This is a genomic window from Faecalicatena sp., from assembly GCF_058819085.1.
This window is the reverse complement of sequence record NZ_JBZUUL010000020.1, coordinates 57672-149977: the sequence shown is the minus strand read 5'-3', so window position 1 is coordinate 149977 and position 92306 is coordinate 57672. Positions and strand designations below refer to the sequence as shown.

The window sequence follows — 92306 nt, the reverse complement described above, 5'->3', positions numbered from 1 at the left end:
TCCAGGGACTGCGATGGCATAAATTGCTATTTTGTTAGCTGAAATATTGAATTTTCAAGGTGCGAAGCCCATTTGGGGTATGGGAAGTCTTAGTTCTTTATATTGTAAAAAACGTGGAGATCAGTGGTGTAATGAGTCTGTTTGGTATGCTGGCGATGGTATCCATGGTGTTTTATCCAATGATCCTGAAAAGAATCAGTACAAAACAGCTGATCCAGTACGGGTTGATGATGTCCATTCTGGGAGGTGTTTTAAACTTCCTGGCGGGAGCAAACCTTGCGATGCTGGCTGTCGGCGGAATTATCATCGGAGTTTCATCACTGCCCTGTTCTTATATGACAAATATTCTGGCCATCGACTGTGCGGATTATAACGAATGGAAGGGAACCCCTCGTATGGAAGGAACTCTGTGCAGTATCACAGGTTTTGCCAATAAACTGGGAGCCGCATTTGGAACATTTCTGATTGGAATTTTGCTTACCTCGTCAGGATTTGACGGAACTTTGGCTGCGCAGCCGGATTCAGCGGTTATGATGATCCGTGTCAGCTATGCACTTGTCCCGGTATTTTTCTATGTATTTGGTGCATTTGCGCTGAGATTCTACAAGCTGGATAAGATGAAAGCGGAGATAAATGCAGGTATTGAGGCACATAGACGGGATATTGCAGAAAAAGAAGGGATGGATGAGAATGTATAATCCAAAAGAGGATCCGGTATTTCAGAATCCTTATATTGACATCGAGGAAGAGCGTGTCCGTAATGAGATCACGTTCTGTTACATACATGGCGGTTTTGAAGGGACAAATGTGAAATTTTCCTTCTGCCTTCCCAAAAAAGAAGATTACCAGGGCAGATTCTTTCACTTTTTATCTCCCTTTCCGGGACCGGATGAAGAGATGGCATCTTTGGAAAGAACAGGGTTAGAGGATCATATCACATTTGCTCTGACACACGGGGCTTATTTCGTAGAGACGAATATGGGGTCCGGTTCATCTTTCGGAGATAATAATGACCCGACGATGCTGTACCGTTCCAGCGCGGCGGCAGCGGAATATTCCAGGGAGACAGCTGTCAGATTGTATGGCTGCCCGCGCCCTTATGGTTATGTATATGGTGGCAGCGGCGGGGGATATAAGACCTGCGGATGCATCGAAAATACGACGGCATTTGACGGGGCGGTCCCGTTTGTAACAGCCTGCCCCGTGGCACTGCCCAATATTATGTCTGTGACTGCACATGCACGCAGGATTTTAAGAAATAAATTAGACTGGATTCAGGATGCTGTGGAGCCGGGCAGTACGCATGATATTTACAGTGGCCTGAATGAGGAAGAAAGGGCGGCTTTTGATGAGGTGTCCAAAATGGGGATGCCGTTAGATGCATGGATCAATTTTAAGCATGCAGATGAAGGCGGATTTGCGGTGATTGCTCCTGTGGTGCGCCAGGTGGATCCGGAATATTTTACGGATTTTTGGACAAAGCCGGGATATTTAGGGACAGAGGAACACAGCTCTGCACTCAGGGACAGGGTGAGATTCCAGACAAGGATCAAGGAAGTATACCTGCCGGAAAAAGACAGCGATATGAAGATGCAGAAGACAGACAGCCGTAACGGAGTTGATACTGCGTGGCAGAAGATGCTGATGGAAAGCGGCAGTGAGAAGCCTTATCTTGTACCGGAGGAATTACCGGATAATGAGTTTGACTACATGTTCGGGATGCATGTTCACTTTTTGACAGGGAAAGCAAAGGGGAATGAGTTAACTTTAAAAGAGGTAGAGAAGGGACGGCTGATCATTGAAAAGGGATATGGTCAGGGAACGATGGAGGATATCCTGTCCCAGGCCAGTCAGGGAGACGAGATATTGATCGACAATTCAGACTATATCGCGATCCAGACCTACCACCGCCATCAAGTTCCGGATGCGGAGTTTACTGTGTGGGATCAATTCAGAAATGGGGACGGTACACCGAAATACCCACAGCGGGAAAATCTCTTATGCATGGGGTTCGCTTATCAAGGGGCAGGATCCATACAAAACGGGGATATTCAGGGAAAAGTGATTATGGTAAATTGTCTTGCGGACGGAGGCGCCTGTACCTGGATGGCGGACTGGTACCGAAGCAGGGTCGCAGAGAAATATGGAAGCGAAACAGATCAGTGGTTCCGTCTCTGGTGTCTGGAGCATTGTGCACATACGGATCAGGAGCATACTGCAGATCCATTCCATATCCCGTCCTATCTGGGTGTTCTTTATCAGGCTCTGCTTGATCTGTCAGCCTGGGTGGAGCTGGGAAGGGCACCTGCGGAAACAACTGCTTATCAGATCATTGACGGTCAGGCATTCATTCCGCCGACAGCAGAGGAGCGAAAGGGAATCCAGCCTGTTGTGGATCTCAAAGCAAATGGCGGGAAAGCGGCAAAGGTAAGGACCGGGGAATCTGTTTTCTTTGGGCTGGAAGTTGGAATTGCGGATCCGGACAGTACGGTCAGATCTATTGAGTGGAGTTTTGAAGGAGAGGGATATGCGCCGGGAGGCACAGAAGCAGAGCACACATATCAAAGTCCGGGTACCTATTTTGCTGTCGTGCGCGTCAAGACAAACCGTAACGATGATCCCTGTACTGCGATACAAAATCTTGACAGGGTACGCATCCTGGTGGAATAATAGTAATATACTTCTTAAAAAACATAACAGGAATTAGTGGAAAGGCAGGGACGGCACAGCCGCCCCTGTTTGTGAAACAGGGATTCTATAAACAGGGAAGAAATCAGATGGATGGTGCATGATGGAAGATAAAATCCGTTTTTTCAGGGAAATGTTATCAAGTGTGACGAATATGTATTTTACAACCTTGGATGCAGATTATAATCTGTTGTACAGTGATGCAGCATATCTGGAGGTGTTCTTAAGCTTTTTCCGTCTGGGCACAAACTATGACCAGATGCTTGAGCAGAGAAACTATGAAGTGCCGGATACGAGTGCATACAGGAACAGCCCTGTATTCTGCACCAATTCGGTGGGAATGGCGTGGATCTCAGATATCGAATATAAGGGAGACAGAATCGATAAGATTCATATGCTCGGTCCTGTATTTTTAGACGACTATTCCCTCCAGAGCATCGAAAAGGGACTGGAATATTTAAAACTTTCCGTCAAGATGCGGCATCATTTTATGGATGTGATCAAAGAGCTTCCGGTAATCTCTCTGGGAAGACTTTATGAATATGGGATCATGCTGCACTACTGTCTGTCGGGACACAAGATAGGCGTTTCCGACTTTGTCTATGCAGATGATATACAGGATTTTTCTAAGCAGGCACTGAAAGAAAACCACGGTACTTATATGGTAGAGACCAATATCCTCAAGCTGATCGAGGAGGGAAATTTGAGTTACAAAAAGGAAATGGAACGATATAAGGGCGGAGAGGTCGGACGTTTTTCAAACGGAGATTATCTCAGACAGGCCAAGAACTCTGTGATCATTTTCTGTGCATTATGTGCCAGGTCTGCGATCCAGGGCGGAGTCGCACCGGATATTGCTTATGTTTTGAGGGATCAGTATATTCAGAAGGTTGAGAATGCCCGGAACATCGCATCTATCAATAAGATAAACGAGTCTATGATGGAGGATTACGTCCACCGGGTGCACCATGCAAGGAGTGACCGTGGGATATCTCCTGCGATCCGTCAGACATGCGATTATATCACGCTTCATTTGAATGAAAAGTGGAGCATCCATCTTCTGGCCTCCCGGCTTGGCTATTCCGACTATTATTTTAGTGAGAAGTTTAAAAAAGAGACCGGACTGAGTGTGCGGAAGTATACGATGAAGAAAAAGATTGAGAAAGCCCGGGAATATCTGCTGTACAGCAACATGAGCGTGCAGGAGATCAGCGATGAGCTGGGATTTAATACACAGAGCCACTTTGGACGGGTGTTCCGTGAGGAAACCGGGGAAAGCCCGGGGGAATATAGAGGGAAGCATAAAGTGTAATGGATATCCTGTGGATTAAGAGATGGAGGAGAGTTATGAAGTTAAAAAAGGGAATCGATGCGGTTCAGTTTTTGAAGCAGGTAAATCAATGCAGTGATGAGGTTTTATTCTGTACTCCGGAAGGAGATGTGATCAATTTAAAATCCAAATTGTCGCAGATGGTGTTTGCAGTGGCGGCAGCTGATGCAGAGATGATGGAAACGGCAAGTATTGTATGTAAAAATAAGGCGGATGAAGAGGGGATCAGGGAATTTTTAACTAAGCCTTAACCGGGAGGATGTCACCTGAAAGTCGAAAATGGCTTTTGAGGCGGCATCCTCTTTTTTGTGCAGACAAACAATCCAAATAAAAAAGTTTATGCAGGCGACCAAATCTACCCGACAGTAATTGACAAGCGTATATGAATGACATAAAATGACAACGTAGGACAAAATAAAATTAATCAATAATAAAAAGAGGTAATTATGATTCAAAAGGCAAACATGATACAGATAGCGGAGGATTGCGGAGTGTCTCTAAAAACTGTATCAAGAGTAATCAATCATCCGGAACAGGTCAGTCCGAAGACAAAAGAAATCGTCAGAAGGTCCATGGAAAAATGCGGATTCCAGGTCAACCTTCTGGCAAAAGGGCTGAAACAGAATCGGACGAATATTATTATTATATTTTTAGACAAGCACAATGGAGAATATATGAATCAATGGAGAAATAATATGCTGCAGCATTTACTTCGCTACTCTGTAAAAAGTGGATTGAAAGTAATTGTTTCTCCGTCAGACAGTAAGGGATTTAAGGGAGACGAGACCGACGGATTTTATCTCCTCTCCAGCGGTATCGCAGATGGTGCGATCCTGTTTGAATATGTGGAGGAAGATCAGCGGCTGGAGTATCTGGAGAAAACAAAGATTCCCTATGTATTACTGGCCCAGCCGAAAGAAAAGCAGATTCCGGCAGTGAGTCTGGACAATTATGATGTGGGAGCCAGAGGAGGGCAGTATCTAAGAGAAAAAGGGTATAAGAAAATCTGCTATCTGACAAATGACCAGCAGTATTATTCTACTCAGCTGCGCGTAGGAGGATTTTTAGAATCTGTACCGGATGGGAGAGTCATTTACGGAATAAAGGATGCTAAGGATGCCTATGAAACAGCCAGAAATTTGATAGCAGAAGGTGCAGCCGACTGTTTTTTTGTAAACGGTGGAACACGTTTTCTGGGAATTTACAGAGCAGTACAGGAAAGCGGAAAGAGGATCCCAAAGGATATAGGAGTCTTTTCTACGAATCATCTTCCGATCAATGAAGAGGTATACCCTACATTATCTTCGTTGAACCAGGATTTTGACCAGCTGGCTGAAAAATGCATGAACATGCTCTCCTTCCAGCTTGACCAAAAGCAGCATGGAGGAGAATGGGAAAGAAAGCAGATATTTCTTCCTTCTACAGTAGCAGAGAGGGAATCAACAATGTAAGGAGAGAAAAAAATGAAGAAATTAGTGGCAGCTGCCCCCAGGACAGCAGAATTGAAAGAATATGAAGACAGGGCAATACAAAGCAATGAGGTGCGTGTGAAAGTAGAGTTTGCCGCACCGAAGCATGGAACAGAGCTTGCTGATTTTAGGGGAACAACGCCATTTATTGATGGAAAATTTGACGATGAGTGGAAGATATTCGTGGAGCGGGATAAGGATGAACCCAGAGGAATCGAGTTCGGTGATCTTCCGATAGGAAATATGTTTGTGGGAACCATTATCGAAGCCGGTTCTGATGTAACAGAATTTCAGGTTGGTGACCGTGTGTGTTCCTATGGACCAATTAAAGAGACTGAGATCGTGAATGCAGTAGATAACTATAAACTTCGCAAAATGGGGCCGGAGGCTTCGGCGAAGAATGCTGTCTGCTATGATCCGGCACAGTTTGCATTAGGGGGGATCAGAGATGCGAATGTAAGAGCCGGCGACCATGTGGTTGTGATCGGGCTCGGAGCGATTGGTCAGATCGCGGTGCAGATTGCTAAGAGATCAGGAGCAGCCACTGTGATCGCTGTGGATCCGATCGCAAAGAGAAGAGAGATTGCAGGAAAATATGGTGCAGATCATTGTTTTGATCCGACCGCATCCGATGTTGGTTACGAGATCAAGCGTGTTACAGGTAAAATGGGGGCAGATGCCATTTTAGAGACAAGCGGCAGCATGCAGGCACTCCAGGCAGCACTAAAGGGACTTGCCTATGGAGGTACTATCGCATATGTGGCATTTGCAAAACCATTTCCGGGCGGACTGTGGCTGGGACAGGAGGCACATTACAATTACGGCAGGATCGTATTTTCAAGAGCATGCAGTGAACCTAATCCGGATTATCCAAGATGGAACAGAAAAAGAATCGAAGATGTTGTATGGGATATGCTGATGAGAAACGAGATCGACTGCAGTGAGATCATTGATCCGGTCGTTCCATTTGAGGATTGTGCCGAGGGTATCTGCACGTATATGGATAGAGAACCTGAAAAAAGTATAAAATTAGGTGTTGAATTTTAAAGGAGAGACAACATGTTGTTAGGGACACAGGATAAGGATTTTTTCCCTCAGGATCTGAACGAGAAGTTTCAGTTTATAAAAGAGATGGGATTCGAATGTTTTGAGATAGATGGAAAACTGTTAATGGAAAAACCTGATGAGGTTAGAGAAGCCAGTGAAAAGTGTGGGCTTCCGGTTGTGAGCGCATGCGGAGGATATAGAGGCTGGATAGGCGATTTTATTGAGGAGAGAAGAAAGAACGGAATTGAAGATTTAAAAGTCATCATACGAAATCTGAAAAAAGTGGGGGGAACGGGTGTTGTTGTTCCGGCTGCGTGGGGAATGTTCACGTACCGTCTTCCGCCTATGGTATCACCGCGCAGCACACAGGGGGACAAAGAGGCTGTTTTGGATTCTCTGAGGCAGCTGGATGAGACTGCGAAGGAGTGTGGAATCTACATTTACCTGGAACCGCTCAATAGATATCAGGACCATATGATGAATACGATAGCAGATGCAGCTGCTATTATCGATGAAGGCAGGTTTGAGATGGTGAAGGTTACAGCGGATTTCTATCATATGGCGATTGAGGAGGATGATATTTCAGAATCTCTTGAAAAATATGCAAAATATATTGGACATGTACATATTGCAGAGAATCATAGATATCAGCCAGGAACTGGAAGTATTGATTTCAAAAGACATATTGAGACTTTGAAAAAAATCGGATATCAGGGTGCACTTGTGAATGAGGGCAGAATCCGTGGAGAAAATCCAGTGGAAGCTTATGGCAGATCTGTTCCATATATCAGGCAGTATCTGTAGGGAAGTCTTCACGAAAGGAAGAGATATATGTTAAAAGTAGCGGTAATAGGATCCGGGCAGATTGCCCGGGTTTCTCATATCAACCATTACCAGGCAATAGAAGGCGTAGAGGTCATAGCTGTTTGCGATGTAAATATCGAAGCTGCAAGAACAACAGCTAAAATGTTCGGTATTTCGAAATATTATGATGACCATATCCAGATGCTGGGGGAACTGCAGCCGGATGCGGTCAGTATCTGTGTTCCCAACCGTTTTCACTGCCGCATCACATGTGAAGCATTAAGCCGGGGCTGTCATGTACTCTGTGAGAAGCCGCCTGCCATCACAGTAAAGGAGGCAGAAGAGATGCGTAACACAGCACAAAGGTACGGAAAGATCCTTACCTATGGTTTTCATTTCCGCTATGCCGATAAAATCCGATTGTTGAAAGAAAAGATTGAAAACGGAGAATTCGGAGAGCTTTATGCCGGACAGGTACAGTGGATACGAAGGAGGGGGATCCCGGGCTGGGGGAATTTCACAAATAAGGAGCTGCAGGGCGGCGGGGCACTGATCGATGTAGGAATACATATGCTGGATCTGGCGCTGTATCTTTTGGATTATCCGCAAATCGGCTATGTGTGTGCTTCTGCATCCGGCCGTATCGGCAGACAGGGGGGCACAGGATTATTGGGAGATTGGGAAGGCGGTAAGTTTACAGTAGAAGATGGTTTGTTCGGCTTTATCAGATTTGCAGATGGGCGTTCTCTACATGTTAGTACTTCGTTTGCCCTGCACATAGGAGAAAAGGAAAGAAGAAATGTAGAACTTTATGGTGACCGGAAGGGATTCAGTGTTTTTCCACTGGAAATTTATGCAGATGAGCAGGGATATCAGACGAACACCGTTTATCCATTTGAAGAAACGAAAGACTGGCATTTTAACTGCATCTATCATTTCGTACAGAGTATCAGGACAGGCAGTCAGCCTCTTGTAACGGCAGATCAGTCTGTGTATCTTCAAAAAGTGACTGCGGCATTCTATGAGTCAGCAGAGACAGGGCAGCCTGTTATGATGGAGGCGTAGAGAGAAAAATATGATCTATTACAAACCAGAAGAAGCCGGGGAGGGGATCCGGCTGCTAGAGCCGGGTTATCATCCGGACTATTGCAGGAAAACAGAGTCTGTATTTGCCCAGTGCAGCGGTGCGCTTGGAGTGCGGGCCTGTACAGAGCTCTTACAGCTCAATGAACAAAGGGGCACTTTTGTCGGAGGTTTTTATCATAAAGCGGGGCCTTATGAGGTGACAGAGCTGGTGAATTGTCCTGATGTCACTCAATTCGATATAACTGTGAATGGCATAAAATTGCAGCCAGACGTACTCAAAATGGAGGAGTATCATAAGAGCCTTGATCTGAAAACCGGGGAACTAACAATCAGGCTGGTATTTGATACGTCAGAGGCAGGAAAAGTAGTGTTTGAAACTCATCGGTTTGCCTCAAGAAAGCATCCATGCCTGTTCTGTCATCAATTGTCTCTCATGTGTGAAAAAGGGGCTGAAATCGATCTGGTCACAGGGATTAACGGACAGATCACCAACAGTGGAGTTTCCCATTTTGAAAAAAGTACGTGCCGGGTTTTTGAAGGAAAATATATGTATATGGAAAATAGCTGTGATGACGGGCAGCTGCTTCAAGTCATATCAGGCCTGGGGGAAAACGGTCAGGATATAGAGGGAAGATATTTTCTGAAGAGACGCAGTATTTATGGAAGCTGTCACAAACATCTCAAAGCCGGGGAAACTTGGACTATTGAGAAATATACATTGTATGATACCGGGAAAACACCGCATGAGTCCATGGTAAAGATCGTGTCCGGGGCTTTGCATGAAGGATACTGTAAAAACAGAAAAGAGCATGTAGAAGTATTCCGGGAATTCTGGAAGATGGCAGAAATTAGAATAGAGGGAGCTTCTTTAAATGAGAGGGCTGCTGTGGCGTTTGCGCAGTATCATCTGGCGGGAATGGTCCCCTGGAAAGGCTGTGCTTACAGCGCAGGTGCCAAGGGATTGACCGGAGAAGGGTATAAAGGGCATGTGTTCTGGGATACGGAGCTGTTTATCATGCCAATGTTTACAGCTATGTTTCCTGATGTGGCACGCAGCCTTCTGGAATATAGATATCACGGCCTGGAGGGGGCTAAGAAAAAGGCAGAAGAATATGGATATGAGGGAGCGATGTACCCATGGGAAAGTGCACGGTCCGGGGAGGAAGAGACACCTCTGTATGCCGCGATTAATATTCATACAGGAAAAGCAGCGAAGGTCTGGTCAGGTATAAAAGAGCATCATGTAACCGCAGACATTATCCATGGGCTTTTGGAATATGACAGGATGACCTCAGATTATGGGTTCATGGAGCAGTGTGGGAATGAGATGATCCTGGAGACAGCCAGGTTCTGGTACAGCAGAGCCGTCTGGTCCGAAGAAAACAAACGTTATGAGATAAGGGACTTGATTGGGCCGGACGAATATACAGAGCATATTGACAATAATGCCTACACAAATTATATGGCAGGGCAGAATGTCCGGGCAGCTCTGCACGTCCTTGAAACATGGAAACACAGTATGACAGAAGTATGGATCAAAGAAGGATGGCAGGAAAAGTGGAGTCATTTTCTGGAGAAAATTTATCTTCCGCTGCCGGATGCAGGAGGGATAATCCCACAGGATGATACATTTTTAAGTAAAAGCGAGCTGCCTGATATTGAAAAATATAAAAATGCGAAAGAAAAGCAATTGATCCTGACAGATTACAGCCGTAGTGAAGTGATAGATATGCAGGTACTTAAGCAGGCCGATGTAGTAATGCTGTTGAACTTGTTCCCGGGATTGTTTGATAAGAAGACGGTACAGAAAAATGTAGATTATTATGAGAGGCATACGATTCATGATTCTTCCTTAAGTCTGTGTGCACACGCGGAGGCAATGGCAGGCATCGGTGAAGATAGGGCGGCCTGGAAGTTTTTCGAGAAAGCAATGGAGATCGATCTGTGTGATAACAGCAGAGATTCTGTTGATGGAATCCATGCAGCATCGCTGGGAGGAATAGTCAACTGTGTACTGCGTGGATTTGCAGGGATGAGGATCGGGGAGGATAAGCTTAAATTTTCACCTCATCTCCCGGAACATTGGACCAGTATCAAGTTTAATATCGTACATAAAGGAAGAAAAAAGGTAATTACAGTTACAAAGAATAAAGTGACTGTGGACGAAAGGAAACGAGATGAGAAGGGCATTTATATTTGATCTGGATGGAGTGATCACAGACACTGCAAAATATCACTATTTGGCCTGGAAGGAGCTGGCAGCAGAGCTGGGATATGATTTTTCAAAAGAGCAGGGTGAGAGACTAAAGGGAGTCAGCCGGATGCAGTCGCTGGAGATTGTCTTAGAATCCTGCAGCGGACTTAAGCTTACACAGAAGGAAAAGGAGTGTTTGGCCGAACAAAAGAATCAGCATTACCTGCACATGATAGAGCGTTTAACTTCGGCGGATATCCTTCCGGGAATTGAGATATTTCTTAGAAATGTAAAAAAAGAAGGTTTTCTTACAGCCCTGGGATCCGCAAGTAAAAGCGGAAGAATGATACTTGAAAAACTGGGGATCCGGTCACTTTTTGATGTGGTAGTAGATGGAAATATCATTCAGAAAGCAAAACCGGATCCGGAAGTATTCTTAAAAGCAGCCGGGCTTTTGGAGACAGAACCAGGGCACTGCATCGTGATCGAGGATGCCAGGGCAGGTGTTGAAGCAGCAAAAGCAGGCGGCATGTATTGTATTGCGATCGGTGAGGAAAGATATTTAAAGCAGGCAGATCTGGTACTTCACTCAACAGGTCAGCTGGCCGGGATAAAACTAAATGAGTTGTTAGAAACATTGGAAGGACAAATTTGAGGAGGCAGTATGTATCAGAACTATCTGAATGCCGAAAATGCGCAGAAAATAGCAGATGAAATCATGAAGATCGTACCGCATAACATCAATATTACCGATACGAAGGGGATCATATTGGCAAGCGGGGAAAGAGACAGTGTTGGAACTGTTTTAAAAAGTGCGCTTACAGCATTGCAGAAGAAGGAGTCATATTTTGTCTATATGGATACGGAGTCAGAAAAACAGGGTGTGAACCTGCCGATCTTATATAATAATCAAATGATCGGTGTGATCTGTATTGCAGGCAGGGTGGATGAAGTTCTGATGATCGGGCAGATATGCATGTCAATTACACTTCTGATGCTGGAGAATCAGCTTTTAAATGATATGTCTTCCATCAAAGAAAGCAGACTAAAGGACTTTTTGTTTGAATGGATATCCAGGACTGAAGATGAATATGATGAAGCATTTTGGGATCAGGCAGTGTATCTCAATGTGGATCTGACGGTTCCAAGGACAGCGGTTGTGATCACTAGCAGTCGTATCAGGTACAGTGTGATCGAGAATATCAGGAAATACCTGACTGGAAGTGAGTATATAGTCAGGCAGGGGATGGACGAGGTATTAATTTTATTCCGTACAGAAAAGCGTCTCCGCCTGAGGCTGGAAAAGATCATGGAGATCAGCAGCGATTTAAAGCAGTGTTTTATCGGAGAATCAGATACTGTGGCCGGTCGTACGGTCAATTCGGTAATGAAAACGGCTAAGATCGCAGGAATGCTGCAGATCAATAAACAGTTCCTGGGGTATGATGAGGTAGTTCTGGAATGTCTTTTGAGTGAGGTGCCGAACACCAGCAAAGTAAACGGGATCATCCAGACACTTGAGGAGAAGGACGCAGACGGAGGTCTCAAAGAAACCATCATAGCATATGCAGAGTCGAATGATAACACTGCTCTGGTCTGTGAAAAGCTGCATGTGCATAGAAACACGCTGAATTACAGACTCAGCAGGATCGAGGAACTGATGGCATGCAATCCAAGAAGGATAAAGGATATGATGCTTCTGTATATAGCAGTGATAAAGATGGGAGACGTAAGGGAAAATTGATTGTGCAGAAACACAAATATAAAAAAATCCTTTGGGCATGGCAACATTGTAAAAATACTGCATCGAAGTATATAGTTAGATTATCCGCAGAGGTCAGAGTAACGTCTGACATCATTGATTAATTTGTCCTATTTGTAACAAAGATGGTGAGAGAGGAAGCAAGGCGGGATGACCGCCAAAGGGTTAGAAAAGGAGCAGAGGTATGAAAAAGAGAATCGTAGCGTTAATGCTGGCAGGTGTTATGGTATTCGGATTAGCCGGATGTGCTGGCGGAAAAGAAAAAAAGGCTTCTAAAAATGAAGATGGAACTGTAAAGATCGTTGTAATGCATGACGAGGCAGAGGAAGACCGGATTGCTGCAAAGCAGAAGATGATCGATCAGTTTGAGGCAGAAAACCCAGGCATCAAGGTAGAACAGCAGGCTGTTTCCGAGGATGCCTTTGAGACAAAGGTAAAGACCTTGATCACGGCGGGAGAGCTTCCGGCACTTGTAGCCGGTTCCAATACATTGATGCAGATGCTGGATGAGGAGGGAGTCAGTGATACCGCAGCCAATAAGGAAGTATTCGATGAGATCGGCGCGGATGCCTTTTATGACAGTATCCCAAGTTTCCTGAACTCTGAAAACAATGAAGGATACATCAGCGTACCGGTGACAGGATGGATTTCAGGAATCTGGTACCGGACAGATAAATTTGAAGAAAAGGGCTTAGAGCCGCCGACAACATGGGAGAATATACTGGCGGCTGCAAAGGCATTCCATGATCCTGACAATAAAAAATATGGAATTATGATCTCATCAGAAGAGGGGGCTTTTACCCAGCAGACCTTCCAGCAGTTTGCACTCTCCAACGGTGCAAAGCTGTTTGATGATAGTGGAAAGCCGCAGTTTGATACTCCGGAAATGAAAGAGGCGCTGGAATTTTATAAAGAACTTTATCAGTACAGTCTGCCCGGATCAAATGGTACAACACAAGTAAGAGATGCCATGGTCGGCGAAAATACATATATGTGTGTGTTCTCAACTTATATTCTCCCGGCGCTTTTCAATCAGGGCATGGCAGAAAATATAGGATTTGCGATTCCGGAAAAGAAAGAAGCCGTTGCAGCAGGGGGATTCACAAATTACACGATTTCAAATAATCTGTCACCTGAGGAAACGGATGCGGCAAAGAAATTCCTCGCATTTATGTTGAAAGACGATATCAATATTGAAATGCTTCACACATCACCTGGCGGAGCAAATCCAGTATTAAAATCTGTGGCAGAGGCCCCGGCATATCTGGATAATGAGGTACTTAAGGCATATGCTGACATTGCACAGGAGGTTCCGGAAGGCTTTAATCATATGCAGCAGTTCGGACTTCAGGACGGAAAGCTGAATCCGTATATGGGTGAGATCTCACAGACATTTGTGATCGGAAAAGCAATTAACCAGATCCTGGTTCAAAATGCAGACCTGGATGATACAATTGCAAAAACTCAAAGTGAACTGGAAGAAATTGTAGAGAAATAAACAGAATTACAGAATACTCCCGAATCCCGGCAGGAGAACGGGAATCGGGAGTATTTTTTGAAAGGAGACAGTCTGTTGGTAAAGACATTGAAAAAGCGGAGAAGAATGAATTCCAGTCAGAGAGAATCCCTGCTGGGGACATTATTGATACTTCCCTCGGTTTTGGCGATCTTGGGGCTGGTCGCATATCCGATCATTTATAATATCAACCTGAGTTTCAAGGATGTTGCACTCAATCCATTAAAACCAGATATATTTGTGGGGGTAAAAAATTATCTGGACCTATTTGCAGATCCTGAATTTTACTTATCACTGGGGGTAACTATTTTATTTGTTGTTGTTTCTGTCATATTATCTACCGGCCTGGGTCTGGGAGTGGCACTGCTGCTGAACCGGAAGTTTAAGTTCAGAGGTGCGGCAAGAAGTCTGCTATTGCTTCCTTATGTGACACCTATGGTATCTTTGGTGTACATCTGGATTTACATGTTTAATCCGATCTATGGTGTGGTGAATTATTTCATGGTGGACTGCCTGAAAGTTATGGGAACGGCACCTGCGTGGTTTGATCACATTGTATTCTCGTTCCTCCTGGTTCTTTTGTTTGATACATGGCGTATTTTCCCCTATGCATTCATGATGATACTGGCATCCCTGCAGGCTGTGGATAAGAGCCTTTATGAGGCGGCAGAGGTGGATGGGGCGTCAATGTTCGTGCGGTTCCGTTATATCACACTTCCGGAGATCATGCCGGCGATCATATCAGTAGCTACATTGAGGATTATCTGGAACTTCTATAAGTTTGATGATGTATATCTCTTGACAAAGCAGCTTCCGCTGATCGGTGTTTATTTATATAAAACATCTTTCGCATCCAATGATTTCGGTATGGCAGCCGCAATTACGGTAGTACTCTTCTTTGTTGTAATGTTGCTGGTATTCTTTATGAGAAAGGTGTTGTTTAAGAAAAATGAAGCATAAAAAGAGAGTGAATATTTTTTTGAATATACTGGTGGTCATCCTTTTGATCATCGTATTGATCCCATTTTATTTTATGGTGACAACGGCGCTGAAGACAGAAGGGGCAACGGTGGCGTTTCCACCGGAGATATGGCCTAAGGAGATTACACTGCAGAATTTTAGGGATATCTTCGATCCGGAATTATTTCCATTTATGCGATATTTCGGAAACAGCTTTTTTATCGCACTGTTTGCGGCATTGATCAATATGCTGATCGGTATTTTAGGGGCATACAGCCTCGCCAGGCTGAATTTTATAGGAAAGAAGATCATTGAAAGTGCTACTCTGGTCGTATATATGTTCTCAGGTATCCTGCTGGTCGTTCCGCTGTTCCAGATTTTTAGCAGGATCGGCCTGATCGGAAGTAAATGGTCAGTCGTATTCTGCTGTATTGTCACAACACTTCCGGCAACCCTGTTCTCACTTTCAGCATATATTAAGACCATTCCGGAATCGCTGGAGGAGTCAGCCATGCTGGACGGACTGAACCGGATTCAGATCATCTTTAGGATCATTGTACCGCTCTCCATACCGGCGATCATTTCGGCTTTTACCTATGTATTTATGATTGCATGGAATAACTTTATCTTTACGACTACTTTCCTGACATCTCAGGATAATATGACTCTGATCGTAGGACTGAATAACCTGTTTAGTTCAAAAGATTATGTATGGGGAAGGATGATGGCGGCATCCTTGTTGACCGCGGTTCCGGTCGTTGTCGTATATGCACTTGTAGAACGATTTATTTCCGGTGGCCGGCTGGAAGGCGGAGTCAAAGGTTAGGAAGGAGACCGGAAATGCAGAAAAGACCAAATGTAATATGGATCGTGACAGATCAGCTCAGAGCACAGGCGCTGGGAATTAACGGAGACATAAATGTACGGACTCCCAACATTGATTTTCTTGCCAGGACAGGCCTTAATTTTACGAATGCTGTTTCAGGCTACCCGTTATGCTGCCCCTTTCGGGGGTCTATGCTGACAAGCCAATACCCGCATAAATGTAATCCGGGACATGATACATTGATGCCTCCTTCACATAAGACAATCGCACATGTGTTTAGAGAGGGAGGATACCATACCTGTTATCTGGGAAAATGGCATCTGGATGGCGGTCCGGTAGACAAAGAGCGTGCTGGTACGCATTATGTGAGGCCTCAGCATAGAGGCGGATTTGATACGTGGCTTGGTTATGAGAATAATAATGCCCAGCTTGACTGCTGGCTGCATGGACATAAGGACAGCGAGGAGGTGAAAATGTTCCGGTTAAATGGACATGAGACGGATTCACTGACGGAGCTGCTCCTTCAATATCTAGACGAGCGAAAAACAAAAGAACAGCCTTTCTTTGCAGTTCTCTCGGTTCAGCCTCCCCATAATCCGTATATTGCATCGCCGGAATTTATGAATCATGAACCCGGGAATATCAGGTTCAGGGAAAATGTTCCGAATATAGCTTGCGTCAGAGAGCAGGCAGCATACGAGCTGGCAGGCTATTATTCAATGATAGAACAGATCGATGCAAATGTGGGACGCATTATGGACCGGCTTCGGGAACATGGAATGTATGAGGATACTCATATAATGTTCTTTAGTGATCATGGTGATATGCATGGTTCACATGGCCAGTTTAGAAAGACAACTGTTTATGAAGAAGCAGTTAAGATCCCATTTATCATAAGCGGGGAAAAGACAGGGGCGCATGAAGCAGGCCGGCGGATCGGAAATATTGATGAGGTATTTATGAATCATGTGGACATAGCTCCTACCACGCTTGGTTTGTGTGGAATGAAACCTCCTTCATGGATGAAGGGATATGATTATTCTCATCTCCGGTATGCGGGGAAAGAAAGTAACATACAGTTTCCGGACAGTGTATATCTACAGTCAGTGGTTGCTACGGGACATTTTGACAGTATCAATAAGCCGTGGCGTGGCCTGATCACAAAAGATGGATATAAATATGCCTGTTTTGAAGAAATGGACTGGGTCTTATATGATCTGAACAGGGATCCTTATGAGCAGATGAATCTGGCTCATGACAATAGATATCATGATTTACGGATGCGGCTTAGGAAGGAATTAAAAATGTGGGTCGACAGGACAGGGGATTGTTTTGCCGTACCTATATAGGGCAGAAAGGATCGACGGATTAACATGATAAAGATATATCTGCAGGAACTGTATCCGGACTGCTGGGCAGCAGTGTATGGAAGAATACAGGAACTGATACAAAAATGGAAGAAAGATATAAAGGTATCACATCCCAAAGTTGGAAGAGAGGATGTGATGCTGATCACATATGGTGATGCGGTCAAATGTGGCAGTGAAGCACCACTTGCTGTACTGGGGAGTTTTTTGAAGGAAGAGTTGTTTGATACGGTGAACTGTGTCCATCTCCTCCCCATGTTCCCATATACATCTGATGACGGTTTTTCAGTGAAAGATTTCAGAAAGATCAATCCGGATCTGGGAAGCTGGAATGAGATAGAAATGTTGAAAAAAGAATATGGTCTGATGTTTGATGCGGTAATTAATCATGTATCACAGTCAAGTGAGTATTTTACAGAGTATGCAAATGGAAATCCGGATTATAAGGACTTTTTTATTGAAGCGGATCCAGCAAAAGATTACAGTCTGGTCACAAGGCCGCGTGCTCTGCCCCTTATAACTGCATATGATACAAAAATGGGAAAGAAGCATCTGTGGACCACGTTCAGTGAAGACCAGCTTGACTTAAATTACAAGAATCCGGAGGTATTGCTGGAGATCCTGGATGTCCTTCTAATGTATGTGGAAAAAGGGGCTCGTTTTCTTCGGTTCGATGCGATCGGATTTGCATGGAAGGAATTAGGAACGACTTGTATGCATCTTCCACAGACGCATACTCTCATCAAGCTAATGCGTGCGGTGCTGGATGAATGTGCAGAGGGAATTGTTATCATTACAGAAACAAATGTGCCGCATAGGGATAATATCAGTTATTTCGGAAACGGACATGATGAGGCCGGAATGGTCTATCAATTTCCGCTGCCGCCGCTTACACTTTATTCCTATTTAAGCGGCAATGCCGTTTATCTGATGGATTGGGCTGAAACACTGGCAAATGTCTCAGATGAGGTGACATATTTTAATTTCCTCGCTTCCCATGATGGGATTGGCATGCGGCCGGTGGAGGATATTTTAAATGAAGACGAGCGTAAGTTAATGGCAGCAGAGGTGTTGAAAAGAGGCGGCAAAGTCAGCTTAAGATCCCTGCCGGACGGAAGTTTAGTTCCGTATGAGCTGAACATAAATTATCTGGATGCGGTTGCCGGGGATGAAAAGGAGCAGGAATTAATGGTCAGGAAGTTTATGGGATCACAATGTATACTGCTGTCTGTGATGGGCGTCCCGGGTATTTATTATCACAGCCTGCTTGGCTCCAGAAATTGTTACAGAGATCTTGAAGAGTCAGGGATCAACAGACGAATCAACAGGGAAAAACTGGATGCGGCTCTATTGAAGAATGAACTGCATGATATAAAGTCTCTTCGATATCAGGTACTCAATGCATATCGCAGAATGCTGGTAATACGGAGAAGAGAAAAGGCATTTGATCCGCATAGTCCGCAGAAAACGGTGAGGTTAAATGACAGAGTATTCTCAATTTTAAGAGGAGAAGGCGAGGATGCGGTGCTGGTACTTATCAATACGTCGAAGGAATCAGTAACGGTAGAGACCGGTTTTGAGGGATCAGATCTGATCTCAGGCAAAAGGATAGGGACACGGGTACAGCTTAAGGCCTATGATTACTTGTGGATAAAGCAGGGATGAGCTGGAAATTGTAAGGAAGCCGGAAAGAAAAGGGGTTTGTATGGAGCGGGATGATCAGTCTTTTAAGAGCCTTGAAAGAGGGAAATATTTTTATAAGAAAATATACGATGGCAGTGTACCCTTTCAGTATAGGGAGGTGGAAAGAAAACTCCCCGAGCCAATCGTAGAGGCCAGGCCCTTATGGATAGAGTGCTATCAACATACGCTGAGGTTATTGTTCGGGAACATATACAGGCCAGGACCTGGCAGTGGATTTGTCAGTAACTTTGTGGACGCAGCTTTTAATGAGGACCTTTTTCTGAGCGATGCGGCATTTATCTCTGTGTTTTGTAATCTCCTTCACCCTTATGTGCCGGGAATCTGTTCGCTGGACAATTTTTACTGTAAACAATTTGAGGATGGAGAAATTCCAAGAGAACTGGTCCGCAGCACAGGGGAAGATTTTCTGCCTTGGGTCAACGTATTTAACAGCGCTCTCTATTCGTATTTTCACAATCACTATGGATTCCGAAAACTGAGAGAATTGGGAAAACTGCCCTTTGAAGAGATGTATAAGCCCAACATGGGACGAGTCATTGAGCGGCCTCCTTATCTGACATTGGATAATTTGAACCGGCCGGTCGCAGCATTTGCGGAACTGCAGAGCTATTGGCATACAAGAGATTCTAAGCGGCTGGAAGCAGTTTTTGAGTCGTTATATAAATATTATGAGGCGATGTATTACCATATCAGACATCAGAGCGGTTTATTTGTAACGGATTGGGCCAGTATGGATAATTCTCCACGGAATAAACACTTGGGACTTGCGGTAGATACGAGCAGTGAGATGCTCCTGTTTGCAGATAATCTACTTGAAATAATGGATATCCTGAAAAAGGAAGGATGTACGGTCCAGAGTTATGATTCAAGACGGGAACAGCTTGAAATACAGAAAAAGCAGTTGACCGACCGGATCAACCATTTTATGTGGAATGAAAGGGATGGATTTTACTATGACCTGACCTTTGGAATGCGGCAGACAGGAATCAAGACTATTGCAGGTTTTTATCCGCTGACCGCGGGGGCGCCAGATCAGGTACAGGCAGAACGGCTGGTGTCATGGCTTGAGGATGAGAGGACATTTAAAAGACCTCACAGATGTCCGTCTCTGGCGGCAGATGAACCGGGATATGAGCCGGAGGGCGGATACTGGAAGGGGGCGGTGTGGGCCTCCGCAAATCTCTTTGTGACAAATGGTTTGGAACGGTACGGATACAAAAGTCTGGCAGGGGAGATCGCATTGAACCATTTGGATGCGGTGGCAAAGGTTTTTGAACAGACCCAGACCATTTGGGAAAACTATCCGCCTGATCATATTACGAGCGGAGATTCAGATCATAAGGATTTTGTGGGAATATCCGGAATCGGTCCGGTTCTGTATTTGATTCAATATGGTGTAGGATTGTCTGTGGAGCGAAAAAAGGAGCTGACAGTTAACTGGCAGATTGATGAAGCACTCCTGTCAGCAGGGCGGATCGGCTGCAGAAGATATTGGTTTGCAGGGAAATCAGCAGATTTTCTGGCAGAAGCAATAGGAGATGGAGTCAGGATTTCAGTAAAAACAAAAGATGATTTTTGGCTGGCAGTAGATTACAAAGGGGAGAAGAGCCTGTTTTGGATAGAAGGGGATGTGTTACTGTTCACACCCGTGCCTGTGAACAGTAACGGAAATGTGGATATAGAACTGAGTGAGGGAAAAGTAATCTGGTAAAAAGGTCCTGTGAATGTTATACTATGGGAAAGTATTGTTACACATAGGTATATGAAATCGGAGACAGGCGGTGAGAAGCACGTATGGCAAGAGTAATCGGAATCGGGCAGCAGGATTTTGCAGATATCAGAAGAACAGGGACCTTCTATATAGATAAGACACATTTTATACAGGAATGGTGGGACAACCGGGACAGTGTCACATTGATTACACGTCCGCGCCGTTTCGGGAAGACACTGACCATGAGCATGGTAGAAAAGTTTTTTTCAGTAAACTATACCGGCCGTGCTGATCTGTTTAAGGGGCTTTCCATATGGCAGGAGGAGTCATACCGCAGAATACAGGGAACTTATCCGGTGATCAGTCTGTCCTTTGCAAATTTGAAAGAGCCGGATTATCAGACCACAAGACGAAAAATCTGCCAGTTATTGGTGAACTTATACGTGGAGAATAGCTTTCTGCTTGAGAGTGATGTGTTGACGGATAAAGACCGGGAGTTTTTTAACAGTGTAAACATCGATATGGGAGATGCGGAAGCGACTCTGGCGATTTATCAGTTGTGTAATTATCTTTACCGCTACTATGGGAAAAAGGTGATCATCCTGTTAGACGAGTATGATACGCCGATGCAGGAGGCGTATGTTGACGGCTATTGGGAGGATCTGGCTGCCTTTACCAGGAGCCTGTTTAATGCAGCATTCAAGACAAATCCCTGGCTGGAACGGGCGATTATGACAGGGATTACCAGAGTCAGCAAAGAATCCATTTTCTCAGATCTGAATAATTTAGTGATTATTACAACTACTTCTGATCTTTATGCTGACAGTTTTGGATTTACGGAAGAGGAAGTTTTTGATGCATTAGATGAGTATGGTTTTTCTGACAGAAAGCAGGATGTAAAGGATTGGTATGACGGGTTTGCTTTTGGGAGGAAAAAGGATATCTATAATCCGTGGTCCATTTTGAACTTTTTGAAAACAGGGAAGCTTTCGGCATATTGGGCAAATACGAGTACAAACAGCCTGGCAGGAAAGCTGATCAGGGAAAGCGGGCGAGGAATCAAACAGCCATTTGAAGAGCTGATGCGGGGAGGAACATTGTGTACAGTCATTGACGAGCAGATTGTGTATGATCAGCTGGACAATAATGAAAATGCAATCTGGAGTCTGCTGCTTGCCAGCGGCTATCTGAAGGTAAAGAAGTATGAGATCGTTGAATCAGGATATGATGAGGGTGTGGAGCGGTATGAGCTGGAATTGACGAATTATGAAGTGAAGCGCATGTTCCAGAGTATGATACATGCCTGGTTTCAGCCGGCAGGTTCCGATTACAATGATTTTGTAAAAGCCCTTCTTCTGGGAGACTTGAAAGCGATGAACACATATATGAACGATGTAGCGTTGTCTGTGTTTAGTTATTTTGATACCGGGAAAAAGGCATCCGGATCAGAACCGGAACGATATTATCATGGTTTTGTTCTGGGGCTTATGGTGGAATTGGCAGGGCAGTATCGGATTACTTCGAACAGGGAAAGTGGTTTTGGAAGATATGATGTAATGCTGGAACCGCTTCGTGATGGCTTGGATGCTGTAATCATGGAGTTTAAGGTACGTGATGCGGAGGATGAAGCCTCTCTGGAAGATACGGTGCGCTCAGCGCTTAGGCAGATTCAGGAGAAACGATATGCTCTGGAGCTGGTGAAGAGGGGGATACCCGAATCGAGAATCCGCAGTTATGGATTTGCATTTCAGGGGAAGAAAGTATTGATCGGGGAACGGTAAGATATTTGAATTAAATAAGCTGTCTGACAGAGGAACAGATCTGATATGAAAGTATTGGGTCTGTTTTTTATGATATACCCAATTCCTCTGGAATTTCCTATATCATAAAAACCCTCCGGGGAATGCACACGCCCCTCATGAGTGAAGGGATGGGGAGTTGAAGTGGGCTTGCCCACTTTTTGAGGGATAAAAAGTGGTTTTTTTATATCTGATTTATTGTTCTGCATTTAAAGAGGCGAAAAATTATCCCCTATCGCTAAATTGGGAACGTAGCAGACTTTTACAACATTATATAATAGGCATATCTTAATCAAGAGGGAATGGAAGGAGATTGTAATGAAAGAGGCAAAAGAAGTGAAGAAGAACAGAGAGGACAGAGTCGGTTTTGGTATGCTGATGCTATGGCAGAGCCGTATGGTTTCTGTATCCATTGTAGTTTTGGTAATGGGATTTCTAATGATCTACTGTACGGACACATTAAATATCCCTGCAGCACTCGTAAGTACGATTCTGATGGGCAGCAAAGTTCTGGATGGCGTGACAGATATGTTTGCGGGATTTATTGTGGACAGGACAAAGACCAGATGGGGAAAGGCACGTCCCTATGAAGTATTTATCATCGGACTGTGGCTTTGTACCTGGCTCATGTTTACTTGTCCGACAGGCTGGAGTACGACCGTAAAATGTATTTGGATCTTTGTCATGTATGCACTGGCAAATTCCGTCTGCTATACATTTTTAAATGCGAACGGGAATCCGTATGTAGTACGCGCATTTAAAGAAAAACAAATCGTAAAGCTGACATCTTACGGAAGTGTGATTACCATGCTGGCAGCAGTGATCTTTAATGTTGTATTCCCGGGGCTTATGGGAAAAATTGCTACATCCCCTGCCGGCTGGAGCAGACTGATCGCTATGTTCGCAGTACCACTTGCCGCAATTGGTATTCTGAGAATGATCTTCGTCCCTGAAAAGTATGATGTTGATATTGCTGCAGGAAACGATGTAAAGGTGAAAGATATTCTGACTGTTATAAAGACAAATAAATATATCCTCCTGCTGGGGCTTATGACCTTTATTTTCAACTTTGTTGCCAATATGGGAGTCGGTGTTTATTACTTTACTTATATTGTAGGAAATGTTGGACTTATGGGAGTTACTGCACTTGCACAGATCGTTGCACTTCCGCTGGCATTCGTATTTCCAAAACTAATTTCGAAGTTTTCGACTGTCAAATTAATGATTATTGGTTTTCTGATTTCTGCATTTGGATATCTGGTGAACTTTTTTGCTGGTGCGAATGTACCTCTTCTGATGTTTGGCGCAATCTTAACAGGCGCAGGTACTATCCCTGCAAGTATGCTGATCGCCCTTCCGATCCTGGAATGTGCTGATTACAACGAGTGGAAGGGAATTCACCGTATGGAAGGAACCATGGGCAGTATTACCGGGCTTGGGGGGAAGATCGGTGCAGCACTGGGTGCCGGAGCACTCGGAATTCTGCTTTCGGCAGTCGGATATTCAGGAGGTGCAGCTGATGTAACACCGGCAGCTATTACGATGATCCGGATGCTGTACAGCCTGGTACCAATGGTACTGTATGTGCTCACAGCTCTCTCATTGAAAACATATAAGCTGGATAAGCTGATGCCGCAGATCAAAGAGGAGAACAATGCACGCAGAGAGGCAGCGGAGCATCGCGAAAAATAGTATTGGGTAGAAAGAATTATTAAAATAGGCAGTGTAAAGAAGCCTAAAAAATCAGGAGACGGAAAAATGAATGAAAAGCAGTTATACATACCAGAGGATGATCCTTATTTTTCACATCCGTATATTGATGTGGAAGAGTGGAGAGACAAACCGGTCCGGCATTACTTTGTGCATGGGGGATTCGAAGGGACAGAAATAGATGGCAGCCAGGTGAAGTTTTGCTTCTATTTTCCGGAAAAAGAGAAATATGAGGGCAGATTTTTCCAATATTTGTCTCCTGCACCGGAGGATGAGCATGAAAGTGAACATCTGACAGGAGAAGATGATAAAATCACGTTTGCACTCACTCACGGAGCATATTATGTGGTATCCAATCAGGGGGGATTTGTATTCCCCATGGGGGAACGGCTTTACAAGGCAAGTGCCAATTGCGCACAGTTTAGCCGCAGGATCGCCCAAAGAGTATATGAATATGAACACAGACCTTATGGATACGTCTTTGGGGGCAGCGGCGGAAGCTTTAAGACGATCAGCTGTGTCGAGATGACAAAGGGCATCTGGGACGGAGGTGTCCCCTATGTCATTGCCAATCCGATGGCAACACCGAATGTCTTCTGCCCAAGAATGCGTGTCATGCGTGTACTGGGAGAAGATGGTCTTAAGAAGCTGGTGGACAGGATGGATGCCGGCGGAAGCGGGGATCTGTATGAGGGATTGGACGAAAAGCAGAGACTGGTTCTTGAAGAAGCGACAAAGATGGGATTCCCGAAAAGGGGATGGTTCAGCTGGCCGTTCATGGGAGACGGCGCGCTGATGACCTTGACTCCGTATGTATATTCCATTGCTCCTGAATATTTTCAGGATTTCTGGACAAAGCCGGGATATGAGGGAACCAATCCTGATAGCACGGAGGTCCGTGACCGGCTTAAGTTTGTAACAACGGTAAAAGAACTGATTCCGAGAGTCAGGGAAAAGAGTGAGGATAAGTTTACAAGTGTCGATAACAGCTGGATCAATACCATGATAGGCAACCAGGAGACGCCGCATGTGCGCCTGAGTGAGCAGCCTCCGGCAGATGCATACCTTTTTCACTGCCGGCTGCGTGTCTTAAGCGGAGATGCAAAAGGCGCGGAATGCCCTGTGGAATCTATTGAGAGCGGAGTTGTTATAGTGGGTTCTGCATTTGATGGTTCCAATTCCGGAAATGCGCTGGAAGGGCTTAAGGCCGACGATCAGGTGATGATCGATAACAGCGATTATCTGGCTATGCAGACTTTGCAGCGCCATCAGATCCCGGATGTAAGCTATAAAGTATATGATCAGTATCGGGATCAGGATGGAAAACCGCTATATCCACAGCTCCCGGTTCTAATCGGACCTCAGATTGCACAAAGCGGCGGTGGATCTGTGCCTAATGGTACCGTTGAGTGCAAAGTCATCTCTGTCTGCAGCCTGCAGGATGAGAGTGCCCTGCCGTGGCATGGGGACTGGTATCGGAATGCTGTAAGAAAAGCAAAAAAGGGAAACGAGGAAGAATGGTTCCGTCTGTACTATAATGATAATTGTATTCATGATGATCAGGCAAACGTACTGGACGATGAACTGCATCAGGTGGATTACCTCGGAGTGCTGCATCAGGCGCTTCTGGATCTGGCAGACTGGTGTGAAAAAGGAATAAAGCCTGTTCCGACGACGAATTATACTTATCATGACGGACAGATAGAGATACCACCGACAGCGGCAGAAAGAGGCGGCCTGCAGCCTGTAGCCGATTCTTATGCAAATGGTAAAAAATGTGTAACTGTGAAGGCGGGGGAAGAGGTAGAATTTACCGCGGTTATTGAAGTGCCGCCGATGGCTGGTTATGTAACGGCAGCTACCTGGACCTTTGAACGAAAAGGTGAGAACAACGGGCCGCTGGAGCTTAACAAAGAAGATGGAGGGAAGAAGGCAAACGTCAGGGCAGTGCATACATTTACAAAACCGGGAGTATATTTCCCAACGCTGAAGGTACAGAGCAGCCGGACGGGAAACCTGGAGGATATCTTTGTACAGTGTAAAAACCTGGACAGAGTCAGGGTGATCGTGGAAGAATAAAGAGACAATATTGCCACATTTCAAATAATTTTTGGGCTTTTCAGTCATGCACCATACCGGTGTCTAAGGGCTGTCACAAAATGTAAGTTTTTACAGGAAATGAAATCTGAGGTGATTTCATATCCCGGACTGACATATATTTTGTGACAGCCCTGTTTATTGTATAAGATATGATACTTAAAGGGCATTCCGTAATACATGTCTTTCGGCGGGCATACAGTTTCTCTGCAAAATAAGGTATAGAATTTCCCTATAAATCCCCTTGTATATGAATTTTATTGATTAGTGCTTCCGCCCGGAAAATGTTAAAATATGGACATACTGTATCCGGGAGATTTATCATTCCGGGGCAAGAAGAAACACGAATTGGAGGATTCAAGCATGGAAGTAATCAAAGATCTGCCTGAGGTATTTGAGGAATTTGCCGAACAGCGGAAAAATTCGTTTCTTGCGGTCAAAGAATTGAAGGAAAAAGGAATTCCGGTCGTAGGAGCATACTGCACCTATTTCCCGCAGGAAATCGCTATGGCAATGGGGGCTGCCACAGTTAGTTTGTGTTCCACCTCTGACGAGACGATCCCGGTGGCAGAGAGGGACCTGCCGAAGAATCTGTGTCCGTTGATCAAGTCCAGCTACGGCTTTGCGGTCACAGACAAATGTCCGTTTTTTTACTTTTCTGACGTAGTCGTCGGGGAGACTACATGTGATGGTAAGAAGAAAATGTATGAATATATGTCCGAGTTTAAGGATGTATTTGTCATGGAGCTTCCGAACAGTCAGAGGGAAGACAGTTTAAAGCTCTGGAAGAACGAGATCATCCGTTTTAAGGAATACCTGGAGAAGAAGTTCGATGTTGAGATCACAGAGGATCAGATTCGTGAAGCGATCAGGGTAAATAATGCGGGCAGACGTTCTCTTAAGAGACTGTATGAAGTGATGAGACACGACCCCGCACCGATCAAAGGGCACGATCTGTTCAAGGTTCTCTATGGAAGTACATTCAAATTAGACAGGAGTGAGATTCCGGCAGAGGTGGATGCGCTTGTGGATAAGATTGAAAAGGAATATGCACAGGGCATCATGCAGGAGAGGAAGCCGCGTATTCTTGTGACCGGATGTCCGATTGGTGGCGCGACAGAGAAGGTAATCAAGGCGATCGAGGATCACGGCGGTATCGTGGTTACATATGAAAGCTGCAGCGGGGCAAAATCTATCGACAAGCTGGTAGACGAGGAGAACCCGGATGTATATGATGCACTGGCACGGAGATATCTGGATATCGGCTGTTCTGTCATGACCCCGAATCCAAACCGTCTGGAGCTGCTTGGCAGGCTGATTGATGAATATCAGGTAGACGGTGTGGTGGAGATGCTGCTTTCGGCCTGTCATACATACAGTGTGGAATCCAGGGGAATCCGCAAGTTTGTGAGTGAGGAAAAAGGCGTTCCATATATCAGTGTGGAGACCGATTATTCACAGGCAGATATCGGACAGCTGGGAACCAGGATCGCAGCCTTTATTGAAATGCTGTAGGCGGAAGTGCCAGCCATGGTGTGCCATGAAGAGTAAGACATGCGCTTCTTTGTAAAGACAGTGAGGCGTATTTGAATCCGGGTATTTTAGAAGGGTGAGAAGCATGGATTATGTAGGAATTGATATAGGGTCCACTGCATCGAAGGTGGTGGCGAGAGGAAGCAAAGAGCTGCATTTTACGCTGCCTACGGGGTGGAACAGTAAGGAAACTGCACTGGTCATCAGAGATCGGTTATTGGAAGCAGGCGTGGATGTCGGATCGGATGAAACCAAGACGATCGCTACGGGTTACGGGCGTGTGGCGGTTGATTTTGCCGATTATGTGGTGACAGAGATCACCTGCCATGCCAGGGGCGGCATTGAATTTGCCGGAACGGACTGTGCGATCATCGATGTGGGGGGACAGGATACAAAGGTGATCCTGGTAAGACAGGGAACAGTCCAGGATTTCCTGATGAATGATAAGTGTTCTGCAGGGACAGGTAAATTTCTGGAGATCATGGCGAACCGTCTCGGAATCACATTACAGGAATTATTTGATATGGCGGCTCAGGGAGAAGTGCTGCCGATCAGCTCCCTTTGTACTGTTTTTGCAGAATCAGAGATCATCAGCTATATTGGAGAAGGCCAAAAAAGGGAGGACATTGCTGCAGGTGTAGTAGAATCTGTGGCAGCGAAGGTGGCGCAGATGGCTCTGAGACGGGAGATGCCGGAGAAGATCATGCTGACCGGAGGGTTAAGTAAAAGTACATATTTTGCTAAGATATTATCAGAAAAAATCGGGAAGAAGGTGGAGAACACAGAGCTCGGCAGATACGCAGGAGCACTGGGGGCTTCGATCCTGGCAGAAGAAAAGACAAGGAGAAGACGAAGATGAACGTAAAAAAGGAAGTAAGCGTAAACAAGGTGAGAATAGATGCAGAGGAATATTTCAGAGGCGGATATTTCTGCTGTGAGGCAGTGATGGCTTCTATCCGTGATAACTTTGAACTGGATGTGCCAAAAGAGGTCATTGCAATGGCATCCGGTATGGCAGTGGGAGCAGGAAAATCAGGCTGTATGTGCGGCGCATTAAACGGAGGAATCCTGGCTTTGGGGCTGCTGTTTGGACGGTCAGAGCCAAATGGACCGCAAGATCCGAAAGCCGTGAAATGTATGGAGCTGACCCATGAGCTCCATGAATGGTTTAAAGAGGCAACGGGGAAAAAATCGGTCTGTTGCCGTGTTCTGACGAGAGAATTTGACATGGGGAAAGGGGAGCACAAAGAGCAGTGCGTGCGGTATACGGGACTTTGCGCAGGAAAGGTAGCTGAAATTGTAATACGTGAAATGGGCCTTGCCAATACAGATGAAAATCCGGCATAGTGCTATCAGAATGTACAGCGATGATGGGATGAGAGAAAGACTGGTGAAGAGGAGATAAAAGAAGATGAAAAATATAATACAGAAGGTTCCTCTGCCTTTATGTGGTGTGATGCTTGGAACGGCGGCGCTTGGAAATCTGCTGCAGAGTTATTCGGAAGGGATCCGGTATGTCTGCGGGATCGCGGCAGCATTTCTGCTGATCCTGCTTTTATTAAAATTGATCTTGTTTCCAGAGGCGTTTAAAGAAGATATGAAGAATCCGATCATGGCAAGCGTTTCAGGAACATTTTCCATGGCACTTATGATCTTAAGTACCTATGTAAAACCGTTTATTGGGAAAGGGGCTTACTATATCTGGCTGTTTGCGCTGGCGCTTCATATTGTACTGATCGTATTCTTTACAGTTCGGTTCATTGTACATATCCAGATGCCGAAGGTTTTTGCGAGCTATTATATCGTGTATGTGGGGATTGCAGTGGCAGCGATCACGGCTCCGGCTTATGAGAAAACGGCCATTGGAAGTGCCACATTCTGGTTTGGCTTTGCGGCTCTGATCGTACTTTTGGTTCTGGTTACTTACAGATATGCAAAGTTTCGCCAGGTACCGGAACCGGCAAAACCACTGATCTGTATTTATGCGGCTCCGGCAAGCCTGTGTATCGCAGGATATGTGCAGTCTGTGGCTGTAAAATCTAAAGGGCTGCTGCTGGCCATGCTGGTTCTGGCATGTGTGCTTTATATATTTGCACTAGTGAATGCGGTGCGGTATTTAAAGCTTCCATTTTATCCAAGCTATGCATCCTTTACTTTCCCGTTTGTGATCAGTGCGATCGCAGTGAAACAGGCGATGGCCTGTCTGGGAAAAATGGGGATGCAGATACCGGGGATGAGTGTGGTAGTCTTAGTTGAGACAGTGATCGCAGTGGTGCTGGTTGTGTATACTTATATCAGGTTTGTGCAGAAGATATTTGGTGGTGCGAAGTAAGTGCATTAATAAATAGGTTAGGTGAACTCGGTAAATCAAGAGGGGTAGATATTATCTTAACGACACATAATCCGATATTGCTGAATAAGTACGATAAGGAGAAACTCCTGGGGGTTTCTATCGTATACCGGGATCGGGAAAAGGGAATCAGCCAATTTATACCATTTGTTGAAATTGAACAGTATCCCAAACTTCTTGCAAAAGGCGGTCTGGGAGAAGCAATGCTGGATGATTCTTTAATTAAAATGATAAAAACTCCGCAAAAACCGATAGATTATACATGGTTGGAGGGAGGCATATAATGAATGTAAGATTTATGGACACCTCCATTGTGATGAATCTTTTGGAAATACCTAAAATGTGTTCGGATGCAAAAGCAGTTAAGGAAGAATTTTACAGTGCCGTTAATGCAGGAGAAACACTGATGTCAGGTTATAAAGAAGACTTAACTATGAAGCGACGGAGAAGTAAATAGTATAAAGGAAAAGGGCAGTGTGATTTGAGCGAATCATGCTGTCCTTTTCGGTATGTGAGGTTCACTTAAGCATTGGTAATAAATGAAGATAAAGTAAAAAATATAATTAGAATAACACACAAATCTGTCAAAAATGCAACGCAGGTGATACTATAATAGAAAGTAAAAAGATAAAATGGAAAAAACAACAAAGCAATTTAGATTTTTGAGAAATAGTCATAGGTAATCATTAGAAAAGATGGAGGCGCATATGGAATTTCAATTTTCAAAACTGGACAATTTCAGGGATCTGGGAGGGACACGGGCAGTAGACGGCAGGACAATAAAGCCTAAGAGACTGCTTCGTTCCGGGGAATTGTCTAATCTTACCACAGAAGATATCCGAATTCTCAGGGAAGAGTACCAGGTAGTGAATGTCGTAGATCTGAGGACTGAGAATGAAAGAAAATCATCTCCGGATAAAATAATACCGGGGGCTTGCCATATTGATCTTGATTTCTTTCCCGGGGAAGCTGCCAAAAAGGCGGACTGCAGTGAAGAACATCTGGGGAAGCTGCAAAGTGTTGAGCAGATGCATGAAAATATGTTAGAAACTTACCAGTCTTTTATTGAGGAGGAGCATGTCAGGAAATCACTGTATGAGTTCCTGAAACTTCTGCTTGAGACGAAAGAAGGGGGAACATTGTTCCATTGTTATGCGGGAAAAGACAGAACCGGAATTACCGCGGCAGTGATCCTGACAGTACTGGGTGTATCAAAAGAGGATATCATAAAAGATTATCTGGAAACAAACGTGCTGCGGGAAGGGATCAATCATACGATCCTTGAGTATCTCAGAGATGCGGGGGAGCCGGAGCATGTCCTGGAGGCAGTGCATGCAGGACTCTGTGTGAAACAGAGGTATCTGGAAACCGCTTTTGAAACTGCGGATAAGAAGTATGGGTCTTTTGAAAACTACATTTTACAGGGAATTGGGTTTGAACTGAAAGGCTGGGAAGAACTGCGTTTGATGTATCTCGGGTAAATAAGAAACATATGGGTTTTAAAAGTAACAAACATGATATTTACATCCTCATATTTGCTTATAATAAAAATGGATAAACGATAATCAGATAAAATGTTTTAAGAAATAGGAGGAGCTTACAATGGGTATGCAGGAATTTTTTGCACAGCTGCCAAGAGGAAAAGAGGATAAACCGCTGTTACTGGAGATGGGACCGTCAATCTACGATTTTCACGATATCGATGGGCTTTACTTTATGCTTGACCGGAATCTGTCAGGCTGTCTCATCATGATGTGGGCGAAGCAGATGGATCCAGAGTTTACAGGGAGGATCAGCCTTGATGGGAAACAGATCACACGTTATGTCATAAAACCGATGGCAGAAATGGGCGGTATGTGGATCCTGGGAGTTCCGCTTAGAGGACTGGTTACGGAATATGGAAAAGAGTATCAGCTTCATGTAGAGGGCTTTGTGGATACGGATGGAAATGAAATGAATCCGCAGGACTTTGTGGTGAAGGGGATTGACCGGGTTGATCCTGACATAAAGTATGAGGAGCATGAAAGGATTGCATGGCAGGCAGCGGCCGAGGGAATCGTACTGCTGGAAAACAAAAACCAGGTACTGCCGGTCAAAGAGGGAATGACCCTGAATTTATTCGGCAAGGGCATCCATCAGTTCAGAAATGGTGCTGTTGGTGCAGGTAAGATATCTCCGCGTTACAGTGTGAACCTGGCAGAAGCCGTCCGCGCGAGTGATCGCTTTTCATTAAATGAAGAGCTGGCAGAGTTCTATAGCTGCGATGAGGACGAGATCCCGGACGGTGAAATGCTGGCGCGTGCGAAGGAGCAGTCTGATATGGCAGTCATGCTTCTTACCCGGGCGGCCGGAGAGAACATGGATCTGTCTACCGCCAAGGGAGAATACTATCTGTCAGAAAAAGAAGAAAAATTACTGGAAACACTGGCAAATGAGTTTGAACATACAATCGTGATATTAAATGTGGGCTATCCCATTGATGTAAGCTTTGTAGAGCGCTACTGCATTGATGCACTTATCTATTCAGGGTTCGGCGGTATGCTGGGCGGACCTGCTCTTCTGGATGTACTGTCAGGGAAAGTGAATCCGTCGGGAAAACTGCCGGACACATGGGCAAAGGATTATTTTGATATCCCTGCCAGCCGTAACTTTTATGACTGTGTTGATAAGCCAAGACTGAATGCGGAATGTGATACCTATCTGGATACCTGTTATGAAGAGGATATTTATGTGGGATACCGGTATTTTACGACTTTTTCAAAGGAGACTGCCTATCCGTTCGGATATGGACTCAGTTATACAAGGTTTGCGATTGAGGCAGAAGTAACCGGATTGGGTACAGCCGGGCTTTGCGTGCAGGCAATTGTGAAAAATACAGGAAGCGTACCGGGAAAAGAGGTTGTGCAGATCTATGTCGGGAAGCCGGATGGAAAGCTGGAAAAACCGGAGCGGGAGTTAGTATACTTTGAAAAGACGAGAGAACTTGCCCCTGGTGAGGAACAAACATTCCAAATCACAGTTCCTGTTCAGCATATGACTTCTTACAGTGAAAAGGATGCGGCATACATTCTGGAGGCAGGAGTTTACAGCGTGTTTGTAGGAAACAGCGCAGAAGCGCCGAAGCACGGGACATTTGAAGTGCCGGAAGAGATCGTGGTGAAACAGGTTGTGAACCGGATGGTTCCGGAAGAAGAGATCCGTGTCCTCTCCAAATATGCACCGGAAGAAACCTGGCCTAAAGGAGAAAAATCAGGCGTATGTGAAGGAAAGACAACATTTCAGCCTTATGCTAAAAGACAGACATATCCGGTTGCAGAAATGATAAGGAAACTGGCAGAGAAACAGGAAGAAATCCGAGAGGAGAAGAGGCAGAACAAGGTGACCTTCGAAGAGGTAAGAAAAGATCTTTCAAAAGCAGCGGAATTTGCGGCACAGTTTGGGGTAGAAGAGCTTGCCCGGATTGCTGTCTGCGGTTCCGCAGGCTGGGGAATGGAAGGAATCGGTGAAGCGGGACACGTTGTGGGAATAGAAGGCTTTGATATGCCGTCATTCTTAGTATCCGATGGAAACAGTGGAGTGAACCTGAATGTGAAAAATATCGGGATGCCTTCCGGAGTGACGCTTTGTGCATCCTTTAATAAGGAACTCTGCCAGCAGGTCGGACGCGTTATTGGAGAAGAGGCAAAGGAGCTGGGAATGCCTATGATCCTCGCACCCGCATTTAATATCCACAGAAATCCGCTGAATGGCAGGCATCCGGAGTATTTTTCAGAGGATCCATATCTGGCAGGCATGATGGCAGGATATTACTGCCGGGGCATGGAAGGCACAGGGACCGCATCTTGTATCAAGCACCTGATTGCGAATAATTGTGAGAGCAGCAGGAAGAGAAACCAGAGTATTGTGACAGAGCGTGCGATCAGGGAAATCTATTTCAAGGCATTTGAAATCTCAATGGAAGTACACATGCCGGCGGCAGTGATGACGGCATATAATGCCTGCAATGGACAGCCGACTTCCACAGATGCAGATCTGATCCTGGGGATTTTGAGAGAGGAAAATGGGTTCAACGGGTTTGTCATGACCGACTGGACATCCTATGATACAGCTGATATCATAGAGATGGTGCAGGCAGGAAACTGCTGGATCACCCCGGGTTCCCTGGACGACACTTTCACAGCACAGATCGTAACCGGGGTGAAAGAAGGCCGGATCGAGAAGAGCCGTCTATTGGAAAATGTGACGTGGATCATCAGGACGATGGCGAGGTTCGCATAGTAATATGTGACTTCAAAATGGAGGTGAAGATGTTGGAAACAGAATATTTTATCTTGGAAAAACTTCATAATAACTGTGGGATACCGGTATGTGTGTATAAGAAGGAAGAGAAGAGAATAAGTTTTCCAAAGGAAGATGAGCGATCCAGCCTGTTTCAGTATGACAAAGAGTTTTTGCGCGAGGTTTGCCGGGCCGCAGACCAGAAACAGATTCCGATCATTTTTGTGGAAGAGATGAACGTATTCTTCGGTGTTTACAGAGAGCAGAAGGGGCAGTGCCATATATGGGGACCGGCTGCGCTTGAGAAGCTCAATCAGGTGCAGATCACAGCGTATAAGCATAGACATCATATAACGGACAAAGAGTTTACGATCCCGAAGTCTTCCCATGATATTCTTGCCAACATCATGTCGATCGCATTTTTTTCCTACAGCGGCCAGGCAGTTGATGAAGCAGATATCCCTGTGGAATGGAAGGACGATGAGGAGAAATATGCAGTCGGACCTGCAGATATTGAAAAACTTCAGTTAGAGAAATCCGAGATGAACCGGATACACAACAGTATCGAGTATGAGAATAAATTTGTTGGTATTGTAGAGGACGGGGATGTGGCCGCCATGAAGAGAATGATGCAGATAAACAGCATGGATGTAGAAGGAATCGGTGTTGTTGCAGAAAATGCATTAAAGCAGATGGAATATCTGTGTGTCTCTTCTGTCATGCTTGTGTCAAGGGCAGCGATCAGGGGTGGGATGAATCCGGAGGAGGCCTACGATCTCTCGGATATCTATTTAAGAAAACTGGAAAAATGTAAAACGGTAAAAGAGATGGGCATTGTTGGAGCCAAGATGCAGCTGGATTATACGGAACGCGTGCGTGCGGCGAAAGAGCGCAGGAAAGGAAACATTTACGTTGAAAAATGTAAGGACTATATCGGCATCCATCTGCGCCAGCATTTTCAGATCCAGGAGCTGGCAGAGGATATCGGAGTCAACCGCTCCTATCTGTCACGTGTTTTTACGGAGCAGGAGGGGATGTCGATCCGCGATTACATTGCAAAAGAAAGATGCAGTCATGCGGCGAATATGCTTTGTTATACGGATTACAGCATCTCTATTATTGCAGAATATTTCTGTTTTGCAACACAGAGCCATTTTGGAAAGCAGTTTAAAAAGATATATGGGATGACACCCAATGAATACCGCAAGGATAACCGGTATATCAAAAGTTATCATAGTGAAGAGAAGTAAGGATATTCTCCATAGCCTCATTTCTTCTTAGCTTTGCAGTATAAAATAGGACAGCTGATATCTGATCAACTGTCCTGTTGTGTACTTATCACCCTAATCTATTTACTTGCTGAAAATACAGCAGCTTCCCTGATCCACCCCATCAATTCGTCATCAACTTCTTCTGGATCAGAAAGAAGCAGATGATGTGTCCAGCGGTTCGGATAAGGCTCTGTGGCAATCTCAATGCGCTTGGAATCAAGTCTATAATCCAGCCCAAAGGTCACGACAATATAAATAGGCGGACATTCCTTTTTCCTTCGTATACGTGCAAAAGAGACACAGGAAAAAAGGTGCTTATTATAAAAGGAAATCTGACTTTTTTGGACTTTTATTCTCACATCTTCAATTTCTGTTACTATTTTCTCCGCCAGAACATCATATATCGGAAGTGCTTCCGAATGCTTATCAAAAAATAATAGTTCGTCACTGGTCATATTCTTCGCTCAGCCATCTTGCAATATCTCATACAGCTATTCCCTGATAATCATAGTTTTCGTGTCTGGTTCTTGCAAGACAAAAATTTCATGGCTATTCCTCCGTGTAAATCTATAATAACACATTATTCCCGAAAAATGAATTTTTTTATTTTTCGGGAATAATGGATCTTATGTGTTACAAAAGGCTGGAAAAAAGGCCTCCGCGATTGTTCCACATACGTGCCAGGAACGTAACATTTGTGATATTGAGAGTACCAGTTTTTTAATAAGATGGTACTAGTGCCTCACAAGCACTGATTACTGCAAGACTTATGCAGCGATGTACCAGAAATGAAAATGATATCCCTCTAAGGGGAGACGAAAGGAGCGCATATATGTTAAGAAAAAAGTGGAATTCAGGCTGGAAGGTCAACAAGGCAGGAGAGAGCCCGATGATGGCCGCAGTTTCAGGCATGCAGGGGGAGGAAAAGAGTCTGATCCTTCCACATGATGCCATGATACACGAAAAAAGGACGAAAGAAACGAAAAACCAGCATCAGACAGGCTTTTATCCGGGTGGATGCTATACATATACGAAAGTTTTTGACGCACCGGAGGAATGGAAGGACAAAACCGTCAGAATCGAGTTTGAGGGTGTCTATACAAACGCGAGAGTATTCATCAACGGTGATTATGCGGGCGGGCATCCCTACGGCTATACAGAATTTATGGTCTGCGCCGATGATTTCCTGAATTACGGAGGCGTGAATACAGTACAGGTCATAGCGAATAACAGCGCAGAAGAGAACAGCCGTTGGTATACAGGAAGCGGGATCTACCGGAATGTAAACATTTTGGTGGGCAATCAGATGCACATTCAGGAAAACAGTGTGAGAATTACCACCCCGGAGATCGAAGAAGACCTGGCAGTGGCAGAGGTGGAAGTGGATCTTCGCAATCTTGGAACCCAAAAGAAGCGGGTAGAGCTTCAGATTAAAATTCAGGATAGAAATGAAAATACAGTTGCATTAGAAAAGGTTCCGGTCACTTTGTTTGCGGGAAGTACGGAGCACTGCCGGAGCCGTATTCAGATAGAGAATCCATTTCTCTGGAGCTGTGAGACACCGGATCTGTATGAATGCCGGGCAGTAATCTTAGAGGAAGATATTCTGGTCGATGAGGCTGTCGAGACATTTGGGATCCGCAGGCTTTCACTGACAGCGAAGAAGGGGCTGCGTATCAATGGGAAGGAAGTGAAGCTTAGAGGGGCATGCATCCACCATGACAATGGAGTAATCGGGGCCTGTACGCTGGAAAAGGCAGAGGAGCGTCGTCTGAGACAATTAAAAGAGGCAGGCTTTAACTGCATCAGAAGTTCTCATCACCCGGTAAGCCGCGCGATGCTTGATGCATGTGACAGAGAGGGGGTTCTGGTGCTGGATGAACTGTTCGACTGCTGGACCCGCGCGAAGAACAATAATGATTATGCCCAGTATTTCGCGGATTACTGGGAAAAGGATGCAAAGTGTATGGTCGCGAAGGATTATAATCATCCGTCTGTCATCATGTACATTTCCGGAAATGAAATTCAGGAGGCGGGAACTGCAAAAGGGGCACAGTTAAACCGTGTCGTTACAGAAAAACTGCACGCCCTGGATGATACCCGTTATGTGACGGTTGCGATCAACGGGCTGCTTTCCTGCATGGACCGGATGGGAGATATCATCTGTGATATTACAGGCATGACCATGGAACAGATGATGCAGATGCAGGCACAGGCGGCTTCTGCTCCGGCATCCGATGCAGGCAGTGATGCGGCAAATGGAAGCACAGATCTGATGAAAGGGCCGATGGCAGATGCATTTGCGGCAAATCATATCGTAACAGAGATGCTGGAGGAGTTTTCCAGTGTTACGGATCTGGTTGGATATAATTATCTGACATCCCGGCATGAAATGGAGCATAACTTATATCCGAACAGGGTGATTCTCGGGACAGAGACTCTTCCGTCGGATATTGTCAGGCTGTGGAAGATCGTAAAAGAGAATCCACACGTGATCGGTGACATGACCTGGACGGGATATGATTATCTCGGCGAAGCAGGCGCCGGTGTGTTCTATTATGACGGGCGGCAGGGCTTTATGCCGAACTGGCCGATCTCCATCGCCTATCTGGGCGACATTGATATTATCGGGTATCGGAGGCCGATGAGTTATTTCAGAGAGATTGTGTATGGGCTGCGAAAAGAGCCCTATATCGCAGTCGAACCGCTGAATCATTATGGAGAAAAGCCAAACCAGTCTGCATGGCTTTGGAAAGATGAGATTGCAAGCTGGACCTGGGACGGATATGAAGGAAAACCGGCAGTGGTCAACGTATATTCGGATGCAGAGGAAGTGGAATTATTCCTGAATGGAAGATCTCTTGGCAGGAAACCGGCAGGAGAAGCAAATGGATTTATGGCATCTTTTGAAACAGCCTATGAGGCAGGAAAACTGGAGGCTGTCAATTACAGAAAAGATGCACAGGCAGAGAAGAACAGTCTGGCAAGTGCTGACAGCAAAGTAGAACTCTGTGTAGAGGCCGACTGTGAAATACTCAAAGCAGACGGAGCGGATCTGGCTTATCTCACGATATCACTGAAAGATGCACAGGGGCGCGAGAATCTCCAGGCTGTCCGGGAAGTAACCGTCACTGTAGAAGGCGCCGGGACACTGCAGGGCTTCGGAAGCGCTGATCCGGCTACGGAGAACGATTATGATAATACAACCTGGGAGACCTATCATGGATATCTGCTGGCGGTGGTGCGTGCAGGTCTGCAGGCAGGGGAGATTAAGGTGAGTTTTGAGGCACCGGGATGTAAGAAGAAAGAAGTGATACTCCAAGTTTTGTGATTTTCTCCAGCATCCTGCTCAGGGATACGCAGGAAGAGAAAAAAGCGCTGCCAAAAGCAAAAACCGAAGGCTGTGCAGAGGCAGAAGCATAGGGAAGAGAGAACATTGCAGTTACATATACTAGGAGGAAAAGAATGAGCAAGAGACCAAATATTGTTTATATAGTGAATGACCATCAGGCGTTTTACGGACATGACAGAGATTTCGGGCCTAAGATACAGCGTCCTTATTTTGAACGTCTTGCCAGTGAGGGGATTGCTTTTAACAGAGCTTACTGTGTCTATCCGCTCTGCGGCCCTGCACGCCGTTCCATGCTGTGCGGGCAGTATCCTCACAACCATGGGGAGTGCGGTAATGATAAGGATGTTCCTTTTACGGAGGATACCTATCTGGATATTTTAAAGAAAGAAGGATATCAGAGCTACTATTTCGGAAAATGGCATGTAGGGCCGGGAACTCCGTATGACCACGGGTGTGAAGGCTTCTCTCTTCCCGGCTACAACAATCCATATATCCAGCCGGAGTACCGGGATTATCTGGAGCGTAAGCACCTGGAGTTTCCGAAAGTGCGGATTGAGCATTCCTTTTTTAAAGAGTTCAGCTTAAAGGATTATTTAAAGAGCCAGGGACAGCCGACCGACATGGTCGATGAGGCAATGGAAAAATCAGTGAATGAAAGTATGGTGAAGCAGTTCGGTCCGGGACAGACTCCGGGAGAGCTCTACGAGCAGAAGTATCTTTGGTCTAACGAACCATGCAGCGGTATTATGCAGGGACCTAAGGAGGCACATGAGTCCTTCTTCCTGGCAAGCCTTGCCTGTGACCAGCTGGAGCGAATTGCCGGATCAGAGGATGACCGCCCGTTTTCGCTACGTGTGGATTTTTGGGGGCCGCATCATCCGTATTTTCCGACACAGGAGTTTGTGGATTTGTATGATCCGAAGGATATACCAGAGTACCCTAGTTTTTCAGAAAATGTGTATAACAATAAAAAACCGGAAATTTATCAGATAGAAACAAACGGCGGGATCAGCGAACATGACAGACTGATCTATCCAAATCCGATTCCCTGGGAAATATGGCAGAAAGATCTGGCCTTAGAATATGCACAGACAACTTTGGTAGATGAGGCAGGAGGCATGATCCTGGACAAACTTAAAGAGCTGGGCCTGGAAGACAATACGCTGATCATCTGGACTACAGACCATGGAGATGCCATCGCAAGCCATGGGGGACATTTTGACAAAGACTGCTATATGCCGGAAGAAATGCTGCGGATTCCAATGGCGATGAAATATAATGGAGTGATTCCCTTTGGACAGGTCAGCAACGAGCTTGTGAGCAACCTGGATGTGGCACAGACAATGCTGGACGCGGCAGGCACTGCATTTAAAACTCAGGCCGACGGAATATCACTGCTGCCTCTTGCCAGCAGAAAGGAACAAAATATAAGAGACTATGTTGTCAGTGAAACTTATGGTCATAAATATCCTCACTTGGGAAGGGCACTGATGACACAGAGGTATAAGTATATATACAATCAGGGACAGATCGAAGAATTGTATGATCTGGCAGTGGATCCATACGAGCTGCATAACCTTTACGACGATCCTAAATACCAGGCTTTAAAGGAAGATATGAAGCAGAAGCTCATCCAGTGGGCAGAGAGATACAATGACAAGGATCTGCTTGAGAGCGTAAGGAAAGAAAGAATATAAATGACATTGCAGCGGTACAGAGATGTGCCGCTGTCTCAGAATTTGTTTGGAGGATAAGGATGATGAAATATATATGTAATCCCATGAATATAGAATACCGATATCAATTTGTGGAGTCCAGAAATGGAATGCAGATCGTAAGAGAGGCGGCAGACCCGTCTCTGGTGATGTTTAAAGGGCAGTATTATTTATTCCCTTCTATGGCGGGGGGGTTTTATGTAAGCGATGATCTGGCAGACTGGAAATTTTATCCGCTGAAAGGGGCGCCGGCCTATGACTATGCGCCGGATGTCAGGGTGCTTGGAGAGTATCTTTACTTTTCTGCCTCTAATAAGGATATTTGTTCTTTTTATAGAAGTAAGGATCCGATACATGGTGAGTTCGAAGAGATCAAGGGAACCTTCTCTTTCTGGGATCCTAATCTGTTTGCCGATGATGACGGGAGAGTGTATTTCTATTGGGGATGCTCGAACGTGCTGCCAATCTATGGAGTGGAATTAGATCCAGAGACCATGCATCCGCTGGGAGAGCCAAAGGGGCTGTTTTCTGTAAATGATAAGGAAAATGGGTTTGAACGATACGGAGAAAATCATGTTCCTTCCATAAGCCAGGAGGAGGTAGAAGCGCAGATTAGTTATTATGTCAGCGCCAATCCAGGATTGACAGAGGAGGAAATTGCAGTTGTCAGGCAGTATATGACTCCATCCCCATTTTTAGAGGGTCCATGGATGGATAAGCACGAAGGAAAGTATTATCTGCAGTATGCGATTCCGCACACGGAGGATAATGTCTATGGCGACAGTGTCTATGTGTCTGACAGTCCTTTAGGACCGTTCACTCTCGCAAAAAATAATCCTTACTCTTACAAGCCGGGCGGTTTTGTAACCGGGACAGGCCATGGTTCCACAATGGAAGACAAACATGGAAATGTATGGCATACGGCATCTGTAAGACTGAGTGTCCACTGCAATTTTGAAAGAAGGATCGGTCTGTGGCCGGCAGGCTTTGACCATGACGGAGAATTGTTCTGTAATCAGAGATATGGAGACTGGCCGATGAGACTGGAAGATGTCAGGAAGGATCAATGGGAGAAGCCGGAATGGATGCTGCTGTCTTATGGTAAAAAGGTTACGGCGTCCTCTGCAGAGGGAGATCATCTTCAGGAATATGCGATAGATGAAAATATGCGGACATGGTGGAAGGCTGCCACAAATCATTCTGACGAATGGCTGGAGGTTGATCTTGGGGAGAATTATGATATCCATGCGGTCCAGGTGAATTTTACAGATGATGGACTGGATGTACCGCTTCCGGAGGGCGTGAGTTTGAAAGGCGAGCCGGACCCAAGATATATTGACATGAGACAGCATTATACGCGGTGGCTTTTAGAAGGGTCTGTGGACGGAGAAGAGTATTTTGTGATCGAGGATAAGTCCGAAGCGCAGACAGATCTCCCACATGATTTGATTGTCCGTGAAAACGGATTCAAGGCAAGATATATAAGGTGTACGGTCAAAGAGCTTCCCTTTGCCCAGAATGCATGTATCTCAGGACTGCGTGTATTTGGAAAAGGAGATGGTAAGCTGCCGGAGCGTGTGAAAGAGTTTGATGCCAGTCTGGTAACAAAGCTGGATCTGACTGTGAAATGGCCTGCAGGGGATGCTCTCGGATACAATGTCCTGTGGGGATTTGCCTGTGACAAGCTTTATCACAGTTACCTGGTGTATGGAAAAAATGAGGTGCAGATCGGTGCACTTATCAAAGGACAGCCTGTTTATGTAAGGATTGATGCTTTCAATGAGAATGGGATTACAGAAGGGGAGTTACGAAAGATATGCTGAGAATTTATGATCTGAGAGCAGTCAGTCTGTCTGCATTCCTTATCAGGGAAAATGTTTCCGGCCGGGAACGCGCTACAATGTGACCGTAATTGTGGAGGATAACCACAAGGAGACGGCAGAGGGTTCTGCCTGGTTTGAGACCGGGCTTATGGAATACTCGAACTTTCAGGCAGAGTGGATTACCCATGGGTTTGAGGATGGATTAGAACCGTGTGCCATATTTGTGAAAAAATTCCATATAGAGAAAGAAATAAAGTCTGCCAGGGTGTATGCAAGCGCACTGGGAATTTATGAGCTGGAATTGAACGGGAAAAAGGCAGGGGATACCTACTTTGCACCTGGATGGACGAGCTATCAGGAACGTATCCAATACCAGACTTATGATATTACAGAGCAGATAGAAACGGATAATGAGATACGCATGACCGTTGGAAATGGATGGTATAAGGGAATTCTCGGATTTTACAATCAGGGGGATCATTACGGAAAACGTACGGCTGTTATTGCACAGATTGAGATTCTGTACATGGATGGCAGCAGGGAGCGGATTGTAACAGACGAAAGCTGGATGAGCACCACGGGGGCAAGACGTTACAGCGAGATTTATCATGGAGAAGTCATTGATTACAGCAGGGAGGAAGATAAGGTAAGGCCGGTTCGGCTGTATGATCAGGCAAAAGAGATTCTGACAGCCCAGGAAGATGAGCCGGTCAGGATCACAGAGCGTATCCCGGCGAAAGAGCTCTTTGTAACTCCGAAAGGGGAGGTTGTGATTGACTTTGGACAGAACCTTACTGGTGTCGTGGAGGCGCACCTGCAATATCAAAAGGGGACGAAAATTACAATACGTCATGCAGAAGCCCTTGATGAAAATGGAAATTTCTATACCGTAAATCTTCGTACCGCGAAAGCAACAGATACATTTATCTGCAGCGGAGGTAAGGATGTGTTCATGCCAATCTTTACATTCCATGGTTTTAGGTACATTCAGATTCTGGGTCTAGAAGAACTGCCAAACCCGGAAGATTTTACTGTCTGTGTGATGCACACAGCGTTGGAGCAGACTGGAACATTTTCCTGTTCTAATGACCTGGTGAACAGACTGTGGAAAAATATTGACTGGACGATGCGCAGTAATTATCTGGATATCCCGACAGACTGCCCGCAGCGGGATGAAAGACTAGGCTATACAGGAGATGCGCAGATGTTTCTTTCTACGGCAGCATGTCACAAAAATATTGCACTCTTTTTCCAGAAATGGCTGAGAGATTTGAAATATGAGCAGTCACTGGGGATGGGGGTCCCGACATCTGTTCCGAATATCCTGGGTCCTTCAGGGGGGATCGCCATATGGCATGATGCAGCAACGGTAGTACCGTGGACTTTGTATCAGGTATATGGTGACAAACGCTTTTTAGAGGAACAGTTTGAGAGCATGGTTTCCTGCGTAGAGTATACAAGGAAGGGCGCAGGGGAAAATGGTCTGATCCAGAACGGGCAGCAGCTTGGGGACTGGGTCGCTATGGATATGGACAAAGGGCCGTGCATTCCAAGGGAAGAAGAGGTGTGGGACCTGGAATTTACTGAAAAGACAGGTTCTACTGATTTATACTATATTGCAAATATTTATTATGCCTATTCAACATATATTACAGCCCAGTCAGCAAAAATATTGGGAAAAGAAGAGGAATACCAGACATACCAGCAGTTGTACGAGTCCCTGATGAGGAGTATCCGTGCTGAGTATGTCACCCCAAACGGACGGCTTGTCAGCGAGACACAGACTGGCTGTGCTCTGGCACTGCATTTCCAGGTGGCAGAAGGAAACGTGCGGGAACGTGTGCTTAAAGCACTCCTGAAAAATCTGAAAGACCACCAGAATCATTTGACAACAGGATTTGTTGGCACACAGTTTTTGTGCAAAGTATTATCAGAGAATGGAGCACATGAAACCGCAGGGAGTATATTTCTAAAAGAGGATTGTCCATCCTGGCTGTACAGCGTGAAGCTGGGGGCGACTACCGTATGGGAATTGTGGGACGGCGTCAAACCAGATGGCAGCTTTAACGGTTATGAGATGAATTCCCTGAACCAATATGCACTGGCCTCCGTGGGAGACTGGATATTCCATGATCTGTGCGGACTAAAGCTTATGGAACCGGGCTATCAGAAATCAATGATAAAGCCGAGGCTGATTAAGGGAATTCCTGAAATGAAAGGTTCCATAGAGACTGTTTACGGAGAGCTATCCTGTGCGATTTCCTGTCTGGATCACAAGTATACGGTCGATATCTTAGTGCCTGAGAACACGACTGCTGTGATAAGTCTGCCTGAAAGGGATGAGTTTACAGTGGGTTCGGGAAATTACCATTATGAATATGAGACAGAAAGTTCTTTTGTAAAAGAGAAATATGACATGGAGAGCAAGTTTGGAGAGATCCTTGAAAATCCTATTGCAAAGCAGATGCTCAAGCAGTATGCGCCGGAACTACTTGCGAATGAGATGTTTATCCAGTTTGCATTGGGACATACGCTAAACGATATGAACGAGATGCTGCCATCGGAAGCAATGCAGCTGATGCAGATGATTCTGGTGCAGTGCAATGCAGCGGAGCAGGAGGAGTCATGAAAGCACCCAATATTATTATTTTAAATCCGGACGAGATGCGTGTAGACAGCATGGGGCATATGGGGAACCCGGCTGCACATACGCCCCATCTGGATGACTTTGCGGCGCAGGAGGCGGTTTCTTTTGAAAACGCGTTCTGCCAGAATCCGGTCTGTGTTCCGAGCCGCTGTTCTTTTTTAACAGGTCTGTATCCCCATGTAAACGGACACCGGACGATGAATCATCTGCTGCATGAGAATGAGACGTCATTGTTCAGAGAATTGAAGGAAGCCGGATATTATGTCTGGATGAATTCCAGAAATGACCTGGTGGCCGGCCAGATTGAAGGGCTTGCAGAGAGCCATGCGGATGAAATCTACTATTATGACAAATCAAAGCCCGTACCCAAAATTCCGTTAGATGTCTTAAAAGGGAATATGGGTGGGGCAGAGAGAGAACATGTGTACTCCCACTATGAGGGGATAAAGATACAGGCAGGCGGCAGTGATCTGGATGATACCAGAGCAGCCTGTGAGAGGATTCTAAACCCGGTTGAACCGGAAAAACCGCTTTGTCTGTTTCTGGGCTGGACAAATCCCCATCCGCCATATACGACAACGGAAACTTACCGAAGACTGATCAATGATTCCAAAATTCCGAAACGGATCAGGTATGAGGAAACAGAAGGAAAATCCCGTATTATTGGCCGCCTGAAAGAACTTACCGGGATGCAGGATTATAAAGAAACACAGTGGAAAGAACTGCGTGCCACATATTTAGCACAGTGTGCTATGATCGACGAACTGTTTTCCATGGTATGCGATGCGTTGAAGGAAGCAGGAGAATATGAAAACTCTGCAATTTTCTTTTTATCCGATCACGGAGACTTTACCGGAGATTACGGCCTGCCGGAAAAATGCCAGAATTCTTTCGAACACTGTTTGACAAGAGTTCCGCTTTTAATCAAACCACCGTCAGGAGAGGACGTTGATCCGGGCACAGCCAAAGGATTGACAGAACTGGTAGATTTTTATGCAACAGTAATGGACTATGCAGGAGTAAAGCCCGGCCATACACAATTTGGAATATCCCTTCGCCCGGTAATCGCTGACAGAAAAAGGCAACTCCGGAAATTTGTGTTTTGTGAGGGAGGACGCAATCCGGGGAAGTACATTGTGATGAGTTTCATGTGGATGGTCCATCAGGACCGCCCAAAACAAATGTATACTGGCCAAGGATGACTGTGCAGGCAGAGGATGAAGCCCATGAAAAGGGGACGATGATTTTTGACGGGAGATACAAATATATACGCAGACCGTCCGGTAGGGACGAGTTTTATGATTTGGCGTCTGATCCGGGAGAACGCTTTAATATCGTAGGAAAAATATCGAAAGAACGGCTGGCTGTATATCAGAGTGAGATGCTGGATTGGTATCAGCGGACCTGTGATATTGTCCCGTTTACATATGACAGCCGTTTTACATTCGAAAGAGTCTGGGCGGTCTGCCGTTCACTTTGTCCGGAAGGTGAAGAAAAGCGGGTTCAGGAGGCGATCAGAGAGGGTATGGGAATACAGCAGGCCGTGGAGTACTGCATCATGCTTCACAACAGGAGTGGAAAGAGTATGGAAGCCGCACTGAAAAAAGAAATCTAATTGGTAATGTTTGAAATAAAAAAGTAACAACCGTGATAGTTGAAGAAGCTGATTTCTATTACTCTTGTTACAGATAGTTAATACATATGAAATGTAGGGAAGGGAGATTCACATGAAGAAACAAACAAAAAACAGAATGTACCCATTGGCCTGGAGTACAAGAGGTTTTTCTCTGGGTGTCAACTCACTGCTTTTGATGCAGGCAACTTATTATGCAACCCAAAGCCTCGGACTTTCAGCAGGGCTTGTCGGAACACTGTTCCTGGTAAGCAAGATCTTTGACGGGGTTACGGACTTAATAGCAGGATTTATTATTGATAAGACTCATACAAAACTGGGAAAAGCCAGGCCGTATGAATTGTTCCTGATACCGACCTGGATCCTGACGGTCATCTTCTTTAGTACCCCGGCTTCGATGGGGACGACAGGGAAAATTGTCTGGGTATTTGTACTATATGTATTGATTCAGGCAGTCTGTGTGACATTCTTAAGTGCATCAGAGACCACGTTTCTTGCAAGATCGACGACGGATGACGCACTTCGTGCAAAGGCACTGACGGTAGCAGGAATCCTGGCTATGCTGGTTCCTACGATGGCAAGTATCCTTCTGCCGCAGCTTATCGCTAAATGGGGATCTCAGCCAGGCGGATGGACAAAGATTATGCTTGTATTTGCAGTGCCTCTTACCATAATTGGTCTGTTTAGATTCTTCTTTATTAAAGAAGTAGTGGAAGATGAATCTGTCGGGATTCAGAAGAAGGATGACATTACACTGAAAGAAGGATTAAAAGCAATTGCTAAAAATAAATACCTGTTCATTTTTGTAAGTGCAACCTTCTTATGTGCAGTAATCAATAACCTGAATTCAGGTATTGGCACCTATTTCTTCCAGTACATCATGGGAGATATCGGGAAAATGTCCCTTGTAAGCATGCTTGGTTTGTTAACACCTTTTACCCTTGTTATTTTCCCATTAGCTGTGCGTAAAGGGAATGCAATGAATTTTGTAAGAATTGGTCTTATTATGGCAATCGCCGGCAATATCTTAAAATATTTTGCAGGATCCAATATGACGATTGTGTTTGCAGGAAGTTTAATCTCCATGATTCCGGGAGCATCCATGCTTCAGATGATCGGAAGTCTTTTCATGATCCAGTGCATGGATTACGGCGAGTGGAAAACAGGTGTCAGAGTTGAGGCGATGATGAACTCTGTGAATGGATTTGCATCCAAGGTTGGAGCCGGCATTGCCAGCGGTCTTCTGGGTGTTCTTATGGGAGCGGCAGGATTTGTAAGCGGCGCTGAAACACAGAGTGCAGGTGCACTTACAGCCATTCAGATGGGATATTCCATTGTACCTGCGATCCTCTGCGGAATCATGCTTGTGATCCTTCATTTTTATGACCTGGAAAAGAAGCAGGGAGAGATCCGCGCAGACCTGGCAAAGAGAGCTGAGTTAGGAGAAAAATAAATGAAAGCAATTATGGTAATGTTCGATTCTCTGAATCGGAAAATGTTAGAGCCGTATGGATGTGACTGGATTCCAACACCGAATTTTAAGCGTCTGGCAGACCGGGCGGTGACATTTGACTGTAACTATGTAGGTAGTATGCCGTGTATGCCTGCCAGAAGAGAATTGCATACGGGAAGGCTGAACTTCCAGCACAGAAGCTGGGGACCATTGGAGCCGTTCGATGACTCCATGCCGGAAATATTGAAAAATAATGGCATCTACACACATCTGACAACGGATCATCAACATTACTGGGAGGACGGGGGAGCGACCTATCATCACAGATACTCCTCCTTCGACCTGAACCGGGGGCAGGAAGGAGATCCGTGGAAAACAAATCAGGAACTACTGGATGCAGCGGCAAAGAGGCAGTTAGTGGGCCCGGTCAATTATTTTGACAAGGCAAACCGTCAGTATATAGACTGTGAGGAAAAGATGCCTCAGGCCAGGACTTTCCAGGCAGGATTAGACTTTTTGGAGCAGAATCACAGGGAAGATAATTGGTTCTTACAGATTGAAACTTTTGATCCACACGAACCATTTTTCACTCAGAAGGAGTATAAGGAGCAGTTTGCGCACGAGTATAAAGGACAAATGGGAGACTGGCCTCCTTACTATTTCGTGACAGAGGGTGAGGATGATGTTAAGCATATGCGTCTGGAGTATGCAGCGCTGATCACGATGTGCGACCATTATCTTGGAAAAGTTCTGGATAAGATGGACGAATATGGGCTGTGGGAGGATACGATGCTGATCGTGAACACGGACCATGGATTTCTGCTGGGAGAGCATGACTGGTGGAGCAAGTCGATCATGCCTGTTTATGAGGAGATTTCCCATACACCACTGTTCATCTACGATCCGGTGAGCAAGACGGCAGGTGAGCGAAGAGGAGCATTGACACAGACCATCGATCTGCCGGTGACGATCCTGGATTTCTTCGGTATGGAGATTCCAAAAGATATGCAGGGGAAATCCCTGTTCCCGGTGATCAGGGAAGGGAAAAAGGTGCGGGAATATGCGATTTTCGGTTATCATGACGGTCATTGCAATCTGACAGACGGCAATTGGGTATATATGAAAGCGCCTCTGGATAAAACAGAGCTGAATGAGTATACGCTCATGCCGACTCACATGAACAGCCGTTTTCCTGTGGCAGAGCTTCAGGATATCCGGTTAGAGGAACCATTCTCCTTTACAAAGGGATGCCGGACTATGAAGGTTGGCGCTAAGACAGGAATGAATGATGCAGTCAACTTTGGCACAAAGCTTTTCTGCCTGGAAGAAGATCCGAAGCAGGAGCATCCTCTTATGGATATCGAAAAAGAGACTGAGCTGGCGAACGAAATGGTGAAGCTGATGCGGGAGAACGACTGCCCTGCAGAACGATATGCCAGATTTGGATTCCCGGAACAGGGGGAGGTGACGAAAGAGCATATCCTGGCGGCAAGGAAAGCAGAGATAGAAGACCGGATTCCGGAGGGATTGAAGGACTTGGAATGGGAGCGCGGTGCAGTGAATATGTATCATGCGGTGAAACGGTTCCTTGGTGAGGGGGCTGATAAAGCGCAGGAACTTTTAATTCAGAAGGCAGAAGCAGGGACGATTACCAGATCCTCTGTGGGAGCTTGGATGATGGAAATCGCCCCGGCAGGAATCAAGGATATGATGTGGTATTTTGCAGCACTGGCAAGCAGGACTGAGTAAAAATCACTCAGCGTTTAATAGCTTATGCTTTGTACGATATTCCTTCGGCGTCATATGATGCTTTTCGTAAAATAAGGTATAAAAGTAACTTCGGTTGTCCCCCACTATTTATGCCAAAGAGACATAAATAGTGGGGGACACTGATAGGGTTAAATTTTAAACAGCATAATTTTATTCCAACTTTTTGAAAATCCCATTTCATTTAATAACTTTTCTTCATTAATATGAGGGCATTTGTCTAAAATATCTTTCATCAATCGAGTTAAAGCAGTTTTTAGAAATATGAAATCATCATAATCTATTAGATATCTTAACGCAATAAAGACAGCAAATAAATCATGTTTTCCATTTATATACTGCCCATTCTTGAATGGGATTTGAAGTTTTTTATGTAATGGCAGATTAGGGATTGACTCGTTTATATTAAATGAATATAGGCGTTCGCCATGAGCACATACATTTCTGCAACTTGCTAAGACGCGAAGAAATTGATGGAGCTGTCTTTCTGAAATATTTCCGAAATTCAGGCTGATTTTTGTTTGAATATCATTAGGCATATATTGATACATTTTGGAAATTTGTCCAAAAGTAAAAGTATTGACAGCTACCCAAAGTGGGATATTTCCGTATGTCTTAGCATGATGCGTTATATAGTTATAATGGCTCGGAAGTGAGATAGCTTGATTTAAAGAATTTATCAGACGATTAACATCTTTATAGTTCTTTTTAGTGATTGTGTAATTTTGGGCAGATAAATACTCGAATTGATTTTCACCATGCTTTTCACAAAAATAATAAGATAATAAAGATTTTATATTACGCTCTACGTGAAGTATGTATTTTAAAAATAATATGCGAAGTTCTTCGTCAAAATAATAAAAAGCAAGTAACTCTTCAAGGGTTACACCATAAATATATTTTCCGGAAGGTGCATGTTTAAAAAGATTTTTATAACCACCAATAAGTGCGTAATAGCTCATCTTGGATAAAATTTTCTCAGCATATTCTTCATCAGATATAGTCAGTTGTTTATTATTTCTTAAAAAGTTTATTTGTTCTTTATATGTAAGGAATGTTTTATTCACTACACATCCTCCTTTATAAACTATGCTAAAAAAGAGGAGTCCACGCATGGACTCCCCCGGCTACGCGCCTCGCAAGCAATCGTAGCGCAACCACTAAAAATACTATACCTTATGCCAGAGGATAAGTCAACATATTTTAGAGTGGCAATAATAGTTTATACATTGACTGTCAAAATATGATAGAGGCAAGCGGATATTTTTACTGTTAGTAAAAAAATAATATTTTTAGCAGCAAACAAATGCTAATTTTTGTAATCATCATATGATACAGAAAATGAGTGTGCTATAATTTATTTTATAAAAGTATCATATATGTTATATGGTTTATCTGAATCAGAGGAGAAAAGATGAGAGAAGAAATACCATTTATTATAAACAAAATCAGCGCTAACAGAGAAATATCCATGCATGTTTTTGACTGTAATGGCAGGATGCTGGTATGTTCCTCCAGTGAGTGGGATGAGGAAGATCCTTTCCGTTCGGATGCCTCTCTTTATCATATGATTAAGGAACGGACAAAACCGGAAGGAACCGTGATTGAATACGAACAGGATGAGGCGGTTTATTTTTCCTTCTGTGACAAAGAAGAGAATCTGTATGTGGGCGGGCCGGTATGCACAGGAGAGTTGAACAGCGGATTTCTGTTCCGTTACTGAAAGATCCATCATCTTATACAAAAGAGATTACGCCTTCCTGCGCTAAGTCTTTTAGAAACCGCAAATCTCCTTTCTATTGCCATATTTATGGTCAATGGAACACAGCAAGAGGAAATGGCTCTGTTAGAGATCAACCACATTGACTCTGGTGCACACAATAGACACAATGAAATGCTCAACTACAGGCAGAAAGTGACAGAAGCCGAGGCAGGGCACATTCACAATGAGTATGAACAGCAGTATCTTGCGGATATCCGGGAAGGAAGAGTGGAGAAATTTCAGAATGTCAATATTAATATGAAAGAACTGACAAATGAAGTCGGCATACTTGCAGAAAATAATCTAAAGCAGTCAGAATATATGATAGTGGCTGGAATTACGCTTGTTGCCAGAGCTGCAATGGAAGGCGGGGTTCCTGCATCATCGGCATATTCTTTGAGCGAGATTTATATGCAGAGGCTTGCAAAATGCCGGAGCGAGGCAGAAATGTACCGGTTGTACATGGAATGCCAGAGAGAATTTGCAGGAAATGTTAAGAAGATCAGGGATAAAAAAAGAAATGCTTATTATGTAGAACAATGTAAAGACTACCTGACGCAGAATATTCATAAAAAGGTGACAGTGCAGGAGATTGCAGATTTAATAGGGATTAACCGGACCTATCTTTCCGGACAGTTTTCAAAACAGGTGGGGATGTCAATTTCACAGTATAGCATCACGGTAAGGCTTAAGGCTGCAGAGAATCTTTCCGATGTTGCGACTGTACTTAAGAAGAATAAATACGTGTATATGGTAGCATTGATGTATTTTTAGTTACAGCAATCTGGTGCTTGAGAAAAAACAAATTGAGGAAGGACAGACATTAAGTGTATCTGTAGATGTCCAGAATTCAGGAAAAACAGCCGGTAAAGCGCTGATTCAGATCTATGTGGCGCCTGAAAAAGCAGAAATGATTCATCCGGTCCGGGAACTCAAGGCATTTGAGAAGGTTTATCTTGAGCCGGGAGAGAAAAAGACGGTTACCATAGAATTAAGTCCGGGGGCCTTTGCCCACTGGAACCCGATTGCAAAGAAATGGAGGGCTGAAAATGGCAGTTATGCAGTCCAGGTTGGCCTGAATGCTCATGATATCGTATTAGAAGAGAGGGTAAGAGTCAATGCAGATCCTATCCCTCCGGTTGGAGGATATACGCTTTCAACATCTATGATCGAGGTGGTAAAGACCAAAAAAGGGAGATCTTTTCTGGACAGTACGATTAGATATGTGCTTCGTGGAATGGCACAATTATATATGTCGGAAGATGTTGCGCAGATGCTAGATCAAATGGGGGATCAGATTACTCTGGATACAGTGGATATGCTTGCCCAAAAGACAGGGCACGGGGCACCGGCAGACGGAAACAGTGGTTTAGATGCAATTTTAGGTCAGCCGCTGTCCCTGCTTAACAGCTTTCTGCCGGAAGAAGAAAAAGAAAAGTTAAATGCACTGCTTATGGAATTGAACCGGTAATCAAATCATTGATACATGGGAAACAACTAGAAAAGTGGTAGAGAATAGTGCATCAGGCTTAACAAAAGTACAGTTGCCGGGAAAAATCGGAATAGCAGTGCTGCAAAAAGAGATGAAATAAAATGTGCTATAGAATTTTATACGAGGTGGCTGTGAGTCGTATGCGTTACAGCCACCCCCGTCTGGATTAGAAATTATTCAAGGATTTCATTTACCTTATCTATAGTAAGATTGCATAATGCAGCAATGTCTTCTGATGTTTTCCCTTGCATATGAAGTTTAAAAACTTGCCGGGCACATTGTATCCCTCTCTCTTCAGCACTGCTGATTTGGGTATTATAATCTTTCAGAGCCTTCTCCCGGGCTTCGTATTCGAGTCTTTTTTGTTCATCCGTACTCAGGTCCAACAGGGTCTGATATGCTTCATCGAGATATTCGTTTGTCTTAGCCATACGTTTAAACTCCTCTCTGTTTTTTCCACTGAAAAACTTCATCCATGCAATGATATCCTCGCCCGTTTTGACCTCTGCTGGAAGCTTCTTTAAATCTAATATTTGAACTTCCATTTTATCAGAATAAATGCGATGTGTTTTATCATCGCAAAGATGTATGCATCGGTAGGATTCATTATCACCAGGAAAGTGGATAAAATCCAGGATACTCACATGGATACATTTCTGTAATTTGTCATAGGATTCGCCCTTTTTAATCTGACTCTTTTCATATCTGTCCGTTTAAATTTATATTAGTCTATCGGTGCACTTTACTGCCGATCTCCATGATCCTGTCATAACATGTATCAAAGAACATCTGATAGCTTTTGCAGAAGTAATTCTCATACAGCCCGGTCCCGGGATTGAGATCCCGGTTCCGCTGACATCCGCCCCGGCAGATTCTGTAATACTTACAGACTCCACATTTTTCATCTAATTTCATAGACCGTTCTACAAACCCGATCTCTTTCCTCATTTCATTGATATGATCCATCCTGTGTTCATTAAAATTCCCAAGACAGTATTCATCCAGCATATAGAAATCGCAGGGATAGACGCTGCCGTCAGCTTCTACCACATTCTGAATACCGCAGGTTCCCCTCTGGTCGCAGGATTCCGCCATGTAACCGGCAGCCAGGCCGATATAATTCTCGAACTGGCGGATGTAAGGCTGGCAGCCGTGTTTTAAATCTTCATACCACAGATCAAACAGAGTGACCAGGAACTGCCCGTATTTTTCAGGGGGAAGGGAGAACGGTGTCTTTCCGTGTCCCTCATCAAGCGGATCAAGGCAGGCAATATACTGCTGGTAATTCCACCCCCGCTTCTGATAACTGTGGTAAATAGTGCGGATGTTATCTGCTATCGCAGGGGTCACGACAGTCAGGATATTATAATCCACCCCATATTGGTCCATAAGCTTTGCTGCTTCGTTAATCCGGGCATAAGTATCACCGCCATTTTTCGTATGGCGAAGAGCATCGTGGGTTTCCTTTGTTCCGTCTACAGACAGCCCGATGAGAAAATGATTCTCCTGAAAAAAACGGCACCATTCTTCATCGATCACGTAACCGTTAGTCTGCAGGGCGTTATGTACCTGGATCTGGTTCTTATTATACTGCTTCTGATATGCAACCGCCTTTTTGAAAAAATCCAGTCCCCTTAAGGTCGGTTCTCCGCCCTGGTAGGCATAGCTGATCATTCCTTTTGCACGGAGCATGGTCTTTCGGATGATATTTTTTAAGGTCTGTTCAGACATGAATCCGAAAGACTCCTGGGTACGTTTCTGTGCCTCATCACAGTAAAAGCAATAGTCGCAGGACATATTACACATACTGGAGGACGGCTTCATTAAAACACTGATTGCCGGCATGGCGGCACCTCCTTCTATTTATATGGGTATTTATATGTGTATCACATGGGTCAAAGTGTAGTACCCGACCTCAAAGCCTCCGCATAATACCATCACAAGGATGGGATTTAATTTTACCTTACGCAGAAGGAACATTGCAACGATAAAGTACAGGATCATCCTGAATTCTACATTTCCACCCGTAAAAGAAATAGTCTTGTTTCTAAAGAAAGCCGATACGAGTATGGTGATCCCGGCGTTGGCGATCAATGCAACTACTGCCGGACGCAGCGCCCCTAAAGTTCCCTGGAGAAGGGAGAGGTTCCGGTACTTGGTATAAATAAATGCCAGCAGTGTAACGAAGATGCAGGAAGGCAGGATGCAACCCATTGTGGCGACAAGTGCCCCTCCGGGGCCTGCGATCTGGGTGCCTACAAAGGTGGCCGCATTGATGGCGATGGGTCCTGGCGTCATCTGGGAAATGGTGACAAGGTCGGTAAATGCATCCAGAGTCAGCCAATGGTTCAGTGTGACAACTTGTTCCTGGATCAGAGGCATGGCAGCATATCCGCCGCCGAAGCTAAAGCATCCGATCTGCAGGAAACTAAGAAATAGCTTTAGATAGATCATTTTTTCCACCATCCTTTCTCAGCGCCCATGGTGCGGACCAGTCCAAATACTGCAACCGCAAGAATGATGATCACAACGTTGACGTTGAAAAAATAACTGATACAGAAGCTGAGTACCATAATGACCATATTGATCCAGTCACGTGTTTTCACGATGCCGCTTCCCATATCATAGACAACAGACGCAATGACAGCGCCCACGCCGGCACTCATTCCATTTAATACAGCAGAGATATAAGGGTTTGTACTAAAAGCTTTATAAAAGAAGGAGATGACGGATAAGATGATCATCGGCGGCAGAACGGCTCCCAGCACAGCGACCAGGACTCCCTTAAGACTGCAGAGCTTATAGCCGACTACGATGGCGCCGTTGACCGCGATCGGTCCCGGTGAGGATTGTGCGATCGCCACCAGGTCCAGCATTTCTTCTTCATCGATCCAGTGGTAATGGTCCACAAATTTGTCTTTTAATAAAGTAACGATGACATAACCGCCGCCGAAGGTAAAAGCGCTTAAATATAAGGTTGCAAAAAATAAGGTGAACAGAACATGTTTTTTATTATTGGGGTCTAATTCTCTCATGATAATCCCTCCAGTCAGTAACAGTATAGTCCTTATTGATTCATAACTCAAATAGTATTATTGTATAGTTATATATAGCGGAAATATTATGCTACAGCTCACCCGTCTGTATCTGTTCCAGAGCAAAACACTGTCCGGTTGTGGATATACTTATTATTGAGTATAATGGAAGTATCAAAATCGTGGACGGAAAATCCGGTAAAGGAAGGGAGTAAATAAATGACACTGAGACACTTAAGAATCTTCATGGCAGTCTATCAGGAGATGAGCATTACAAAAGCATCAAAAAAGCTGCATCTGGCTCAGCCGAGTGTGAGCCTTGCGGTCAGGGAATTAGAGGAGTTCTACCATATCCGGCTGTTTGACAGGATCAACAGGCGGATCTTTGTGACCGAAAAAGGGGAGGCATTCTATGATTATGCATCCCATATTATTGACCTGTTTGATGAGATGGAAAACAGCATGATATCCCCGGACATGCCGCTTAAGATTTCCATCGGCTCCAGCATTACGATCGGCAGCTATATCGTACCCCAGGCAATCGCAGAGTTTCATAAGAAATATCCTGACTGCCAGGTAAAGGTGAAGATCGAGAATTCTCAGAAGATCGTGCAGGCGGTGTTAAAGAATGAACTGGATCTTGGGCTGGTGGAGGACAAAGTGCAGCACGATCAGTTGGAGGCGGTTCCCTTCATGCAGGATGAACTGTATTTTGTATGCGGGAAAAAGCATCCGCTGGCTGGGGAAAAATCTTTGACATTGGAGGATATCTGTGGATATCCCTTATTCATGAGAGAACCCGGCAGTGCAAGCCGGGAGATCACGGATGGGCTTTTGAAGGCTCATCAATTAAGACCCGTAATCGAATGGGAAAGTGTCAGCAACCAGGCACTGATCCATGCGGTAGAAGAAAATCCGGGTATCACAGTGCTGTCCGGGAAACTAATCCAGGAGGAAGCAAAGAGCGGAAGTATTGTGATCCTTCCGCTGCACCCGGAGGCTTTTATCAGGAATTTTATGTTGATTTATCATAAGAAGAAGTTTATGACACAGGCGCTTTCTGAGCTGGTAAGAATGTTTTGTGAGGGAGTCGGTTAGCGGCTCTCTTACAGATGAGATTTTTTCAAAAAAAGAATAATTATGCAACATAAACAAAAATGATTAATAAAATTAATCAAAAATGCTGAAAAGAAAATTTATACTGTAAATTGGTTGACAATATGGGAGTGTAAAGATATAATTTGCTTAAACAAGGGCGGAAAACTAAGCCCTTTAAAATTTAGAATAGTTAATTAATAATTTTAATCAACTAAAACAGGAGGAAGAAAAATGAAGTATTTTCTGGACAGCGCAAAATTGGATGAGATCAAAGAGGCATATCACACATTCGGTATCGATGGAGTGACAACAAACCCACGGCACATTATGGTAAGCGGAAAGCCATTTCTGACAGTGATTCACGAACTGGCAGCATGGGTCAAGGAAGAAGGAATCGAAGGATATGAGAAGTTCCCGATCTCAGTAGAGATCAACCCACATCTGGATGATGCAGACGAGATGGTGGCAGAAGGAAAGAAAATCGCGGCGATCAGTCCTAATTTTGTCATTAAGATCCCTTGTACACAAGCTGGTGTGGAAGCGGCAAGAAGATTGGAAAAAGAAGGCATCCGTACAAACGTAACACTTGTATTCTCACCTGCACAGGCGATCTGGCCGGGGAAAAACAACTCCTTATTTGTATCACCGTTCCTTGGATGGAAAGAGGCAAACGGAGAAGACTGCAAGGCTTATATCCAGAATATTGTTGATATTTATAAAAATTATGGTTTCTATGGAAAGACAGAGATCATCTGTGCAGCGCTTCGGACACCGAAACAGATCGTTGACTGTGCAGTAGCAGGGGCAGATATCGTAACAACAAGCCTTGCGGTATATCAGGACAGCATTAAGCATGCATATACCAATCAGGGATTAGATACCTTCCGTAATGCATGGAACAACACAGTAACAGAGTAATTTGGGCAGAAAGAAAATCACAATGTAAAGCCTGGGTAAGGCACAGGAGGTCAGTATGAAAATCGGATTTATCGGACTTGGCATTATGGGCGAGTCCATGTGTGAAAATATTGTAAAAAAACATGATGACAAGGTATTTGTATTTGATTTTGTGAAGGAAAAGGTGGAGCTGCTTGAATCCAAGGGAGCGGTGGCCTGCAAAAATTCACAGGAAGTTGCACAAAATGCAGATGTGATCGTCTCCATGGTACCGAAGTCAGAGCACTCCATGGCGGTTTATAAAGAAGTACTTCCTGCTCTGGATGAAACAAAGATCTGCATTGATATGAGTACCATTGATCCGAGTGTTTCTGTAGAAATTGCAGAGATGGTGAAAGCCACAGGTGCGCAGTTCGCAGATGCACCTGTCGTAAAATCTAAACCGGCTGCGGTTGCAGGAAAACTGGGGATCTATGTAGGCGGAGATGAGAAAACCTATGAGAAGATAAAACCAATTCTTGCTTATATGGGTGAAAATATCATACGAATGGGAGACAACGGAAAAGGACTGGTTATGAAGATCTGCCATAACGCATTAGTTTCCCAGATCCAGAACGGGGTGAATGAGACTCTGACTCTGGCTGGAAAGAACGGGATCGATGTGGATCAGTTTACGACTGCTGTATCCTACGGCGGGGGACAGAACTTCTACCTTGACAGCAAGGCTGCCGTAATCAAAAGGGAGGATTACACCACAGCATTTTCAGTGGAAAACATGTACAAAGATGTGAATATCTGCATGAACATGGCAGAAGAATGTGGATTAAAGATGCCGGGAGAGGCAGCTGCAAAGCAGGTCTATGACAAGGCAATGGAGCTTGGTTTTGGAAAAGAAGATTTCTGCGCTACGATCAAGGCGGTACGCCAATAATTATAACGCGATGGTATATGGAGAAGAATGATGATAGAAGAGTTAAGCAGAAAAAATAATATGCCCATTCTGGATGTAGAAGACCGTGCATTTGCAAGCTATGGGCGGATCGTTACAGGATATGATTTTTCTGAATTGATCACTTACATGGAACAGAAATCAGAGGTGCCAAAACAGGGGAACGTATATACTGCCTCAGTTGCGGAACTGGAGCAGACAGAGGTATGCAGGACCATACAGAGAAACCTGTATGGCGGGATACCAATACAGATCGGCTATTGTAATGGAAGAAACACTACATATAATGGGTTTGAGTATCACAAAGGAAGCGAGATCAATATCGCCGTTACGGATTTCATGCTGGTACTGGGACATACCTGGGACATAAAAGACAATACTTATCATTCAGACCAGGCAGAGGTCTTCTTTGTCAGGAAGGGAACCGCGATCGAAATGTATCAGACAACACTTCATTTGTCACCATGCAGAGTGACAGAGGAAGGTTTCAAGGATATCGTTATCCTTCCCAAGGGTACGAATACACCTCTGAGCGGGGAAAAGGATGACCTGGAACCGGAAAATGTGCTGCTTCTCCAGACGAATAAATGGGTATTGGCACATCCTCAAAGAGAACCCCTGATCAGACAGGGGGCACACCCGGGAGTACTCGGGATCAATAAGGAACTGTTATATTAAAAAACAAAACCACAGGAAGGAAAAGAAAATACTGGACATATTTTACAAATTTTCCTTCTGTGGTGCTGTGAAATATATATTTCACACTTTATTCTAGCATAAAAGCTTAAAAAGTGAAAGTGTGAGTATGCACAAAAAAGAGAAAACAGGGAGGAAAAATAGTGGAACATTTAGTATTTACACTGGTTACGTTTATATTTTTTACAGCACTCGTAGGAGTGATCTCCGGCAAAATAGTTTCGGGCAGCGACAACCAGAAGACTTCTAAGGGATATTTCCTTGCAGGCAACGGGCTTGGAGGAACCTTTATTGCCGGCTCTATGCTCTTGACAAATCTATCCGCAGAAAATCTGGTGGGACTATCAGGACAGTCTTATGGAGCAAACATGTCCGGTATGGCATGGGAGGCTACGGCTGTAATTGCAACAATTGTAATGGCATTTGTATTCCTGCCGCTTTATTTGAAAAAGGGTTATACAACACTTCCGGAGTTTATGGAAGAACGTTATGGGACTCCGATCCGCAGAATGGTATCTGTCTTATTCCTGATCGGTTATCTCCTAGTAGGTATTCCGGTTTGTCTGTATGCGGGTGCCATTGCATTTAACCAGATCTTTGACCTGGGAAGCATCTTCGGAATCAGCTCCGGTACGGCACTTACCGTTCTGATCGTGCTGGTTGGCATCATAGGAGCACTTTATGCGGTGGTTGGCGGTATGAAGGCGGTTGCCGTATCCGATACCATCAATGGCGTCCTGCTGGTTTTAGGTTCCGGTCTTGTAGTGATCTTTGGATTTATCGCTCTTGGAAAGGCAAACGGAGGCGGCTTTGCAGCCGGTGTGGCGGATATTCTGAATCACGCTCCTGAAAAATTGAATGCGATCGGTGGAAAAACAGATCCGGTGCCATTTGCATGTATCTTTACTGGTATGCTGCTGGCAAACCTGTTCTACTGGGGAACAAACCAGGTACTGATCCAGAGAGCACTGGGAGCTAAAAACCTGAAAGAAGGACAGAAAGGTGTTCTGATCTCCGGTCTGCTCAAGATGATGGTTCCTTTCTTACTGGTAATGCCGGGCGTTATCGCAGCAAGACTTGTTCCGGGATTAGAGAGCAATGACTTTGCTTATCCGACACTGGTCGCAAGATCACTGCCATGGCCGATCGTTGGTCTGTTCTGTGCCGCGTTGTTTGGTTCCATTATTTCAACATATAATTCATTTTTGAATGCTGCAAGTACGGTATTTATGATGGATATTTACAGACCGATCTTCAATCCGAATCTGTCAGAAGAAAAGACAGTAGCACTTGCAAAAAAGGTCGGCTGGGGATTTGCATTGTTTGCAATTGTGTTTACTCCGTTCCTGGATGTATTAAGCGCAGGTCTGTATGACTTTGGACGAAGCTTTACAGGATTTTACAATATTCCGATCATTACATTGGTACTCGTTGGAATGTTCTCAAAAAGAGGTTCGTCCCTGGGAGCAGTTTGTGCAACAATCTTCCACATATTCCTGTATTCAGGATATAAGTTCTGGTTTAAGCTCATTGACACTCCGATCACAAATACGATCTGCGGGATCAATTACATGCACATTTACGCAATTTCCTTTATCGTGATGCTTGTTATCATCTTTGTATGCAGCAAGATCGCACCGAATGAAAAGGTATTCGATCATTCTATGACACGCGGTGACAATTATGACATGACACCGTGGAAACACAGAAGTGCATTTGCAATCTGGCTGGTATCCTTCCTTGTATATGAATATTTCATGTTCTCACCGGCAGGTCTGGCTACAAAGGACAAAAACATTGCGCTGATCATCGGAGTAACGATCGCACTTGTGGTTGAAACAGTTGTTTTGATACTAAAAGAAAAGAAAAAAAGAGCCTAGAGGAGGTCGAAAAAATGAAGGTTACAGTGGGAAATAATCATTTTGAACTTGTCTGGAGAGGTCAGACGATCTTAAACCATACGGAAGAAAATCCAATGATCTTCGCAGGGTATGGTCAGGAAAATGTAGATATGTACAGAGGGAATTTTAACATCACTGATTATGTGGTGGAAAGACGGCCTTTAAAATTAACGAAAACAGAGGAAAAGGACGGGGGGTATCTCCTTGACTTTGAAGGGATGATAGAGGCGTCTGTAAAGATCAAAGATTCTTTATGTACACTGGATTTTCAAGAGAAGGATGACAGGATCAACCGTTTCTGGTTCCGTGTGGCAGCAGATGCAGAGGAAAAATGTTACGGATGCGGTGAGCAGATGTCCTACTTTAACCTTCGGGGACGTAATTTCCCGCTATGGACCTCTGAGCCTGGGGTCGGAAGGGATAAGACAACTTATGTGACATGGCGTTCCGATGTAGAGAATAAAGCAGGCGGTGACTATTACAATACAAACTATCCGCAGCCGACTTATGTATCTACCAGGCATTATTATTTACATATGGATTCTACAGCTTATGCAGATTTTAATTTCAAAAACGAGACATTCCATGAACTTCAGGTTTGGGAAGTGCCGAAACAGATCCGTATTGAGGCAGCACCAACTTTTATTGAGCTGCTGGGTAAGCTTTCTGCATTTTTTGGAAGACAGCCGGAGCTGCCTGACTGGGTATACAATGGGCTGATCATCGGTGTGCAGGGAGGCAATGAACGCTCCTTTGGACTGCTTGAGAAGACTTTGGATAAGAAGATCAAGGTTGCCGGGCTGTGGTGCCAGGACTGGTGCGGAAAAAGAGTGACCTCATTTGGAAAACGTCTGCAGTGGGATTGGAAATATAATCAGGAGATGTATCCGGAACTGCCTGAGAAAATCAGGGAGATCCATCAAAAGGGCATCCGTTTCCTGGGATATGTCAATCCATATCTGGTAAATGACGGGGAACTCTATCAGGAAGGAAAAGAAAAAGGATACTTCGCAACAAAGTCAGACGGCAGTGATTATCTGGTTGATTTCGGAGAATTTTACTGCGGTGTTGTAGACCTTACAAATCCAGAAGCCTATGAGTGGTTTAAGGATGTGATTAAGAAATATACCCTGGATATTGGAATTGACGGCTGGATGGCTGATTTTGGCGAGTACCTGCCAACAGACGATATCCGTCTGTATAATGGCGAGTCTCCGATGATCGAGCACAATCACTGGCCGGCGCTGTGGGCAAAGTGTAACTATGATGCGGTCTGCGAAAGCGGAAAGCTTGGAGAGGTATTGTATTTTATGAGGGCCGGCGGAATCGGAACCCAGAAGTACTGTACACTTCTCTGGGCAGGAGACCAGTCAGTTGACTTTACGATCCATGACGGCCTTGCATCCGTGATCTGCGGTGCGCTGAGTGCCGGAATGACAGGATGTGGATTAACACACAGTGATATCGGAGGATATACCTCTCTGTTCGATAATACAAGGACAAAGGAATTGTTCCTGCGCTGGATGGAGATGGCAATGTTTACACCAGTGATGAGGACTCATGAAGGAAACCGCCCGGATACGAATTTCCAGTATTATGAGGATGAAGATACGATGGATCAGATGGCAAGAATGGTAGATATCTATACGATGCTGAAACCGTACACAAAGGAGCTGGTAAAGGAAAATTCACAGACGGGTGTGCCGGTACAAAGACCACTGTTCATCCATTATGAGAATGATGCAAAGACATACGATATACAGTATGAATATCTGTTTGGGCGTGACATGCTGGTTGCTCCGGTTTATCTGGAAGATCAGAAGGAATGGCAGGTATACCTTCCGGAAGATAACTGGGTACATCTGTGGACCGGGAAAGAATATGCAGGCGGCAGTATCACAGTAGATGCACCGATCGGATACACCCCGGCCTTCTATAGAAAAGATTCTGCATTTGCAGAGTTATTTGAAAACATAAGGGAGAAATATGGAGTGACAAGATGACATATGTAGTATTTTTTATCGTAATTCTTCTGACCAATATCATCCAGGGCATTACAGGCTTTGCGGGAACGATTCTCGCAATGCCGCCCAGTATTATGCTTGTCGGGTACAGTGTGGCAAAGCCGATCTTAAATGTACTGGCTATATTTTCCGGGGTATATGTCTTTATGACCCATGGCAGACACGTGAACTGGAAAGAGTTAAGAAAGGTTGTTGCAGTCATGATATTTGGCATTGCAGCTGGAATCTTTTTAAAGTCTTTGTTCGTGGGGAAAGAGGGGCTTTTATACAAGGGACTCGGGATCTTTGTGATCGCTTTGGCTGTCCAGGGATATTACCGGCAGATAAGACCAAAAGCGGATAGATCAGAAAAGGCGTTCTGCACGGATAGAAAGGGAACGCTGCAGTCCTATTCTCTGCTCGCAGGGGCAGGGATCGTTCATGGGATGTTCGTGTGCGGAGGCCCGCTGCTCATTGGATACCTGTCTAAGGCAGTTAAGGATAAGGTCAGTTTCCGGGCTACGATATCTACGATATGGATTATTTTGAACACCATTATTTTATTTGATGATATACATGCAGGATTCTGGAATGCAGAATTAGTGAAGCTTACGCTCATTGCACTTCCCTTCCTGATCTTAGGAATGGCGGTCGGAGCCAGACTCTATAAGAGTATGAGCCAGCTTCTTTTTATGAAGCTTACCTATATACTTCTGTTTATTTCCGGTATTACGCTGCTGGTAAAATAGGGAGGATCTTAAATCATGAGAAAAGCATATATATGCCCGACAAAGTATGTTCAGGGCGAAGACGAAATTTTAAACTTAGGTTATTTTGTAAAGACATTCGGAACATCAGCTCTTTTGATCGCACATCCGGATGATGTGAACCGTGTGAAAGCGAAGCTGGATGCTACCGCTGAAAAATTCGGCGTAACATTTGTAGAAAGCGGATTCCACGGTGAATGCTCCAGACAGGAGGTTAAAAGACTGCAGGAGCTTGCAAAGGAGAAAAACTGCAATTGTACCATCGGACTTGGCGGCGGAAAGGCCATTGATACAGCAAAATGCGTCGCAGAAGGGGAAGCGCTGATCATCGTCCCGACCATTGCTGCGACAGATGCGCCGACCAGTCATTCAGCAGTACTCTACACACCGGAGGGAGCATTTGATGATTATGCATACTTCAAACAGAGTCCAAGTGTGATCCTGATCGATACGACAGTCATCGCAAATGCACCGACAAGATTCCTTGTATCCGGTATGGGAGACGCACTTTCTACTTATTTTGAGGCCCGCGCAAATGTTCAGTCCTGTACAAAGGTGAATGCCGGACTTCCATGCGGCTTTAGAGAAGGCGTATGCGGGGAGGCCAGAGGCACAAATGCTGCATTTGCACTTGCTAAATTGTGTTACCAGACTCTGATGAGCGATGGTATAAAGGCGAAGATCGCATCAGACGCCAATATGGTCACTCCTGCTTTGGAAAATATTATCGAGACCAATATCCTGTTATCGGGAATTGGATTTGAGAGCGGCGGGCTGGCAGCGGCACATGCGATCCACGATGGCCTGACGATCCTGGAAGGAACTCATAAGTATTTCCACGGAGAAAAGGTGGCATTCGGAACACTTGCACAGCTTGCACTGGAAAATGCGCCGAAGGAAGAGATCTGTGAAGTCCTTGATTTCTGTACAGCAGTCGGACTTCCAATCTGCCTGGAGGATATTGGCGTTGACCAGATCAGCCAGGAAGAACTTCTGGAGGTCGCTAAAAAGGCATGTATTCCGGAAGAATCTGTCTATGCAATGCCATTCCCGGTAACGGTTGAGTCAGTTGCTGCAGCAATCCTGACCGCAGATGAAATCGGAAAAAGCTATAAAGCCGGGAATTTTTAATCAGGGGAGATAGGAGTTCTTATGAAAAAGATTATAAATAAACCGGAAACCGTTGTGATCGAAATGTGTAACGGAATCGCAATGGCACATCCGGAAATGGAATTTGTTGAGAAATATAAGATCATTAAAAAAAGAGACATCGATCCGAATAAAGTCAGCCTGATCAGCGGAGGCGGAAGCGGCCATGAACCTGCACATGCAGGATTTGTCGGAAAAGGGATGCTCGATGCAGCAGTCTGCGGGGATGTATTTGCATCACCGTCACAGATCCAGGTATACCAGGCGATCAAGGAGACTGCAAGTGAAAAAGGGACTCTCCTTATCATCAAAAATTACAGCGGCGATATGATGAATTTTAAGAATGCGGCATATCTGGCATCTGAGGATGGAATCACGGTTGATTACGTGAAGGTCGATGATGATATCGCGGTACAGGACAGCCTGTATACAGTGGGCCGCCGCGGAGTGGCAGGAACTGTTCTTGTACATAAGATCGCGGGCGCGGCTGCTGAGGCGGGGAAGAGTCTGGCAGAAGTGAAAGCAGCGGCTGAAAATGCGATCGCCAATGTAAGGAGTATCGGATTTGCATTCAGCTCCTGTACAGTTCCAGCAAAAGGGACACCAACCTTTGAGATCGACGAGACAGAGCTGGAGTATGGCGTAGGCATCCACGGGGAACCGGGAATCAAGCGGGAAGAGATCGTGAGTGCGGATGAACTGGCTGAAAGGATGACAGAAGCGCTGGCTATTGAACTGGACCTCAAAGCAGGAGACGAGGTTACCCTTCTCGTCAACGGTTTCGGAAGCACTCCTTTGATGGAACTGTATCTGCTGAATAATTCGGTTTCCCGTATCATGGCAGAGAAAAATATTAAGATCTACAGAACTTTTGTAGGCAATTATATGACCAGTATTGACATGCTTGGTGCATCCGTATCTGTGATGAAGATGAATGATGAACTCAAAGAATTGCTGGATCGTGAAAGTGATGCACCTGCATTTAAAGTTTCCGGGCACGTGGAAAGTGTTCCCTATGTCAATATGAAAGCAATAAGCCAGGAGAACCGTGAGGTTCATTATGGCATGGATACAAACGAAGCCTGCGCGGTGATCAGGGGGCAGAAAATCAGTCTGGATAATATAGTCTATCTTGTAGATAAGATGAGCGACTGTATTATACGCAATGAGGTTCCCTTCTGCGAATTGGATTCCCATGCCGGTGACGGAGACTTTGGAATGAGCGTGGCGAAAGGGTTTAAACAGCTGAAGCGCGAATGGCCGGAGATCATTGAAAATTCCAGAGATACGATCGGCAGCTTCTTAGGTGCCTGCTCCATGGTCATCATGGAATACTGCGGAGGTGCGTCAGGTCCGATCTGGGGTTCTGCTTTCCGCGCGGCAGGCAGAAGTGCAGGAGATAAAACAGAATTGACAACGATAGAATTTGCAGAAATGCTGCAGGCAGCAGTCGCAGGTATCCAAAGTACCGGAGAGCGTTCCTTTGGACGCGGTGCAGTAGTCGGAGATAAGACTTTGATCGACGCACTTGTTCCCTGCGCCGACTCCTGGACAGAGAATGCGTCAAAAGCAGCCGGTGTAAAAGAGCTGTTTGTGCTTGGAGCACAGGCAGCAGCTGATGGAGCGAAGGCGACAGAAAATATCGTCGCCAGAATGGGGCGTGCAGGTACAGTCGGTGACCGGAGCCTCGGATATCCAGATGCAGGGGCTTATGCACTTGGTGTGATCTTCGCGGAAATATCGGACTGTCTTAAATGAGCAGAGTAAGAAACGATCAAATAAAAAAGGTGGAATTTAATATGTCAGAATTTCAAGTTGCGTATATTCCAGTCGGGGTACCTACGTTTCATCTAGAGAGTGCCCAGGTGGAATTCGAAAAATCAATCAAAACAATATCAGCGATTACAGAGGATGGGGTATACCCGGATAAGATGCTGTTAAGCATCGATGATCTGTGCAGTTTTCTGGATACCATTGATCCGGGCCTGATCATCCTGCAGAATATTACTTTTGCAAATTCAGCTTATGCAGGCGAGGTTCTTAAAAGATTTTCCTGTCCGGTATTACTCTGGACACTGCGCGAGCCGGTGATCGATGGCGGACGGCTCCGTCTTAATTCTCTGACGGGGGCATATTCAGCGGCAAATGCACTGATGTCTTTTCGGGATGGGAACTTTGAGTATATTTTCGGAGGCCCGGACGAGGAGAATGTACAGGCGAAGATTCAGGCGGCAGTAAAGGCTGCCAGGTTAAAACAGGATCTGACAAAGCTGAAAATGGCTTCTGTGGGACATACACCGCAGGGATTTGGCTTCGGACGTGCACTGGATATTGATATGCTTCATACATTCGGTGTAACCCTGGATTCGATTGAGGCAAGAGAATTGATCGACCAGGCGAAAGCATACACAGACGAGGAATGTGAAGAGTATTTAAAAGAGATGAAGGGATGTACAGTCGGCCTGGAGAAAACACCGGATCAAAATCGAAAAGATTTTGCAAGACTTTGTAAGGCATATAAGGACTATGTTGTGAACAATCATATCGGAGCACTTTCTTCCCGCTGCTGGCCGGACTTCTTTACTGCATTCGGCACTCCGGTCTGTGCAGTCCTGGCAATGCTCAATGACCTTGGTGTCGCAGCAAGCTGTGAGGCGGATGCATATGGCGCATTGTCGATGTATATGGGAATGAACCTGACAGGAAATTCAGTATTCTTCGGCGATCCGGTATCCTTAGATGAGGAAGAGAACACGATCACGTACTGGCACTGCGGAACTGCAGCCTGCTCATTGGCTCATCCGGCCGAAGGCGCACAGATCGGTGTTCACCCGAACCGCAAGATCGGACCTGCTATGGATTTCGGATGTAAGCCATGTGAAAAAGTGACGATCTTCCGTGTGGGAAGAAAAGCAGACGGTAGCTTTCGCTTCTTCCTTGCATCTGGCGAGGCATTGGACAAACCAAAACAGTTTATCGGGACATCTGTTGTTGTTAAAACAAAGAATGCGTCGATCGATGTTGTGAATCAGAGCGTTCTCGATGGCTGGGAGCCGCACTTTGCCGTGATTTACGGGGATGTAAAAGCTGAACTTGAGATCTTGGGACATATGCTGGGTATCGAGATCTGCGAATATTGATGTGATGTAAATCCCATATCCAGTTACTGGTATGGGATTTATTACTGAAAAGGATGCTGGAGGAAAAATGAATTGGAACTGAAGGGAAATATCTTTAATATTCAGCGTTTTACGATCCATGACGGCCCCGGTCTGCGTACAGAACTGTTTCTCAAAGGATGTCCGCTGAGATGTGAGTGGTGCAGTAATCCTGAGAGCTGGGCATCTTCGATCCAGCCGGGGGTGTATCGAACGAAATGTATCTCCCGAACGAAATGCGGGATGTGCAAGGAGGAGTGCCCCGGGGAGAATGTACTGGAATTTGTGAGAGGAAAGCTGGCCTCCATCGACCGCAGTAAGTGTACGAACTGCCTGGCCTGCTATCATGCCTGCCCTTCGGATGCGATCAAACAATGGGGAAGCTTAATGACAGTGGATGAATGCATGAAAGAGATTCGTAAGGATATTGGCTATTACGAACGTTCTGGCGGCGGGGTCACTGTATCGGGCGGGGAGCCCCTGCTGCAAAGTGACTTCGTGGCAGAGCTTTTTAGCAGGTGTAAGGACGAAGGAATCCATACATGTCTTGAGTCAACATTTTGCACGGACTGGAAGGAAGCCGAAAAGGTTCTGGCCTATACAGATCTCATTATTTCAGACCTGAAACATATGAACTCTAAGATTCATAAAAAATATACAGGGGTGCCAAATGAACACATTTTGGAAAACCTGAAAAGACTGGCTGACGGACACAGAGAGCTTATCCTGCGGATTCCGGTGATCCCGGGAGTCAATGATGACAGGCAGAATATGGAGGAAGCAGCTGATTTTATGATCAGAGAGCTGCAGGGGAATGTCAGGACACTGCAGCTTTTGAGCTTTATGCGTCTGGGAGAGGAAAAATATAGATCCCTGGGGCTCCCCTATAAGATGGAAAATGTGAAGGTTCACAGAAAAGCCTTCCAGAAACAGGTGGAGGAGCTTGCAGATTATTTTAACAGCAGGGGAATCCACTGCCTGGTCGGCACGAAAGAAAAACAGTGACATATTGGAATAGAATAAAGGAGGAACATTCATGAGCTTAATCCATACAAATGCATGCGGAACAGAGCCCTTTGACAAGACATACAGCCTGGGCTACCAGGTACACCACGAGGACTGGTCGCCTTTTCCGCGCGTCAATCGTCTTCGGCAGACATTTCTTGACCGTCCTTATGAAATCGATGTGGAAAGATTAAGGCTGGTCACAGAAGCATATAAAAAATACGAAGGATATCCACGGAAATTACAGTGTGCATATGCCTTTGAAAATGTACTGCTAAATACAGAAGTATTTATTTATGATGATGACCTGATCGTGGGGGAGATCGCCGCACCGGCAAAGGCATCTCCGATCTATCCGGAGTTCTCCGTACATTGGATCATAGATGAGATCCTCCACTCTCCGTTTGAGGAAAGGGAGCATGATCAGTTCTATATCAGAAGCAGGGAAGAGAGGCAGGAGATCCTGGAATTATGTGCATATTGGGAAGGCAGGACTGTTGCAGACCTGATCGAGTCCAGACTGGATGAGGATCAGATAAAAGGTTCAGAGGCGGGAAAGAAGATCTTTCAGACGAACCTTTATCATTTTGCCGGGACAGGGCATCTGGCCATCGATTATGCCAGACTGATGAGAGTGGGGTACGATGGGCTGCTTAGGGAAGCAAAGGAACATTTGGCAAAGCTGGATATGAGAGACCCGGAGTATGCCGATAAGAAAGAATTCTACCAGGCAATGATCATCATGCATGAAGCTGCAAAAAAATATATTTTACGCTATGCAGATCTGGCAGAGAAATGTGCCAAAGAGACGAGTGATACAAAGAGGAAAGAGGAGCTTAATGCGATGGCAGACAACTGCCGCCAGATCGCAGGCGGTCCGCCAAAGACCTTCTGGCAGGCGATGCAGTTATTCAATATTGCGACGACCCTGATCCAGGTAGAGAGCAATGGTCATTCCATTTCTTATGGGCGTATGGATCAGTGGCTGTATCCTTATTATGAAGCAGATATGAAAAACGGGACGATCACCAAAGAATTTGCCCTTGAGCTGATCGAAGTAGAATATGTGAAGATGAACAATCCGACTAAGTTAAAGGATAAAGGAAGCATGGCAGTCCGCAACGGACGCGGATTCGGCGGAGAGAGCCTTACCATCGGCGGTGTGGACCAGGACGGAAATGATGCTACCAACGATCTGACTATGCTGATGCTGGAGGGCTCCGTGCATACCCGAATGATGAACCCGTGGGTTTGTGTCCGCATGCATGAAAATACACCCTATGAGTTAAAGGTGAAAACAGTAGAATGTATCCGTGCCGGCTATGGACACCCGAAGCTGTTTAATGATGCGCCTGCCATCAAGGGGATGCAGAGAAAAGGAATGTCCCTTCGGGAAGCCAGAGATTACTGTGTTGTCGGCTGTGTGGAGATCAGTCTTCCGGGAAAAGAGTATGGATGGCATGATGCGGCATATGTGAATACCGCGAAGATGATGGAGATGGTTTTAAACGGCGGCCGCTGTCTGGACTGTGGACCGCACTGCGCAAGGTGGGAGCGCTGTGGTGCACTGGGGAAACATATCGGACCGGATACAGGAAACCTGGCGGATTATAAGAGCTTTGAAGAAGTGCTGGAAAGTGTGGACAGACAGTTTGAATATTGGACGAACCAGATGTGCAGCAGCCTGTGCATCATCGACAATGCGCACAGAGCCCGCAAACCACTCCCATACCTGTCTGCATTTTATGAGGAAAGCATGGCATCGGGAAAGGACCTGACAGAAGGCGGTGCAAAATATAACGGGATCGGACCTCAGGCCAGCGGAATCGCCACCTGTGCAGACTCACTGGCCGCGATCAAACAGCTCGTATTCGATGAAAAACGCTGCACAGGCGAAGAGCTCCTTTCGGCAGCCAAAAATAATTGGAAAGGTTATGAGAAGCTATATGCTCTTGTCAATAGTTCCAAAGTACATCACTATGGAAATGACGATGATTATGCTGACGAACTGTTTAAATTTATGTTTGAGTGCTACTGCAGGCATATCAGGGGAAGGAAAAACCCCAGAGGCGGGGAGTTCAGCCCGGGTGTATACTCGGTAAATGCAAACGTGGCAATGGGAATGAACACCAATGCGTCGGTGGACGGAAGAAAGGCTGGGGAAGCCATTTCCGATAATATGGGGCCGGTACATACGGACGGAGGGTCTCATGACCTGAAAGGTCCTACAGCGATCGTAAACTCTCTTGCCAAGGTAGATCACAGTCTTGCAACGAACGGCACGCTTATGAACCTGAAATTTTCACAGGAAGCGGTCGCAGGTGTGGAAGGAAGAGATAACCTGATCAGTTTCATTGACGAATATATGTCGAAAGAGCCGATGCATGTTCAGTTCAATATCATGAGTTCGGCAACCATGCGTGCGGCACAGAAGAAGCCGGAGGATTACAAGGATATGCTTGTACGTGTTGCCGGCTATAGTGCATATTTTGTAGAACTTGGAAAACCATTGCAGAAAGATCTGATTCAGCGTACAGAGCTGCATTTTTAGAGGGGTTCAAAAGAGAGATGGAAAACGGATCCGCAATTTTAAGAGGAGAGAAGTAAAATGAAAGAGTTCAATTTTAAAATACCACAAAATATTCAGTTTGGAATGGGAAGCCTGAAAAAGCTGCCGGATATCCTGGCAGAGAATCAGTCGGACCACGTCTGCCTGATCTCTGACCGGGGATTAGAAAAGATCGGAGTTGTAAAGAAGATCCGGGATATTATCGAAGCAGGGGGGATAAAATGCACCTCTTATCTGGATGTCATTCCCAATCCGACTGTCACAATTGTAAATGAGGCGACTGCACTTTACAAGGAATGCGGGGCAACAAGTATTGTGGCGCTTGGAGGGGGCAGCTCCATGGATGTGGCAAAGGCAGTCGGTGTGCTTGCAAAATATGGCGGGGAGATAACCGATTACGAAGGCAATCATAAAGTGCCGGGACCGATCGTTCCTATGATCGCGATCCCGACCACTGCCGGGACCGGAAGTGAAGTGACAGCATCGGCGGTGATCACAGACGAGTCCAGAAATTATAAACTGTCAGTATTCAGCTATGAAAACCTGCCCAAATATGCGGTCCTTGATCCTGAGCTGATCATGACTTCACCGGCATCCATCGCAGCCTCCTGCGGTGTGGATGCACTGATCCATGCAATCGAGGCGTATATTTCGACTAATGCATCCCCATTTTCCGATGCAATGGCCGAAAAAGCGATGGAGCTGATCGGGAAGAATATCCGCAGATTCGTGGCTAACAGGAAAGATGAAGAGGCTGCATGTGCCATGATGGCGGGCTGCAATTTTGCAGGAATCTCCTTTGCATGGGCAAGGCTGGGAAATGTTCATGCAATGAGTCATCCGGTCAGCGCATACTTCAATGTTCCGCATGGGGTGGCGAACTCGATCCTGCTGCCAACCGTGATGGAGTATAATGCACTGGCGGACCATGGGAGGTATGAGGTGATCTACAATTATATCAGTGAGGGGGCTTATACGAAAGAAAGCTTTAGGCCGCAGATGCTGGTTGAGGAGTTAAGAAAGCTGAACAGAGATCTTGGGATTCCCAAGAGACTTTCCGAGGTAGGGGTAACAGAAGAGATGATCCCGGCAATGGCGAAGGACGCTATGCTAAGTGGAAATATACCGGCTAATCCGAGACAGACAACGGAAAAAGACATCATAGAGCTCTATAAAAAGGCATTATAGGTTCTGGCTGCTATTGCAGCGTTGTCAGAGGGGAGTAAATAATTGGTTTTTAGTTTTAATTTATTCTGTTCCATGATATAATTCTATTGTAATGTATCAGAATACCGGAGAAATAAGATTCGTTCGATGGGGGAAGATTTAAATGGCACGACAGGCAGGCATTAATCTTGAAAATGTAAAAATCAGAAATAAGTCCACAGTTTTGAAATTGCTGAATCGAAAAGGCGCAATGTCCAGAAAGGACATTGCAAAAGAAGTAGGTCTGACACCTGCAACTGTGACAGTACTTTGTACTGAGATGATAGAGGAAGGAATCCTTCAGGAAAAAGGCGAGATGCAGGAGGAGAGGCGTGCAGGACGCAAAAAGATCCTCGTGGATATTGCATATGGATGCAAATGCGTTGCAGCAGTCAGTATCGAGAGCAAGAAGACTTATATCTCCATCTGTGATCTAAAGGGAAATCTGATCAATGGGAAAATCATGAAAACGGATAAGACGATTGCTCCAAAAGATTTCCTGAAATTGATCGAGAAGGAGTGCAAGGTACTTCTTTGGGAGAATGAGAAGGAACAGCGCAGCGTACTTGGAATGGGGATCTGTATTCCCGGAATCGTCGACCGGAAGCGGGGCATCAGTATTCATGCCTATGGAATATGGAAAGAGGAAGTAAAGATCCGGGATATTATGCAGGAGAATATGTCCTGTCCGGTGATCGTGGAGAATAACATCAAGGCATTTGCAGAGGGTGAGCTTTTGTATGGAGCAGGCCGCACCGGGGAGAATCTTTTATTTGTCAAATGGGGACCGGGTGTTGGATCTGCGATCGTCACCCAGAACCAGATCTATGAAGGGAAAGACCACAGGGCAGCAGAGATCGGCCACTATATCATAGAGCCGAACGGAGAGCCCTGCCACTGCGGAAGACGCGGCTGTCTGGAAACAAAGGTCTCGACACAGGCGATCATCAAGAGGATCCGCTCTATCTATTCAAAGGAGCAGACACCGCGTCTCTATGAGAAGACAGGGGGAGATATCGACCAGATATCTGAAGATCATTTTACGGAGTGGGCGGAAAATAACAGTGATCTGGATCTGTCTGATGAAGAGGTGGTAAAGATTCTTCATAAGAGTATTGAGCGTATGGCCCGCACGATTGTAAATATGATGACGATCTTAGCGCCAGACAGCACGATATTGTTTGGATTCATGCTTGAAAATGAAGACATAAGAAAGATCTTTATGGAATATTGCCAGCAGTATGACAGCAGTTATACAGAAGAATATATCCAGAAGTCAGAATTAAGCCGGAAGATATACTATATAGGGGCGACCGCGATCGTAACAAGACAGTATTTCTTTGAACCGAAGGAAGCTTAAATACCTGGCAGATAAAACGAGACAGAATCAATATACTAACCGGATATGAAACAGGCGAAGGAATCATAAGAGAGATTCTTTCGTCTGTTTTTTACTCTGTCCCGTCTTTGAAAGCAGAAGCAGGTTTATTTTAAGCAATATAAAGTTTGAAATCGGAATGGACTTCTCTCAGGAATCTTTTAACATAGTAAGCACAGAGGCAGCTGTCGAAAAGAATAATCTGTATCCCTTTTCGCAAAATGAGAGATATCCTGCCCGGAAGATCTCTTGTATGATAGGGCTAATAGAAGTGCGCAGACGGATTGTGCCATACAGGGCATAGCGCCATAGGCGTGCTTTTTATAGAAATACGCAGAGTCACATTTGCCATAGAAAGTGAGGAACAAAACATGTGGAAAGAGGCAGTATGGATCGGGGTACCGTCCGGTGAACTTGAGAGATGTCATATCCTGGAGGGAGACCTGACAGGCAGATTTGCATATTACCGTTTAGAGGTGGAGCTTACAGAGGTGGGGAAACTTGAAGTCGATATAACAGCAAATTCCCGGTATCGTTTATGGGTGAATGGAAAAGCAGTTTTATCAGGACCATGTAAGGGGGATAAAGACCGCTGCTATTATGATACAGTGGAATTGACCGATTACTTAAAGCCGGGGAAAAATATACTGGCTGTACAGGTTTTATACTGCAATCCAGATACGGCGGATGACATCACGAAAGAACGGGCATCCATCATCGGGGTCCTGACCCCGGCAGGAGGACACCGTCTGGTGATGGAGGGAGATATCTGTGACCAGGATGGAAAGGTCATGCAGACGGTAACAACAGGAAAAGCTGACTGGAGAGTCTATCTGGATGGAAGCTTCTATCTGAAATCAAATGAGATCCTGATCAATATGGGGGCAATCTGTGAGGAAATCGATCTGCATCAGACACCCTCTGACTGGAAAAAAGAAGAGTATGATGCCGGAACATGGTGCCGTGCAGAAAACAGAGAGAATGCGGCAGATACAGACTTTACGAAGAGATTTGGATTTCTTCCCCGTTTTTTGCTCTGTGAACGGACGATCCCGCTTATGTATGAGACCGAAGATTCCTTTGAGGAAGAGCTGGAGACCTCCTGCATCAAAAAAACCGGGATTCTTAAGACCGGAGCTTTCCTTGTGAATCCAGGGGAAGAACGGGTGATCCTGCTGGATGCGGGGCGTATCAAGAATGGTTATCCTGCTTTTTTCTTTCAGGGAGGGGAGAACGCGGAAGTATCCATCACTTATTTTGAGAAATTTATGAGCGAGACGGACAAGATCAGAAGAGACGATGCCGAACATGGTAAGATCATCGGGCTGACAGATACGGTGATCTTAAAGGGCGGCGAAGTCTGTTATGAGCCGTTTTGGTACCGCACCTTCCGGTTCCTCCGGATTCGGATCAGGGCAGATCAGGAGGCTGTGACGATAGCTGCACCGAAGTTTTTGAGGACCGGGTATCCTCTTCATACAGAATCCTGGATCACATCCTCAGAAGCCTGGGTGGAAGAGGTGTGGAAATTGTGTCTGCATACACTGGAAAACTGTATGCTGGAGACATATATGGACTGTCCGTATTATGAGCAGATGCAGTACCCGATGGACACCAGACTGCAGGCAATGTTCAATTATGCAGTAAGCACAGATACCCGTCTGGCAAGAAAAGCGCTGGAGGATTTTCATTCCTCGAAGCTGCCATGTGGTCTGATCCAGGGGCGGTATCCTTCCGCATACCGGCAGGTGATCTCTACATTTTCCCTGCATTATATCTTTATGCTGCTGGAATATTACCGGCAGACAGGAGAAGTTAAGACAGTAAAAGAGTATCTGCCCGATGTGGACGGAATCATCGGATACTATGAGCGCAGGATCGGAGAGGATGGACTTGTCGGCAGGCTGGGTTACTGGGAATTCGTAGACTGGCAGGCTGCGTGGGATGAGTATGCAGGAAGACCGGCCGCACTTTTGAAGGGAACATCCACGATCATCAACCTGATGTTCGGGTATGCATTAAAGTGTGCGGCAGACCTGCACGAGGCGGCAGGACATCCGGGAATAGCGCAGGATTACAAAAACCTTCAGACCCGGATCGTGGAGCAGATCCATCATCTTTGCTGGAGTGAAGAACGAGGCATGTACCGCGAAGGACCACAGTTTGAGCAGTACACCCAGCATGCACAGGCGTGGGCTGTCCTAAATGGGGCGGAGAAAAAGGAGAGAGCGAAGCAGATCTTAAAAAATGCAATGGATCAGGAAGATGTCATCCAATGCTCATTTTCCACTGCATATGAATGGTTCCGTGCCATGGAAACGGCCGGGCTTTACGGGGAGACGAAGGAGAATATGATGCGCTGGGCAGCACTGCCTTCCCAGGGATGTACGGCCTGCCCGGAGGAGCCGGAGAACGGCAGAAGTGAGTGCCATGCCTGGAGTGCGCTGCCGCTCTATGAGATGGTCTGCGTTATGGCCGGGATCCGTGCGTCAGAACCAGGCTGGAAGTCTGTCTGTGTCCGTCCTCATATGGAATATCTGTCTGATCTGCAGGGAGAAGCGGTGACACCGAAAGGGAAGATACGGTTTGACTATCATAAGGAAAATGGAGAGTGGAATTACCAGATCACACTGCCGGAAGGGATGGATGGGAAATTTGTGAAAACAGATGGAAACGAGATCAAGCTGCATCGCGGGGAAAATAGAATTACTGATATGCTGATATCATAAGAAAAATAAATGAATAGGAGATAAAAAGGCGGGAGAGTGATTTCCCGCTTTTGTTGATACTGTCCTGTTTGGCGATGTATAATAAAATCGATTTAACGATATCAGGGAAACAGCGAATCAAATTAAGAAGATCAGTTTTGACTCCTCAAATGTTACATGGAGGCTGCAAACGATAGGAGAATTTGGGAGGAAGATATGAAAAAAACAGTCCGTATATTAAATTCCGTATCCACAAGAGTTATTTTAATCATCATAGCGTTGGTACTTCCATTAAATATCGTATCCATGATCTATATGAATAATGCAAGAAATACCATCATTGAACAGGCAGAGTTCAATAGCCAGAAAATAGCAGATTACAAAATGCAGGAATTAAATGCAAGAATGAAAAATGCCCAATCGCTGCTCTCATATTTTACGACAAAGGATGAAGACTGTATTCGTATCAAAGTAAAGAATGTTGATAGCTATCAATATCAGGAATCAAAGATGAAGTTTTACTATAAACTGCGTAATATGGCAGAGATGACAGATGGGGCGGATGGATATTTCTATGATTATACGGGAAATAAAGATGCAGTTATATACGGAAATGCTGACGGCGGAAACGCGATGGTAACACATATTAAAGAGATGCTGTCAGAATATCCTGAAAAAAAGTATCCTTTAGGGTGGCATATTTATGAGTGGAGCGGTAAAAAGTATTTGATGTTTCTGACATCAGAAACTAAGATGCTATATGGCTGTGTCATTCGTTTGAACACATTTCCAGATGAGGTGCATAAGAGTATAGAGTATACTGATACACAAGTAAATCTCACAGAAGGTATGGTGAATTCAAATGAGAAGGATCAGATTACAGTCTGCTCTAATGTAAAGAATATTTACTTAAATATAGAAATCAGCAGAAAAGAGGTATTAGGAAAGGTCTCCTTTGCCCAAAGGCTTTTGCAGTCTATGACCATCCTGTATCTGATCCTGATACCGATTCTATATATGATCCTCAAAAAAATACTGATTCGCCCGCTGGGCAGGGTAAACTATGCTCATAGACAGATAGAAGAAGGGAAAGGACAGTATCGTATTGAAGATAAGACAACGGCAGCAGAGTATATGGAGTTATATACTTCTTTTAATAAGATGGCTGATAACTTAAATAGGCTGAAAATAGAAAGCTACGAAAAAGAAATCTCGAAACAGAAGATGGAGTTGAGGAATCTGCAGCTGCAGATACGGCCACATTTTCTTCTAAATACATTTAACTTGATTTTTACACTATCCCAGAGAAAAGAAAATGCTATGATTCAGGAGACAGTATTATATCTATCTGATTACTTCCGTTATATTTTCCGCAGTGAAAAAGAACTGGAGATTTTTACGAATGAACTCAGACTGATCAAAGGATATGTAAAAATGGCATCTATACGATACTTTGGAAGGATAGAAGCGGAATATGATTTGGATCCGGAGATAGACTTTATCCGAATGCCGCCGCTGCTTATACATAATTTTGTGGAAAATGCTGTGAAATACGGAGTGAAGCAGAAGGAAGTACTGCATATACAGATTACAGGCCGATATGAAAATAAGACCATAATATTTGATATCAGAGACGATGGCAATGGCATGAGTCCGGAGATGTTGAAGAGAAATCAGAAAATGTTCTGTGGCGAATTCAAGCCGGAGAATCAGTCTGAGCATTTGGGATTATATAATTCACTAAAAAGATTAAAGTATTTTTATGGAGAAAATGCGAAAATTGAGGTGACTTCTGAACAGGGGAAGGGTACAGACTTTCGAATCAGTTTTCCATATGATATGGAGGTAGAGGAATGAATTTACTGATTATAAATGATGAAATACTGACAGCAGAAACGATGAAGACAGATATCGAATGGAAGAATTATGGGATTGGCGAAGTCTATACTGCGTATGATGCTGAACAGGCAAAAACGGTGATACAGAGTCAGACAGTTGATATTATGTTATGTGATATTGAGATGCCGGGAGATAACGGAATAGAACTGCTCCGATGGGTAAGGAATGAGGATCTGCCCATCGAATGCATTTTTCTGACCTGTCATCCGAAGTTTTCCTATGCACAGGAAGCAATCACCCTGAACTGTCAGGATTATATTCTCATTCCAGCCCGATATGAAGAAATCGGGGAAGGGGTTCTGAAAGTAGTCAGGCGGATCCAGGAAACCCGTGAGGCTTTAAAACTGCAGGAATATGGCAAAAGGGTCGTACAGGAACAGGTGGATTATGCAGTGCAGCAGTATGGAAAGAAAAAAACAGGCAGGGAAATAGTAGAAGAGATCGTAAATTACATCGCACATAATCTGGGCAATGAGGAGCTTACTGTCAATGAATTGGGAAACCAGTTCTATATGCATCCGGTATATATTAACAGAGTATTCAAGAAGGAAATGAAGATTTCTGTGAGCCAGTATATCAATGAGGAGCGCATGAAGCTAGCGGCAGAGCTGTTGAAATCAGGGCAGTTGAGTGCAAATATTGTGGCAGAGCAGGTCGGATACCATGCATACTCTAATTTTAGCAATATGTTTAAGAAGTACTATGGATGTAGTCCTACAGAGTATATGAAGAAATCTAACCAGCAGATTTAAAAGGTTTGATTTGAGGTTCCCGAGGTTTGAAAAGAGTATGGTTCTCCCAGGGACAAATTTATATAATAATGCCATAACAAAGAACCGATTTACGGGAGGTAGAAAAGGATGAGGAAAAGAGTCGTATCATTAATGGTCTGTCTGACTATGGCAGCTTCTCTGCTAACAGGATGTGGAGGAGGAAAAGGAGATTCAGAAAAAGAGGATAAGAAGGGAACATCCGATGGTGACATCACGGAGGTGATCTGGCAGTATCCTACAACGATGGATACCTCAGGCGAAGGTTTCATAAAAATGGAAAATGCCCTGAACGAAATGATGGAAAAGGATATCGGTGTTCATGTGACTTTCGAACCGGTGAGCCTAAATGAAGCACAGAATGACGCTGTACTCAAAGTATCTGCAGGGGAACAATTGGATATTATGCTGTCAGCATTTACGAGCATTGGAAATGTAGTGTCAAAAGGTCTGATCCATCCGCTGGATGATCTGCTTGATGAATATGGGCAGGATATTCTGGAACATTCTCACACAGAAGAGATGTGCGGATATGATGGACAGACCTATGGTGTATGTACCGGAGATGTGATCGGAAATGAATATGGGTATTTAATCAAGAAGGAATATTGGGATAAGTATAATCTTGCAGAAGTGACTGGATGGACAGATGACAAAATATATACAACAGATGAATTAGAAAAAATTTTTGAAATCGTAAAGGCCGGAGAGGGAGAGAACTTTTACTGTGATGTTCCATGGAATACAACGCCAGAGCCTATGAACTATGGATATATGGAATACGATAAAATCGGGGGATCACTGGCAACTGGAGTTTTGATGCTGAACCGCAGTTTTGATGACCTGACAGTATATAATTTATTTGAAACAGAAGAGTATAAAGAATACTGTGAGATGAGGTATGAATGGGCACAGAAGGGATATCTTGCACCTGATGCGGCAGTTACGACAGAGGCACCGGATACGCTTGTGGCACAGAAGAATTATCTTGGAGTCTGCTATTGGGGAACCCCTCAGGATATGATTCAATATGACAGAACGATCGGAAGCGAGCTGGTATGTCTGGACATGGTGCCGCGGTACAGTGCTTATAATGGAGGGGCTGTGATTCAGTGGAGCATTCCGATTACTAGTGCAAACCCAGAAAAAGCAATGCAGGCATTAAACTACATCTATCAGAATCCGGAAGCCGCATGGATCATAGAGTTCGGTCTTGAAGGGGAAGAATATGAGGTCGTAGGAGAGCAGGATGGTCTGAAACAGATTAAGTATCTGGCAGATGATGTCCAGTCACTTCCGTATTATATGCCATATGGTATCTGGGGAAATGTACTGGAGTGGCCGGCTGTTGATCCGCTGCCGATTAATTATGGAGAAAAAAAACAGGCATTGGATGATGCAATGCCAGAGGATCGAAAGTCTCCTGCGTTTGGATATTACTTTGATCAGGAACCAGTCACATCTGAGGTCGCAGCGGTAAATACGGTAATAGAACAGTACACTCCAAGCTTAAACTGTGGCGCGATTAATCCTGAAGAAGCACTTCCGGAATTTATTGAAGCCTTAAAAGCAGCCGGTATGGACAAGATCATAGCAGAACAGCAGAAACAGCTTGATGAATGGGCAGCTAAACAGTAGATATTGATGATCAGGGCGGCGATTTGCCAGCCCTGATTTTTAGAAAGGAGGCTTCACATGGTCAGCTCAGTAAAAAAACAAAGAGTAAAAAAAGAAAAAAAGAAGATCAACTGGAAACATGCCATTCCATTTTATGTAATGGTACTGCCGGGACTTATCTATCTTTTAATCAATAATTATATGCCAATGTTTGGCGTTATCATAGCATTTAAAAAGTTGAATTTCAGTAAAGGTATTTTAGGAAGCGAATGGTGTGGATTTGAAAATTTTAAATTCCTTTTTGCAACAAAGGATGCCTGGACGATTACAAGGAACACGATTCTTTATAATATAGTCTTCTTTATTGTAGGAACTGTGCTGGCAATCACATTGGCTATTTTCCTGAATGAAATTGTATCAAAGAGAGCATCTAAAACATATCAGACATTTATTCTTCTGCCATATCTAATGAGCTGGGTTATTATAGGTTATCTTACATATGCGTTTCTGTCAGGAGAGACGGGATTGGTTAACAAAGGGATCCTGAATGCTCTGGGATTAAAAAGTATCAATTTTTATCAGGATACAAAATACTGGCCGTTGATCCTTACACTTGTAAATACATGGAAGAATGTGGGATATAGCATGATTATTTACTACTCATCTATTGTGGGAATCAGTGCAGATTATTTTGAGGCGGCAAAGATAGACGGAGCTACGAAATGGAAACAGATTAAGTATATCACTCTGCCGCTGCTAAAGCCGACAATGATTACTTTATTCATTCTTGCTATTGGACAGGTATTCCGTTCAGATTTCGGACTGTTCTATCAGATACCGAGAAACAGCGGACCATTGTATTCGGTAACCAGAACACTTGATGTATATGTCTATCAGGCATTGATGCAGAACAGCGATTATGCAATGTCCAGTGCAGCAAGTCTGTATCAGTCAGTAGTTGGATTTGTATTGATTATAGCAGCAAATTATGTAGTACGCAGACATCATAAAGAGAGTGCATTATTTTAAAGGAGGCAGATTATGAAATCAAAAGAAAATATGGTGACACAAGTGATTTCGCACGCAGTATGTCTGATTTTTATGATATGTGCAATACTGCCTTTTTTACTTCTGATCATTGGATCTGTAACGGATAATGCGTGGGCAGTAGCAAATGGATTTAGTTTTTTTCCAAAAGAGCTGAGTATGGAAGCGTATCGTTACATTATAGATAAGTGGAGCATTGTGGGGCGTGGTTTTCTCATGACATTTCTTGTAACAGGGTTGGGGACAGTGATCAGCCTGACGATATCTACATTGTTCGCCTATGGAATCAGCAAGACAGATATTCCGGGAATGAAGATTCTTAGTTTCCTTCTCATCTTCAGCATGCTGTTTAATGGCGGATTAGTAGCCACTTATTACTGCTACGTGAATTTGTATCATATCAAAGATACCATCTGGGCACTGATTGTTCCTAACTTTCTGATGAATGCATTTAATGTCATTTTGATACGAAATTACTTTACAACCAGCATTCCGGCCAGTCTGGAAGAGGCGGCCCGCATAGATGGAGCGACAGAATTCCGAACATTTTTATCCATTGTGCTTCCGCTTAGCAAGCCAATTATGGCTACAGTAGGACTTTTGACGGCATTGACTTACTGGAATGACTGGACAAATGGTCTGTATTATCTGACGAAGCGCGGCGGCAGCCACCTGTATACCATACAGAATATATTAAATAACATTAACGAAAATATACAGACTCTCCTGCAGAGTTCTGCAAGCTCCCAGCTGGTCACAGGAAGTGTTGCAGATCTGCCCTCTACTACAGTTAGAATGGCAATTGCGGTTGTGGGGATCATACCGGTTGTGATTGCTTATCCGTTTTTCCAGAAGTATTTCGTGAAAGGAATTACATTAGGCGGTGTGAAAGAGTAAAAGAAGACGAATCCGTATCTCAAAAAACGAATCTGTATCTATGAATTTTAAAGTTTTTTTCTTATGATTACAGCAGATTAATGATTGGAGGACAAAGGTATGTATGATTCTATCAGACCAGGCCAGGTATGGCTTGACACAAACGGAAAACGAATCCAGGCGCATGGCGGCTCTGTGATGTATATCGACGGCGTATATTACTGGTACGGTGAAAATAAAGAAAAAACGACAGGGGATACAGACGTCTGGACGTGGGGTGTGAGATGCTACACTTCCACAGATCTGTATAATTGGGAGGATCAGGGCCTGATTATCGAGCCGGATCTGGAACACAAGGATTCTTCCCTGCATCCGTCAGCCATGCTGGACCGCCCTCATATTATTTATAATAAGAAGACTAAGAAATATGTCTGCTGGATGAAGATCATGAATCCGGACGGTTCCCAGACGGAGACGGTGATGACCGCGGATCACATCTTAGGACCGTATGAGCTGGTGAGGGAAGGTTTGAAGCCGTTAAATATGAGCGCCGGGGACTTTGACCTGGCAGTAGCGCCGGACGGAAAAGCGTACTACTATTTTGAGCGGGTGCACAGTGAGACGATCTGTGCAGACTTAAACGAGGATTATACCGATGTGACGGGCTATTACAGCACCCATTTCCCGCATACGGCTCCGCCTCATGTAAGAGAGGCCACCGCTCATTTTATGAGGAAAGGGAAACACTATCTTGTCACATCCGGGACGACGGGGTATCTGCCGAATCCTTCCGAGGTAGCCATTGCAGATACATGGCATGGGCCGTACACCGTTCTGGGAGATCCGCATCCGTCAGATGAGAGCCGGACTTCCTATCATTCCCAGATCTCTTCTGTGTTTAAGGTAGAAGGGAAAAAAGATCTGTATATTGCAGTGGCAGACCGCTGGGTGCCGGATCATATGGAGTTGAAGTATGAGGAGTATGCGGCGGAATATGAAAGGATTTTCGACCCGGATTATGAGGGAGAGAAAAAGTTTGATGAGAAGTTCGGTATGGACAGCGAACGCAATACCTCGATCGCAGACTATGTATGGCTGCCGTTCCGGTTCGATGGGGAGATGGCTTACTTAGACTGGAAAGACGAGTGGAAAATTGAAGATTATGAGTAAAGCTTAAGAGAGAGAGGACGGAATCAATGGAAATTTATCAGAATCCGGAGCTTATGCCGGAACAACGCGCAAAAGACCTGCTTAGTAAAATGAGTCTGGATGAAAAGATGGCTCAGGTAAACTGCCTGTTCCCATATGGAGATAACTGGGATGTCATAGAAAAGGATATGAAATACGGGATCGGTCAGGTGAGCACCCTGGCGGTGAGGGAGATCGAGAGTCTTGAGGAGGCCGCAGAGTGGCAGCGGAAGATTCAGAAAAAGGTGATGGAAAACAGTGAACACCATATTCCTGCCATTTTCCATATGGAGGGGCTTTGCGGTCCCTTCATCCAGGATGCCACAAGCTTTCCGTCAGGGATCGCGAGAGGTTCTTCCTGGGACCCGGAATTAGAAGAGAAGGTGGCAGAGACGGTCAGCAGACAGGAGCTTTCCTGCGGGATCACACAGGTACTTGCACCTGTGCTTGACATATCCAGAGACTCTCGTTTGGGACGTCAGGGAGAGACTTACGGAGAAGACCCGGCTTTAGCTGCTGCGATGGGAGCCGCTTATACGAGAGGAATCCAGAAGGGAAGTGTTGACGGGAGAAAGGCAGAATCCGCTGCCAAGCATTTCCTAGGTTTTCACAATTCTCAGGGCGGAATCCATGGGGCAAACGCGGATGTTCCGGACCGCCTGCTGGAAGAAGTGTATGGAAAACCGTTCCAGGCAGCCATCAGTGAGTCGGGCTTAAAAGGCGTGATGCCGTGTTACTGCTCCATCAATGGTGAACCACTGTCCGCATCCAGGAAAATGCTGACGGGACTCTTAAGAGAACGGATGGGATTTCAGGGCATCTGTGTGGCTGACTATAGTGCTGTGGCAAATGTACACACCACGCAGCATGTGGGAGAGAGCGTAACAGAGGCAGGGCTGATCTGCATGGAAGCGGGAATGGATATCGAGATGCAGAACTGTATCGCGTTCAATGAGGAATTAAAGGGCTGGTTTGCAGAAGGAAAGGCAGACATCGAGATTCTGGACCGGGCGGTACTGCGCGTTCTTGAGACGAAGTTCAGGATGGGACTCTTTGAGCATCCCTTCGCATTGGAAGGAGAAGCGCTCAGGGAAACCTTCTGCCAGGAGAAAGATCGGGAAGTAACACATCAGGCAGCATTAGAGTCCATGGTCCTTCTTAAAAATAACGGAGTCCTGCCGCTGAAAAAGGGATTGAAAAAAATTGCAGTGGTCGGCTGCCACGCAAAGAATGCCCGAAGCTTTTTTGGCGGATACACACATCTGAGCATGACAGAGGCTGTTCATGCCGTGGCAAACTCAATTGCAGGGATGGAATCCGGATCTGTACATGGCAAGAAAATGCTCACTGTGCCCGGTACGCAGATCCAGAGTGATGAGACAGAAGAATTCGATGCAATTCTAAAGCTTCAGAAACCAGAGTGTAAAAATCTTCTTGAGTCGCTGACAGAGGCGCTCCCGGATACAGAGGTCGTGTATGCATACGGCTATCCGATCGCAGGAGATGACTTATCCCACATCGATGAGGCGCTGGAAGCTGTAAAGGATGCTGACTTAGTTATCATGACACTGGGAGGAAAACACGGTTCCTGTTCTGTAGCATCTATGGGAGAGGGCGTGGATTCCACGGATATTAATCTGCCAGAATGCCAGGATACATTTATCAAAAGGGCAGCAGAGCTTGGAAAACCGATGGTCGGAGTACATTTTGACGGAAGACCGATTTCCAGTGATATCGCAGATACATATCTGGATGCGATTCTGGAGGCATGGAACCCATCAGAGACGGGAGGAAAGGCGCTGGCAGAAATTTTAACAGGTGCGTATAATCCGGGCGGAAAGCTTCCGGTATGCGTTGCCAGAACTGCCGGACAGGTTCCGGTTTATTATAATCATCCAAACGGTTCTGCGTGGCATCAGGGCGAGAGCATCGGGTTCTCAGAATATGTGGATATGCCTCATACGCCGAGATATTTCTTCGGACACGGGCTGTCTTATACAGAGTTTACATATAGTGGGCTTGAGATCTCAAAGGCAGAAGCGGGGCCGGAGGATACCGTGGAAATCTCCGTTCAGGTTGAGAATACCGGAAATTATAAAGGAGATGAGGTCGTTCAGTTGTATTTGAGGGATCTCTATGCAAGCATGACCCGTCCGGTCAAGGAACTGGCAGGATTTCAGAGGATCACACTGGAACCGGGAGAGAAAAAGACAGTCTGCTTTGCACTCAAGTGCAGCCAGACGGCATTCCTGGACCGCAATATGGACTGGAAGGTAGAAAAAGGTGAGATCGAAGTTCAGGTCGGAAGCTCCTCCGAGGATATCCGGCAGAAGGGCGGCTTTTTCATTACGGAAAACCAGATCGTGGACGGAAAGACACGGGGCATGTATGCAGTGGCGAAGGTGACTGAAAGTAAATAAGAATGGAGTTTTTACAATGAGGAAAGTAGAGAAGTATGATCTGATCGAAATAGACATTGAGGGCACAGAAAGCATGGGGCTGGTAGAAGGCTGCGCGGAGTTTGTGAATGGCAGTATCAAAAAAAGGGTTCCGGCATTTAAAAATGTGCAGAAATACACGGTACGTTTTATGCCGGAGGAGACCGGAACATGGGAATACCAGATCACACTTGGAGGTAAGGAATGGACAGGAACGTTTGAGTGTGTCGAACAGACCGGAAATAACCATGGCCCTGTAATGACAGAAGGATATCATTTCCGCTATCGGGACGGGGAAAAGTATATCCCGGTGGGCACGACCTGCTATGCCTGGATCCACCAGACAGAAGAGCTGCAGGAGCAGACACTCGCCGCACTTGGGGATGCGCCTTTCAATAAGATCCGCATGTGTGTATTTCCAAAATCAATGCCGTATAACAATAACGATCCTGACTGCTATCCGTTTTTCAAAAAAGAGGATGGTTCATGGGATGTGAACTCCCCGGATCCGGCATTTTGGAACAAGCTGGATCAAAGACTGGCAGGACTTAGAGACTTGGGCGTGGAAGCGGACCTGATTCTGTTCCATCCGTATGACCGCTGGGGATTTTCTACGTTAAGCAAGGAGGATTCCCTTGCCTATCTGGAATATTGTATTGCACGTTTATCCGCTTACCGGAATATCTGGTGGAGTCTGGCGAATGAATATGAGATGCTTTATGAAAAAGAAGATGGGGACTGGGACGCATATGGGAAACTGATTAATGAGCGTGATCCTTACGGACATCTTATCTCCGTTCACAATATTCTGGGACCTTATCCAAAGAAGGACTGGCTGACTCATTGCTCTATCCAGTCCGCCGATATCAACGGTGTGGTGAGATGGAAACGGGAGTATGGAATTCCTGTTATCATTGATGAATGCGGTTATGAGGGTAACATCGAATACGACTGGGGAAATCTTTCCGCTTTTGAAATGACGCATCGTTTCTGGTGGACCATTTTCCGGGGCGGATACTGTACCCACGGAGAGACCTTCCACCGTGACGATGAGGTGCTCTGGTGGGCAAAGGGCGGCACACTCTATGGGGAAAGCCCGAAGCGGATCAAATTTCTGAAAGAGCTGCTGTACAGTCTGCCGGATGGATGGGAGGCCGAGGTGAAAGGCTTTGGAAACCCAAATCTGGACAAGACGGACGAGGCGGCGGTCAAGCAGGAAGAGCGTTTCATGAAGACTCTGGACAGCCTTCCGAAGCATGTCCGGGAGAATATGATGGTGAACACGCCGATGTTGATCCAGGGCAGCGATTTCCAGATGAGGTATTATGGAAGGACATGCCCGAGTCTTGTAAGCCTTGATCTTAAGGATGATAAAAAATACCGGATCGAGATCATAGACATCTGGGAGATGACCAGAAAGATGGCGGCAGAAGGCGTGAGCGGCAATATCAGGATCGGGATGCCGGGGAAAGAAGGCATCGTTGTCTTGATTACTGATATGGAAAAATAAGAGAAGTTCACACGAAATAAGCAGTGAGGCAGAGAAGCAGAGGTTCTCATCCTCGCTGCTTTTATTCATGATAATAAAAAGTCACTTCAGACAGGGCATTCGGGAGAAATTTTAGTCTGCATGTATCTGAATTAGTGAACATGTAGTGAAAAAACGATTTTGTACCCTGTAAGACAAATTCTCATATATGTAAAATTGATAGTGCTCCATATAATGTAGTCAGCAATAAAAATGTAACAGTTCCGGCAGGTCTGTCTGACCTGTTACGAAATGTTACATGAAGACTACAAAAAAATAAAAGGAGTACTGGAAAATGAGCTTAGTAAAAGAGATATATGATGCAAAGAAGGATCCGGAGTTTCAGGATTCTTATATAGACACAGAAGAGTGGAGAACGAGAGAGCTTCCGGACGGTACATCGGTTCCTTATCTGCATGTACATGGAGGATTCCGTAAAAAAGGGGTAAAGTTCCTCTTTTGTTTTCCGAAAAAAGAAGAATTCAGAGGACGTTTTTTTCAATACCTGTCCCCGTTTCCCGGACCGGATGAGGAGAATGCTTCTCTTGACAAGACAGGGGAAGACGACCGGATCGCATTTTGTCTGTTAAATGGTGCATATTTTGTAGAGAGTAATATGGGGTCCACACAGATGTTTGGAGGCAGCAGTAAGCCTCAGCTTGTATGGAAAGCAAGTGCTGCGGTGGCAGAATACTCCAGGAGAAAGGCGATGGAGCTCTATGGATGCAGCCGGCCGTACGGATATGTGCACGGAGGCAGCGGTGGTGCCTATAAGACAATGGCATGTATTGAAAATACATGTGCGTGGGATGGGGCGGTTCCATACGTGATCGGTTCACCGGTGTCTCTGCCGAATACGATCACACTCCATGCACAGGGACAGCGGGCACTGCGCAGAGTATTTGGGAAGATCGTAGATGCGCTGGATGCAGGCGGAAGCGGCAATATGTATGAGGGGCTGACAGAGGATGAAGCGTTGATGCTTAAGGAGATTACCGCGATGGGATTCCCTCCCAGAGCGTGGTTTCTTGAGGCTGAGGGCGTCATAGATGACGGATCCCTGCCGGTACTGCTCCCGCTTATTAAGGCAGGAGATCCGCAGTATTTTGAGGACTTCTGGAATCTGCCGGGATATCTCGGGACGGATGAGAAAAGCAGTGCGGTGAAAGACCGCCTGAGGTTTCAGGGGAAGGTAAAGAGTGTACATATGCCGGGCCAGCGGGTTGAGACAGAAAACAAAGTGGGGTTCAATGGCGTGGATGATGCATGGAAGAAGATGCTGACAGATGGAAAAGACGCATGGATCGAACTGGAAGAGATACCTCTGGGGGAGCAGCCGTATCTCAGGGGAGTTACGATCGAGATCCGAACAGGCAGGGCATCCGGCCGTCGTCTGGCGCTCGGGGATATCTGTGGAAACTGTCTGACCATTGGTATGTGCTACGGGATGGATGAGCTGGACGAAGTGCTGGCACTGATCGAGCCGGGAGACGAGGTGCTGCTGGATAATTCGGAATATATTGCCGCGCAGTCCTACTATCGGCATCAGGTGCCTGAGGACCTAAGTTTTCATGCGTGGGATCAGTTCCGGGATCAGGAAGGAAAGGCTGTCATTCCGCAGAGATCAAATGTGATGGGATACAATCTTACCGGCACAGGCACCGTGCAGGACGGAAACATTCAGGGGAAGGTCATCGTGATCCAGTCTCTGATGGATGAATCGACCTGCCCGTGGTGCGGTGACTGGTATCGAAACAAGGTCATTGAGACAAAGGGCAGCGAAGAGGATTTCCGGATTTACTATATGGACCGTTGTATGCATGGAGATGTGTCCTGGCTGGAGAATAACATGGTGACAAATTATTTAGGAGCCATGCGGCAGGCGCTTTTGGACGTGAGTGACTGGGTGGAACGCGGCAAGGAGCCTTGTAAGACAACCGCGTACGAGATGATCGGCAGCCAGGTATATCCGGCAGAGGATGCCGGGGACAGACACGGACTGCAGCCTGTTGTATCCCTGCTTGCAAATGGGGAGTCGTGTACACATGTGAAGGCAGGAGAGTGTGTCACATTCACGGCAAATGTCAAAGTACCCCAGGGGGCAGGAATGGTGACAGGAGTAGATTACGATTTTGAATCCGATCATTCGCTTCCCGGTGAAAAGAAAGAAGTGTCAGTTTTTCAGAACAAGGGGACTTTTGAGTCTATGACAGATGGCACATGCTATGGTGCAGTATCAGAGATTACGCATATTTATGAAGAACCAGGAACATATTTTGCATCCGTAAGGGTAAAAGCAAACCGGGATGGAGATGCAGGCAATTTGTTTACCCAGGTTAAGAATATCGCGAGAGCAAGAGTCATTGTAGAACCTGCGGAAACACTTTAGAATCCAGTACATCGCTGCGTTACTTGTGCAACGATGTATTAGTATAATCGTGGGATGACAGGAGAGTTAAATTTGAGTTTGAAGGAGTAGAATATCATGTGGAAAGAAGCAATGTGGGCAGGGGTGCCTGTCTTAGAGCTTGAAAAGTGGACCATACTGGAAGGCGACTTAAACGGCCGTTTTGCGTATTACCGCTGTGAAATAGAATTAGATACAGAAGAAGCAAAGTTAACGATTGATATAACAGCCAATTCGAGATACCGCTTATGGGTGAATGAGTCCCCTGTACTTTCCGGTCCATGTAAAGGCGATACCTATCGGCATTATTATGATACAGTTGACATTTCTAAATATTTGGTTCAGGGGAAAAATGTGATCGCAGTACAGGTTCTGTATTGTGATCCGGAGTCTGTCGTAAGCCAGTGGGAGGAAAGGGCTTCTCTTTTCTCCGTCTTAACGCCGAGAGGCGGGCACCGCCTTGCTGTAGAGGGTGAAATTCTGGATGAGAAGGGGAACGTGATCGGTACGGTGACGACAGGAAAGGCTGACTGGCGTGTGTATCTGGATGGAAGCTTTTTTCTGAAATCAACGGATATTACAGAAAACCTGGGAGCGGTCTGCGAAGAAATCGACGTCAATCAGATTCCTGCGGACTGGAAATCTTCAAAGGATCAGGCGCCTGACTGGAAATCAGTGGTTCCACTGGAAAGTGTCCTGACAGATGAATTTTCAAATAAGGTAGGGCTGGTCAGGCGGTTCATGATAAAAGAACGCCCGATTCCGCTTCTGTATGAACAGGAGGAGAGCTTTGAGTCAGAGACCGAAACAAGCAGAATTCAGAAAAGCGGAATTCTGGGGACCGGTTCGATCAGAGTTTTGGCGGGTGAAA

At 45.2% G+C, this 92306-nt stretch carries 70 protein-coding genes and 1 pseudogene (1 of these 71 only partly in view); 65 read left to right on the top strand and 6 right to left on the bottom strand.

Annotated features, from left to right (window positions below):
* Positions 1 to 59: 59 nt before the first annotated feature.
* From AC4OGX_RS10590 to AC4OGX_RS10450, 29 genes are all read left to right on the top strand, one after another.
* Positions 60 to 698: an MFS transporter gene (locus AC4OGX_RS10590; protein ID WP_493330379.1), complete on the top strand. Its 639-nt coding sequence runs from the start codon at positions 60 to 62 to the stop codon at positions 696 to 698.
* Positions 691 to 2670, top strand: a complete 1980-nt coding sequence (locus AC4OGX_RS10585; protein WP_493330377.1) for a hypothetical protein — start codon at positions 691 to 693, stop codon at positions 2668 to 2670. The genes AC4OGX_RS10590 and AC4OGX_RS10585 overlap by 8 nt, the downstream gene beginning before the upstream one ends.
* Before the next feature lie 118 nt (positions 2671 to 2788).
* A complete protein-coding gene (locus AC4OGX_RS10580; protein ID WP_493330376.1) occupies positions 2789 to 4000 on the top strand; it encodes a helix-turn-helix domain-containing protein in 1212 nt (403 codons plus the stop codon).
* 35 nt (positions 4001 to 4035) lie between these two features.
* The gene (locus AC4OGX_RS10575) at positions 4036 to 4269 is read left to right on the top strand and encodes a hypothetical protein (protein WP_493330375.1); all 234 of its coding nucleotides are present in this window, start codon (positions 4036 to 4038) and stop codon (positions 4267 to 4269) included.
* 195 nt (positions 4270 to 4464) lie between these two features.
* On the top strand, positions 4465 to 5469 hold the full coding sequence (locus AC4OGX_RS10570) for a LacI family DNA-binding transcriptional regulator (RefSeq protein ID WP_493330373.1): 1005 nt from the start codon (positions 4465 to 4467) through the stop codon (positions 5467 to 5469).
* Positions 5470 to 5481: 12 nt separating this feature from the next.
* Positions 5482 to 6534, top strand: a complete 1053-nt coding sequence (locus tag AC4OGX_RS10565) for a zinc-dependent alcohol dehydrogenase (protein WP_493330372.1) — start codon at positions 5482 to 5484, stop codon at positions 6532 to 6534.
* Between the two features lie 12 nt (positions 6535 to 6546).
* Positions 6547 to 7338: a sugar phosphate isomerase/epimerase family protein gene (locus AC4OGX_RS10560; RefSeq protein WP_493330370.1), complete on the top strand. Its 792-nt coding sequence runs from the start codon at positions 6547 to 6549 to the stop codon at positions 7336 to 7338.
* 27 nt (positions 7339 to 7365) lie between these two features.
* Positions 7366 to 8403, top strand: coding sequence for a Gfo/Idh/MocA family protein (locus AC4OGX_RS10555; RefSeq protein ID WP_493330368.1), 1038 nt, complete (start codon positions 7366 to 7368; stop codon positions 8401 to 8403).
* Positions 8404 to 8413: 10 nt separating this feature from the next.
* Positions 8414 to 10624, top strand: a complete 2211-nt coding sequence (locus tag AC4OGX_RS10550; RefSeq protein ID WP_493330367.1) for a glycosyl hydrolase family 65 domain-containing protein — start codon at positions 8414 to 8416, stop codon at positions 10622 to 10624.
* Complete coding sequence (gene pgmB / locus AC4OGX_RS10545) at positions 10602 to 11273, top strand: beta-phosphoglucomutase (protein ID WP_493330366.1); 672 nt, start codon at positions 10602 to 10604, stop codon at positions 11271 to 11273. The genes AC4OGX_RS10550 and pgmB overlap by 23 nt, the downstream gene beginning before the upstream one ends.
* Positions 11274 to 11282: 9 nt before the next feature.
* Complete coding sequence (locus AC4OGX_RS10540) at positions 11283 to 12362, top strand: sugar diacid recognition domain-containing protein (RefSeq protein WP_493330364.1); 1080 nt, start codon at positions 11283 to 11285, stop codon at positions 12360 to 12362.
* 202 nt (positions 12363 to 12564) lie between these two features.
* Positions 12565 to 13878: an ABC transporter substrate-binding protein gene (locus AC4OGX_RS10535; RefSeq protein ID WP_493330362.1), complete on the top strand. Its 1314-nt coding sequence runs from the start codon at positions 12565 to 12567 to the stop codon at positions 13876 to 13878.
* A gap of 57 nt (positions 13879 to 13935) precedes the next feature.
* A complete protein-coding gene (locus AC4OGX_RS10530; RefSeq protein WP_493330360.1) occupies positions 13936 to 14856 on the top strand; it encodes a carbohydrate ABC transporter permease in 921 nt (306 codons plus the stop codon).
* The gene (locus AC4OGX_RS10525) at positions 14846 to 15682 is read left to right on the top strand and encodes a carbohydrate ABC transporter permease (protein ID WP_493330359.1); all 837 of its coding nucleotides are present in this window, start codon (positions 14846 to 14848) and stop codon (positions 15680 to 15682) included. Before AC4OGX_RS10530 ends, AC4OGX_RS10525 begins: the two co-directional genes overlap by 11 nt.
* Positions 15683 to 15696: 14 nt before the next feature.
* The gene (locus tag AC4OGX_RS10520; protein WP_493330358.1) at positions 15697 to 17031 is read left to right on the top strand and encodes a sulfatase family protein; all 1335 of its coding nucleotides are present in this window, start codon (positions 15697 to 15699) and stop codon (positions 17029 to 17031) included.
* Between the two features lie 24 nt (positions 17032 to 17055).
* Complete coding sequence (locus tag AC4OGX_RS10515; protein WP_493330357.1) at positions 17056 to 18714, top strand: sugar phosphorylase; 1659 nt, start codon at positions 17056 to 17058, stop codon at positions 18712 to 18714.
* 136 nt (positions 18715 to 18850) lie between these two features.
* Positions 18851 to 20464, top strand: coding sequence for an MGH1-like glycoside hydrolase domain-containing protein (locus AC4OGX_RS10510; RefSeq protein ID WP_493330356.1), 1614 nt, complete (start codon positions 18851 to 18853; stop codon positions 20462 to 20464).
* Positions 20465 to 20547: 83 nt separating this feature from the next.
* A complete protein-coding gene (locus AC4OGX_RS10505; protein ID WP_493330355.1) occupies positions 20548 to 22245 on the top strand; it encodes an AAA family ATPase in 1698 nt (565 codons plus the stop codon).
* Between the two features lie 336 nt (positions 22246 to 22581).
* Positions 22582 to 23955, top strand: a complete 1374-nt coding sequence (locus AC4OGX_RS10500; protein WP_493330354.1) for an MFS transporter — start codon at positions 22582 to 22584, stop codon at positions 23953 to 23955.
* 66 nt (positions 23956 to 24021) lie between these two features.
* Positions 24022 to 26052, top strand: a complete 2031-nt coding sequence (locus AC4OGX_RS10495) for a hypothetical protein (protein ID WP_493330353.1) — start codon at positions 24022 to 24024, stop codon at positions 26050 to 26052.
* A gap of 381 nt (positions 26053 to 26433) precedes the next feature.
* Positions 26434 to 27585, top strand: coding sequence for a double-cubane-cluster-containing anaerobic reductase (locus AC4OGX_RS10490; RefSeq protein WP_493330351.1), 1152 nt, complete (start codon positions 26434 to 26436; stop codon positions 27583 to 27585).
* Between the two features lie 103 nt (positions 27586 to 27688).
* Entirely contained in the window at positions 27689 to 28462 is a 774-nt protein-coding gene (locus tag AC4OGX_RS10485) for an acyl-CoA dehydratase activase (RefSeq protein ID WP_493330349.1), read from the top strand.
* Positions 28459 to 28950, top strand: a complete 492-nt coding sequence (locus AC4OGX_RS10480) for a C-GCAxxG-C-C family protein (protein WP_493330348.1) — start codon at positions 28459 to 28461, stop codon at positions 28948 to 28950. Before AC4OGX_RS10485 ends, AC4OGX_RS10480 begins: the two co-directional genes overlap by 4 nt.
* A gap of 64 nt (positions 28951 to 29014) precedes the next feature.
* Positions 29015 to 29935: a TDT family transporter gene (locus AC4OGX_RS10475; protein ID WP_493330347.1), complete on the top strand. Its 921-nt coding sequence runs from the start codon at positions 29015 to 29017 to the stop codon at positions 29933 to 29935.
* 77 nt (positions 29936 to 30012) lie between these two features.
* Positions 30013 to 30237 carry a hypothetical protein gene (locus AC4OGX_RS10470; RefSeq protein ID WP_493330346.1) on the top strand — a complete coding sequence of 75 codons (225 nt, stop codon included), beginning with the start codon at positions 30013 to 30015 and terminating at the stop codon, positions 30235 to 30237.
* Positions 30237 to 30410, top strand: a complete 174-nt coding sequence (locus tag AC4OGX_RS10465) for a hypothetical protein (protein WP_493330345.1) — start codon at positions 30237 to 30239, stop codon at positions 30408 to 30410. The genes AC4OGX_RS10470 and AC4OGX_RS10465 overlap by 1 nt, the downstream gene beginning before the upstream one ends.
* Before the next feature lie 250 nt (positions 30411 to 30660).
* Positions 30661 to 31434, top strand: coding sequence for a tyrosine-protein phosphatase (locus tag AC4OGX_RS10460; RefSeq protein ID WP_493330343.1), 774 nt, complete (start codon positions 30661 to 30663; stop codon positions 31432 to 31434).
* 121 nt (positions 31435 to 31555) lie between these two features.
* Positions 31556 to 34231, top strand: coding sequence for a glycoside hydrolase family 3 protein (locus tag AC4OGX_RS10455; RefSeq protein WP_493330342.1), 2676 nt, complete (start codon positions 31556 to 31558; stop codon positions 34229 to 34231).
* 29 nt (positions 34232 to 34260) lie between these two features.
* Positions 34261 to 35481, top strand: coding sequence for an AraC family transcriptional regulator (locus tag AC4OGX_RS10450; RefSeq protein ID WP_493330340.1), 1221 nt, complete (start codon positions 34261 to 34263; stop codon positions 35479 to 35481).
* 98 nt (positions 35482 to 35579) lie between these two features.
* Here the strand turns inward: AC4OGX_RS10450 and AC4OGX_RS10445 are convergent, their stop codons facing one another.
* Positions 35580 to 35957 carry a DUF5655 domain-containing protein gene (locus AC4OGX_RS10445; RefSeq protein WP_493330338.1) on the bottom strand — a complete coding sequence of 126 codons (378 nt, stop codon included), beginning with the start codon at positions 35955 to 35957 and terminating at the stop codon, positions 35580 to 35582.
* A gap of 377 nt (positions 35958 to 36334) precedes the next feature.
* Here AC4OGX_RS10445 and AC4OGX_RS10440 point away from each other — a divergent pair, with 377 nt between their 5' ends.
* The 8 genes from AC4OGX_RS10440 (at position 36335) to AC4OGX_RS10405 (ending at position 49874) form a co-directional block, all read left to right on the top strand.
* Positions 36335 to 38833: a glycoside hydrolase family 2 TIM barrel-domain containing protein gene (locus tag AC4OGX_RS10440; protein ID WP_493330336.1), complete on the top strand. Its 2499-nt coding sequence runs from the start codon at positions 36335 to 36337 to the stop codon at positions 38831 to 38833.
* 134 nt (positions 38834 to 38967) lie between these two features.
* Positions 38968 to 40551: a sulfatase-like hydrolase/transferase gene (locus tag AC4OGX_RS10435; RefSeq protein WP_493330334.1), complete on the top strand. Its 1584-nt coding sequence runs from the start codon at positions 38968 to 38970 to the stop codon at positions 40549 to 40551.
* A gap of 59 nt (positions 40552 to 40610) precedes the next feature.
* Positions 40611 to 42392: a family 43 glycosylhydrolase gene (locus tag AC4OGX_RS10430; RefSeq protein ID WP_493330332.1), complete on the top strand. Its 1782-nt coding sequence runs from the start codon at positions 40611 to 40613 to the stop codon at positions 42390 to 42392.
* A 34-nt stretch (positions 42393 to 42426) separates the two neighbouring features.
* Positions 42427 to 45021 (top strand): alpha-L-rhamnosidase, encoded by a 2595-nt coding sequence (locus tag AC4OGX_RS10425; protein ID WP_493330382.1) that lies wholly within the window; start codon positions 42427 to 42429, stop codon positions 45019 to 45021.
* Positions 45018 to 46241 carry a sulfatase-like hydrolase/transferase gene (locus AC4OGX_RS10420; protein ID WP_493330331.1) on the top strand — a complete coding sequence of 408 codons (1224 nt, stop codon included), beginning with the start codon at positions 45018 to 45020 and terminating at the stop codon, positions 46239 to 46241. Before AC4OGX_RS10425 ends, AC4OGX_RS10420 begins: the two co-directional genes overlap by 4 nt.
* 2 nt (positions 46242 to 46243) lie before the next feature.
* Positions 46244 to 46654 carry a hypothetical protein gene (locus AC4OGX_RS10415; RefSeq protein ID WP_493330329.1) on the top strand — a complete coding sequence of 137 codons (411 nt, stop codon included), beginning with the start codon at positions 46244 to 46246 and terminating at the stop codon, positions 46652 to 46654.
* Positions 46655 to 46766: 112 nt separating this feature from the next.
* Positions 46767 to 48125 carry an MFS transporter gene (locus AC4OGX_RS10410; RefSeq protein ID WP_493330326.1) on the top strand — a complete coding sequence of 453 codons (1359 nt, stop codon included), beginning with the start codon at positions 46767 to 46769 and terminating at the stop codon, positions 48123 to 48125.
* Positions 48126 to 49874, top strand: coding sequence for a sulfatase (locus AC4OGX_RS10405; protein WP_493330324.1), 1749 nt, complete (start codon positions 48126 to 48128; stop codon positions 49872 to 49874). It begins immediately after the preceding gene.
* 149 nt (positions 49875 to 50023) lie between these two features.
* Here the strand turns inward: AC4OGX_RS10405 and AC4OGX_RS10400 are convergent, their stop codons facing one another.
* Entirely contained in the window at positions 50024 to 50959 is a 936-nt protein-coding gene (locus tag AC4OGX_RS10400) for an Abi family protein (protein ID WP_493330323.1), read from the bottom strand.
* A gap of 347 nt (positions 50960 to 51306) precedes the next feature.
* Here AC4OGX_RS10400 and AC4OGX_RS10395 point away from each other — a divergent pair, with 347 nt between their 5' ends.
* The 3 genes from AC4OGX_RS10395 to AC4OGX_RS10385 all read left to right on the top strand — a co-directional run bounded on the left by AC4OGX_RS10395 (position 51307) and on the right by AC4OGX_RS10385 (position 53125).
* Complete coding sequence (locus tag AC4OGX_RS10395; RefSeq protein WP_493330322.1) at positions 51307 to 51615, top strand: hypothetical protein; 309 nt, start codon at positions 51307 to 51309, stop codon at positions 51613 to 51615.
* An 87-nt stretch (positions 51616 to 51702) separates the two neighbouring features.
* A complete protein-coding gene (locus AC4OGX_RS10390) occupies positions 51703 to 52428 on the top strand; it encodes a helix-turn-helix transcriptional regulator (RefSeq protein WP_493330321.1) in 726 nt (241 codons plus the stop codon).
* 13 nt (positions 52429 to 52441) lie between these two features.
* The gene (locus tag AC4OGX_RS10385; protein WP_493330320.1) at positions 52442 to 53125 is read left to right on the top strand and encodes a fibronectin type III-like domain-contianing protein; all 684 of its coding nucleotides are present in this window, start codon (positions 52442 to 52444) and stop codon (positions 53123 to 53125) included.
* A gap of 194 nt (positions 53126 to 53319) precedes the next feature.
* Here the strand turns inward: AC4OGX_RS10385 and AC4OGX_RS10380 are convergent.
* The 4 genes and pseudogenes from AC4OGX_RS10380 to AC4OGX_RS10365 all read right to left on the bottom strand — a co-directional run.
* A pseudogene (locus AC4OGX_RS10380) lies at positions 53320 to 53838 on the bottom strand (Rpn family recombination-promoting nuclease/putative transposase); the annotation flags it as partial.
* A gap of 37 nt (positions 53839 to 53875) precedes the next feature.
* Positions 53876 to 54991 (bottom strand): anaerobic sulfatase maturase, encoded by a 1116-nt coding sequence (locus AC4OGX_RS10375; protein WP_493330319.1) that lies wholly within the window; start codon positions 54989 to 54991, stop codon positions 53876 to 53878.
* A 30-nt stretch (positions 54992 to 55021) separates the two neighbouring features.
* Positions 55022 to 55600: a chromate transporter gene (locus AC4OGX_RS10370; RefSeq protein WP_493330317.1), complete on the bottom strand. Its 579-nt coding sequence runs from the start codon at positions 55598 to 55600 to the stop codon at positions 55022 to 55024.
* Positions 55597 to 56181 carry a chromate transporter gene (locus AC4OGX_RS10365; RefSeq protein WP_493330315.1) on the bottom strand — a complete coding sequence of 195 codons (585 nt, stop codon included), beginning with the start codon at positions 56179 to 56181 and terminating at the stop codon, positions 55597 to 55599. Before AC4OGX_RS10365 ends, AC4OGX_RS10370 begins: the two co-directional genes overlap by 4 nt.
* A gap of 219 nt (positions 56182 to 56400) precedes the next feature.
* Here AC4OGX_RS10365 and AC4OGX_RS10360 point away from each other — a divergent pair, with 219 nt between their 5' ends.
* The 25 genes from AC4OGX_RS10360 to AC4OGX_RS10240 all read left to right on the top strand — a co-directional run.
* Positions 56401 to 57279, top strand: coding sequence for a LysR family transcriptional regulator (locus AC4OGX_RS10360; protein ID WP_493330313.1), 879 nt, complete (start codon positions 56401 to 56403; stop codon positions 57277 to 57279).
* 231 nt (positions 57280 to 57510) lie between these two features.
* The gene (locus AC4OGX_RS10355; RefSeq protein ID WP_493330312.1) at positions 57511 to 58197 is read left to right on the top strand and encodes a transaldolase family protein; all 687 of its coding nucleotides are present in this window, start codon (positions 57511 to 57513) and stop codon (positions 58195 to 58197) included.
* Between the two features lie 55 nt (positions 58198 to 58252).
* Positions 58253 to 59107 carry an NAD(P)-dependent oxidoreductase gene (locus tag AC4OGX_RS10350; protein ID WP_493330310.1) on the top strand — a complete coding sequence of 285 codons (855 nt, stop codon included), beginning with the start codon at positions 58253 to 58255 and terminating at the stop codon, positions 59105 to 59107.
* 30 nt (positions 59108 to 59137) lie between these two features.
* Positions 59138 to 59803, top strand: a complete 666-nt coding sequence (locus tag AC4OGX_RS10345) for a DUF4867 family protein (RefSeq protein WP_493330381.1) — start codon at positions 59138 to 59140, stop codon at positions 59801 to 59803.
* A 161-nt stretch (positions 59804 to 59964) separates the two neighbouring features.
* Positions 59965 to 61701 (top strand): solute:sodium symporter family transporter, encoded by a 1737-nt coding sequence (locus AC4OGX_RS10340; RefSeq protein ID WP_493330308.1) that lies wholly within the window; start codon positions 59965 to 59967, stop codon positions 61699 to 61701.
* Between the two features lie 14 nt (positions 61702 to 61715).
* Positions 61716 to 63725 (top strand): alpha-glucosidase, encoded by a 2010-nt coding sequence (locus tag AC4OGX_RS10335; protein ID WP_493330307.1) that lies wholly within the window; start codon positions 61716 to 61718, stop codon positions 63723 to 63725.
* A complete protein-coding gene (locus AC4OGX_RS10330) occupies positions 63722 to 64474 on the top strand; it encodes a sulfite exporter TauE/SafE family protein (RefSeq protein ID WP_493330305.1) in 753 nt (250 codons plus the stop codon). The genes AC4OGX_RS10335 and AC4OGX_RS10330 overlap by 4 nt, the downstream gene beginning before the upstream one ends.
* Positions 64475 to 64489: 15 nt before the next feature.
* Positions 64490 to 65623 carry a glycerol dehydrogenase gene (locus AC4OGX_RS10325; protein WP_493330304.1) on the top strand — a complete coding sequence of 378 codons (1134 nt, stop codon included), beginning with the start codon at positions 64490 to 64492 and terminating at the stop codon, positions 65621 to 65623.
* A gap of 21 nt (positions 65624 to 65644) precedes the next feature.
* Positions 65645 to 67399, top strand: a complete 1755-nt coding sequence (dhaK, locus tag AC4OGX_RS10320) for a dihydroxyacetone kinase subunit DhaK (RefSeq protein ID WP_493330303.1) — start codon at positions 65645 to 65647, stop codon at positions 67397 to 67399.
* A gap of 41 nt (positions 67400 to 67440) precedes the next feature.
* Positions 67441 to 68781 carry a fucose isomerase gene (locus AC4OGX_RS10315; RefSeq protein ID WP_493330302.1) on the top strand — a complete coding sequence of 447 codons (1341 nt, stop codon included), beginning with the start codon at positions 67441 to 67443 and terminating at the stop codon, positions 68779 to 68781.
* A gap of 72 nt (positions 68782 to 68853) precedes the next feature.
* Positions 68854 to 69804: a (2S)-3-sulfopropanediol dehydratase activating enzyme gene (gene hpfH, locus AC4OGX_RS10310; RefSeq protein WP_493330300.1), complete on the top strand. Its 951-nt coding sequence runs from the start codon at positions 68854 to 68856 to the stop codon at positions 69802 to 69804.
* Positions 69805 to 69835: 31 nt separating this feature from the next.
* On the top strand, positions 69836 to 72355 hold the full coding sequence (hpfG, locus tag AC4OGX_RS10305) for a (2S)-3-sulfopropanediol dehydratase (RefSeq protein WP_493330298.1): 2520 nt from the start codon (positions 69836 to 69838) through the stop codon (positions 72353 to 72355).
* Positions 72356 to 72412: 57 nt separating this feature from the next.
* On the top strand, positions 72413 to 73561 hold the full coding sequence (locus AC4OGX_RS10300) for an iron-containing alcohol dehydrogenase (RefSeq protein ID WP_493330296.1): 1149 nt from the start codon (positions 72413 to 72415) through the stop codon (positions 73559 to 73561).
* Positions 73562 to 73703: 142 nt separating this feature from the next.
* Positions 73704 to 74939 (top strand): ROK family transcriptional regulator, encoded by a 1236-nt coding sequence (locus AC4OGX_RS10295; RefSeq protein ID WP_493330295.1) that lies wholly within the window; start codon positions 73704 to 73706, stop codon positions 74937 to 74939.
* 389 nt (positions 74940 to 75328) lie between these two features.
* Positions 75329 to 77686, top strand: a complete 2358-nt coding sequence (locus tag AC4OGX_RS10290) for an alpha-L-rhamnosidase-related protein (RefSeq protein ID WP_493330294.1) — start codon at positions 75329 to 75331, stop codon at positions 77684 to 77686.
* 195 nt (positions 77687 to 77881) lie between these two features.
* Complete coding sequence (locus AC4OGX_RS10285) at positions 77882 to 79522, top strand: sensor histidine kinase (RefSeq protein ID WP_493330293.1); 1641 nt, start codon at positions 77882 to 77884, stop codon at positions 79520 to 79522.
* Positions 79519 to 80316: a response regulator transcription factor gene (locus tag AC4OGX_RS10280; RefSeq protein ID WP_493330291.1), complete on the top strand. Its 798-nt coding sequence runs from the start codon at positions 79519 to 79521 to the stop codon at positions 80314 to 80316. The genes AC4OGX_RS10285 and AC4OGX_RS10280 overlap by 4 nt, the downstream gene beginning before the upstream one ends.
* 108 nt (positions 80317 to 80424) lie before the next feature.
* The gene (locus AC4OGX_RS10275; RefSeq protein WP_493330289.1) at positions 80425 to 81972 is read left to right on the top strand and encodes an ABC transporter substrate-binding protein; all 1548 of its coding nucleotides are present in this window, start codon (positions 80425 to 80427) and stop codon (positions 81970 to 81972) included.
* A gap of 57 nt (positions 81973 to 82029) precedes the next feature.
* Positions 82030 to 82980, top strand: coding sequence for an ABC transporter permease (locus AC4OGX_RS10270; protein ID WP_493330288.1), 951 nt, complete (start codon positions 82030 to 82032; stop codon positions 82978 to 82980).
* Positions 82981 to 82992: 12 nt separating this feature from the next.
* Entirely contained in the window at positions 82993 to 83895 is a 903-nt protein-coding gene (locus AC4OGX_RS10265; protein WP_493330287.1) for a carbohydrate ABC transporter permease, read from the top strand.
* A gap of 99 nt (positions 83896 to 83994) precedes the next feature.
* A complete protein-coding gene (locus tag AC4OGX_RS10260; RefSeq protein ID WP_493330286.1) occupies positions 83995 to 85044 on the top strand; it encodes a family 43 glycosylhydrolase in 1050 nt (349 codons plus the stop codon).
* Positions 85045 to 85070: 26 nt separating this feature from the next.
* Positions 85071 to 87482: a glycoside hydrolase family 3 N-terminal domain-containing protein gene (locus tag AC4OGX_RS10255; protein WP_493330285.1), complete on the top strand. Its 2412-nt coding sequence runs from the start codon at positions 85071 to 85073 to the stop codon at positions 87480 to 87482.
* A 16-nt stretch (positions 87483 to 87498) separates the two neighbouring features.
* Positions 87499 to 89010 carry an apiosidase-like domain-containing protein gene (locus tag AC4OGX_RS10250; protein ID WP_493330283.1) on the top strand — a complete coding sequence of 504 codons (1512 nt, stop codon included), beginning with the start codon at positions 87499 to 87501 and terminating at the stop codon, positions 89008 to 89010.
* A 313-nt stretch (positions 89011 to 89323) separates the two neighbouring features.
* Positions 89324 to 91417, top strand: coding sequence for a hypothetical protein (locus tag AC4OGX_RS10245; protein ID WP_493330282.1), 2094 nt, complete (start codon positions 89324 to 89326; stop codon positions 91415 to 91417).
* 96 nt (positions 91418 to 91513) lie between these two features.
* Positions 91514 to 92306, top strand: partial view of an alpha-L-rhamnosidase-related protein gene (locus tag AC4OGX_RS10240; protein ID WP_493330281.1) — the start only. Its footprint extends 1559 nt past the window's final position; 793 of the gene's 2352 nt are visible here — the first part of the coding sequence; it begins with the start codon at positions 91514 to 91516; its stop codon lies off the right edge, out of view.

Coding starts and splice junctions, on each gene's coding strand:
- AC4OGX_RS10290 (WP_493330294.1), top strand. CDS start 75,329: ATGTGGAAAGAGGCAGTATGGATCGGGGTACCGTCCGGTGAACTTGAG.
- AC4OGX_RS10275 (WP_493330289.1), top strand. CDS start 80,425: ATGAGGAAAAGAGTCGTATCATTAATGGTCTGTCTGACTATGGCAGCT.
- AC4OGX_RS10260 (WP_493330286.1), top strand. CDS start 83,995: ATGTATGATTCTATCAGACCAGGCCAGGTATGGCTTGACACAAACGGA.
- AC4OGX_RS10390 (WP_493330321.1), top strand. CDS start 51,703: ATGGTCAATGGAACACAGCAAGAGGAAATGGCTCTGTTAGAGATCAAC.
- AC4OGX_RS10395 (WP_493330322.1), top strand. CDS start 51,307: ATGAGAGAAGAAATACCATTTATTATAAACAAAATCAGCGCTAACAGA.
- AC4OGX_RS10300 (WP_493330296.1), top strand. CDS start 72,413: ATGAAAGAGTTCAATTTTAAAATACCACAAAATATTCAGTTTGGAATG.
- AC4OGX_RS10315 (WP_493330302.1), top strand. CDS start 67,441: ATGTCAGAATTTCAAGTTGCGTATATTCCAGTCGGGGTACCTACGTTT.
- AC4OGX_RS10270 (WP_493330288.1), top strand. CDS start 82,030: ATGGTCAGCTCAGTAAAAAAACAAAGAGTAAAAAAAGAAAAAAAGAAG.
- AC4OGX_RS10405 (WP_493330324.1), top strand. CDS start 48,126: ATGAAAGCAATTATGGTAATGTTCGATTCTCTGAATCGGAAAATGTTA.
- AC4OGX_RS10245 (WP_493330282.1), top strand. CDS start 89,324: ATGAGCTTAGTAAAAGAGATATATGATGCAAAGAAGGATCCGGAGTTT.
- hpfG (WP_493330298.1), top strand. CDS start 69,836: ATGAGCTTAATCCATACAAATGCATGCGGAACAGAGCCCTTTGACAAG.
- AC4OGX_RS10490 (WP_493330351.1), top strand. CDS start 26,434: ATGGAAGTAATCAAAGATCTGCCTGAGGTATTTGAGGAATTTGCCGAA.
- AC4OGX_RS10565 (WP_493330372.1), top strand. CDS start 5,482: ATGAAGAAATTAGTGGCAGCTGCCCCCAGGACAGCAGAATTGAAAGAA.
- AC4OGX_RS10280 (WP_493330291.1), top strand. CDS start 79,519: ATGAATTTACTGATTATAAATGATGAAATACTGACAGCAGAAACGATG.
- AC4OGX_RS10250 (WP_493330283.1), top strand. CDS start 87,499: ATGAGGAAAGTAGAGAAGTATGATCTGATCGAAATAGACATTGAGGGC.
- pgmB (WP_493330366.1), top strand. CDS start 10,602: ATGAGAAGGGCATTTATATTTGATCTGGATGGAGTGATCACAGACACT.
- AC4OGX_RS10495 (WP_493330353.1), top strand. CDS start 24,022: ATGAATGAAAAGCAGTTATACATACCAGAGGATGATCCTTATTTTTCA.
- AC4OGX_RS10370 (WP_493330317.1), bottom strand. CDS start 55,600: ATGATCTATCTAAAGCTATTTCTTAGTTTCCTGCAGATCGGATGCTTT.
- AC4OGX_RS10455 (WP_493330342.1), top strand. CDS start 31,556: ATGGGTATGCAGGAATTTTTTGCACAGCTGCCAAGAGGAAAAGAGGAT.
- AC4OGX_RS10410 (WP_493330326.1), top strand. CDS start 46,767: ATGAAGAAACAAACAAAAAACAGAATGTACCCATTGGCCTGGAGTACA.
- AC4OGX_RS10555 (WP_493330368.1), top strand. CDS start 7,366: ATGTTAAAAGTAGCGGTAATAGGATCCGGGCAGATTGCCCGGGTTTCT.
- AC4OGX_RS10475 (WP_493330347.1), top strand. CDS start 29,015: ATGAAAAATATAATACAGAAGGTTCCTCTGCCTTTATGTGGTGTGATG.
- AC4OGX_RS10360 (WP_493330313.1), top strand. CDS start 56,401: ATGACACTGAGACACTTAAGAATCTTCATGGCAGTCTATCAGGAGATG.
- AC4OGX_RS10285 (WP_493330293.1), top strand. CDS start 77,882: ATGAAAAAAACAGTCCGTATATTAAATTCCGTATCCACAAGAGTTATT.
- AC4OGX_RS10295 (WP_493330295.1), top strand. CDS start 73,704: ATGGCACGACAGGCAGGCATTAATCTTGAAAATGTAAAAATCAGAAAT.
- AC4OGX_RS10505 (WP_493330355.1), top strand. CDS start 20,548: ATGGCAAGAGTAATCGGAATCGGGCAGCAGGATTTTGCAGATATCAGA.
- AC4OGX_RS10430 (WP_493330332.1), top strand. CDS start 40,611: ATGATGAAATATATATGTAATCCCATGAATATAGAATACCGATATCAA.
- AC4OGX_RS10365 (WP_493330315.1), bottom strand. CDS start 56,181: ATGAGAGAATTAGACCCCAATAATAAAAAACATGTTCTGTTCACCTTA.
- AC4OGX_RS10345 (WP_493330381.1), top strand. CDS start 59,138: ATGATAGAAGAGTTAAGCAGAAAAAATAATATGCCCATTCTGGATGTA.
- AC4OGX_RS10465 (WP_493330345.1), top strand. CDS start 30,237: ATGAATGTAAGATTTATGGACACCTCCATTGTGATGAATCTTTTGGAA.
- AC4OGX_RS10435 (WP_493330334.1), top strand. CDS start 38,968: ATGAGCAAGAGACCAAATATTGTTTATATAGTGAATGACCATCAGGCG.
- AC4OGX_RS10580 (WP_493330376.1), top strand. CDS start 2,789: ATGATGGAAGATAAAATCCGTTTTTTCAGGGAAATGTTATCAAGTGTG.
- AC4OGX_RS10585 (WP_493330377.1), top strand. CDS start 691: ATGTATAATCCAAAAGAGGATCCGGTATTTCAGAATCCTTATATTGAC.
- AC4OGX_RS10335 (WP_493330307.1), top strand. CDS start 61,716: ATGAAGGTTACAGTGGGAAATAATCATTTTGAACTTGTCTGGAGAGGT.
- AC4OGX_RS10560 (WP_493330370.1), top strand. CDS start 6,547: ATGTTGTTAGGGACACAGGATAAGGATTTTTTCCCTCAGGATCTGAAC.
- AC4OGX_RS10445 (WP_493330338.1), bottom strand. CDS start 35,957: ATGACCAGTGACGAACTATTATTTTTTGATAAGCATTCGGAAGCACTT.
- AC4OGX_RS10500 (WP_493330354.1), top strand. CDS start 22,582: ATGAAAGAGGCAAAAGAAGTGAAGAAGAACAGAGAGGACAGAGTCGGT.
- AC4OGX_RS10520 (WP_493330358.1), top strand. CDS start 15,697: ATGCAGAAAAGACCAAATGTAATATGGATCGTGACAGATCAGCTCAGA.
- AC4OGX_RS10440 (WP_493330336.1), top strand. CDS start 36,335: ATGTTAAGAAAAAAGTGGAATTCAGGCTGGAAGGTCAACAAGGCAGGA.
- AC4OGX_RS10450 (WP_493330340.1), top strand. CDS start 34,261: ATGTTGGAAACAGAATATTTTATCTTGGAAAAACTTCATAATAACTGT.
- AC4OGX_RS10420 (WP_493330331.1), top strand. CDS start 45,018: ATGAAAGCACCCAATATTATTATTTTAAATCCGGACGAGATGCGTGTA.
- AC4OGX_RS10515 (WP_493330357.1), top strand. CDS start 17,056: ATGATAAAGATATATCTGCAGGAACTGTATCCGGACTGCTGGGCAGCA.
- AC4OGX_RS10330 (WP_493330305.1), top strand. CDS start 63,722: ATGACATATGTAGTATTTTTTATCGTAATTCTTCTGACCAATATCATC.
- AC4OGX_RS10460 (WP_493330343.1), top strand. CDS start 30,661: ATGGAATTTCAATTTTCAAAACTGGACAATTTCAGGGATCTGGGAGGG.
- AC4OGX_RS10525 (WP_493330359.1), top strand. CDS start 14,846: ATGAAGCATAAAAAGAGAGTGAATATTTTTTTGAATATACTGGTGGTC.
- AC4OGX_RS10265 (WP_493330287.1), top strand. CDS start 82,993: ATGAAATCAAAAGAAAATATGGTGACACAAGTGATTTCGCACGCAGTA.
- AC4OGX_RS10325 (WP_493330304.1), top strand. CDS start 64,490: ATGAGAAAAGCATATATATGCCCGACAAAGTATGTTCAGGGCGAAGAC.
- AC4OGX_RS10350 (WP_493330310.1), top strand. CDS start 58,253: ATGAAAATCGGATTTATCGGACTTGGCATTATGGGCGAGTCCATGTGT.
- AC4OGX_RS10575 (WP_493330375.1), top strand. CDS start 4,036: ATGAAGTTAAAAAAGGGAATCGATGCGGTTCAGTTTTTGAAGCAGGTA.
- AC4OGX_RS10550 (WP_493330367.1), top strand. CDS start 8,414: ATGATCTATTACAAACCAGAAGAAGCCGGGGAGGGGATCCGGCTGCTA.
- AC4OGX_RS10375 (WP_493330319.1), bottom strand. CDS start 54,991: ATGCCGGCAATCAGTGTTTTAATGAAGCCGTCCTCCAGTATGTGTAAT.
- AC4OGX_RS10535 (WP_493330362.1), top strand. CDS start 12,565: ATGAAAAAGAGAATCGTAGCGTTAATGCTGGCAGGTGTTATGGTATTC.
- dhaK (WP_493330303.1), top strand. CDS start 65,645: ATGAAAAAGATTATAAATAAACCGGAAACCGTTGTGATCGAAATGTGT.
- AC4OGX_RS10255 (WP_493330285.1), top strand. CDS start 85,071: ATGGAAATTTATCAGAATCCGGAGCTTATGCCGGAACAACGCGCAAAA.
- AC4OGX_RS10355 (WP_493330312.1), top strand. CDS start 57,511: ATGAAGTATTTTCTGGACAGCGCAAAATTGGATGAGATCAAAGAGGCA.
- AC4OGX_RS10570 (WP_493330373.1), top strand. CDS start 4,465: ATGATTCAAAAGGCAAACATGATACAGATAGCGGAGGATTGCGGAGTG.
- AC4OGX_RS10485 (WP_493330349.1), top strand. CDS start 27,689: ATGGATTATGTAGGAATTGATATAGGGTCCACTGCATCGAAGGTGGTG.
- AC4OGX_RS10540 (WP_493330364.1), top strand. CDS start 11,283: ATGTATCAGAACTATCTGAATGCCGAAAATGCGCAGAAAATAGCAGAT.
- AC4OGX_RS10480 (WP_493330348.1), top strand. CDS start 28,459: ATGAACGTAAAAAAGGAAGTAAGCGTAAACAAGGTGAGAATAGATGCA.